Origin of the sequence: Pantoea sp. BL1 (assembly GCF_000963985.1) — a bacterium.
GTDB lineage: Bacteria > Pseudomonadota > Gammaproteobacteria > Enterobacterales > Enterobacteriaceae > Pantoea > Pantoea rwandensis_B.
The window spans coordinates 1-114,598 of sequence record NZ_JZRH01000047.1 but is presented as its reverse complement, the minus strand read 5'-3'; the positions used below and the strand labels follow the sequence as shown (position 1 = coordinate 114,598).

At 54.8% G+C, this 114,598-nt stretch carries 109 protein-coding genes, 1 tRNA gene and 1 pseudogene (1 of these 111 cut by a window edge); 39 read left to right on the top strand and 72 right to left on the bottom strand.

The window, feature by feature from the left end; all coding sequences use genetic code 11:
• Positions 1-524: the 5' portion of a phosphate response regulator transcription factor PhoB gene (gene phoB / locus VH86_RS20065; RefSeq protein WP_034830536.1), read on the bottom strand. The gene continues 166 nt to the left of window position 1, outside the view; 524 of the gene's 690 nt are visible here — the first part of the coding sequence; it begins with the start codon at positions 522-524; its stop codon lies off the left edge, out of view.
• Between the two features lie 197 nt (positions 525-721).
• Between phoB and sbcD the strand changes: the two are divergent.
• The 3 genes and pseudogenes from sbcD (at position 722) to VH86_RS20050 (ending at position 6,220) form a co-directional block, all read left to right on the top strand.
• Positions 722-1,933 (top strand): annotated as a pseudogene (gene sbcD / locus VH86_RS20060) (exonuclease subunit SbcD).
• A complete protein-coding gene (locus tag VH86_RS20055; RefSeq protein ID WP_045833907.1) occupies positions 1,930-5,607 on the top strand; it encodes an AAA family ATPase in 3,678 nt (1,225 codons plus the stop codon). The pseudogene sbcD and the gene VH86_RS20055 overlap by 4 nt, the downstream one beginning before the upstream one ends.
• Before the next feature lie 193 nt (positions 5,608-5,800).
• Positions 5,801-6,220, top strand: a complete 420-nt coding sequence (locus tag VH86_RS20050; protein ID WP_045833906.1) for a cell envelope integrity TolA C-terminal domain-containing protein — start codon at positions 5,801-5,803, stop codon at positions 6,218-6,220.
• A 133-nt stretch (positions 6,221-6,353) separates the two neighbouring features.
• Here VH86_RS20050 and VH86_RS20045 read toward each other — a convergent pair whose 3' ends face one another.
• Complete coding sequence (locus tag VH86_RS20045) at positions 6,354-7,415, bottom strand: AraC family transcriptional regulator (protein WP_045833905.1); 1,062 nt, start codon at positions 7,413-7,415, stop codon at positions 6,354-6,356.
• Between the two features lie 131 nt (positions 7,416-7,546).
• Between VH86_RS20045 and VH86_RS20040 the strand changes: the two genes are divergently transcribed.
• Positions 7,547-7,822: a hypothetical protein gene (locus VH86_RS20040; RefSeq protein ID WP_045833904.1), complete on the top strand. Its 276-nt coding sequence runs from the start codon at positions 7,547-7,549 to the stop codon at positions 7,820-7,822.
• A gap of 280 nt (positions 7,823-8,102) precedes the next feature.
• Here the strand turns inward: VH86_RS20040 and VH86_RS20035 are convergent, their stop codons facing one another.
• Positions 8,103-9,107, bottom strand: a complete 1,005-nt coding sequence (locus tag VH86_RS20035) for a phosphotransferase enzyme family protein (RefSeq protein WP_045833903.1) — start codon at positions 9,105-9,107, stop codon at positions 8,103-8,105.
• A 270-nt stretch (positions 9,108-9,377) separates the two neighbouring features.
• Here VH86_RS20035 and eat point away from each other — a divergent pair, with 270 nt between their 5' ends.
• Entirely contained in the window at positions 9,378-10,742 is a 1,365-nt protein-coding gene (eat, locus tag VH86_RS20030) for an ethanolamine permease (RefSeq protein WP_045833902.1), read from the top strand.
• A gap of 166 nt (positions 10,743-10,908) precedes the next feature.
• Here eat and mak read toward each other — a convergent pair whose 3' ends face one another.
• A complete protein-coding gene (mak, locus tag VH86_RS20025) occupies positions 10,909-11,820 on the bottom strand; it encodes a fructokinase (RefSeq protein WP_038648652.1) in 912 nt (303 codons plus the stop codon).
• Positions 11,821-11,965: 145 nt separating this feature from the next.
• On the opposite strand from mak, the gene rdgC reads away from it, so the two are divergent.
• A complete protein-coding gene (gene rdgC / locus VH86_RS20020) occupies positions 11,966-12,877 on the top strand; it encodes a recombination-associated protein RdgC (RefSeq protein WP_045813754.1) in 912 nt (303 codons plus the stop codon).
• 377 nt (positions 12,878-13,254) lie between these two features.
• On the opposite strand, the gene VH86_RS20015 is transcribed toward rdgC, so the two are convergent.
• The 8 genes from VH86_RS20015 to aroL all read right to left on the bottom strand — a co-directional run bounded on the left by VH86_RS20015 (position 13,255) and on the right by aroL (position 19,219).
• Positions 13,255-13,446, bottom strand: a complete 192-nt coding sequence (locus tag VH86_RS20015) for a hypothetical protein (protein ID WP_045833901.1) — start codon at positions 13,444-13,446, stop codon at positions 13,255-13,257.
• Between the two features lie 155 nt (positions 13,447-13,601).
• Entirely contained in the window at positions 13,602-13,886 is a 285-nt protein-coding gene (gene ppnP, locus VH86_RS20010; RefSeq protein ID WP_034830521.1) for a pyrimidine/purine nucleoside phosphorylase, read from the bottom strand.
• A gap of 104 nt (positions 13,887-13,990) precedes the next feature.
• Positions 13,991-14,668: an AroM family protein gene (locus tag VH86_RS20005; RefSeq protein WP_045833944.1), complete on the bottom strand. Its 678-nt coding sequence runs from the start codon at positions 14,666-14,668 to the stop codon at positions 13,991-13,993.
• Positions 14,669-14,670: 2 nt separating this feature from the next.
• The gene (locus VH86_RS20000) at positions 14,671-15,603 is read right to left on the bottom strand and encodes a DUF1177 domain-containing protein (protein WP_045813752.1); all 933 of its coding nucleotides are present in this window, start codon (positions 15,601-15,603) and stop codon (positions 14,671-14,673) included.
• Between the two features lie 15 nt (positions 15,604-15,618).
• On the bottom strand, positions 15,619-17,178 hold the full coding sequence (locus tag VH86_RS19995) for an OPT/YSL family transporter (protein ID WP_045833900.1): 1,560 nt from the start codon (positions 17,176-17,178) through the stop codon (positions 15,619-15,621).
• A gap of 170 nt (positions 17,179-17,348) precedes the next feature.
• Entirely contained in the window at positions 17,349-18,101 is a 753-nt protein-coding gene (locus tag VH86_RS19990) for an IclR family transcriptional regulator (protein ID WP_038648664.1), read from the bottom strand.
• Positions 18,102-18,391: 290 nt separating this feature from the next.
• A complete protein-coding gene (locus tag VH86_RS19985) occupies positions 18,392-18,583 on the bottom strand; it encodes a YaiA family protein (RefSeq protein WP_045833899.1) in 192 nt (63 codons plus the stop codon).
• A gap of 111 nt (positions 18,584-18,694) precedes the next feature.
• A complete protein-coding gene (gene aroL / locus VH86_RS19980; protein WP_045833898.1) occupies positions 18,695-19,219 on the bottom strand; it encodes a shikimate kinase AroL in 525 nt (174 codons plus the stop codon).
• A 286-nt stretch (positions 19,220-19,505) separates the two neighbouring features.
• Here aroL and VH86_RS19975 point away from each other — a divergent pair, with 286 nt between their 5' ends.
• Positions 19,506-20,207, top strand: a complete 702-nt coding sequence (locus tag VH86_RS19975) for a DUF2076 domain-containing protein (protein ID WP_038648670.1) — start codon at positions 19,506-19,508, stop codon at positions 20,205-20,207.
• Here the strand turns inward: VH86_RS19975 and VH86_RS19970 are convergent, their stop codons facing one another.
• Positions 20,208-20,651, bottom strand: a complete 444-nt coding sequence (locus VH86_RS19970; protein WP_038648672.1) for a YaiI/YqxD family protein — start codon at positions 20,649-20,651, stop codon at positions 20,208-20,210.
• Between the two features lie 141 nt (positions 20,652-20,792).
• Here VH86_RS19970 and proC point away from each other — a divergent pair, with 141 nt between their 5' ends.
• Positions 20,793-21,605, top strand: coding sequence for a pyrroline-5-carboxylate reductase (gene proC / locus VH86_RS19965; RefSeq protein ID WP_034830503.1), 813 nt, complete (start codon positions 20,793-20,795; stop codon positions 21,603-21,605).
• A gap of 67 nt (positions 21,606-21,672) precedes the next feature.
• Here proC and VH86_RS19960 read toward each other — a convergent pair whose 3' ends face one another.
• The 7 genes from VH86_RS19960 to VH86_RS25935 form a co-directional block, all read right to left on the bottom strand.
• Positions 21,673-23,208, bottom strand: a complete 1,536-nt coding sequence (locus VH86_RS19960; protein ID WP_045833897.1) for an FAD-dependent oxidoreductase — start codon at positions 23,206-23,208, stop codon at positions 21,673-21,675.
• A gap of 153 nt (positions 23,209-23,361) precedes the next feature.
• Positions 23,362-24,525 carry an N-acetylglucosamine-6-phosphate deacetylase gene (locus tag VH86_RS19955; protein WP_052696632.1) on the bottom strand — a complete coding sequence of 388 codons (1,164 nt, stop codon included), beginning with the start codon at positions 24,523-24,525 and terminating at the stop codon, positions 23,362-23,364.
• Entirely contained in the window at positions 24,518-25,291 is a 774-nt protein-coding gene (locus VH86_RS19950) for a glucosamine-6-phosphate deaminase (protein ID WP_045833896.1), read from the bottom strand. The genes VH86_RS19955 and VH86_RS19950 overlap by 8 nt, the downstream gene beginning before the upstream one ends.
• Positions 25,292-25,293: 2 nt before the next feature.
• Complete coding sequence (locus tag VH86_RS19945) at positions 25,294-26,817, bottom strand: sodium:solute symporter family protein (protein ID WP_045833895.1); 1,524 nt, start codon at positions 26,815-26,817, stop codon at positions 25,294-25,296.
• Between the two features lie 224 nt (positions 26,818-27,041).
• Positions 27,042-27,344 carry a PsiF family protein gene (locus tag VH86_RS19940; protein WP_038650257.1) on the bottom strand — a complete coding sequence of 101 codons (303 nt, stop codon included), beginning with the start codon at positions 27,342-27,344 and terminating at the stop codon, positions 27,042-27,044.
• Positions 27,345-27,480: 136 nt separating this feature from the next.
• The gene (iraP, locus tag VH86_RS19935) at positions 27,481-27,735 is read right to left on the bottom strand and encodes an anti-adapter protein IraP (protein WP_038648694.1); all 255 of its coding nucleotides are present in this window, start codon (positions 27,733-27,735) and stop codon (positions 27,481-27,483) included.
• Positions 27,736-27,945: 210 nt separating this feature from the next.
• Positions 27,946-28,092 (bottom strand): hypothetical protein, encoded by a 147-nt coding sequence (locus tag VH86_RS25935; RefSeq protein ID WP_166933682.1) that lies wholly within the window; start codon positions 28,090-28,092, stop codon positions 27,946-27,948.
• Between the two features lie 253 nt (positions 28,093-28,345).
• On the opposite strand from VH86_RS25935, the gene VH86_RS19930 reads away from it, so the two are divergent.
• Complete coding sequence (locus tag VH86_RS19930) at positions 28,346-31,426, top strand: beta-galactosidase (protein WP_045833894.1); 3,081 nt, start codon at positions 28,346-28,348, stop codon at positions 31,424-31,426.
• Here the strand turns inward: VH86_RS19930 and VH86_RS19925 are convergent.
• On the bottom strand, positions 31,365-32,672 hold the full coding sequence (locus VH86_RS19925) for a multidrug efflux MFS transporter (RefSeq protein ID WP_038648699.1): 1,308 nt from the start codon (positions 32,670-32,672) through the stop codon (positions 31,365-31,367). The genes VH86_RS19930 and VH86_RS19925 overlap by 62 nt on opposite strands.
• Before the next feature lie 393 nt (positions 32,673-33,065).
• On the opposite strand from VH86_RS19925, the gene VH86_RS19920 reads away from it, so the two are divergent.
• Positions 33,066-33,320, top strand: coding sequence for a biofilm development regulator YmgB/AriR family protein (locus VH86_RS19920; RefSeq protein WP_038648702.1), 255 nt, complete (start codon positions 33,066-33,068; stop codon positions 33,318-33,320).
• A gap of 219 nt (positions 33,321-33,539) precedes the next feature.
• On the opposite strand, the gene VH86_RS19915 is transcribed toward VH86_RS19920, so the two are convergent.
• From VH86_RS19915 to VH86_RS19905, 3 genes are all read right to left on the bottom strand, one after another.
• Positions 33,540-33,857 carry a hypothetical protein gene (locus VH86_RS19915; protein ID WP_045833893.1) on the bottom strand — a complete coding sequence of 106 codons (318 nt, stop codon included), beginning with the start codon at positions 33,855-33,857 and terminating at the stop codon, positions 33,540-33,542.
• Positions 33,858-34,030: 173 nt separating this feature from the next.
• Complete coding sequence (locus VH86_RS19910; protein ID WP_045833892.1) at positions 34,031-34,330, bottom strand: I78 family peptidase inhibitor; 300 nt, start codon at positions 34,328-34,330, stop codon at positions 34,031-34,033.
• A 322-nt stretch (positions 34,331-34,652) separates the two neighbouring features.
• Positions 34,653-37,247 carry an EAL domain-containing protein gene (locus tag VH86_RS19905; protein ID WP_045833891.1) on the bottom strand — a complete coding sequence of 865 codons (2,595 nt, stop codon included), beginning with the start codon at positions 37,245-37,247 and terminating at the stop codon, positions 34,653-34,655.
• Between the two features lie 216 nt (positions 37,248-37,463).
• Between VH86_RS19905 and VH86_RS19900 the strand changes: the two genes are divergently transcribed.
• Entirely contained in the window at positions 37,464-38,111 is a 648-nt protein-coding gene (locus VH86_RS19900) for a CPBP family intramembrane glutamic endopeptidase (protein ID WP_045833942.1), read from the top strand.
• Positions 38,112-38,153: 42 nt separating this feature from the next.
• Here VH86_RS19900 and VH86_RS19895 read toward each other — a convergent pair whose 3' ends face one another.
• Complete coding sequence (locus tag VH86_RS19895; protein WP_034830477.1) at positions 38,154-38,339, bottom strand: hypothetical protein; 186 nt, start codon at positions 38,337-38,339, stop codon at positions 38,154-38,156.
• A gap of 213 nt (positions 38,340-38,552) precedes the next feature.
• Between VH86_RS19895 and VH86_RS25930 the strand changes: the two genes are divergently transcribed.
• Both VH86_RS25930 and VH86_RS19890 read left to right on the top strand, forming a co-directional pair.
• Positions 38,553-38,723, top strand: a complete 171-nt coding sequence (locus VH86_RS25930; RefSeq protein WP_007887091.1) for a hypothetical protein — start codon at positions 38,553-38,555, stop codon at positions 38,721-38,723.
• Between the two features lie 111 nt (positions 38,724-38,834).
• Positions 38,835-39,068 carry a hypothetical protein gene (locus VH86_RS19890; RefSeq protein ID WP_038648712.1) on the top strand — a complete coding sequence of 78 codons (234 nt, stop codon included), beginning with the start codon at positions 38,835-38,837 and terminating at the stop codon, positions 39,066-39,068.
• 111 nt (positions 39,069-39,179) lie between these two features.
• On the opposite strand, the gene yniD is transcribed toward VH86_RS19890, so the two are convergent.
• From yniD to VH86_RS19865, 6 genes are all read right to left on the bottom strand, one after another.
• Complete coding sequence (gene yniD, locus VH86_RS26180; RefSeq protein WP_097117533.1) at positions 39,180-39,287, bottom strand: small membrane protein YniD; 108 nt, start codon at positions 39,285-39,287, stop codon at positions 39,180-39,182.
• A 78-nt stretch (positions 39,288-39,365) separates the two neighbouring features.
• Positions 39,366-39,794 carry an OsmC family protein gene (locus VH86_RS19885; RefSeq protein WP_038648715.1) on the bottom strand — a complete coding sequence of 143 codons (429 nt, stop codon included), beginning with the start codon at positions 39,792-39,794 and terminating at the stop codon, positions 39,366-39,368.
• 66 nt (positions 39,795-39,860) lie between these two features.
• Positions 39,861-41,051, bottom strand: coding sequence for an FMN-dependent L-lactate dehydrogenase LldD (gene lldD / locus VH86_RS19880; protein WP_045833890.1), 1,191 nt, complete (start codon positions 41,049-41,051; stop codon positions 39,861-39,863).
• Positions 41,051-41,836, bottom strand: coding sequence for a transcriptional regulator LldR (lldR, locus tag VH86_RS19875; RefSeq protein WP_045833889.1), 786 nt, complete (start codon positions 41,834-41,836; stop codon positions 41,051-41,053). Before lldR ends, lldD begins: the two co-directional genes overlap by 1 nt.
• Positions 41,833-43,482 (bottom strand): L-lactate permease, encoded by a 1,650-nt coding sequence (lldP, locus tag VH86_RS19870; protein WP_045833888.1) that lies wholly within the window; start codon positions 43,480-43,482, stop codon positions 41,833-41,835. Before lldP ends, lldR begins: the two co-directional genes overlap by 4 nt.
• Before the next feature lie 228 nt (positions 43,483-43,710).
• Positions 43,711-44,880: a cyanate transporter gene (locus VH86_RS19865; RefSeq protein WP_045833887.1), complete on the bottom strand. Its 1,170-nt coding sequence runs from the start codon at positions 44,878-44,880 to the stop codon at positions 43,711-43,713.
• An 87-nt stretch (positions 44,881-44,967) separates the two neighbouring features.
• Here VH86_RS19865 and VH86_RS19860 point away from each other — a divergent pair, with 87 nt between their 5' ends.
• Entirely contained in the window at positions 44,968-45,828 is an 861-nt protein-coding gene (locus tag VH86_RS19860; RefSeq protein WP_045833886.1) for a LysR substrate-binding domain-containing protein, read from the top strand.
• 89 nt (positions 45,829-45,917) lie between these two features.
• Positions 45,918-47,285: an amidohydrolase family protein gene (locus tag VH86_RS19855; RefSeq protein ID WP_045833885.1), complete on the top strand. Its 1,368-nt coding sequence runs from the start codon at positions 45,918-45,920 to the stop codon at positions 47,283-47,285.
• A gap of 77 nt (positions 47,286-47,362) precedes the next feature.
• On the opposite strand, the gene VH86_RS19850 is transcribed toward VH86_RS19855, so the two are convergent.
• Entirely contained in the window at positions 47,363-47,560 is a 198-nt protein-coding gene (locus VH86_RS19850; RefSeq protein ID WP_038648725.1) for a hypothetical protein, read from the bottom strand.
• 388 nt (positions 47,561-47,948) lie between these two features.
• Between VH86_RS19850 and dbpA the strand changes: the two genes are divergently transcribed.
• The 3 genes from dbpA (at position 47,949) to VH86_RS19835 (ending at position 52,271) form a co-directional block, all read left to right on the top strand.
• Positions 47,949-49,328, top strand: a complete 1,380-nt coding sequence (gene dbpA / locus VH86_RS19845; protein WP_045813735.1) for an ATP-dependent RNA helicase DbpA — start codon at positions 47,949-47,951, stop codon at positions 49,326-49,328.
• Positions 49,329-49,453: 125 nt separating this feature from the next.
• Positions 49,454-50,416 (top strand): chemotaxis protein, encoded by a 963-nt coding sequence (locus tag VH86_RS19840; protein WP_045813734.1) that lies wholly within the window; start codon positions 49,454-49,456, stop codon positions 50,414-50,416.
• 298 nt (positions 50,417-50,714) lie between these two features.
• Positions 50,715-52,271: a methyl-accepting chemotaxis protein gene (locus tag VH86_RS19835; protein WP_038648729.1), complete on the top strand. Its 1,557-nt coding sequence runs from the start codon at positions 50,715-50,717 to the stop codon at positions 52,269-52,271.
• 37 nt (positions 52,272-52,308) lie between these two features.
• Here VH86_RS19835 and VH86_RS19830 read toward each other — a convergent pair whose 3' ends face one another.
• The 11 genes from VH86_RS19830 to proB form a co-directional block, all read right to left on the bottom strand.
• Positions 52,309-53,598, bottom strand: a complete 1,290-nt coding sequence (locus VH86_RS19830; protein ID WP_045833884.1) for an HAAAP family serine/threonine permease — start codon at positions 53,596-53,598, stop codon at positions 52,309-52,311.
• A gap of 499 nt (positions 53,599-54,097) precedes the next feature.
• Positions 54,098-55,093 (bottom strand): glycosyltransferase family A protein, encoded by a 996-nt coding sequence (locus tag VH86_RS19825; protein WP_038648733.1) that lies wholly within the window; start codon positions 55,091-55,093, stop codon positions 54,098-54,100.
• On the bottom strand, positions 55,090-56,397 hold the full coding sequence (locus VH86_RS19820) for an oligosaccharide flippase family protein (RefSeq protein WP_045833883.1): 1,308 nt from the start codon (positions 56,395-56,397) through the stop codon (positions 55,090-55,092). The genes VH86_RS19825 and VH86_RS19820 overlap by 4 nt, the downstream gene beginning before the upstream one ends.
• A gap of 1,174 nt (positions 56,398-57,571) precedes the next feature.
• A complete protein-coding gene (locus VH86_RS19815) occupies positions 57,572-59,317 on the bottom strand; it encodes an amylovoran biosynthesis protein AmsF (protein WP_045813730.1) in 1,746 nt (581 codons plus the stop codon).
• Between the two features lie 201 nt (positions 59,318-59,518).
• Positions 59,519-59,812 (bottom strand): hypothetical protein, encoded by a 294-nt coding sequence (locus VH86_RS19810; RefSeq protein WP_045833882.1) that lies wholly within the window; start codon positions 59,810-59,812, stop codon positions 59,519-59,521.
• Positions 59,809-60,153, bottom strand: a complete 345-nt coding sequence (locus tag VH86_RS19805) for a hypothetical protein (RefSeq protein ID WP_197079554.1) — start codon at positions 60,151-60,153, stop codon at positions 59,809-59,811. Before VH86_RS19805 ends, VH86_RS19810 begins: the two co-directional genes overlap by 4 nt.
• A gap of 2 nt (positions 60,154-60,155) precedes the next feature.
• Positions 60,156-60,623: a hypothetical protein gene (locus tag VH86_RS19800; RefSeq protein WP_034825324.1), complete on the bottom strand. Its 468-nt coding sequence runs from the start codon at positions 60,621-60,623 to the stop codon at positions 60,156-60,158.
• A gap of 181 nt (positions 60,624-60,804) precedes the next feature.
• The gene (locus tag VH86_RS25255; protein ID WP_071845630.1) at positions 60,805-61,083 is read right to left on the bottom strand and encodes a hypothetical protein; all 279 of its coding nucleotides are present in this window, start codon (positions 61,081-61,083) and stop codon (positions 60,805-60,807) included.
• Positions 61,084-61,496: 413 nt separating this feature from the next.
• Positions 61,497-62,228, bottom strand: coding sequence for a S24 family peptidase (locus tag VH86_RS19795; RefSeq protein WP_045833881.1), 732 nt, complete (start codon positions 62,226-62,228; stop codon positions 61,497-61,499).
• Between the two features lie 352 nt (positions 62,229-62,580).
• Positions 62,581-63,834, bottom strand: a complete 1,254-nt coding sequence (proA, locus tag VH86_RS19790; protein WP_038648750.1) for a glutamate-5-semialdehyde dehydrogenase — start codon at positions 63,832-63,834, stop codon at positions 62,581-62,583.
• 10 nt (positions 63,835-63,844) lie between these two features.
• The gene (gene proB, locus VH86_RS19785; RefSeq protein WP_038648752.1) at positions 63,845-64,948 is read right to left on the bottom strand and encodes a glutamate 5-kinase; all 1,104 of its coding nucleotides are present in this window, start codon (positions 64,946-64,948) and stop codon (positions 63,845-63,847) included.
• A 246-nt stretch (positions 64,949-65,194) separates the two neighbouring features.
• Between proB and ompC the strand changes: the two genes are divergently transcribed.
• Positions 65,195-66,313: a porin OmpC gene (gene ompC / locus VH86_RS19780; RefSeq protein WP_038648755.1), complete on the top strand. Its 1,119-nt coding sequence runs from the start codon at positions 65,195-65,197 to the stop codon at positions 66,311-66,313.
• 112 nt (positions 66,314-66,425) lie between these two features.
• On the opposite strand, the gene crl is transcribed toward ompC, so the two are convergent.
• The 3 genes from crl to gpt all read right to left on the bottom strand — a co-directional run bounded on the left by crl (position 66,426) and on the right by gpt (position 68,764).
• A complete protein-coding gene (gene crl, locus VH86_RS19775) occupies positions 66,426-66,827 on the bottom strand; it encodes a sigma factor-binding protein Crl (protein ID WP_038648758.1) in 402 nt (133 codons plus the stop codon).
• 109 nt (positions 66,828-66,936) lie between these two features.
• A complete protein-coding gene (gene frsA, locus VH86_RS19770; protein WP_045833880.1) occupies positions 66,937-68,184 on the bottom strand; it encodes an esterase FrsA in 1,248 nt (415 codons plus the stop codon).
• A gap of 121 nt (positions 68,185-68,305) precedes the next feature.
• Positions 68,306-68,764, bottom strand: coding sequence for a xanthine phosphoribosyltransferase (gpt, locus tag VH86_RS19765; RefSeq protein ID WP_007887137.1), 459 nt, complete (start codon positions 68,762-68,764; stop codon positions 68,306-68,308).
• A gap of 254 nt (positions 68,765-69,018) precedes the next feature.
• Here gpt and pepD point away from each other — a divergent pair, with 254 nt between their 5' ends.
• The 4 genes from pepD to VH86_RS19745 all read left to right on the top strand — a co-directional run bounded on the left by pepD (position 69,019) and on the right by VH86_RS19745 (position 74,408).
• Positions 69,019-70,479 (top strand): beta-Ala-His dipeptidase, encoded by a 1,461-nt coding sequence (gene pepD / locus VH86_RS19760; RefSeq protein WP_045813724.1) that lies wholly within the window; start codon positions 69,019-69,021, stop codon positions 70,477-70,479.
• 330 nt (positions 70,480-70,809) lie between these two features.
• On the top strand, positions 70,810-72,315 hold the full coding sequence (locus VH86_RS19755) for a sugar ABC transporter ATP-binding protein (protein ID WP_045833879.1): 1,506 nt from the start codon (positions 70,810-70,812) through the stop codon (positions 72,313-72,315).
• Positions 72,312-73,310, top strand: coding sequence for an ABC transporter permease (locus tag VH86_RS19750; RefSeq protein ID WP_045833878.1), 999 nt, complete (start codon positions 72,312-72,314; stop codon positions 73,308-73,310). Before VH86_RS19755 ends, VH86_RS19750 begins: the two co-directional genes overlap by 4 nt.
• A gap of 27 nt (positions 73,311-73,337) precedes the next feature.
• Positions 73,338-74,408 carry a sugar ABC transporter substrate-binding protein gene (locus VH86_RS19745; RefSeq protein WP_045833877.1) on the top strand — a complete coding sequence of 357 codons (1,071 nt, stop codon included), beginning with the start codon at positions 73,338-73,340 and terminating at the stop codon, positions 74,406-74,408.
• Positions 74,409-74,603: 195 nt separating this feature from the next.
• On the opposite strand, the gene dinB is transcribed toward VH86_RS19745, so the two are convergent.
• Positions 74,604-75,659, bottom strand: a complete 1,056-nt coding sequence (gene dinB / locus VH86_RS19740) for a DNA polymerase IV (RefSeq protein WP_045833876.1) — start codon at positions 75,657-75,659, stop codon at positions 74,604-74,606.
• A gap of 243 nt (positions 75,660-75,902) precedes the next feature.
• On the opposite strand from dinB, the gene dpaA reads away from it, so the two are divergent.
• Complete coding sequence (gene dpaA / locus VH86_RS19735; protein WP_045833875.1) at positions 75,903-76,646, top strand: peptidoglycan meso-diaminopimelic acid protein amidase; 744 nt, start codon at positions 75,903-75,905, stop codon at positions 76,644-76,646.
• Here dpaA and VH86_RS19730 read toward each other — a convergent pair.
• Both VH86_RS19730 and lpcA read right to left on the bottom strand, forming a co-directional pair.
• The gene (locus tag VH86_RS19730) at positions 76,617-77,384 is read right to left on the bottom strand and encodes a class II glutamine amidotransferase (RefSeq protein ID WP_038648781.1); all 768 of its coding nucleotides are present in this window, start codon (positions 77,382-77,384) and stop codon (positions 76,617-76,619) included. The genes dpaA and VH86_RS19730 overlap by 30 nt on opposite strands.
• Before the next feature lie 49 nt (positions 77,385-77,433).
• Complete coding sequence (lpcA, locus tag VH86_RS19725; protein WP_034825351.1) at positions 77,434-78,012, bottom strand: D-sedoheptulose 7-phosphate isomerase; 579 nt, start codon at positions 78,010-78,012, stop codon at positions 77,434-77,436.
• A gap of 243 nt (positions 78,013-78,255) precedes the next feature.
• On the opposite strand from lpcA, the gene fadE reads away from it, so the two are divergent.
• Entirely contained in the window at positions 78,256-80,700 is a 2,445-nt protein-coding gene (gene fadE / locus VH86_RS19720) for an acyl-CoA dehydrogenase FadE (protein ID WP_045833874.1), read from the top strand.
• 123 nt (positions 80,701-80,823) lie between these two features.
• On the opposite strand, the gene mtnK is transcribed toward fadE, so the two are convergent.
• Positions 80,824-82,023, bottom strand: a complete 1,200-nt coding sequence (gene mtnK / locus VH86_RS19715; RefSeq protein WP_045833873.1) for an S-methyl-5-thioribose kinase — start codon at positions 82,021-82,023, stop codon at positions 80,824-80,826.
• Between the two features lie 105 nt (positions 82,024-82,128).
• On the opposite strand from mtnK, the gene mtnA reads away from it, so the two are divergent.
• On the top strand, positions 82,129-83,148 hold the full coding sequence (mtnA, locus tag VH86_RS19710; protein ID WP_045833872.1) for an S-methyl-5-thioribose-1-phosphate isomerase: 1,020 nt from the start codon (positions 82,129-82,131) through the stop codon (positions 83,146-83,148).
• Between the two features lie 168 nt (positions 83,149-83,316).
• On the opposite strand, the gene VH86_RS19705 is transcribed toward mtnA, so the two are convergent.
• The 3 genes from VH86_RS19705 to VH86_RS19695 are packed head-to-tail and all read right to left on the bottom strand — an operon-like array spanning position 83,317 to position 85,155.
• On the bottom strand, positions 83,317-83,859 hold the full coding sequence (locus VH86_RS19705; RefSeq protein WP_038648791.1) for an acireductone dioxygenase: 543 nt from the start codon (positions 83,857-83,859) through the stop codon (positions 83,317-83,319).
• 1 nt (position 83,860) lies between these two features.
• Entirely contained in the window at positions 83,861-84,544 is a 684-nt protein-coding gene (gene mtnC, locus VH86_RS19700) for an acireductone synthase (protein ID WP_045833871.1), read from the bottom strand.
• Positions 84,541-85,155, bottom strand: a complete 615-nt coding sequence (locus tag VH86_RS19695; protein WP_034825370.1) for a methylthioribulose 1-phosphate dehydratase — start codon at positions 85,153-85,155, stop codon at positions 84,541-84,543. The genes mtnC and VH86_RS19695 overlap by 4 nt, the downstream gene beginning before the upstream one ends.
• Before the next feature lie 131 nt (positions 85,156-85,286).
• On the opposite strand from VH86_RS19695, the gene VH86_RS19690 reads away from it, so the two are divergent.
• The 4 genes from VH86_RS19690 to VH86_RS19675 all read left to right on the top strand — a co-directional run bounded on the left by VH86_RS19690 (position 85,287) and on the right by VH86_RS19675 (position 88,047).
• Positions 85,287-86,447, top strand: a complete 1,161-nt coding sequence (locus VH86_RS19690) for a pyridoxal phosphate-dependent aminotransferase (RefSeq protein WP_045833870.1) — start codon at positions 85,287-85,289, stop codon at positions 86,445-86,447.
• On the top strand, positions 86,435-87,205 hold the full coding sequence (locus VH86_RS19685; RefSeq protein ID WP_045833869.1) for an amidohydrolase: 771 nt from the start codon (positions 86,435-86,437) through the stop codon (positions 87,203-87,205). The genes VH86_RS19690 and VH86_RS19685 overlap by 13 nt, the downstream gene beginning before the upstream one ends.
• Before the next feature lie 117 nt (positions 87,206-87,322).
• Positions 87,323-87,634, top strand: a complete 312-nt coding sequence (locus VH86_RS19680) for a type II toxin-antitoxin system HigB family toxin (RefSeq protein WP_045833941.1) — start codon at positions 87,323-87,325, stop codon at positions 87,632-87,634.
• The gene (locus VH86_RS19675; protein ID WP_045833868.1) at positions 87,631-88,047 is read left to right on the top strand and encodes a type II toxin-antitoxin system HigA family antitoxin; all 417 of its coding nucleotides are present in this window, start codon (positions 87,631-87,633) and stop codon (positions 88,045-88,047) included. Before VH86_RS19680 ends, VH86_RS19675 begins: the two co-directional genes overlap by 4 nt.
• A 43-nt stretch (positions 88,048-88,090) precedes the next feature.
• Here VH86_RS19675 and katG read toward each other — a convergent pair whose 3' ends face one another.
• The 10 genes from katG to hpxU all read right to left on the bottom strand — a co-directional run bounded on the left by katG (position 88,091) and on the right by hpxU (position 97,891).
• A complete protein-coding gene (katG, locus tag VH86_RS19670; protein ID WP_045833867.1) occupies positions 88,091-90,289 on the bottom strand; it encodes a catalase/peroxidase HPI in 2,199 nt (732 codons plus the stop codon).
• Positions 90,290-90,683: 394 nt separating this feature from the next.
• On the bottom strand, positions 90,684-91,019 hold the full coding sequence (gene uraH, locus VH86_RS19665; protein ID WP_038648808.1) for a hydroxyisourate hydrolase: 336 nt from the start codon (positions 91,017-91,019) through the stop codon (positions 90,684-90,686).
• Positions 91,016-91,510 (bottom strand): 2-oxo-4-hydroxy-4-carboxy-5-ureidoimidazoline decarboxylase, encoded by a 495-nt coding sequence (gene uraD / locus VH86_RS19660; protein ID WP_038648810.1) that lies wholly within the window; start codon positions 91,508-91,510, stop codon positions 91,016-91,018. The genes uraH and uraD overlap by 4 nt, the downstream gene beginning before the upstream one ends.
• A gap of 11 nt (positions 91,511-91,521) precedes the next feature.
• Entirely contained in the window at positions 91,522-92,781 is a 1,260-nt protein-coding gene (gene hpxK, locus VH86_RS19655) for an allantoate amidohydrolase (protein ID WP_045833866.1), read from the bottom strand.
• Positions 92,778-94,013 carry an alanine--glyoxylate aminotransferase family protein gene (locus tag VH86_RS19650; protein ID WP_045813714.1) on the bottom strand — a complete coding sequence of 412 codons (1,236 nt, stop codon included), beginning with the start codon at positions 94,011-94,013 and terminating at the stop codon, positions 92,778-92,780. The genes hpxK and VH86_RS19650 overlap by 4 nt, the downstream gene beginning before the upstream one ends.
• A 20-nt stretch (positions 94,014-94,033) precedes the next feature.
• Positions 94,034-94,765, bottom strand: coding sequence for an amino acid ABC transporter ATP-binding protein (locus VH86_RS19645; RefSeq protein ID WP_038648820.1), 732 nt, complete (start codon positions 94,763-94,765; stop codon positions 94,034-94,036).
• On the bottom strand, positions 94,746-95,402 hold the full coding sequence (locus VH86_RS19640) for an amino acid ABC transporter permease (RefSeq protein WP_045813713.1): 657 nt from the start codon (positions 95,400-95,402) through the stop codon (positions 94,746-94,748). Before VH86_RS19640 ends, VH86_RS19645 begins: the two co-directional genes overlap by 20 nt.
• Positions 95,399-96,067 carry an amino acid ABC transporter permease gene (locus VH86_RS19635; RefSeq protein WP_038648825.1) on the bottom strand — a complete coding sequence of 223 codons (669 nt, stop codon included), beginning with the start codon at positions 96,065-96,067 and terminating at the stop codon, positions 95,399-95,401. The genes VH86_RS19640 and VH86_RS19635 overlap by 4 nt, the downstream gene beginning before the upstream one ends.
• 4 nt (positions 96,068-96,071) lie before the next feature.
• Entirely contained in the window at positions 96,072-96,857 is a 786-nt protein-coding gene (locus VH86_RS19630) for a transporter substrate-binding domain-containing protein (protein ID WP_038648830.1), read from the bottom strand.
• Between the two features lie 194 nt (positions 96,858-97,051).
• Positions 97,052-97,891, bottom strand: coding sequence for a MurR/RpiR family transcriptional regulator HpxU (gene hpxU, locus VH86_RS19625; RefSeq protein WP_045833865.1), 840 nt, complete (start codon positions 97,889-97,891; stop codon positions 97,052-97,054).
• Positions 97,892-98,067: 176 nt separating this feature from the next.
• On the opposite strand from hpxU, the gene VH86_RS19620 reads away from it, so the two are divergent.
• From VH86_RS19620 to hpxZ, 4 genes are read left to right on the top strand one after another with little or no spacing between them, the layout of a single operon-like run.
• A complete protein-coding gene (locus tag VH86_RS19620; protein WP_045833864.1) occupies positions 98,068-99,654 on the top strand; it encodes a gamma-glutamyltransferase family protein in 1,587 nt (528 codons plus the stop codon).
• An 11-nt stretch (positions 99,655-99,665) separates the two neighbouring features.
• Entirely contained in the window at positions 99,666-99,851 is a 186-nt protein-coding gene (gene hpxX / locus VH86_RS19615) for an oxalurate catabolism protein HpxX (RefSeq protein WP_034825399.1), read from the top strand.
• Positions 99,848-101,245, top strand: coding sequence for an AtzE family amidohydrolase (locus tag VH86_RS19610; RefSeq protein ID WP_045833863.1), 1,398 nt, complete (start codon positions 99,848-99,850; stop codon positions 101,243-101,245). Before hpxX ends, VH86_RS19610 begins: the two co-directional genes overlap by 4 nt.
• Before the next feature lie 2 nt (positions 101,246-101,247).
• Positions 101,248-101,631 carry an oxalurate catabolism protein HpxZ gene (gene hpxZ, locus VH86_RS19605; RefSeq protein WP_038648839.1) on the top strand — a complete coding sequence of 128 codons (384 nt, stop codon included), beginning with the start codon at positions 101,248-101,250 and terminating at the stop codon, positions 101,629-101,631.
• Positions 101,632-101,723: 92 nt separating this feature from the next.
• Here hpxZ and puuE read toward each other — a convergent pair whose 3' ends face one another.
• The 3 genes from puuE to VH86_RS19590 are packed head-to-tail and all read right to left on the bottom strand — an operon-like array spanning position 101,724 to position 104,168.
• On the bottom strand, positions 101,724-102,683 hold the full coding sequence (gene puuE / locus VH86_RS19600) for an allantoinase PuuE (protein WP_045833862.1): 960 nt from the start codon (positions 102,681-102,683) through the stop codon (positions 101,724-101,726).
• Positions 102,684-102,717: 34 nt separating this feature from the next.
• A complete protein-coding gene (hpxA, locus tag VH86_RS19595) occupies positions 102,718-103,449 on the bottom strand; it encodes an allantoin racemase (protein WP_045833861.1) in 732 nt (243 codons plus the stop codon).
• Positions 103,446-104,168, bottom strand: coding sequence for a GntR family transcriptional regulator (locus VH86_RS19590; RefSeq protein WP_045833860.1), 723 nt, complete (start codon positions 104,166-104,168; stop codon positions 103,446-103,448). Before VH86_RS19590 ends, hpxA begins: the two co-directional genes overlap by 4 nt.
• 146 nt (positions 104,169-104,314) lie before the next feature.
• Here VH86_RS19590 and VH86_RS19585 point away from each other — a divergent pair, with 146 nt between their 5' ends.
• Positions 104,315-105,808 (top strand): NCS1 family nucleobase:cation symporter-1, encoded by a 1,494-nt coding sequence (locus tag VH86_RS19585; RefSeq protein WP_034825407.1) that lies wholly within the window; start codon positions 104,315-104,317, stop codon positions 105,806-105,808.
• Positions 105,809-105,887: 79 nt separating this feature from the next.
• Here VH86_RS19585 and VH86_RS19580 read toward each other — a convergent pair.
• Both VH86_RS19580 and dnaQ read right to left on the bottom strand, forming a co-directional pair.
• Positions 105,888-105,964 (bottom strand) — tRNA-Asp (locus tag VH86_RS19580).
• A 134-nt stretch (positions 105,965-106,098) separates the two neighbouring features.
• Positions 106,099-106,830, bottom strand: a complete 732-nt coding sequence (dnaQ, locus tag VH86_RS19575) for a DNA polymerase III subunit epsilon (RefSeq protein WP_038648850.1) — start codon at positions 106,828-106,830, stop codon at positions 106,099-106,101.
• A gap of 53 nt (positions 106,831-106,883) precedes the next feature.
• On the opposite strand from dnaQ, the gene rnhA reads away from it, so the two are divergent.
• Positions 106,884-107,351 carry a ribonuclease HI gene (rnhA, locus tag VH86_RS19570; RefSeq protein WP_034825410.1) on the top strand — a complete coding sequence of 156 codons (468 nt, stop codon included), beginning with the start codon at positions 106,884-106,886 and terminating at the stop codon, positions 107,349-107,351.
• Here rnhA and VH86_RS19565 read toward each other — a convergent pair.
• Positions 107,336-108,070, bottom strand: a complete 735-nt coding sequence (locus tag VH86_RS19565) for a class I SAM-dependent methyltransferase (RefSeq protein WP_038648855.1) — start codon at positions 108,068-108,070, stop codon at positions 107,336-107,338. The two genes, rnhA and VH86_RS19565, sit on opposite strands and share 16 nt — an antisense overlap.
• A gap of 40 nt (positions 108,071-108,110) precedes the next feature.
• On the opposite strand from VH86_RS19565, the gene gloB reads away from it, so the two are divergent.
• Entirely contained in the window at positions 108,111-108,866 is a 756-nt protein-coding gene (gene gloB / locus VH86_RS19560) for a hydroxyacylglutathione hydrolase (protein ID WP_045833859.1), read from the top strand.
• Between the two features lie 71 nt (positions 108,867-108,937).
• Positions 108,938-110,308 carry a murein transglycosylase D gene (mltD, locus tag VH86_RS19555; RefSeq protein WP_034825415.1) on the top strand — a complete coding sequence of 457 codons (1,371 nt, stop codon included), beginning with the start codon at positions 108,938-108,940 and terminating at the stop codon, positions 110,306-110,308.
• Positions 110,309-110,421: 113 nt separating this feature from the next.
• Here the strand turns inward: mltD and VH86_RS19550 are convergent, their stop codons facing one another.
• Positions 110,422-111,225 (bottom strand): endonuclease/exonuclease/phosphatase family protein, encoded by an 804-nt coding sequence (locus VH86_RS19550; RefSeq protein WP_038648861.1) that lies wholly within the window; start codon positions 111,223-111,225, stop codon positions 110,422-110,424.
• Positions 111,226-111,405: 180 nt separating this feature from the next.
• The gene (locus tag VH86_RS19545) at positions 111,406-112,584 is read right to left on the bottom strand and encodes an MFS transporter (protein WP_045833858.1); all 1,179 of its coding nucleotides are present in this window, start codon (positions 112,582-112,584) and stop codon (positions 111,406-111,408) included.
• A 100-nt stretch (positions 112,585-112,684) separates the two neighbouring features.
• Between VH86_RS19545 and yafC the strand changes: the two genes are divergently transcribed.
• Complete coding sequence (gene yafC / locus VH86_RS19540) at positions 112,685-113,593, top strand: DNA-binding transcriptional regulator YafC (RefSeq protein WP_045833857.1); 909 nt, start codon at positions 112,685-112,687, stop codon at positions 113,591-113,593.
• Positions 113,594-113,605: 12 nt separating this feature from the next.
• On the opposite strand, the gene dkgB is transcribed toward yafC, so the two are convergent.
• Positions 113,606-114,409 carry a 2,5-didehydrogluconate reductase DkgB gene (gene dkgB / locus VH86_RS19535; protein WP_045833856.1) on the bottom strand — a complete coding sequence of 268 codons (804 nt, stop codon included), beginning with the start codon at positions 114,407-114,409 and terminating at the stop codon, positions 113,606-113,608.
• Positions 114,410-114,598: the final 189 nt, after the last annotated feature.

The following is a 114,598-nucleotide window of genomic DNA, read 5'->3' as shown; positions in this document are numbered from 1 at the left end:
CTGTAAACACGCTCCGGGTGCGTCATAAAGAAGTGCAGCAATTTATATTCGGTCGGTCCCATTTCCAGCGGGGTGCTTTCCGACATCACGCGATGCGAGGAAGGATCCAGGCTCAGGCCCTGCATCTCAATCACCTCTTCCACCGCCATTGGTGAAATACGGCGCATCACCGCTTTGATACGTGCCATCAGCTCTTTCGGTGAGAAAGGCTTGGTGATGTAGTCATCGGCGCCGACTTCCAGACCGCGTACGCGATCCTCTTCTTCGCCGCGTGCCGTCAGCATCATCACCGGGATGTCGCGCGTCATGGCTTCACGTTTCAAATGTTTAATAAACTGAATACCGCTGCCTCCCGGCAACATCCAGTCCAGCAGAATGAGATCCGGCCAGGGTTCGATCAGCTTACCAATCGCGCTGTCGTAGTCTTCTGCCTCAATAGGCTGGTAATCATTCTGTTCCAGCACGAAACATAACATTTCACGGATGGGAGCTTCGTCTTCCACAACCAAAATGCGCTTAGCCATTATAACTCCTGCTGTTGTGACGGCTTGTCACTGGGATTTGCGGCGCCATTATGCGTCACTTTTATGACACTTTTATGAAAAACCCGACCTATGATAAATAGTTAAAAAACAGAAATGAGACAACGATTATCGCTTTTTTTTCTTTGCGATCTGAAGAGGTTATAATTCGCGTTCGCTTAACGAAGCAGGGAGTATTCATGCGCATCATTCACACCGCGGATTGGCATCTCGGTCAGTTCTTTTACAGCAAAAGCCGGGCGGCTGAGCATCAGGCCTTTCTCGACTGGTTGCTGGCCCAGATTGCCCTGCATCAGGTGGATGCCTTAATCATCGCCGGCGACCTGTTTGATACCGGTTCGCCGCCAAGCTATGCGCGCGAGATGTTTAACCGCTTTGTGGTAGCGCTGCAACCAACGCAGTGCCAGCTGATTGTGCTGGCAGGCAACCATGATTCCGTTGCCACACTCAATGAATCGCGCGAGTTGCTTGCCTGTCTAAATACCCGAGTGATCACCAGCGCCACGCCGCAGGGCGAACAACAGGTGTTGACGCTGCATCAGCGCGATGGCACGCCGGGCGCGCTGCTGTGCGCCATTCCCTATTTACGCCCGCGCGACATTCTGCGCAGCCAGGCAGGGCAATCCGGGCGCGAGAAGCAGATCTCACTGCTGGAAGCGATTGAGCAGCATTATCAGCAATGTTATGCCGCGGCGCTGACCGAACGGGCCGATCGCGCACTTCCCATCATTGCCACCGGGCATCTCACCACCGTTGGGGTAACGAAAAGCGACTCGGTACGTGATATCTACATCGGCACGCTCGACGCCTTCCCGGCGCAGGCGTTTCCTCCCGCTGATTATATCGCGCTCGGCCACGTTCACCGGGCGCAGCGTATTGCTGATAGCGAGCATATTCGCTACAGCGGCTCACCCATTCCGCTCAGTTTTGACGAACTGGGACGTGAAAAAAGCGTATCCCTGGTGGAGTTCAGCGATCAGCTCAATCGCGTCACCCCCCTCCCGATCCCGCTGTTCCAGCCCATGCAGATGTTAAAGGGCTCAATGGCTGAGATTGAGCAGCAGCTGGCGCAGTTTAGCGATAGCGATGCCGGACAGCCGGTGTGGCTGGATATTGAAATTACCACTCAGGAATATTTGAGTGATTTGCAGCGCCGCGTGTAACAGTTGACCGAAGCCCTGCCGGTGGAAGTCCTGCTGGTGCGCCGCAGCCGCGAACAGCGTCAGCGCAGCCTGGCGCGTATGGATAACGAAACCCTGAGCGAATTGAAAGTTGAAGAGGTGTTTGCTCGCCGTCTGGCGCAGGAAGAACAACTGGATGCCGAACACGCCGAGCAGCTCACGCAACTGTTCCGCACTACTCTCGCCGCGCTGGAGAATCCGTCTGCATGAAAATCCTGACGTTACGCTTCAAGAACCTCAACGCGCTGCGCGGTGAATGGTTTATCGATTTTCGTCGTGAACCCTTCGCCAGCAACGGCCTATTTGCCATTACCGGCGCGACCGGCGCGGGTAAAACCACCTTGCTGGATGCCATTTGCCTGGCGCTCTACCACCAGACGCCGCGCCTTGGCGTGCTGTCGCAGACACAAAACGAACTGATTACGCGTGACACTGCCGAATGCCTGGCGGAGGTGGAATTTGAGATTAAAGGCGAAGCCTGGCGCGCCTTCTGGAGCCAGAACCGCGCGCGTGGCCAGGCCGACGGCAAATTGCAGGCACCGCGCGTCGAGCTGGCGCGAGTGGCGGATAACCAGATTGTGGCCGATAAGGTCGGTGACAAACTTAAGCTCATAGAAACACTTTCCGGCCTCGATTTTGATCGTTTTACCCGTTCAATGATGCTGTCGCAGGGTCAGTTCGCTGCCTTCCTTAACGCCAAACCGGGCGAGCGTGCCGAACTGCTGGAAGAGCTGACCGGCACAGAGATTTACGGCCAGATTTCGATGCAGATTTACGAACGCTGGCGCACAGCACGCAGCGATCTGGAGACATTGCGCGCGCGTGCTGGCGGCATGATGTTGCTGGATGAGGGGCGTCGCACTGAACTGATGCAGCAAGTTGAAGCGTTAACGGCTCAGGAAAAAATGCTGAGCGATCAGCTTGAGCAGGCGCAACAACAGCAACAGTGGCTGACACAATCTCACCAGCTGACGCAGGAGCAACAGCAAGCCGAACAGGCTAACCAGGATGCCGAGCAGGCATGGCAACAGGCGGAGAGCGATCGCCAGCGCCTGGCACGTGCGGAGCCGGCTGAGAAGCTGCGAGAAAAACTTCAGCAGCGTGAGCAATTGCAACAAGATCAACAGCTCGCCACCCAGCAGGCACAGCAGTTGCACACGCAGCAGCAAGATGCGCAAACCACACTGCAGCAGGGTGAAAAAAGCTATCACACGGCACAGCAGGCGCGTGAGCAGGCACTCGCCGGTCAGCAACAGCTGGAAACCTTGCTGACCGAGCAGGTGATTCCGCTCGATCAACAGATCGCCAGTCGTGCACAGCAGTTGACGGAGCAGCAGCGCCTGCATGCGCAGCAGTCACAGACAGTGCAGCAAAGCCAAAACGCGCTCAATCAGCATCAGCTAACCCGTGAGCGCTTACAGCAGCAACTGGCAGAACAACAGACATTTCGCAACCGTGAAGCGGCGGTGGCGCTCTGGGGGCCAGAGCTGACGCGCTGGCAGGCCGATATCGCTCGTTTCGATGAACGCGAACAGGCGCTAACGCAACTTCGTGCACAGCAGCAACAGCAAAACGCACTGCTGACACAGCAGCAGCAGGCGATTGCCGAAGGTGATCGCGCGTTGCAACCTTTGCAACTGGCTGAGGCGCAGGCCAGCCAGCAACGTCAGCAAGCGGAGCAGGCACTCACTTCACTTGAAGCCGCCGTCAACAGCACTGCGCTGCGTGCCGCGCTGGCCCAGCATCAACATCAGCGCGCGCCACGCCACCAGCTCAGCTTATTGGCAGCACGCTGGCAGTCGTTGCAGCCGCAGTTGCAACTGCGGCAACAAAAACGGGCACAGTTACAACAACAGCATCAGCGCGATGAACAGGCTTTGCAGGCGCTGCGCGAGGACTACAAGCGTGAGCATCAGGCAATGCTGGATATTCGCAAAGTCTGCGAGCTGGAGCGCACCATCGCACAGCTGGCTGATGAACGCGCCCGGCTGCAGCCCGAGCAGCCCTGCCCACTGTGCGGCTCATGCCAGCATCCGGCTATTGAGCAGTATCAGCAATTACAACCGGGCGAAAACCAGCAACGACTGGCGGCGCAGGAAGCGCTGGTCAGTAAGCTTAAAGAGTCGGGCACCGCGAAAAGTGAGCAGCAAAAGCTCGCATTGCAACAGCAGCAGGTGCTGCAACAAGAGATCATCGAATTCGAGCAGCAACTCGCCGTCGCACGCGAGCAGTGGCAAGGCCTCAGCGGTGAGCTGGCACTTACCTGCACGCTGGATCAGCAAGATGTCTTTACGACGTGGCAACAGCAGCAGGATGAGCAGGAAGCGGCGCAGCAGCAGCAACTGCAGCAGCGCGAAAAGGCGGCGCAAGCGCTGCAACAGGCCAAAGACGCGCATCTGTTAAAGCAACAGCAGAGGCAACAGCAGCAAAGCGCACAACTGCTGGCACAGCAGCAGCTGAACAACCTACAGCAAACGCTTGATGAGCTGAACCAGCGTGAAACGCAGGCACACAGCGCCTGGCAGCAGTTAGCGCAGCAGCTGGAACAGCAGTTAACGGCACATCAGTTCGCGCTGCCCGATCGCGATGCCCGCGCCAGTTGGCTGGCCACATTGCAGCAGCGCTGGCAAGCCTGGCAGCAGAGTGAGCGCTTGCTGGCCGAGCTACAGCCACAGCTGGCTACCGCCGACAGCGAGCAGAGCAACCTGCAAAATAATCTGACGCGCGAGCAGCAGCATCTGGAGGCCTTGCAGCACGCGCTTAGCAGCCTGCAACAGCAACATGCAGAACAGCAGCAGCAGCGCCAGCAGCTGTTTGGCGATCGCCAGGTGAGCGCCGCACGCCAGCAGCAGCAGGCCACACTGCAACAGTGCGAACAAGCGCTGGCACAGCAGTTGCAGCAGTGGCAGCAGGCACAAAGCCAGCTGCATAGCCTGAATGGTCAATGTGAGCAGATTGATAGCCAACTGCAAGCCATGCAGCTGCGCATACAGGCTGCGGAAACGGCGTTTAACAGCGCACTCCAGCAGAGCGATTTCATCGACGAGCAGGCATTGCGCAGCGCATTGCTGGACGAACAGGATATGCAGCATCTGCGCCAGCATCTGCAAACGCTGGAGCAACAGCGTCAGCAGCAGATCGCGCTGCGCCAACAGCTGGCGCAGCGCGTGACAGCCCATCAGCAACAGCGCCCTGCTGCCTTAAGTGACGAGGTGGCGGCGGGTCTCGCTGAACAGCTGGAATCACTGCGTGTGGCACTGCGTGACAATGCCCGCCAGCAAGGTGAAGCGCAGCAGCAGCTGCACAGCGATGCCCAGCAGCGTCAACAGCAGCAATCGTTACTGACGCAGATTGCCAATGACGAGGTAGAGCTGACACAACTGGGTCGCCTGAATGATTTAATCGGTTCAGCCAAAGGCGATAAATTCCGTCGCTTCGCCCAGGGCTTGACGCTCGATCATCTGGTATGGCTGGCGAACCGGCAGCTCGACCGTTTGCACGGGCGCTACCTCCTGCAACGCCGCGTCACCGATGAGCTGGAATTGGAAGTGGTCGATACCTGGCAGGCCGATGCCACGCGCGACACCCGCACGCTGTCAGGCGGCGAAAGTTTCCTTGTCAGCCTCGCGTTGGCACTGGCGCTGTCAGATCTGGTCAGCCATAAAACGCGCATTGAATCGCTGTTCCTTGATGAAGGCTTCGGCACGCTGGACGCTGAAACGCTCGATACCGCGCTGGACGCCCTCGACGCACTGAACGCCAGCGGTAAAACCATCGGCGTGATCAGTCACGTTGAAGCTATGAAAGAGCGCATCCCGGTGCAGATCCGAGTGCGTAAGATGAATGGACTGGGTTACAGCAAGCTGGAGCTGCCGGGGGAATAAACCTTCGTCATGCCGTCATACTGAGCCTGCTTTGGCAGGGTGCGACCACCAGGCCGCCCCTGCCATTCGTCTGTGTGACGTGCGAGCCGTTCCGCGAATCATTCTGGATCTCATCAGAGTCAGAGAAATGCCATAGCAATCCCCTTACTGCTCGGTACACTGGCCACCATGTTTTGCAAATCCGGGCAAAGAGATGAACGTATTTCGCCACATTGCTGGCGCATTGTTGTTGAGCACTCTGCTCAGCGCCTGCCAGCAGGCTCCATCTCATCCCACGGAAAGTATGACCAACCTGTGCCAGCCACAGAGCGAACCGGGCAGCGCTTCCTGCAAATGGGCTAATGAGATGCAGCACCAGCTCAACCGGCAATTTTCCGACGCGGCACATTACGCTGGGCAGCAATGTATGGTGCGGCTGGAGTGGCAAAAAAGCGGACGCTATGCGGTTACGCAGACGCAAGGTGATGAAACTCTGTGCCTGCGCGCCTGGCAGTTGCTGGGGCAGTCGAAAGGATTACCACCGCCGCCGGATCGCACCCAACCCGCGTGGTTCGGCTTCGCGCCGCATCAGGCTAACTTGCCAGTCCATCCTGGCGCCACTGGCGCGGGCTGATGCCAAACCTCCCAACCCGCGTGGTTCGGCTTCGCGCCGCATCGTGCTAACTTGCCAGCCCATCCTGTCGCCACTGGCGCGGGCTGATGCCAAACCTCCTAACCCGCGTGGTTCGGCTTCACGGCGCATCAGGCTAACTTGCCAGCCCATCCTGTCGCCACTGGCGCGGGCTGATGCCAAACCAGCGCCGGAACGCACGTGAAAACGCGCTAACTTCTGAATAACCCAGCAGCAGCGCCATCTCAGAGATGGGCAACTGCTTCTGTTGCAGGTAGTGCGTGGCCATTTCGCAACGCACTTTATCCACCAACACGGTAAAGCTGATGCCCTCTTCGCGCAGCCGCCGTTGCAACGACCAGCTCGACAGCCCCATTTTATCTGCAATCTCTTCCAGCACCGGTTCGCCCTGCATCAACGACAGATTGATTTGCGATCGCGCTTGCTCAACCACGCTTTGCAGTGAAGCGCTGCTGTTCAGTCGGCGGATGGCATCCTGCATCACCATCAGCAGCATCGGATCCTGCTCTGGCATGGTGCGCAGCAAATCGCGTTTGGCGATCAGCAGCGAGTTGAACGGTTGATCGAACCACACCGGCGCATCAAACACTTTGCAGTGCTCGTGCCACTGTTCCGGTCTCGGATGCTCAAAGTGTACTTCACGCGGCGCCCAATTTTTGCCCGCCACGTGGCGTATCAGATTGAGAAACATGCCGAGCGTCAATTCTGCATCCTGCCGACGCGACAGGATCGCCCCGTGTCGCACCTGATAATCCAGCCGCCAGCAGTCGCCTTTATCGACCAGGCGCGTCAGCGTATCGTGCTGATGCCAGGGAAAGGCATTCACCACGTTGTGCAGCGCCTGTTCCAGCGTGGGTGAACATAATCCGATATAGCCAATCAACCCTAATGACTGCGGTTTGAACTGCTTGCCGTAATGCAAACCGAAGTTATCAAAACCAGAGTGGCGCGCCGCTTCTTCCATCACACGGCAATAGTTGACCAGACCGAGGCTAAGCGTCGGGCTGGCCAGCAGTTCGGAATCAATGCCGCTGACACCAAAAATGCGATCAACATCGCCGCCTTTGTCGGTGATAAAGGTGCTTAAGCCGGTGGCCGCTGCCGCCAGCACGCCACGGTTGTTGGCCTGAGCCGAGAGCGAACTGTACGCTTCAGAAGGAGTCATCAGTGATTGCATCGGAACCTCACAGGGATCGCGCGAGTGAAACTAATGGTGGGATCCAGCAAGATTCGTACCATGATGTTTGATAAGGTCGTCATCAATGACGATCCGTCAGGATTCGGAACCATTTCATAGCCTGCGCGTTGATGCGCATCTGGCTGATGGTCCGGTGGCATGCCGAAGTCTGCGCAGTGATGCGTATCTGGCTGATGGTCCGGTGGCATTCCGAAACCTGTGAATTGATGCACATCTGGCTGATGGTCCGGTGGCATACCGAAACCTGTGAATTGATGCACATCTGGCTGATGGTCCGGTGGCATGCCGAAGCCTGTGCAGTGATGCGCATCTGGCTAAAGGTCCGGTGGCATGCCGAAGCCTGCGCAGTGATGCGTATCTGGCTAAAGGTCCGGTGTCATACCTAAGCCTGTGCATTGATACGCATCTGGCTAAAGGTCCGGTGTCATACCTAAGCCTGTGTATTGATACGCATCTGGCTAAAGGTCCGGTGTCACATCTAAACCTGTGCAGTGATGCGTATCTGGCTAAGCGCAGCTCAAGGGTACGGAGGCATTCCGTTGCTCTCCGCTCACGCTCAGCACACAGCATCGAGGCGCGATTTATGGCGCAACGGCGTGAAAGTCATCTCACTACACGCAATAGCCTGCGCCGCTACGACGCACGGCTGCTCACTACTGGTGCAACTTAAACACCAACCGGCAACTGATTGGTTTCCAGATAGCGACGGCATAGACGCACCGAGTGATCGGCCCAACGCGGCCCAAGGCTCAGTGCCATCTCGGTGTCTGCGTGTGTGCCCATCCACGCGGTCATCTGGATACGGCGTTGAATCAACAGCGTCGGCACCAGCGCCATCTCCTCATCACTGATGTGCGCCACACGCTCGTAGCCCTGGATCCAGTTATCCACCCATTCAGCGGCACGCGGATGATGCTCAACAAAACTGATCGCCGCCGCCAGATCGTGCAGATACCAGCCCATGCCGCAGTCATCAAAATCGATCACCCGGGTTTCACCTTTGTGCAGCAGCAAGTTGGTGAGGCGCAGATCGGCGTGGATCAATCCATAACGATCTGTGCCTTTGCCAAAGTCTTGCAGCTCCAGTCCCACTCGCATTACGGCCTCCGCCACGATGCCATGATCGGCCGGATTGAGATTTGGCGCATCCTGCCAGCGCCCCCAGTGGCTGTGATCGCTGACCATGGTGTGATGATCCCAGATGATGCGCTGGAAGCCTGCCGGTTTTTGCCAGCTACGGCTGTGCTGGTGCAGGCGCGCGGTGATGTGCCCGAGCTGCTGGAAGGCTTTGGGATCGACATCAGTGGTGGGCATATCCCCTTCGATCCAGTGAAACAGTACCGCATGTCGCACGCCGCCATCTGGCATGCCTAAGGTCAACACGGTTTCGCCATCAAGGGCTGGGATCGCCTGCGGCACCATAATGCCGATCTCACGCAACGCATCCAGCCACAGCAACTCACTCTGGATATCGGCTTTGCTGTGATAGTCAGGACGATGCAGACGCAGCGCATAACGCTTTCCGCCTGCGAGCAGCAGGAAGGTGGCATTTTCAGAGCGGCACAGGAGCTTCAGCTCACCCTGCAAGGGCGCGGGGTAACAGGCCAGCGCCTGCTGTGCAAGTATCGTCATGGCAGCATCGGTCAGGGAATCGGATTGTTTGGCGCTCATTCATCTGTCTCCAGCATCAATCTTATGGGTAGCAAGTGTTATCAGCATGGGATGACGGCGTCCTGACTGCTTGACCGCAGATAACCCAAAGTTGACCGCAGCGTGCAACTGGCACTTTTCTTGCCTCTGAGTTGACCGTGGAGGACAAAACTCACTGCGCCTGCGTCAAGTTTTCCCGCTGCAGGCGGCGGCATTATCACTTCACTGTAGTGCATAGAACAAAACAGCGCGGTGCAGCCGCCGCACAACAATCACGACGGGGAGACGATTATGACGAGTAAGCTCAAACCCACGCTGGGCACTCTGCATTTGTGGGGTATCGCGGTTGGACTGGTAATTTCCGGGGAGTATTTTGGCTGGAGTTATGGCTGGGGCGTGGCGGGCACGTTGGGGTTCCTGATCACCACCGCACTGATCGCCACCATGTACACCTGCTTTATTTTTAGCTTTACCGAATTGACCACCGCCATTCCACACGCCGGGGGGCCGTTTGCCTACAGCCGCCGCGCCTTTGGTGAAACCGGTGGTTTGATTGCCGGGCTGGCCACGCTGATTGAGTTTGTGTTCGCCCCACCAGCGATTGCCATGGCGATCGGTGCCTATCTCAACGTGCAGTACCCGGATCTCAACCCGAAAAACGCTGCGGTCGGCGCTTATCTGGTGTTCATGACGCTCAACATCCTCGGCGTGAAGCTGGCCGCGATGTTTGAATTGGTGGTGACGGTGCTGGCGGTACTGGAACTGCTGGTGTTTATGGGCGTGGTCTCACCGGGCTTCAGTATCGCTAACTTTGCGGCTAACGGTTGGGCGGGAAGCGATCACTTCGGTATGCCTGCCCTTTCCGGCATCTTCGCCGCCATTCCGTTTGCCATCTGGTTCTTCCTCGCCATAGAGGGCGCCGCCATGGCTGCCGAAGAGGCCAAAGACCCAAAACGCACCATTCCCAAGGCTTACATTACCGGCATTTTGACGCTGGTGGTGCTGGCGATTGGCGTGATGCTGCTGGCGGGTGGCGCAGGTGACTGGCGCAAGCTGTCGGATATTAACGATCCGTTGCCGCAGGCGATGAAGATGATTGTCGGCGAGCACTCCAACTGGATGCATATGCTGGTGTGGATTGGCTTGTTTGGTCTGGTCGCCAGTTTCCACGGCATTATCCTTGGCTATTCACGTCAGTTCTTTGCGCTGGCGCGTGCCGGTTATCTGCCGCAGAGCCTGGCGAAGTTGTCACGTTTCCAGACGCCGCACCGCGCGATTATTGCCGGTGGCGTGATTGGTATCGCGGCGATTTACAGCGATGGTCTGATTAACCTGCAAGGCATGACGCTGACGGCGGCGATGATCACCATGGCAGTATTTGGCGCCATCGTGATGTACCTGATGAGCATGCTGAGCCTGTTTAAATTGCGCCGCACCGCACCCGACATGGAACGCAGCTTCCGCGCGCCGGGTTATCCAATCATTCCGGGTATCGCGCTGGTGCTGTCACTGGTGTGTCTGATTGCCATGCTGTGGTTCAATCCGGTGATTGGCGGGCTGTTCGTGGGGATTATGGTGGTGGGATATATTTACTTCCTCGCGACCAAAACCCAGCGTCAGAACGCACCGCAGGATGCGATGCTGATGGGAGAATAATCACGGAATTGCCTCGCGCGCAAAAATACAAATGCGCTGTCAGGGTCCTTTTATTCAACAACACGCACAATAGGTAAATAGCAGGCTGGCGCCTCTAAGCGGCGCCAGCCTGCATTATCGTCTGGTGCTTCATGGACGAACTTACGCTATCAAAGCGACCTTTTTATTACCCTTTCAGCGGCCACAGCCATGCCGCACCGCGCACGCCACTTGAATCGCCGTGCACCGCTTTCAGCACTGGCGTTTCACATTCGCGGCCAAACACCCACTGCTTCATCAGCGTGGGCACCGTCTGATACAAGCGGTCGTTGTTACTCATGCCGCCACCCAGCACGATCACATCCGGATCGAGCAAGTTCACCACTTGCGCCAGCGATTTGGCTAAGCGCATTTCGTAACGGCTCATCGCCAGTTCCGCTACCGGATCCTGCTGCTCAATCAACTTGATGATTTCCGCGCCCTTCAATGTCTTACCGCTTAAGCGTTGATAGTCGATGGCAAAACCCGTGCCCGAAACAAAGGTCTCAATACAGCCCTGCAAGCCGCAATAGCACGGCACTTCTTCGCGATGGCGCAGTTCATCTTCATCCATCCACGGCAGCGGATTGTGGCCCCACTCGCCAGCGTTACCATTGCCGCCAATACGCGACTCACCGCCAATCGCCACGCCCGCACCCGAACCGGTGCCGATAATCACCGCGAACACCAGTGGTTTGCCCGCGCCTGCACCATCCACCGCTTCAGACACCGCCAAACAATTCGCATCGTTGGCAATGCGCACGTCACGATTCAGCGCCTCGGCCAGATCTTTGTCTAACGGCTGTCCATTCAGCCAGGTCGAGTTGGCGTTTTTGACCCGCTGGGTGTACGGCGAAATCGTACCGGGAATGCCGATCCCCACGGTGCCCTTTTCCCCGGTTTTCTCCTCTGCCAGTAGCACTAAATCCACAATCGCCTGGACTGTGGCGGCATAGTCATCGCGCGGGGTATTGACGCGGTGACGGAACAGCTCTTGCCCCTGATCGGAGAGCGCAATCACTTCAATCTTGGTACCGCCTAAATCAATCCCAATACGCACGATTTATTCCTCATTATTCGTTCAGGTGACAGATACAGTAGAAGGCTGAATCGGGAAAGGCAATGAAACCCATCCGATGTTTCGCTATCATGCGCGCTGACTTTGAGACTTGTGCGCCCGATCGCACCCACGGTAAGGAATCCCGATGTTGTGGTTTAAAAATATGATGGTTTATCGTCTGAATCGTGACATCCCACTGTCCGCAGACGATCTGGAAAAACAGCTCGACGCCTTCACGTTTTCCCCTTGTGGCAGCCAGGATATGGCGAAAACCGGCTGGGTGTCACCGATGGGCAACCGCGGCGAAGCGCTGACGCATGAAATCAACGGTCAGATCGTGATTTGCGCGCGCACCGAGCAGAAGATTCTGCCTTCACCCGTGGTGAAACAGGCGCTGGAAGCGAAGATCGACAAGCTGGAAGCGGAACAGAGCCGCAAGCTGAAAAAGACCGAGAAAGACTCGCTGAAAGATGAAGTGCTGCATAGCCTGCTGCCACGCGCGTTTAGCCGTTTCAGCCAGACGTTTATGTGGATCGATACCGTGAACAACCTGATCATCGTCGATTGTGCCAGCGCCAAGAAAGCGGAAGACACCCTGGCGCTGCTGCGTAAGAGCATCGGTTCACTGCCGGTGGTGCCACTCACGCTGGAAACGCCGATTGAGCTGACACTGACAGAATGGGTACGTTCTGGCGAATTGCCTGCCGGTTTCGCGTTGATGGATGAAGCGGAGCTGAAAGCAATTCTGGAAGATGGCGGCGTGATCCGTTGCAAGAAACAGGATCTGATCTCCGATGAGATCGCCACCCATATCGAAGCCGGTAAAGTCGTGACCAAACTGGCTCTGGACTGGCAGGAACGCATTCAACTGGTGATTGCCGACGATGCATCGATCAAGCGTCTGAAGTTCAGCGACACGCTGCGTGAACAGAATGACGACATTGACCGCGATGATTTCGCCATGCGCTTTGATGCGGATTTCACCCTGATGACCGGCGAACTGGCCGCGTTGATCAGCAATCTGGTGGAAGCGTTAGGCGGCGAAGCTAAGCGCTAATCACGCATAACTCAAACCCCGCAAAAGGCGTAATGCCCGTCAGTTAAGCATTTGGTGATAACGCAGTCTGGTGCCGCTGTTGGGAAGGGCACCGTGGTGAAAACCTAAGTGCTTTACTGCCACAAACGGCACAGTGTCTGAGGCCATAGCACCTCTGCTGCTGCAAGGGCTATCCGCAGCGCTGAGGCGAAGACGTTGTGCCAGGAGCCTGGCGCATGGATGCGCCAGGCAGTTCGGGTCGGCCATGGATGGCCATACCCGAACGGTCCGCCCGGCACGACGTTGCAGCCGAAGGCACCGCGAAGCGGCGTGAGGACGGCCCGGCGGCAGCAGAGGTGCTTTGGCCCGCACTTCCGCACAAAAGAAAACACGGCAGTTTACCGATGTCTCGTTCTGGCAATGCGTAATTTCGCCAGAGCTTCCCTCAATGTCATTCCCTGATCGTTTGCGATTTCATGTTTTGCGATCATTGCCAATTCAAACAATGCGTTCTTCTGGCGTTCATCTTCAGGCTGTTCAGGACTATCCAAACGTTCAAGCGCGGCTTTATTGAATATGATCTGTGCCATGGGAAAACATCCTTTCCTATTCTCGTGAAGATAGCTTTACCAGACTCAACATAGGCACACCTCAGTTTGATTCCTGGCTATGCTGAAGCCAAAAAGAAACCGGGAATGCTAAAAGCATTCCCGGTTTAATGATGACTCATGTTGAAAGTCAGCGCTTACAAGTAGCGGCACAGATAAGACGTTGGCTCAGCCACCTGCAAATGGAATTCGCTGTGGCCTGGCACGTTGAAAACCGAACCGGCTTCGTACCATTTCCACTCGGTTTCACCCGGCAGCAGCACTTTCAGTGCGCCGCTCACGACCGTCATCTCTTCCGGCTGTCCTGTACCGAAGGTGTATTCACCTTCTGCCATCACGCCAACGCTGGCACGGCCAATGGTTACGCTGTCGAAACCAATGGATTTCACTTTCCCGTCGAAATACTCACTTACGTTGAGCATGTTACTTCCTCACAGCACATTATGGTGTCTGGCAGATTACAAGGGAACTCGCTGATCTGTCACGCGAAAAAGCAGCTTAGAACACGAGTTGTGATCGGCCTCAGTCAGACGATCAATTCTGCCGCTAACTTCGCCACCAGCACGTTGGATAACAGTACCGGAATACCCAGCATTTTCTGCAGGAAATCCCGGTGCTTCTGGTGATAGCCAATACAGTCAAGCACCACCACATCCGCGCCCTGCTCTTGCAGCGACAGGCCCGCCTCGATCAAATCACTCTGCTGTGCCAGATAAGGGCTGGCGACGGCAAAACAAGGCGCGCTGTGCAGATTACGCCATTTGCTGGCCTGCTCAGCGATCTGCTCCGTTACCGGCACCACGATGCCCACCTTATGTTCCTGCACAATGGCACTCACCAGCGGTGGGATAATACGATCCGGCTCCATTAACAGCGCCTTTTCGGTTTTCAGCGTGCCAAATTCACCGGTACACAGCAGCAAAATCGTATCGTAGCCCTGCTCTTCCAGCGCACTGATCTTGCGCTGCAGCCCCTGCTCCACTTTCGGTCCCGACAAACGCACTTGCTCGCCGCTGGTCATGCGTGAAACCAGCACTTTCTCACCCGCTTCAGGTGAATAGAACTGCTCGACCTCGGCTAAGGTCAGGCCGTCGAGTAATCCGGCATGAGCCACCTGCTCTTCCGGTAAGTGATCCTGCAGCAGCGGCAGAATGTCGCTACGCGGGGATTGACCAATCGTTAAAGTAACCAGGGACTGTTTCATCATTAGGCTTTCCGCGTGCGCAGGTGGCTGAGACTACCATACAAAGAGTGCAGCAACGCATACTCTTGCTGGTCATAGAACTGGCAGGTTTCACGGCCAAACTCTTTCGCCACTTCCACCGCAAACTTCACGGTAGCTGCGATATCGACTTCATGGCTGGCGCCGGTGCCGCAACCTGGCACCACAGACTCCGCGCAAATTGCCACACCGACCACAGGTACATCGGTGGCGGTTGACGGCTGCAGGATGCTGTTAAGGTGATAGACACCGTTGCCGTAGGGCGTGATGTCCTGCGTGGTGATCGGGAACGTCACCGCTGGCTGACCACTGGTCATCTCCATGATGCGCAGCAGATCTTCTGACACGCGCAGGATGTAACCCTCTTTCACCGTCGGCGAGATCGCGTAGCCTTTATGGTTCAGGATACGGTTACCTTTGGTGGTATCGATTGAAAGGATGGCATCAACGCCATCGATCACTTCGTTGTCATTCATGGTGATGTCGTCGCAAGGCGAATCCATGAAATCCACTGGCTCATGCGGACGTGTTGGCGCATCCGGGCAGATGTGAGTAGTGATAATCACGTCACCCGCCAGCACATCGCCTTTAGTCTGCATCTGTGCCAGCTTCAGCGCACTGCTCACTGCCGCCACTGCGCCATCTGCATCCGAGACCATACCGATACGCGTTGGGCGCGCACCGATGCCGCCCAAACGGCCGACAATACCCAGCGTAGGCGCAGTGCCGCCTTTGCTCTTGCCCTGCGCACCAGGAATATCAATGCGCACGAAATCGGTACGCCCTTTCGGACCGGTCACACGCTTGAAGCTGGCGGTCACGCCTGGATAGTGGGCGAAAAGATCCACTACCTGCTGCCCATCGACATAGGCGCTGTCGAGTAACTCAAAAACCTGCAGTGTCTGCTGTAAACTCATATTGAATTCCCTGGGTTATTTCTTGGTGCTACTGGCAAAAAGAGAATGGAAGAAGCTGTACAGCGCGTCGCCCGCAATAAACCCTGCGGCCATCACCTCCATCGGTGAACGTCCACGCTCGCCCCACACACGAATGATCAGGATACGCAGCGCGATCCCCACCATCACCGCCCAACCTGCCGCGGCGTTGTTGATTAACAAACCGGTCGCCAGCAATACGCCTAACTGACGCTTCGGCCCACCGATAAACTGAATAATCGCACCTGGAATTGCCCACATCAGCAAGCTTCCGGCAATGCCTGGCTCGGCACCGGCCTGAATGGTTTTGGCGTAAACGCGTGCCACTGGCGGCAGCAGATTCTCGGCGAAGAACAGATTGTGTGCGTACCACACCACCGGAATACAGATCACGAAGGCGATCATCGCGGCGATCAGCTGGATACGGCGGCCCCACAGCTCTTGCTGCAGATCCGCTCCATTACCGCGCAAAATAAAGCCTGCTTTCAGGTCATAACCCATATCGGCAAAGGCCGGTCCTGTGGCGGCGGTGAAGCCACACAACAGGCAGAGCGCCAGCGGCGGGAAGCCGAGCAGAATACCGAGGATCAGGGTAATCAACGCCACCGCAAATGCCGGGAACCAGCCCGAGTGCATCGCGGCGATACCGACAATCAATTCATGCACGAAGGCAGCGAACGCGGCATAGACGATGAACAACACCAGCATCGGCAAGCCCATCTGGCTCCACAAACCGCCCGCCAGTGCCAGCAGTGTGGAGATAATGATGTATCCCACGGTGCCAAAGCCCAGTGAGCGCTTCACTTCGCTGTCGCTGCGGCTGACATTCAGCTGCTCATTGCGACGGCTGACGATCACTTGTACCACCTGAATCAGCGCCACTAATCCTGCGCCGACCATCATGCCGTGAGGAATATAAAGTGCGTTGATATCAATGCCAGCAACTGGTTGCGCATAGGCACGCAACAGGAAACCAATACCGAGCATACTCAACGCCCAGATATTGCCGATAAAAGCCGTACCGAAGGCTGACATGGGGATTTTCAGCATTGAGCCAGCGATACCGCCGACAATACCGACCACCAGCAACCACGCCTGTCGGCCACCTTTATCGCCGGCTTTGATCGCTTCCGCTGCTGCCACACCCGGCGGCCAGGCATTGCTGGCGGGGAACACGCGGGTATCAAACAAGCGGTAAAGCAAATAGGCATCCAGCAGCATCGCTGCACTGACACCGACAAACAGCGGCAATACCAGCTGCGGTTCACCCAGCGCCCACGGCACGGCAATCGGCATCAGCAGACTGTTCGCCGCACCAAAGGTGGCAGAAGAGATGGCGGTTTGCGCAAGGTTCTGTACTTCGATCGAGCGATAACGACGGAACCATTGCAGAGGAATGCGCGCCAGCAGCATGGCAAACAGCGCACCGATAATAGAGGTATTGGGTGTTACCCCAATGGTGGTAATAAGCTGAACCCCGATGATGGCACCTGCTACAGACAGCAGAACCAGCATTAAGCCCACGCCGATACTTTTTATTGGATTATCTTGACGCATATTATCCCCGTATTTTCACCCTGTAGAAAACGCGTAATACGTTTTATGCCCGACACGCGGGACATCAACGCTTTTAATAAATCGTTCCCTGATTTTTGAAATAGGCAGGTCCGAAGACCTGCTATTTCCCTGGTGTGGCGCGAATAAACGCCTTTAAATCGAAAATAAGGTTATGCGCCGTATTTCTCGGCCATCAATGCAGCCGTTGCGCGCAGTTCGCTGAGCAGCGCGTCCGGATAACCCGGGGCCGCTTCTTGCGAGAGAAACGAGAGACACAGTGCGGCACTTTCGCCGCGATGTTTATTGGTGACCGCCACCGCCAGTGAGCTGATGCCTGGCAACGTCTCATTGCGTGCCAGTGCCCAGCCCTGCTGGCGAATCACCGCTAATTCTTTACAGAGTGCATCAATGTTCAACGGCGAGTTTGCGGATGCGGCTTGCCAGTCATCGGCAAAACGCGCACGCACTTCGTCATCACTCAACTGCGCCAGTAGCACGCGCCCGGTTGAAGTACCGGAAAGAGAAACGCGCGAACCTGGCGGCGTCACCAACTGGGTGAAAAAACGACCGTGATACATGCGCATCACCAGAACATCCTGACCATCCAGTACTGAGATGTAGCCCATACAACCACTGCTGGCCGCCAACTGCGCCATGGGCGCGGAAGCGCTATCCACCAACGGCGTAGATAAGTAATGCCCGGCCACCGACAGCAACACACGACCAATCTGGAAACAGCGACTATCGGGATCACGCTCAAGCAATCCTTCACTTTCCATGGTCGCCAGCAGGCGAGAAACGGTACTTTTCGGCAATCCCAACGCCTCAACCACCTCGGTGAATGTCAGGCCCGGATGGCCCTGCGTCACGCCAAAGCGCTGGAAAAGCTTAAGTACGGCAGCGGCGTTTTCGAGTGTGGTCATGGCGTTGGTTTCACTATGTGGAACTGAGTTCCTATATCAATACAATGAAAGTAATTCGCTCTGCGGATCGGGTCAAGCGCAAATTTTGAACCGGCTATATTTGCGTCGATTTAACGCAGCATAAAATACGGCGCAAACTGAAAATAAAATGACGTTATCAGGCAAGATGGAATAAGAGCAGAAAAGGATGGCTAATCTGGCGGGCATATTGGCCATTTTATGGCAGTTGAAAATATCTGGTTAAGCACGGAAGGTAATGAATGATTGACAGGCGTCCTTGCCCGCGAGCATTACTCTTTATCCGCGTCTTCGTAGCGGGCTTTGGCATCCTGCGCTTCGGCTTCCGTTTTATGCTCACTGATCAGTGAGTCGGGCTTCGGATGGTCAGCGCGTAACTCATACCATGTCACGATATTACCTGGCGCGCCTTTCTCAACGGCAACGATGCGCGCTTCTCGCGGGTACGGTGGTTTAGTTGGCATAGATTTCCCTCTTATGTCTGGTTTCCACACAGACAGCGGCGATCCCCCTGTCTTAACCTGAGTATAGACAATGGCGGATCGCGAGAAAAAAGAGAGATAAATCTGAAGAGGTTAGCTGGCGCGGGCGAGCGAAAGGGATTGAAGAATTTGATCAACCACCTGTTCAGGCGCCTGCATGGCATTCACTTCGTGGTGTGCTGTCTGACGGTAAAGATGCGCGCGTTCACGCAGAATATCGCTCATCTCCTCGGCAATCGGACGACCGGTTAGCGTCGGGCGCTGTGCGGCTTCGGGCTGACGTTCAAGACGATCGGCCAGTACCGTTGACGGGGCATTCAACCAAATCACCTGCCCATGTTCGCGCATAAAGCGACGATTCACTTCAGCCAACACCATACCGCCGCCGGTGGCAATCACCGTTGCCGGCGCCGTGACTGCCCGCAGCGACTCGGTTTCGCGCCCACGGAAGCTGTCCCAGCCTTCAACCGCGACGATTTCCGCCACGGTGCGTTGCGTCGTGAGCTGCAGGTGATGATCGGTATCGCTAAAGGCATAACCAAGCGCCTGAGATAGGGCCTGGCCGATAGTGGTTTTACCGCAACCGCGTGCGCCGATCAGATAGATGGGTAATGACATCCGGGCTCATCCTCCGCCGTATTTATGCCGCACGGGCAAGGTCATCAGGTCAATATTGCGTCGCATGATACCTGGATTTTATTTTATCAGCCACCCGCGAAGCACGATTTACGCGTATTTACGACCCTGAATTCACTATCAACATGATTAATAACGATAAAATGATGCGCATTTCGTGCATCAACTTATTTGTAAGCACGGGCAACATTTCCTTACCAGGCCATTGATTTACTTTCTGTCACGTTGACCACATATAAGGAGGTACGAATCATTGGAGGTTCACACCATGCAGAATGAAGAACAACAGTTAATCGACAATCTCTTTAGCCGACTGAAACAGGCTGAAACCCAGAGCGGCCCGCGTGATGCCGGTGCCGAACAGCTGATTAAACAGCACTTGCAGAACCAGCCTGGTGCGCCTTATTACATGTCACAGGCAATCCTGATTCAGGAAGCAGCGCTGAAAAAACTCAACGCTCAGGTGGCCGATCTGGAGAATCGCCTGGCACAGGCTCAGCAACAACAGCAAGCACCGCAGCAGAGCAGCGGCGGTTTCCTGTCGAGTCTGTTTGGCGGCGGTTCTCGCCAGTCTGCGCCACAGCAGCAACAGCCAGTGTGGAGCAGCGCGCCGCAGCAGCCTCAGCAGCAATACGCGCAGCCCCAACAGCAATATGCGGCTCCGCCTGCGCGCGGCACGGGTTTCCTCGGGGGGGCATTACAGACAGCCGTCGGTGTGGCCGGGGGTGTGGTGATGGCCGATATGCTCACCAGCATGTTCCATCATTCTCAGCCGGAAGAGATTGTGAATATCATCAACGAACCGGCGCTGCCACAGGTGGATAACAGCCTCGATACCTTTAACGGTAATGACAGCAACAATGCCTTCCTGAACGACAACGCCAGCTGGGATAACAACAGCTTTGCGGATAACAACGATTTCAGCGACTTTGGTGGCGGCGACTACGACGACGATGACAGCTTCGTCTGATTAGCGCTGGCGTAACCACTTATCCAATTCGTTAGCAAACAGCTGGCGGTCACGTTGGTTTAGCGCCGACGGGCCGCCACTTTGCACGCCACTCGCTCGCAGGGTTTCCATAAAGTCACGCATGGTCAGACGCTGACGAATGGTATCCGGTGAGTAGCGCTCGCCACGCGGATTCAACGCCGCAGCGCCCTTCTCCAGCACTTCTGCCGCTAAAGGAATATCCCCGGTGATCACCAGCTCGCCCGGCTGCACACGCTTCACGATCTCGTTGTCAGCGACATCAAACCCCGCCGCGACCTGCAGCGTTTTCAGCCACGGTGATGGCGGTACGCGCAGCGGCTGATTCGCCACGAAAGTCACGGTGATTTTGGCGCGTTCGGCGGCACGATACAGCACTTCTTTGATGACATTGGGGCAGGCATCGGCATCAACCCAAATCGACATGTGTTTTCCTTTTTCCTACAGAATTGCAGGCGATCTTGCCCGCTTGCGGCAGAATGGCAAATATTTTTACGCGGCTTGTTATTCAGCACAGCTGTCGTAAGCTAACTCGCACGAGAAAATGAACACTTAAAGGATAGAGCGATGCTGGAGAAGAAAATCGGGTTTATCGGCTGCGGTAATATGGCGAAAGCCATTATCAGCGGACTGGTCAACAGCGGGCTGATCGCCCCGGCCAACATCTGGGTCTGCGACCGCAAACCGGCCACCAATCAGGCGATGGCAGAACAATATGGCGTGACGGCGGCAGAGAGCCCGGAAAGTCTGGCACGTGAAGTCGATATCCTGTTTGGTGCCGTGAAACCGAATGTGATTCTCAAGGTGCTGAAAGATCTCGCGGGCCAATTGAAGAAAGATTCGCTGGTGGTGTCGATTGCTGCAGGCGTTACCCTTGATTCGCTGGCCGCCGTGCTCGGGCACGACCGCAAAATCATCCGCGTCATGCCGAATACGCCGTCGCTGGTGAACGAAGGTATGACTTCAATCACGCCTAACGTGCTGGTGGAACCGCACGAAGTCGATGAAGTGGTTGGCATTTTCGAAAGCTTCGGCAAAGCCGCGGTCGTAAATGAATATCTGATTCATGCCGTGGTCGGCGTGAGCGGATCAGCACCCGCTTATGTGTTTATGTTTATTGAAGCGATGGCGGATGCCGCGGTGCTGGGTGGTATGCCGCGTGCGCAGGCTTATCAGTTTGCTGCACAGGCGGTCAAAGGCTCGGCGCAGATGGTACTGGAAACTGGCAAACACCCAGGCGAATTAAAAGATATGGTGTGCTCACCTGGCGGCACCACCATCGAAGCGGTGAAAGTGCTGGAGGAGAAAGGCTTCCGCGCGGCGGTGATCAACGCGATGCAGCAGTGCATGGCTAAGTCCGAAGCATTAAGTAAACAGTAACCTATTTTGGTTTCATCAGGTGCGCATGTCCGCGCACCTGAATCTGCCCAATGTTGTGCAGACCTCTTTACGCGTCCTGTCCCTGATACGCTTCAAACAACGCCAGCCCTTGCGCCAGCGTCATCGGTTGCTGCATTGTTTCCACCAGTGCCGCCGTTAGCGTGTACATCCCAGCTGAACACACCGCCGCGATGATGCCCTGACGACAGTAAAAGGCGATAAATTTTTTGTCCTGAAGCGATCCCAGCAGACGGTAGTCGTCCCACTCTTCGGCATGGCCCAGATATTCGTAGCGCGTGCCATAATGCGCGGTCCAGAAAAACGGCACGCGATCATACATCACCCCTTTGCCCAACATGTTGAGTGCCGCGATACGTCCCTGCTGATGTGCTACACGATAGTGCTCAATGCGCTGCGGGCCACGCGGCGTAAGATAACTGGCGATATCGCCCGCGACCCAGATATTTTCAGCAACGCGTAGCTGCCCATCAGCGAGCAGACTACCATCGTCCTGCAGTGGCAAATCGTGGATAAAATTCGTCGCCGGTTTCACGCCGGTGGCAAACAGTACCTGACTTGCTGGCACTGATTTACCCCCTTTCAGGCGCACCGCACGCACCTGCTCATCCCCTTCCAGCGCTTCCGGCTCACCCTCAACAAATTTCACCCCATTGCTGCGATGCAGTTCGTAAAAATGGCGTCCAATCTCTTCACCAAACTGCTTTGCAAACGGCAGCGGATGACGGGCAATGACCGTGACATCCACATCCCGATTGCGCAGTGCACCCGCCATCTCCATACCGATAAAACTATTGCCGATTATCACCAACTGCTGTGTCTCATCCACCTGTTTGAGCAGTTCATCGGCCTGATTCAGCGAACGTAGCAGATGCACACCCTGCAAATCCTTACCGGGGATAGCGAGAGGCTGAGGAGTGCCGCCGCTGGCTATTAATAGCTGATCAAATTTCACTTTCTGACCATCAGCAAGAATCAACGTCTGATCCTGCGCTTTGAGCTGCGCGACCTCGCCCTGAATGCGCTGAAGCGAGCCCAGTACATCCGGCTTGAGGAGTTTGGGCACATCTTCAATCGCCATTTTTCCCGAAGGCACAAATTTGCTCAGCGCGGTGCGATCGTAAGGGGCGGCGGATTCGCGCTCTACCAAAACAATGTGCCCGCTAAAGCCTTCATCGCGTAGCGTCCAGATCGCCGCACTGCCTGCGGCTCCGGAACCTAAAATCACGCACACCGGTGATTCGCCCTGAGCCGCAGGCGCACTGGCAGGCGACATCGCCTGCGGATTGACCAGCACCTTGCCCTGTTCAACACGTACCGGGTAGCGTTTGAGATTAGCCAATGCCAGCGGCTCACACATTTTGCCATCGCGCAGTTGAAATACCGCCTTGTGCCACGGACACACCAGCTTATCGCCGCAAATGGCGCCCTGCTCTAACGGTGCTCCCGCATGCGGGCACTTGGCCTGCAACGCCTGCACCCGTTCGCCATCGCGAACCAGCACCATATCGACATCACCCACGGTGAATTTGGTGGGTTTACGCTGCGCCAGTGATTTGAGTTCCACGACAGATTGATAGCTCACAATTAGCCTCCTGCGTTGTTATTGGATTCACGACATTAAATCCCTACAAACAGTAAGCCTGGCAAAGCAGGAGAATTTCGCTGAAGAAACAAAGCGTAACGGCGAATAAGCTATGATTTATCACGCCGTTAGCGAGGAAAATAAAATTGCGCTTCAGGCTGAAGCGGCTTGCCACACCTTTTTGCCCTGTTTGATGCACGCCACTAACGCCACGCTGTTATCTGGCTGAGGCTTCAGTACCAGCAGATCCGCTGGTGCGCCGATTGCCAACCCATGCTGCTGAGGCAAAGCTAACTGCTGCGCCGGTCGAATCGATGCCATCTCAATCGCCTGCTGCAAAGAGGCTAATTTTTGCCGCAGCAGAAAATTGACGCCATCCAGCAGGCCCCGCGCCGACCCGGCCAGCAATTGTGGCGCATCCGCCATGCTTAGCCGCCCTTCTGCACTCAGTTGTACACGTCCGCCGATTGCCGAATCGTAGATGCCCGGCGGCTGCCCGGCGAAACAGGTCACATCACTGACCAGTAAAGCCTGCTCGCCTTTCGCCCGTAAAAAGACTTTCAACACCTCGGCGGGTAAATGGTCACCATCGGCAATCAGCGTGGCCGCCAGCGCATCTTCTGCGAGCTGCTGCCAGATGTAATTGGGATGGCGCGGCAGTTGCAGATGTGCGCCATTGCCCAGATGGGTAGAGAGCGAGGCGCCTGCCAGCACCGCATCATGAATCTGCGCGGCAGAGGCTGAAGTGTGCCCTATGGCGACCCGCACCTGCTGTGCCACGCAATGCCGAATGAGCTCGCGGCTTTGTGGCCATTCCGGCGAGAGCGTCAGTAAACGAATGCCCTGCTGAGCGGCTCGTTGCCAGCAATCAAACAAGGCGATATCCGGCGCACAGATCGCCTCGCGTGGATGCGCACCACGCGGCCCATCTTCCGGTGACAAAAACGGTCCTTCCAGATGAAAACCCGGCACCGCCAGCGCAACGTCTGAATAGTGCTCACTGGCGCTAGCCAATCGCTGCAGCGCTTGCGTGATCTCATCTGCTTGTGCGGTGATCACCGTTGGCAAAAAACTGGTGACACCTTGCTGCCACAGGGCGCGCGTGGCATGCAGCACATCCTGTTCGCTAAAAGGAAAGTGATTAAAATCTACCCCCTGATAGCCATTCACTTGCAGATCCACCAGACCCGGCGCCAGAATCAGATCGTTGTCGGGCTCTGACAGCGATCGCACCTCTGCCAACGTGCCTTCACGCAGATAGAGTTCTATCAGCTCCAGCGTGCGATAATCGCGACCGCGTAATAGGGTTTCAGTCAAAGACCACCTCCGCGCAGGCATCGGCGTCGATATACAATGTGCAATTGGGATGCTGGCGCAATTGCGTTGCCGGGCAAGCCGTGGAAATCGCATCCTGCAGTGTGGTCTGCACTGCTGCGCGTTTGGTCGCGCCCGGCACCATGCAGAAAAGCCGGGTACCACGCATCAATGCGGGAATCGTCAGGGTCACCGCGTGCGTCGGCACCTGCTCGAGTGTGGTGAAACAGCCGTCGTTGACCTGCTGCTGACGGCAGGCGAGATCCAGTTGCACTGTCTTGACGCTAAGCGGATCGCTGAAATCCGCCACCGGCGGATCGTTAAAGGCCAGATGGCCATTTTCACCAATGCCCAGACAGACCACATCGATCGCCGCCGCCTCCAGTTTGCGCGCGTAGGCGCGACAAATTTCCGCCGGATCGCCACTCGAAGGGATGAGATGCACTTCGCCGGGTTGAACCTGGTCAAACAGTTGCTCACGCAGAAAATGACTGAATCGCTGCGGCGCCCCCTCATCCAGCCCAATGTATTCATCCATATGAAACGCGTGAATGCGCTGCCAGTCGAGATGGGGTGCGGCAACCAGTGCAGCGAGAAACTCACGTTGTGAAGGCGCGGCAGCAAAAACCATCCGCACCACCGCCTGCTGTTGCAGTAATTGTTGCAGATGCGCGATGCAATCCTGTGCCGCTGCGGCGCCTAATGCATCACTATGGGCGAAGTGTTTGACCCATAAGCGGTCGCGCTTTCCCTGTTGTAAAAGCGTCATTCCTATCCCTCCTGAGAAGCGTTGTGACTCTGCGGCCAGCGCGAACTGGCAGTCGTATTCTGATCCTGATTGAGTGCTGTGAGCAGCGCGTCAACTTCCGGACGGACCGACGCACGGCGCAGCCATCCCATCACCACAAACAGCACCAGTGATGACATGACGGGTGCGGCCACCTGAGTGGCGGTGCTGACATCGGTGAAGATAAACTTCACGCAGAAAAAGGTGCCCACACCTACCGCCCAGCTCACCAGCGCGGCGGCACTGCCGCTACGGCGAAATGCGGGCAGTAAGCCTAAAAGCATCGGAATCGAAATGGGCCCCACCAATCCGCCGAACCAGATAATCAGCAGAGACAGCACACCGCCGAAACGGCTGGCATTCATGGCGATAATCAACGTGGTGATGATGAAGAGAAAAGCTGTCAGACGCGCCATTAACAGCGAGCTTTTACCACGCTGAAAACGGCGCGGCAGCATGCCGGGAAGAATGTCACGCGTGACCACTGCCGTGATGGCATTGGCATCTGATGAGGTCATCGATAGCGTGTGAGTGAACATCGCCACCAGCACTAATCCGATTAACCCATTCGGCAGCAATTCCATGGCCATCACAGAGTAAGAACGTGAGGGATCGCTGAGATGAGGAAACAACAGCGGTGCAGCCCACATCGGCCAGAACAGAATCAGCGGCCAGATCAGATAGAGTGCAGCCGAGAGCAACGCGGCTTTACGTGCATCGCGGCCCGCCGGTGCGGCGATAAAGCGCTGTGCCAGATTCCAGGTACCACCGTTGTAGCTCAGGGTGTAAATCACAAAGTAGGCCAGAATAAAGCCGAGTGTGTAAGGCTCCTGAACGATGTCGGTGTGCGTCGCGGGCAAGTGCTGCCAGATGGTAAACAGCTCGCCGAAACCACCAAGATGCATCGCCACAGCCACCACCATGACAATCGCGGCGACAAACTGCACCACAAACTGGCCGAAGTCATTACAGGCATCGGCCCATAAACCGCCCATCACCGTATAGAACAGGCTCAGCGCACCGGAGATGCAAATGCCTATCAACGGATCTAATCCGGTAAAGACGTTGATGATCACGGCGATGGCGGCCCATTTAGCGCCGACGTCGAAGGTTTTCAGCAGCACCCCACTCCACGCCAGCACCATCTGCGTTGGCAGGTTATAGCGCGTAGCGAGGTACTCCATCGGCGATTCGATATTCATATGAATCCGCAGCCGGGCCCAGCGTGGCGCAAAGAGGCGCGATCCGATTAATACCGCAATCGAGATGGGAAACGCCCACCAGAAATAGATGGTGATGCCCATGTTGTAAGCCACTGCGGCATAGGCCACGAACACGGCCGCACTGTAGCCGGACATATGATGCGAGACGCCGGATAGCCACCAGGGCATTTTTCCACCTGCCGCGAAGAAATCACGCGTGCTGCCTACTTTACGCATCGCCCAGAGCGTAATGGCCACTATCATCAACGCATAAAGCGCCATTACCGCATAATCAAGCACATTCATAAGAGTCTCCACAGGTCAAAGCTGCCCGACGAAGGAACCGGCCTCGAGGGGAATAATAGGTTATTTTTTAATTAGTCCTTATTTAGGATTAATAAATCCTGCCACCTTTGCCGCACTTAAAATGTGATGACGCTCCGGCTATTACTTTTTCTTCTGATCAGAAACAGAGGTGCAATAAAAAGGGCTCATACCGAGTATGAACCCTTAAATCAGGGGCAATTCGATTAGGCTTTTTTCAGGCAGGAACTCATAAAGGTCTTACGCGCATCGCCGCTGAGTTTTTTATCAGCCGCGTCGGTATTACAGGTTTTCATCTTCATTTGCTGTGGCGTCATGCTGCCCATCTTGCTGTCTTTTTTTAGACAGTCGCTCATGAAGGATTTACGCGCGTCCCCTTTTAAATCCTGTGAGGAAGCGTGTTGGTTACACATGGTCATTTTATTTTGTTGGGCGGTTTTCTCTGCTGCCCCCGCACTGCCCGCCAACAGCAGGCCTGCTGCTATCATTGCCAAAAGACACGATTTCATTGCCGGAATCTCCATAGAATTATTGCCTCTTAATCATGGCAGGAAATAAGCAATGCAGAAAAAAATATATTCTCTCGTCCAGAGCTCGCTGCGAGCACGCTAACAGCAAAATCGGTTCTTCAGCGTGACGTGACGCTTACACGCGGGGATGATTCAGCAGCTTTTCAACGTAGTTACGCAGCAGAGTGGTATCAGGGGTTTCTGCCGCAGGGGCAAGTGGAGGCATTGCGGTGGCGATACCGGCCGCAATCTCGTTGAATTGTTCAGGTTCCAGCTTACGCAGCATGGCCGTCAGCACAATTTCTAATGCCTCAACCTGGACCACTAATTCTTTGGACTCTTCTTCTTTCTCAGCCAGTTTTAGCAGGAGTTCCGCAATCAGGTTTTTCATGCGACGGGCTCAATAAGAGATGGAAAACAGACGTTAGCATTGAGGGAGCGAAAACAACAGGGGTTTGTGGCAGTTTGCCCAAAATTTAGAGTAAGCGCAGCGTTAAAAAAGAAACGGAATTTCAATATGTAACGGCGAAACGTTTCACTTCATAGATAGGGCTTTTTCGAAACGTTTCGCGCGTCGTCATGCATTACCGTCTGGCGCTAATTAATGGGGTCCCATAAAGCCACGACCCGGACCGCCACCGCCGCCAGGACCACCCCAACCGCCTCCGCCACCCGGCGGTGGGAAGATACAACCGCTCAACGCGGTCACCAATGCCACAACGGCAGCGAGTTTAATAATACGGACCATAATTACCTCAGAATGGTGAAATCGGGCTGAGTGTATGAGGCGGCTACGGGCGCGACAATACAGAATTCTCTGCAACCCGGCGCTATTCATCTCTGCTCACCATGCTTAACAAATTACTGGCACTACGCCCGCGAAAAAACCACAGAGGCATCATCATATTGACGAAAATTTCAACCATTGCGGGCGGTCGATCACTTTACACGCCGCGCGAAATGACGCAATGTGAGCGCATTACAATCAGTGAGATCTTACCATGACCCTGCCCACCCATTCTCTCAGTGATATCCTGGCGCGTCGCGACTGGGAAAATCCGGTGATCACCAGCCTGAATCGTCTGGATGCTCATCCGCCGTTTTCCAGCTGGCGCGATGAAGTCAGTGCACGTGATGACGCCCCCTCGCCTTCGCGTCAGTTATTAAACGGTCAGTGGACTTTCAGCTATTTCCCTCAACCCGAAGCGGTGCCACAAAGTTGGTTACTGCAGGATCTGCCCGGCGCGCACGCACTTCCCGTACCCGCTAACTGGCAACTGCATGGCTTCGATGCCCCAATCTACACCAACGTGCAGTATCCCATCCCCGTCAATCCACCTTGGGTACCTAAAGAGAATCCCACTGGATGTTATTCGCTCACATTCAATGTTAATGACAGTTGGCTGACGCAAGGACAAACGCGCATTGTGTTTGATGGTGTCAACTCCGCCTTCTTCTTGTGGTGCAACGGGCAGTGGATAGGCTATTCCCAGGACAGCCGCCTGCCGGCCGAGTTTGATCTGAGTCAGTCATTGCAGCGCGGCCAGAACCGATTGGCAGTGATGGTGTTGCGCTGGAGCGATGGCAGCTATTTAGAAGATCAGGATATGTGGCGCATGAGCGGGATTTTCCGCGACGTCACCCTGCTCCATAAACCATCCACCCAACTGGCCGACGTGCAAATCGAAACGGCGCTGAGCCCGGAATATATCCGTGGCGATCTGCGCGTGAGTGTCAAAATTAACGCTGGTGAACGGTCGCTAAACCAGTGCCGTCTGCGCGTGAGCCTGTGGCAAGACGAAACCTGCATCGGCAGCGAAGAACAAGCACCGGGCAGTGCGGTCATTGACGAGCGTGGACATTACCCAGAGCGCGCGTTGCTGGTGTTGCCGATAAAAAATCCGCTGCTGTGGAGCGCGGAAACGCCCCACCTTTATCGTGCCGTGGTGACACTGCTGGATGACAACGGTCAGGTGATTGAAGCGGAAGCTTACGATGTGGGCTTCCGGCGCGTCAGCATTGAAAACGGCCAGCTGTGCGTTAACGGTAAAGCGCTGCTGATTCGCGGTGTCAATCGTCATGAACACCATCCGGAAAATGGTCAGGTGGTGGATGAAGCCAGCATGCGGCGCGATATTGAATTGATGAAGCGCCACAACTTCAACGCCGTTCGCTGTGCGCATTATCCCAACCATCCGCTGTGGTATCGCCTGTGCGATGAATATGGCTTATATGTCGTCGATGAGGCCAATATTGAAACCCACGGCATGCAGCCAATGAACCGTCTATCGGCCGATCCACGCTGGTTCGCCGCTTACAGCGAACGTGTGACACGCATGGTACAGCGCGATCGCAACCACGCCTGCATCATCATCTGGTCACTCGGCAATGAGTCCGGCCACGGCAGTACGCACGATGCACTCTACCAGTGGGTGAAAAGCAGCGACCCGACGCGTCCGGTGCAATACGAAGGCGGAGGTGCCAATACCGCCGCCACCGATATTGTCTGCCCGATGTATGCGCGCGTCGATCAGGATCAGCCCTTCCCAGCCGTGCCGAAATGGTCGCTGAAAAAATGGATTGGCCTGCCGGGTGAAACGCGTCCGTTAATCTTGTGCGAGTATGCGCATGCCATGGGCAATAGTTTCGGAGGCTTCGCCAAATACTGGCAGGCTTTCCGCCAGTTCCCGCGCCTGCAGGGCGGCTTTGTCTGGGATTGGGTCGATCAAAGCCTGACGCGTTATGACGAGCAAGGCCAGCCATGGCAAGCCTACGGCGGCGATTTTGGTGATACGCCTAACGACCGCCAGTTTTGCATGAACGGCTTGGTGTTTGCCGATCGCACGCCGCATCCTGCTCTGTTTGAAGCGCAGCGTGCACAGCAGTTCTTCCAGTTCCAGCGCGATGCCAATAACGCCTGGCGTTTCACCCTCTCCAGCGAGTATCTGTTCCGCAGCAGCGATAATGAAGTGCTGCGCTGGTCGATCGAACAGGATGGCGTATCACTCGCGCGGGGCGAACTGCCGCTGCATCTTGCCGCGCAGGGCAGCCAGGTGATTGATATCCCTGCTGCTGAACATTTACAGGGTAATGCATGGCTGAATCTGGCGGTGCATCAGATCGCGGCCACCGCATGGTCGGAAGCCGATGCCTGTGTGGCCTGGGATCAATGGCCGCTGCCCGCTGCGTTAATGCCACGGGTGATTGATGCCACGCCAACCGCGCCAGAACTGATTGCCAATCACGATCTGGTTGCTGTGCAATTGCCGCAACAGCGTTGGCACTTCTCGCGCCGCAGTGGGGAATTGGTGCAGTGGTTTGTTAACGATGAAGAGACGATGCTGACGTCATTGCAGGAGTGCTTCGTACGCGCGCCGATTGATAACGATATCGGCACCAGTGAAGCCGCCAATGTCGATCCCAATGCCTGGGTAGAGCGCTGGAAACACGCGGGCTATAACCAGCTGGAAGCGGTGCTGCTGGATATGCAGGTCGATAGTCTGAAACACAGCGTGCTGATTGATACCTGGCATCAGTGGCAGGCCAATGGGCAGGTGATCTTTACCAGCCACAAGCGTTATCAGATCGGTGGCAACGGTGAATTGAGCATCAGTGTCGAGGTGCAACAGGCGCCGGGCTTGCCTGCTCCCGCGCGCATCGGGTTACGTTGCCAGTTGAGGAACGCACCGCAGAACGTGTGCTGGCTCGGTCTGGGTCCGCACGAAAACTATCCGGATCGTCAACTGGCGGCGCAGTTTTCGCACTGGCAGCAGCCGCTGGCTGCGCTGAGTACTGCCTATGTGTTCCCGGGTGAGAACGGATTGCGCTGCGGCACGCGCCAGCTTGATACCGGCAGCTGGCAGGCGAGCGGCGATTTTGCTTTCTCGCTCAGCCGCTACAGCCTGGAGCAGTTGCGGGATACTTCGCATCGCCATCTGTTGCGGGAAGAGGAAGGCTGTTGGCTGCACCTTGATGGCTTCCATATGGGCGTGGGCGGTGACGACTCATGGAGCCCCAGCGTCAGCCCGGAGTTTTTGCTTTCTCAGCAGCAGTGGCACTACGCGATGACGCTGCGCCAGTAGTATTCTTCGCCGCCTCACCTTGCTGGCTCAGCGGAGGAGTCAGCTCGGTTTTCGGGCGGCGATAGAAGCGGCGCAGAAGCAGGACATTCAACAGCACCACCACGGCGGTCGCGAAGAAGACCCAGCGATAGCCGGTCGCCGCAGACACCGCCGCACCCAATAGCGGGCCGGCCACGTTACCGAGATACATAAAGGATTGGTTGTAACCAAAGATGCGTCCGGTGACATTATCGCGCGAGTGGCGTACCAGCAGCGTTTGTACTGCGGGCATCATCGCGCCATCGGCAAAGCCCAGCAGGAAACGCAGCACGCCTAACTGGGTGGCGCTGGTAACGAATGACATCGCCATCAGCAACACCAGAGAAAACAGCATGGTGCCCATCAGAATGCGCTGCGTGCCGATGCGATCGCCCAGCTTACCCAAACGAGGGGCGGAGATCAGCGCCGAAACGCCCGGCAGTGCAGCAATCACACCACTGAGGAAGGCCAGATTCTGCGCATCGGGTGCCAGCTCGCGCACGAACAGCGTCAGTATCGGGTTCACCGAGCCGTTACACATCTGAATCACCATGGTGGTGACGAACAGACACATCATCAGACGAGGATTGTCGAGGCTGCGGAACACGTCACGTCCGCTCATTTTGTCCTGCTTGCTCACTGGCGTGTAGCCGGTCTCTTTGATCAGGAACAACGTGACAAGGAAGCTCACCATCAACAGCACCGCTGTGACAATAAACACCATGCGCAGTCCCAGCCAGTCAGCCAGCAGCCCGCCGATCATCGGCCCCAGAATCACGCCGCCAATTTGCCCGGTGGAGACACAGCTCAATGCCCAGCCGCTGCGCTCACGCGGAACCTGAGCGGCCACCAGCGCCATCGCATTAGGAATATAACCGGATGTCAGGCCCATGAGCGCACGCAGCAGCAGCAGCTGCCATGCTTCGGTCACAAAAGCCTGCAGCAGAATCACCGCGCCCATACCAAAGGATGCGCGTAACAGCATCAGCTTGCGCCCTTTACGGTCAGCCAGACTGCCCCACAGCGGCGCCACCGCAGCAGAGACGATGAAGGTGATACTGAAGGTGAGACCCGACCAGACGCTCAGTGCATTGGCGCCATGGATACCGAGTTCCTCAACGTAAAGCGGCAGGAAGGGAATAATCTGGCTGATGGCTAATCCAGTGAAAAAGCAGCCAAACCAGACCGATATCAGATTGACCTTCCAGGACTCGATGGAGCGTAGCATGGGCGTGTACATCAGGAAAAATGAAATGAGGGTTCAGTCTAACAACCTCATAACATCGCTGGACGGCAAAACATGGCATCGGGTTAAAAACGCAGTTTTCCGCTGCCGTGCGTGATTCTGCTCACAGCAAATAGTGTAAGGGGCACGATTTGTAGTGTCTTTATGTGCTGAAACAAACAACTCAGCAAGATAAGCGCATCGCGAAAGAGAGCAAACGTGAAAAAATATGTCTATTCATTACTGACAATATTCGACGCCGCATCTATGTTTAAAAAATCACCGGCCATCGCTGGCGAGGCGCTGCCCGTTCTGGACAGTTCCCATGCTTAACCCATATTTCCCAATGCTGCCAATAAACGGCGGTGGGCATCGTTGTCTCTGCGGAGGTCAGCCATGAGAACACATCCTAACAGCGCCAGTCGGGCGATTACCGACTACTTCAACAGTCCTGCCTGGCATGCGCCGCACGAGAGCGATCTGCTGGCAGCGATCATGCGCGAATTGATGGATGATGGTCAGCCCGCGACCAGCAAAGCGATCATTGCGCGGGTGATTGCGAAACTGGAATTTGAAGGAGATGAGCAGCAGCTACAAAGCTACCGTAATTTGCTGGCGCAGCTGCTGGAAGACAGACAACAAAAGCCGTAATGTGCCGTCATTCAGCCGCCTGCCAAATCACCGTGTGTGCAGGCGGATCCTAAGACATCAGCGTTCAGTGACTTTCAGACGCACCGTTTGCGGTGGATCTTAAAGACATCTACAGCGTTCAACGGCTTCCAGACCTGCCGCTTGCAGGCGGGCTCTAAAAACATCTGCAGCGTTCAGCGGCTTGCAGGCGCGCCGTTTGCAGGCGCGCCTCATCGCGTTTTACTTCACGACACGCAGATGATCGGCTTCGCTGACCACCGCCTTACCGCTCGCACGATGATACAGACACAGCTCATGCCCGAGCTGGTTTTTCATGTGCTTCTGTGGATAACGCCCTTCCAGCAGTACCGCATCGTAACCGACGCTATCGTCATACTGAATCGGTTTCCCCACCACCTTCACTCCTTTCAGGCCGCTGGCTTTCAGACAAGCTTGCTGCCGGCTTTGCATGTTTTGTTGCCAGGCGGCTTCGCTCGAGGCGTGCGCCAGTGGGCTTAATAACAGGGTGATTAGCAGGATTTTACCGGTGTGTCTCATCGTCGCTCCTCAATTAATCCAGTACGGATTAATAGATAAAAAAATTCCCGCCGAGGCGGGAAGAAACAAGACGAGCATTGCATATTCGAGAGTGACGAGGAAATCTCCGTAATGCGCAGCTATCCTCGCCCGGCGCCATGACAGCCCGATGACAATGCGATGTCCGTTTGAATTTACCCGCAATAAACCCGCGAAATTTTACCGCTTTGGTCGGCGGTAAAGTTCAGGCGGCGCAGATTGAAGTCCATGGTGACGGCACCGTTCCACGGAATGGCGCGCACTGGCACCGCAAAGCGTTGGGTATCAAGGCTACTCAGTGGCTGGCCGATATAATTCTGATATTGCGATGCGCCACACTGATCGGTTTCGGGATCGTGGCTGACGGCAGCGGTGCTGTCCGGTTTGCTGGCGGACTGACAGGCGGTTAAGGCAAAAAAGGCCGTAGCCAGTAACGCTTTTCCATAATGGGTCACAAGTTTCTCCTCCTGGATAGTAAACGAACCGTTCCCGAGAGTAACAAAGCAAGCCCTTATTGTGAAAACAATGACAGAGGATGAGTCGAATAATTGTGCTCTAACGCGCGATCTTCCTCTCAATTTCCAGGATTAATCGCACGCCCAGTCTAAAAATTACGCACTCAGTCACTATAATTAACTAAGAATTATCTGAGGAGACGATGATGGAACTTGCCATTTTTATCGGCTTTGCCATCCTGATGACCGTGGTTGCGGTGCGGGTGCGTTAAGCCCTGATGCGATGGGCGGCTAAACCGCCGCCATAACCGAGAAGCCGCACTTATTGAGCGGCTTCTTTTTCATTCTGCAAGCGCACTTTAAACGCCGCAAGTGGCATTGGCTTGCCGAGAAAATAGCCCTGCCCCTCTTCACAAGAAAGCGCCTTAAGCTCATTGAGCTGCGCTTCGGTTTCAATCCCTTCTGCCGTGATGGTGAGTGCAAATGCGCGCGCCAATCCGACAATTCCCGCCACCACTGATTGCGCCTGTCTGGATTCCGGGAACTCTTTCATCCACGATCGATCGATTTTCAAGCCATTGAACGGGAAGGTTTTGAGATAGCCTAAGGCAGCATAGCCAGTACCAAAATCATCCACCGTCAGCCGCACACCCAGCGCACGCAACCCCTGCATGATTTCCAGTGCACGATCGGGATGCTCGAAGGTCACGTTTTCAGTGATCTCCAGTTCCAGCCGTGTGGCCGGTAAACCGCTAACCGCCAGCGCGTGTGCGACACGATCCACCAGATCGCTGTTACGGAATTCCACCGGAGAGATGTTCACGGATACGTAGCGCTGGTCGCCCCAATCGCTGGCATCATGGCAGGCGCGCATCAGCACCCAGTCACTGATGGCAGCGATCAGCCCATTCTCTTCCGCCAGCGGAATAAAGCGGTCAGGGGTAATCCATTGCTCCTCAGCCACTTGCCAGCGAATCAGCGCTTCCGCGCCGGCCAGTAGTCCACTTTGCAGCTGGTAACGCGGCTGATAGTGCAGTGAAAACGTGTTGTTGCGCAGCGCCTCTTCAATCGCCTGCACCATATCGCGTTTCGATTGAATATGGTTGGCCATATCGTTGGAGTACCACACCCAGCGATCGCGTCCAGCCGTGCGTGCCTGACCGAGTGCAATGTCCGCCAGTCGCAACAAGGCTTCCGGCTGGCTGGCATCCTGCGGGGCGCTGACAATCCCCATGCTGGCGGTCAGGCTCAGTTGGTGCGAGCCGGTGATAATGGGCTGATGGACGGCGCGTTGCAGCGCACGGCAACGATACTCCAGACCGGCACGCGAGCTTTCGCGCAGCAGCAGAATAAACTCATCCCCGCCCAACCGTGCCGCCAGCTCATCAGGACCAATCAGATTTTTCAGCCGCTGAGAGATCTCATTCAGCACCACATCGCCCACCGCGTGGCCCCACGAATCGTTGATCGGTTTGAACTGATCCAGATCGAAGCTGATGACAAACAGCGGTGCCTCATGCGTGGCGTGTTCCAGATGCGTGGTCAGAAATTCCTGCAGTTGCATGCGGTTGGCGAGGCCAGTGAGCAGATCGTGGCGCGACAGGAACTGGATGCGTGCTTCCGCATCCACTTCATGGGTGATATCAGACACTGCGCCGCGAAAGCCGGTACGCAAGCCGTTGCGGCGAATGGTCTTTGCCATCAACTCACCGATACGACGCTCACCATTGGCGGCCATAAACTGACAGCGCAGCGGCACATGCTGCACTTCATCGCCCTGACGCAGCAGCCAGGCCACCAGCGAATGGCTGGGATGGCTTAGAAGCTGATCCAGCGGGCGTCCAATCCAGCTTTTGATATCATGTCCGGTGACTGCCGCAAAGCGCGAGGAGAGATAGCAAAGACGGCCCTGATCGTCGACTTCCCAAATCCAGTCCGAGGCCGCTTCTGCCAGATCGCGAAAACGCTCTTCACTGTTGGCCAGTTCACGCTGGCTGATGGCTAGCATTTCAAAGCGACGATCGGAAATGACCGCATTATGCAGTGCATGGCGCACCACCCGGCGTGTCACCAGCGCAACCGCCAGCGCCGTAAACAGTAACAGTGGCATCATCAGCCAGATCACGCCAAAACCGGGATTTTTGGCCTGCCAGCGCAACACCATCGGCTCGCCCTGAATCACCGGTTCGACCAACCGCGGCTCATGCAATGCATCGTTTAAGCCATTGGCAATACGTGGGGCAATCACGTTAAGCGACTTGCCAAGCGCCTGCAGTTTTTCCGGCGTCATGATGTTGATGAACACCATCACTGAAGCGGGGCCTGGGATAGTGGGGAGATCGGGCACTTTGCCTGGCGTGATCGGCGCAGCCACCACCAATGCCGGTTGTTGGTTGATTATCGCATTGCGTGTGATGCCATCATCAGGCTGGTGACGGGCGGCAGCCAGCAACAGTGCACTTTGCCCGCCTAACCAACTCTCCAGCGAAGCTTCTGACAATTTGCCATTCACCACCGCATAGCGCGTTTTGCCCGCACCATCGATCACAAACACGCCATCGTAGTGATACTCTTTGTACAGGCCTGGGCCAAAGTTCTCTTCGTCCCACGCCCAGACTTTATTCACCGTCAGGTGCAAATTTTTCCAGCCCTCACCCCAGTTGGCATAATCACGCACATCAATGATCATCTTCTCCTGCTGCTGTAGCCAGGCCTGGCGCATCAGGTTGACATCCTGCTGGATCGAGTCGCTGTTTTGTCGGTGGGCTATCACCAGCACCATCACGACTGAAAGCAGCAGCACGCCAAACAGCAGCGACGTCAAGGTGCGCAAACTGCGTCGCGTCACCCGAACGGTGTGCGCTTCCATATTAGCCCTGGCAGGCAAGGTCGCGTGCCGGTGATACTCAGAATTCATGCAATATGCTCGCAAAACAGAGGCAGCAAAAGAGAAGACAGGGTGCGCGTTCACGACGCCTCTGTCCTGTAATGGTTTTTTCGGTTATCGGCGCAGGCCGCCGCAGATTTAGTCCTCGCGGCGGAATTTTTGAGCAGTGCGATTCTGTGTGGGACCATCTCGACAGCAATGATCGCCATTGCTACTATGCGTTTTCCTCTGCCCATTGAGCTGATTATGGACACCCAATCCGACAAAGTGACGCTGACGCTGTTCTATGCCGCGAGCTTTGTGGTGTATTACGTCGTGACCATGCTGATTACGCTGTTTCCCAACTACGGGGCGCTGCGTAATAACGGTTTACTGGTGCCTGTGCTCTGCTTGTTCGAATTCGCGGTCATTTATCCGCTGTATCGTTTTTACTGCCAACGCCGCACTGACATTCCGCTGGGATATCTCCGCCCTGGCCAGGCGTTACTGTTTGTGGGTGCGCTGGTGGCACTGATGGTGGCGCAAACGCAATTCCTGCAACCGGAAGGCTGGTTGATTGCCCAGAGCCAACAGGGTCGCAATTCGATGTTGATCCTGCTGCTGACCGCCGTGCTGCTGGCGCCAGTGTTTGAAGAGGTGTTGTTCCGCGGTTTTCTGTTACAGGGGTTTCTGTTGTGGGCTCCGAAGAGTCGCTTCGCCTGCATGCTGCTTACCTCGCTGCTGTTCGCCGCGATGCATACGCAGTATGTGCACTGGGAAACCATCGTGGCCCTGACGCTGTTTTCGCTGTTGCTGTGTTACGCCCGTCTGCGCAGCAATAGCCTCGCGCTGCCCATCTTCCTGCATACGCTGAATAACCTGATCGCGATTCTGCCCGCCTGGTTCTACGCATAAAAAAACAGCGCAATCTCTTGCGCTGTTTTCAGGATAAAAGCATCAGGAAATGGCCGAGTCTTTGTGTTTGTCCGCCTCAAAATGGGCTTTGAACTGCTCGTAGATAGAAATCATGTTTGAAGCATCGCCTTGCATTGGGCTGAGTTTGCCTGCACGCACCAGTTCAATCACCAGTTGCAGCGCGGCTTGTTTTGGGCTGCTGGCCGGATGGGCAATTTCGTTCAACATTGGTCACTCACTCATCATTCTTGTCAGGGCCGCACAGTTTAGCCCAGATTGTACTGCTGATGTGCGTCCGGCTGGTTATAATCTCACCGTTCGCACCACCAGGCCGCTCAGGGTGATCATTGACTCTCGTGCCGTTTGGCTATACTGGATTAAAAAAAGGAACGAATAGCCACTGCTTCCGTATCATCAGGAACGTGTTAAAGGAGTCCAATCATGCTGATTGGTTTTGTGTTGTTAGTGAGCGCGTGTGGACATGATGCCTGTGACGCCTTACCCGTGTCAGAACGTATCTACCCGACCAAAGTGGCCTGTGAGCAAATGGCCGACCGCATCCATAAAGTCCGGCCGAATGTGGTCCTGCTGTGCGGGGAAGTGCACCGTTAATTCGGTGCCATTTTATATTCATTGTACAAAAAATAAGCCAGACGGCATTGCAAGATCGGCGCGCAGCGTCCAAAATATAAGCTGCTTTACACTATTACCGTTGTGAATCCCATGAAGAATCATCGCCCCCGTCGTCCAAACGGACGCTGGGTTTATTACATTTTGTATGATGGCATTCTCTGGCCCTGCCCGGTACGTTGGGAGTGGGAGAGCAGCTTTGAAGGCTGGTTGCCATTCTACTACTCACCCACCTTTGAGTTTGTGGCGGGTGACCCACGCAAGGCTTATCGCATTGCGCGCAGCAGTGTGCGTAACGTTCGCCAGCCAGACAGTGAATACGCCTGAATCAACCGAGTTGCCACGGTAACCATGAGGCGGTCAGCAGATAGTGCACCCCTTCCAGCACCAGAATCACCATCACTAGCACGCCGAGCTTATGGCGGCAGATCCAGTCTTTCAGCCCCATATCATGGCAGCCCAACGAATCAGCATCAGCGCGCCGCAGATGCACAGCAGCACCACAATCATTTTCCAGTGTTTAGTTGCAGCCAGTTTTTTCCCCACGCATCCTCCAGACGGCAGAAAGCAACGATGCGCCCAAAGGCGCATCGCTATTCTACCGCTGGTAAACCGTAAGGGCGATTAATTATTCAGCGTGTAGTCCAGGCTGATCTCGGCATTCAGCACCTGAGAGACCGGGCAGCCCGCTTTGGCTTTCTGAATAATCTCATCAAATTTGGCACTGTCGATGCCTGGCAACGCAATGGTGCTGGTCAGTGCGATTTTGGTAATGGCAAAACCTTCACCTTTTTTGTCCAGTGACACATCCGCCGTGGTGTCGATGCTTTTTGGCGGATGGCCAGCCTGACCCAGCATCAGCGACAACGCCATGGAGAAGCACGCCGCATGTGCAGCACCAATCAGCTCTTCCGGATTAGTGCCCTTCTCACCCTCAAAACGGGTATTAAAACCGTAAGGCTGGTTGTTCAGCACGCCGCTTTCGGTGCTCACGGTACCTTTGCCTTTGATGTCGCCTTCCCAATGGGCCGATCCTTTCTTATGAATGGTCATGTCATTCCTCCTGTTAGTCAGACAGCAGTCAGTATAGACAACGCCACTCATTTTGCTTTCCGCGCCTCAGCTCACGGCACGTGGTCGGGCCGGATGTAATCCCGCTTCGCTCAGCAGCGCATTTGCCTGCACCAGCGAATCCTGGGTGATCTCAGCAATGCTTTTTGCCCCGGTCAGCGTCATCGCCACTTTCATCTCTTTTTCAATCAAATTCAGCAAATTCTCAACGCCACGCTGGCCATGGGTCGCCAGCGCATAGATAAAGGCACGGCCCAGCAGCACCGTGTCTGCACCGAGCGCGATCATACGCACCACATCCAACCCGTTGCGGATACCACTGTCGGCCAGAATGGCAATATCGCCTTTCACGGCGTCTGCAATGGCGGGCAGTGCACGTGCCGATGACAGCACGCCATCCAGCTGGCGTCCGCCATGGTTAGAGACCACAATGCCGTCCGCGCCAAAGCGCACCGCATCACGCGCATCTTCGGGATCCAGAATGCCTTTGATCACCATAGGGCCATCCCAGAACTCACGAATCCACTCCAGGTCTTTCCATGAGATCGACGGGTCAAAGTTATTGGCCAGCCAGCCAATGTAATCTTCCAGACCGGTAGGTTTACCGAGATAAGCAGAGATATTACCGAGATCGTGCGGACGGCCATTCAGCCCCACATCCCACGCCCACTGCGGATGCGTCACCGCCTGCCAGTAGCGACGCATCGCCGCGTTTGGCCCGCTCATGCCCGAATGCGCATCGCGGTAGCGCGCGCCCGGCGTCGGCATATCCACGGTGAAGACCAGCGTCGAACAACCCGCCGCTTTGGCGCGTTCCAGTGCGTTACGCATAAAACCACGATCGCGCAGCACATACAGCTGGAACCACATCGGACGATTAATGGCAGGCGCCACCTCTTCAATCGGACACAGCGATACGGTGGAGAGCGTGAACGGAATGCCTTTCAGTGCCGCTGCACGCGCGGCCTGCACTTCCCCGCGTCGCGCGTACATGCCGCACAAACCCACAGGCGCTAACGCGACCGGCATCGACAGCGTTTCGTTGAACAGTTTGGTTTCCAGACTGAGATCGGACATGTTCTTCAACACACGCTGACGCAGTGCCACGTCCGACAGATCGGACACATTGCGCTTCAGGGTGTGCTCGGCATACGCGCCGCCGTCAAGGTAGTGGAACAGGAACGGGGGCAGGATGCGTTGCGCCGCGGCGCGATAGTCACTGGCTGCAGAGATGATCATCAGTTTTTTTCCTTACGATTATCCAGAGACTCGCCTGGCAAGCGGGTAATCCGCGCCTGCCGGGCTTCATCTTCATGGAGCGATTTCAAGGTGGTATGCACAAAGCCGAGGTGATCCATCGCCGCCTGGCGTGCCGACTCGGCATCACCGGCCATCACCGCATCAAACATCGCCTGGTGCTGTTCATTCAGGCGATTAAAAATCACCGGCTGGGTGTACATGCGCTGGCGGCTGTGCAGTACCGAAGACTGCAGCAAATCGAAGAAACCGCGCATGGTTTGCAGTAGCACCACATTGTGCGAGGCCTCAGCAATGGCGAGATGGAAGCGCAGATCGGCCTGCGCCGCGATATCAGGATCGTCACAGTCGTGCATCTTCAGCAGCGCATCAAAGGCGAGACGCAGCTTCTCTTTATCCGCTTCCGTGGCACGCAAGGCGGCGTGCCAGGCGGTACTGGCTTCGATGGCGTGGCGCGCTTCCAGGATATCCCAGCGATAATCCGGGTCGTCCGCCAGCAGTTGGCGAATCGGCTCGACAATCCGCTGTTCCGACCAGGGTTCCTGCGGCTCACATAGCCAGGTACCGCCGCCGCGTTTACTGATTAACACGCCGCTACTGATCAGCTGCTGAATCGCCTCACGCAATGATGAGCGTGACACACCGAACTCAGCGGCCAACTGACGCTCGGCCGGTAAGCGCATACCCGGCTCCAGCTGATATTTCTCAATCCAGGCGAGCAATCGCGCCCGTAGCGTTTCCGCTAATCGCGGCGTGTTTTCTGTCATGGAATCATCCAGGTTAAGACATAAGCTTGCAGTGTCGTGATCACCCCCACCATACAGGTGAAAATCAGACTGTGTTTAACGGTAAAGCGGAACAGATCCGACTCTTTACCCACCAGCCCCACGGCGGCGCAGGCGATGGCGATCGACTGAGGTGAAATCATCTTACCCGTCACGCCACCCGTGGTGTTGGCGGCCACCAGCAGCACATCCGACACACCAATCTGCTGCGCGGTAGTGGCCTGCAACGCCGCGAACAGCGCATTAGAAGAGGTATCGGAACCTGTCAGAAACACGCCAAGCCAGCCAAGGAACGGCGAGAAGAAAGTAAAGGCATTGCCGGTGTGCGCCAGCGCTAAGGCCAGTGTGGCAGACAATCCGGAGTAGTTGGAGATAAAGGCGAAGGCCAGCACCATACCGATTGAGTAGATGGGCAATGCCAACTCTTTCAGCGTTTCACCGAAGGTCTGGATCGCCGCTGCGGGCTTCATACGCAGCCAAATCACTGACAGCACCGCCGCCACGATAATCGCTGTGCCGGTGGCTGACAGCACATCAAACTTGAAGATGGCCGCATAAGGCGTTGCCGCACTCACCACCGGCGGCATACGTGCCACCAGCTCATGCAGCAGCGGCACCGGAACGCTGAACACCCAGTCGTACATCACGCCACCTTTAGCAAACAGCGCCTTGAACGGCGGAATGCTCCACAGGGTGACGGTGGCAGTGAGGAACAGGAATGGCATCCACGCGCGCACAATCTGGCCCAACGTATAGCGCTGAGAGGTTAGCGTCGGGTCAACGGCGGTTTTCTCATCGAAACGGAAAATACGTACTGGCTTCCAGCGGCGCAGGAACAGCGTGAGGCAGATGAGAGAGGCCAGTGACGAGATAATGTCTGGCAGTTCGGGGCCAAGGAAGTTGGAGCTGAGGAACTGCGCAATGGCGAACGATCCGCCCGCCACGATCACCGCTGGCCATGTTTCCTTGATACCGCGCCAGCCATCCATAATCGCCATGATCCAGAACAGCACAATGATGGTCAGGAACGGCAATTGACGCCCGGCCATCTGCCCGATCTGGAAGCTGTCGAGTCCGGTGACTTGCCCGGCGACAATAATCGGAATCCCCATCGCACCAAAGGCCACTGGCGCGGTGTTGACGATCAAGCATAAGCCAGCCGCGTAGAGCGGATTAAAGCCTAATCCCACCAGCAGGGCTGCGGTGATCGCCACCGGTGCGCCAAAACCCGCCGCCCCTTCGAGAAACGCGCCGAAGGAGAAACCGACGATCAGCATCTGCAAGCGCTGATCGGGAGTAATCGAGAGGATCGAAGCGCGGATAATGTCGAATTGCCCGGTTTTCACCGAGATTTTATACACAAATACCGCCGCGACGATGATCCAGGCGATTGGCCACAGGCCGTACAGGAAGCCATACACCACGGAAGCCAGCGCCTGGCCCAACGGCATACCATACAGGAACAGCGCCACCAGCAGTGCAATCACCACCGTGGCGGTGCCCGCCTGATAGCCTTTCAGCTTGAGCTTTAGCAGCGCGAAGAAGAAGAACACAATCGGAATCACCGCCACCAGGCTGGAGAGCCACAGATTGTTGAGAGGATCGTAGTTTTGTTGCCACACCGGCATGCCGTTATCTCCAGAGGTTACCAGATGAGTGCAGCGCAACGGCAATGCAGGTTTGCGCCGCAGGTCTTGCCCTTCTGCTCACTGAAATTGGTAGGACCAAAATGCAGTGCGGGGCTTTCTGGCTCCAGATAGTTAATGCATTGTTAATCTAAAGCAACGACGCTGGGGTGATTTTTCGTGTTATGTGACGATGTGGCAACATTTAAATCGTTTTGGTAGGACCAATACTCACTCTGTCTGACCAAAGGCCCGACGATAGCTGTGGGGATGGAAGCGAAGATTCAGTACGATCAATCCCACCGTCACGCCGCCCTGCATCATCCATACGCTGGTAAAACTGTGCGTCAGCGCCTGCAACTGACCGGCGATAAACGGCATACACCCGGCGATGATGAAACCTGCGCCCTGCATAAACGCCACCAGTCGTGCACCCGCCTGCGGATGTGGCAGGTGATCGAGCGCCAGCACCATCGCCAGCGGGAACGCAGCCCCTAAACCAAATCCGGCAATCGCCGCCCACAACCATGGCGCCAACAGGGGGGCAAACAGGAAACCGCACATACCGACCAGCTGGCAAACCAGACTGATGATCAGCTGTGGACGGCGATCCGCCTTGCGCGCCAGCAAGGGCATCAACAACGCGCCTGCCACCTGGCAAAGGATCATCACGCCCAGCAATGAGCCGCCCGCCTGTGCTGACCAGCCAAGGTGGTGATAAGCATCCGGAAGCCAGGCGACGCAGGTCGCATAGCCGCCATTGACCAGGCCAAAACTGAGTGCCAGCGACCAGGCGCGCGGTTTGCGCCAAAGCGAGGGCATAGAGACCGACTCTGCGCTTTGCGTCACCGGCACACGCACGATCCACCACAGCACAATCGCCAGCAATACGGGCAGTGCCCAACCGGTGAGCGCCAGTGACCAGCCGAAATGCGCGCTGAGCCACGGCGAGAGTGCTGCCCCCAATCCGCCGCCGCCCATTAACGCCCCCGCCCACAACCCGGTAACGGGGGCGCTGCGCTGGGCAAAACGCTGGCGAATCAACCCCGGCATCGCCATCTGCACCACGCCAACCCCCAGCCCGGCGAAAAGCGCGCTGACCACCAGCCATTGCCCGTCGTGAATCACACCGCGTGCGGCCAGCGCCAGCAGCAGCAGGATCAGCCCGGCGATCAACAAACGTTGCAGCGGAACACGTTGCATCAGGGAGGCACTGAGTAGCGCCACCGCGCCCATCATCACCATCGGCACGGCGGGTAACAATGAAGCGGCAATCGAAGAGAGGCTCATAGCCTGGCGAAGTTCGCCCAGCAATGGGCTAACAGAGGTCAGTAACGGACGCATATTGAGCCCGGCCAGCACCAAAGCGGCGAGCGTCAATCCGTTGGAATGTCGGTTCATACACAATCCTGCAGCAGAAAGGTTGTCAGGGTCGCAGCAATGGTTACTATTTGGAAATGAAATAACACCATAGCGATCAGTGGAAAAATGAATCGTCAGCCGATGTTTACGCCGCAGCAGTTACTCAGTTTTGTCGCGGTATGTGAAACCGCCAGCTTCACACGCGCCGCTGAGCGCGTGCACCTCTCGCAATCCACCGTCAGCCAGCAGGTTCGCCGCCTGGAAGAGATGATTGGTAAAGCGCTGCTGGAACGCACCTCGCATCAGGTGGTGTTAACTGAGGAGGGAGAGAAATTACTTGGCTATGCCCGCCGGATCATTGCGCTTAACGGCGAAGCTCACGATGTACTGAGCGACAAGTGGCGCGATGGCGTCCTGCGCCTTGGCGTGCCAGAGGATTTTGCAGCCCCCACCGCAGCACTGCTGGCACAGTTTAGTCGCGAACATCCTCAGCTGCGCCTCGACGTGATGAGCGGCATGTATGTCGACTTGCATCGTGCGTGGCAGCGAGAAGAGCTGGATATCATGCTGATCAAGCAACCCGGCGGTGAACGTCCGCTGGCAGCGCGACCGGAACCCCTGCTGTGGCTGGACAGCGCCGAACACCCCTGCTTTGAGCAGACGCCAGTGCCGCTGGTGGTATTTCCCCAGCAGGGACTGTATCGCGAGGAGATGTGTCAGACGCTGGATACGCTGGGCCGCAGCTGGCGCATCAGTTATAGCAGTGCCAGTCTGGTGGCGCTCGCCAGTGCCAGCGCGGCGGGTTTAGGCCTGACCTTGCTGCCTGCCAGCTGTCGTTTGCCGGGGCATCGCGTGCTGGCTGAAACTCAGGGTTTACCGCCGATCAGCCACTTTGAGCTGGCGCTGTTTTGCCGTTCCCCACAGGACGATTTGCAGCAGGCGCTGGCCGAGGCGTTAGTCGAATTTTGCCAGTTGAAGTGGCAGTGATTTTTCCACTGCTCAGCAGTGGGAAATATCGCAGCGCCGCGACCCGGGTTTTGCCAGATTAACGTTTTCCTTGTTGACTGGAGCCTCTGATGCACCTCATTTCACCTAGCCGTCGCGATTTCATTAGCCAGGGCGTCCGCCTCACCGCCGCCGGAAGCCTGCTGGCAGCCGGTATGAGCGCCGCCGCTCCCTCGCCCTCTTCCGCCGTATCGCCAATCTCTGCGCCGCCACCGCGCGTGGACCATTACCAATTGCTCAACGTACGCCTCGAAGAGGGCTTTGAGCGTGACGGCAACGACATCATCGCGACGCGGACAGCGCTTTACGATATCACCGTCAAAGACGGCAAATTTGCCGCCATCGAAGCCGCCGGTACAGCGCGCAACGCCGACATTCCGCAGTGGGATGCCCAAGGCTCGCTGCTGTTGCCGCGCACCCGTGACATGCACATCCACCTGGACAAAACATTTTACAGCGGCCCCTGGCAAGCCCCGCGTCCGCGCCAGGGCAAAACCATCATGGATATGATTGCCCGTGAGCAGGTACTGATCCCGCAGCTGCTCCCCACATCGCAGGCGCGTGCTGAAGCGTTGATCGGCTTATTGCACAGTAAAGGCACCACAGAAGCACGCAGCCATTGCAACATCGATCCGGTGAGTGGCCTGAAAAGCCTGGAGCATCTGAAGCTGGCGCTGGCGAACCACCCCGAATTTCCCTGTGAAATTGTCGCCTTCCCGCAGCACGGTTTACTGCATTCAAAAGTGGATGGCCTGATGCGCGAAGCGATGCAGATGGGCGTACAGTACGTTGGTGGACTGGATCCCACCAATGTGGATGGCGCTATGCAGGCCTCGCTGGATGCCATGTTCCAGATTGCGCTGGATTTTGATCGTGGCGTCGATATCCATCTGCACGAAACCGCGCCATCTGGCGTGGCAGCCATTCAGTATATGGTGGACACCATCGCGAAGAACCCGCCGCTCAAAGGCAGAGTGACGCTGAGCCATGGCTTTGCGCTGGCCACGCTGGAAGGCAAAACGCTCGATAAGATGATTGCAGGCATGGCTGAACAACAGATGAGCGTGGCGTCCACTATCCCCATCGGCAAACTCACCATGCCGTTACCGCAATTGCAGGCCGCGGGCATCACGGTGATGACCGGCACCGACAGCGTGATCGATCACTGGTCACCGTTTGGCACCGGCAGCATGCTGGAGAAAGCCAACCTGTATGCGCAACTCTATCGCGGTTCGGATGAGTTTGGTTTGAGCCGGGCACTGCACATTGCCACCGGCGGCATCCTGCCGCTGTCGAATCAGGGCGAGCGCCAGTGGCCGAAAGTGCAGGATGATGCCAGCATGATGCTGGTTGAGGCGAGCTGCTCCGCCGAAGCGGTGGCACGGATTGCCCCGGTGCGTGCCACCTTCCAGCGTGGTACTGCGGTGTTCAGTGCCTGAGATCAAAAAAGCCTCCGTGAGGAGGCTTGATGAACGGTAAATGCAGGGGCGGCATGCGCCATTGCAGATGGCTGGATTTACGATAACATCTGAATCGCCAGCGCATACAAACGCTGGTTTTCATCGTCGCTAACTGGCTCTTCTTCCGCGTAACAGGCAATCATGGAGCTGACTTTATCCGAAGATAAGGTCTCTCCGTGCAGATGCAGGGTTAACACGGCGCGGCCGACGATTTTCAGAATGTCTTCGTTTTGTCCCTGGACGTAAAGACTCAAAGTGGACCTCTGAATATATTATTGTTTGCCAAATGGCGCGCCAAATATAAAGCAAAACGGCAGGTTATTTTAATCGGAATTTTACCCATCTTAAGTGACACATAAGCGTAACATAGACAAAAACAGGTCATAAAGACGCTAAACAGTCCCTTTATCAATGCTAATTGCACCTTTTCATTCAAAAAAGACGTTTCACACCGTTTAAAACAATCGGCCATGGTGACAAAAATGATTAGAATTTCACATCTATAAAAGACGAATAATTAGCCAAATGATCGCCGCGCTAATCGATTTCACTATGTTATCAATGACGCGATTTGCATTGCCGATAGCAGCCCTTTCTGCGAGACTGACCGCCGCAATCCTGACCGCTATTTGAGACATTCCCGTGACCGCTTTTTCTACCCTGACGCAACTCCCTGCCAGCCAACTCGACAACCTGCGCGAGATGGGCTTCGACGCCATGACACCTATTCAGGCGGCTTCATTGCCCGCCATTCTTGAAGGGCGCGATGTGCGTGCGCAGGCGAAAACCGGCAGCGGTAAAACGGCAGCCTTTGGTATTGGCTTGCTGCAACGCATCGATATCAGCCGCTTCCAGACCCAGGCTTTGGTGTTATGCCCTACCCGCGAATTGGCGGATCAGGTGAGTAACGTGCTGCGCCAACTCGCGCGCTTCACCCGCAATATTAAAATTTTGACGTTGTGTGGCGGCCAACCGATGAGCGCGCAGCGCGATTCGCTGGTGCATGCGCCACATATTGTGGTCGGCACGCCGGGCCGTATCCTTGATCATCTCAAGCGTGACAACCTCGACCTCAATGCACTGCAGACGCTGGTGTTAGATGAAGCCGATCGCATGCTGGAGATGGGGTTCCGCGACGACATGGAAGCCATCATCGGGTTCACGCCGGAAGCACGCCAGACACTGCTGTTTTCTGCCACCTGGCCAGACACCATTGCCAGCCTCAGCCAGCGTTTCCAGCGCGATGCTCTGGCCGTTGCCACAGAAGATAAAGCCGAATTACCCGCGATTGACCAGCAATTTATCGAAGCCAGCGCCAGTGAGCGTGGCAATCTGCTCAGTGCTCTGCTCAGCCAGCAGCAGCCTGCCTCTTGCGTGGTGTTCTGTAACACCAAACGTGAATGTGATGATATCGCCGCTGCGTTGAACGATCGTCAGATCAGCGCGTTGGCGCTGCATGGCGATCTGGAACAGCGCGACCGTGAGCGCGTCCTGATCCGATTCGCCAATGGCAGCATCCGCGTGTTGATTGCCACCGATGTGGCCGCGCGCGGGCTGGATATCAAATCGCTGGCGTTAGTGGTGAACTTCCAGTTGGCCTGGGATCCTGAGGTGCATATCCACCGCATCGGCCGCACCGGTCGCGCGGGTGAGAAAGGGTTAGCCGTGAGTTTTGTCGCGCCCGATGAAATGGTGCGTGCTAATGCACTGGAAGAGTATCTGAGCCAGAAACTCAACTGGGTTTCCTCCGCCACCTTGAAAGGCAAAGCGGCGCAAGCGCTGCCTGCCACTAAAATGACGCTGTGCATTGATGGTGGGCGCAAAGCCAAAATCCGCCCGGGCGATATTCTCGGTGCTCTCACCGGTGAAGCCGGATTTAGCGGCGATCAAATCGGCAAGATCGACCTGACGCAGACGCATGCTTATGTCGCGATCGATGCGGCACAGGCGAAGAAAGCGCTGATCAAGCTGAAAGAAGGCAAGATCAAAGGCAAAAGCGTCCGCGCCATCCTGCTCAAGTAATCCCCTTTTGCGCGAGGGCATCCGCTCTCGCGCTAAAATTTCTGCCCGCCCCTTCATTTTTTTCCCGCGCTGCCGATAAGTTAATCATTGCCCCTTTACCTGCCCAGATTCCGCTTGAGGCCATGATGGATAATTTTCAGAAAGAGATCGATGAACGCGCTAACCTTGCGCTTTCCAATAAATTCGAACTGCTGCTGTTCCGCCTGGGTTCCGATCAGCTGAAAGGCAAATCTGAGCTCTACGGCATCAACGTATTCAAACTGCGTGAAATCGTGCCAATGCCGACCATTACCCGTGCGGCGGGTATGCAATCACCGCTGCTCGGTATGGCCAGTATTCGCGGTCAGTTTATCCCGGTCATCGACCTGCCCGCGGTGACCGGTTGCAAACCGGAAACCGGCCTCAATCTGCTGCTGGTCACCGAATATGCGCGCAGCACGCAGGCCTTTGCTGTGGAGTCGGTGGAAAATATTGTGCGCCTGGACTGGAATCAGGTGCACACCGCTGAAGCCGGCATTGGTAGCCGCAATATCACCAGTATCGCCTGCCTCGACACCGACGGTCAGAGTAACAATCTGGCGATGGTGCTGGACGTTGAGCAAATTCTGTATGACATCATCCCTTCCGTGCGCGGCGTTGAGCCGAGCGCCGAGACGGCGAAAGACTTCAACCTCAAGCCCGGCCAGGTGGCAATTGTCGCGGAAGACTCCAAAGTCGCGCGCCAGCTACTGGAGCAGGGTCTGAAAAGCATGGGCATTCCAGCCATCATGCATAACACCGGTCTGGAAGCCTGGATCAAAATTAACGAGATGCAGAAAGAAGCCGCAGCGGCAGGCGAGTCGATCCATGACAAAATCGCGCTGGTACTGACCGATCTCGAAATGCCAGAGATGGATGGTTTTACGCTCACGCGCAATATCAAACGCGACGACGCATTACGCCAGATTCCGGTGGTGATCCACTCCTCGCTCTCCGGCAGCGCCAACGAAGACCACGTGCGTAAAGTCGGCGCCGATGGCTATGTGGCGAAATTTGAGATTAACGAACTGTCGAGCGTCATTCATCGCGTACTGCAGAAGAAACGCTAATCCTTTTTTATCCTCCCCTTTTTTAATCAGGCGCGATTTTCGCGCCTTTTTTACGCCCTGCCTGCGCTCACACACCGATCCACTCATTAATCACGTTAACGATTTTGTGACGCGCATCTAAAAAATTAAAGTTAAAACATTAACAACCGATAACTGATAGCGCTTGAACCGGTGCTGCCATACCAGATTAATTACGCCCGGTAAGTATCTTTACCTTATAAAACATCAGCCTGATGCAGGCCAACTGCCTGCTTTTCCGTCTTGAAAACAACACTATTTAGCATTACGGGGAGAACCAATGTTGAGCTTAAAGAATATGAAAGTGGGCGCCCGTTTAGGGATAGCCTTCGCGCTTGTCGTGGCCCTACTGGGCGTAGTCGGTGTGACGTCGATTATGAAAATTAACAACATCAAAAACGGCATCACCTCAATTGTGGAAGACCGCTATGTCAAAGTCCGTTTGGGTTTTGACGTGCGCGATGGCGTGAACGATCAGATCAAATACCTGCGCGGCATGGTGATTGACACGCTGCGTCCGGAAAATAACGTGCAACGTTATAAGCAGTTGGATGAGGCAACCGAGCGCACCAACAGCGCCATGAAAAAGATTGAAGCCATTCAGGTTACCGAAATCGGTAAAAAGAAAATCGCCGGCCTGCTGGCCGCCAGCCAACTGTTTGAGCAGCAAAAGAATGAAGTGCTGGATCTGGTTCGTGCAGGCAAGCTCGAGGAAGCCAGCACTTATGTGCTGAAGAAAATCACCAGCACCCAGAACGCCTACCTTGATAGCGCGGTGGCTTTTGCCAACTCACAGTCAGATCAACTGCGCAAAGAGGGCTCTGGCATTATTGATGACGGCTCTACCGCCATCGAAATCACGCTGATCTTCTCGGCGATCGCGATTGCCGCCTCCGTGCTGCTTGGCTTTATGCTGACGCGCTCAATTGTGCGTCCGCTGAATGAAGCGGTGGGCATTGCCGAGAAAGTCGCGGCGGGCGACCTCAGTTCACACATTGAAGTTAGCGGTAAAGACGAAACCGCCGTGCTGATGCAGGCACTGCAGGCGATGAACGATAACCTGCTGACGATTGTGTCAAACGTACGCGCCGGTTCTGACACTATTGCCGTCGCATCGAATCAGATCTCCAGCGGTAACATCGATCTCTCATCCCGTACCGAACAGCAGGCCAGCTCGCTGGAAGAGACCGCCTCTGCCATGGAGCAGATGACCGCGACCGTGAAGCACAATGCGGATAACGCGCGTGAAGCTAATCAGCTGGTGGCCACCACCTCAACCGTCGCCAAAGAGGGTGGCGTGGTGATGGAACAGGTCATCGAGAAGATGGAAGCGATCACCCTCTCTTCTAAGAAGATCGTCGATATCATCAGCGTGATCGATTCCATTGCCTTCCAGACCAACATTCTCTCACTCAACGCTGCGGTTGAAGCCGCTCGCGCGGGTGAACAAGGCCGTGGATTTGCCGTGGTGGCGACAGAAGTGCGCAATCTGGCACAGCGCTCCGCCTCTGCCGCGAAAGAGATCAAAGTCCTGATTGAAGATTCAGTCTCGAAAGTGGATGAAGGCAGCCGTCTGGTGACACATGCGGGAACCACCATTGGTGAAGTGGTGAACAGCGTGAAGAGCGTGGCGGATATCATGAGTGAAATCACCATTGCCAGCAGCGAACAAAGCAGCGGTATCAGTGAGATCAATCTGGCCATTACCCAGATGGAAGCGGTCACTCAGCAGAATGCCGCGTTGGTGCAGGAAGCCTCTGCCGCTTCACAAGCGTTGCAGGAGCAGGCCGATAGACTGGCGCAGTCAATGAGCGTCTTCAAGACAGCGGCAGTGTAAGACAGAGCGGCGCGAGGAATCGCGCCGCCCTTTTGCATTAATTCATCAGCGAATACGCAATCGACGAAATCGCTAACAGGCCAACAATGACCACAAACACATTGCTGATTTTGCTACTGTACTGACGCATCGCCGGGACTTTCTGAACCGCGTACATCGGCATCAGGAACAGAATCATCGCAATGATCGGTCCGCCCAGAGTTTCAATCATCCCGAGAATGCTCGGATTCCAGGTGGCAACCAGCCAGGTGGTCAGCAGCATAAAGCCGGTTGTCACACGGTTCAGACGCTGAGGCGATAGGTTTTTCCCCCGGCTGCGCAGCGATTTCACCACAATTCCATTGAAGCCTTCACGCGCGCCCAGATAGTGGCCAAGGAACGATTTGGTGATGGCGACCATCGCCACAATCGGTCCCATCCAGGCAATCATTGGCACATTAAAGTGGTTCGCCAGATAGGAAAGAATGGTGATGTTTTGATCTTTCGCCGCCTGCAAATCCGCGGGTGACAGGCTCAGCACGCAGCTGAAGACGAAGAACATCACCGTCACCACCATCATCAGGTGTGCGCTGGCGAGAATGCGTGAGCATTTCTTTTCCGCGCCTGCGCCATATTCATTGCGCTTCGCCACCGCAAACGACGAGATAATCGGCGAGTGGTTGAAGGAGAACACCATCACCGGAATTGCCAGCCACAGCGTCATCCAGATGCTGCTATCGCCCGACCCCTGGCTGAAAGACAGCGTTTCCAGGGCTGCGCCGTGCCAGTGTGGGACCAGATAAGCCGCCAGCAACATCAGCACCGCAACAAACGGGAACACCAGCACGCTCATCGCTTTCACGATCATCTGCTCGCCAAAGCGCACCACGGTCATCATGCCAATGATCAGGACCAATGACAGCACCACGCGCGGCGGCGACACCATACCGAGTTGGTGCACGATGAAACTGTCGACGGTGTTGGTGATCGCCACGCTGTACATCAGCAGGATCGGGAAAATAGCGAAGAAATAAAGCAAGGTGATGATTTTGCCAGCGCCCACACCGAAATGCTCTTCCACCACTTCAGTAATATCTTCACCGGGATTTTTACCCGACAGCACAAAGCGCGTCAGAGCACGGTGTGCATAGTAGGTCATGGGGAACGCGAGGATTGTCATAATAATCAGGGGGATTAGACCACCTGCACCTGCATTGATAGGCAGGAACAAAACGCCTGCGCCTATCGCTGTACCGTAGAGGCCCAGCATCCACACGGTATCACTTTTACGCCAGCCTGTTGAACGGGCCTCAACCGTGCCCTGCGCAACGGTTTGTGAGTTGTCCATCTGTCTCTCCAGAATTTAAAGCTTTTTAAACAATGCAGCCGAAATCACGGCGGCTAAACATGCCATTGGTGCGACGGGGCACATGCTACGCGTTTTTGACGACTTAAGGTTGCCTGAACGCAAGACATGCATCACAAAGCCGTCATAAATGCGTGAATCGGTCATTAAATCAACAGAAATGCATGACTCACGCACGCAAACGTTTGCATGGGCGCTATTTGACCTGAGAGCATGCTGGAGTGCAAGGATTTGTCGGGCTCGAATGGCAGACTGCCCGGGGTATTAGCAGGAGAATCATGCGCGAGACAGCGAGGAGTGAAAGGCAGGTCGTGCTGGCAGGGAAAATGTGGCAACGGCGAACCGTTGCCACAGGGACTGCAGTAGAGAAAGGTGAAACTCCCCCGGCAACTGCTCTCTGGCGAAGCCATCGTTCCACTCGGTATTCTGAGGAATATCCGCAGCAGACAATGACAGAGAATAATCCCGGGGGAATTTCAAATCAGAATGCGCGCATTCTGTAGAGTGCATAAAGGAAATAGTACGCTGTGATAGTATTCAAATTCATAATCATGTACTTCAGTTTTTCATTTTTATTCAGCAGAATGAAAATCCCTTTCGAGTATTTCCCTCGCTTTATTTCATTAATTTCCTGCGCGATATCCGCAGGTGAAAACGACGAATGATACATCGCTGTGACAATTTGCATGTCTAACGCCAGCACGCGTTTTGAAATGCCTTTTAACAGGTAATCGAGATTGCTTCCCTGATATTTCTCAACGATAGAGTCATACAGTGTGGTCAGAAACTGTTTCCTGACTTTAAGCTCGCTGTAATGAACCTTTTGCTTGGATAATGAACCGGCAACATCTTCATAATGGTAGGGCGTTCCCTGAGTGACCAGAAAATTGCTAATACAGCTGAAGAATTTGAGGTTAAATAACAGGTCCTCACTCATCGAGATCCCCTCGATAAAGCGCAGATTCAGCTCACTCAGTATCTGACGGCGATAACACTTGTTATGCAAATAACCGATGTTGTCGCTCATCTCCAGCTCACCGAGCACATAAGGAATATCCTCATTGCTGAAGAAGCCAGCCCGAGAGACCTTGCCCACGCGACCGTCGTTGAGGTTGCCTACCATCAGATCTATCGACTCCGTTGGCCATGCCTCCAGATTCTGTTTGAAGATCATCAGGAAATCATCATCCACCCAATCATCTGCATCGAGGAACAGAACATATTCCCCACTGGCCTGCTGCAACCCGCTATTGCGAGCCGCGCTGACACCGGCGTTCCTTTGGTTGATCACCGTGACCTGAGAATAACGTGAAAACTCCTCCAGTACGTTTAGGGTTGAATCAGTGCTACCATCATTGACCACCACAATTTCATAATTACTGAATGTCTGATTAAGCACACTCAGCAATGTCCGCTTGATGGTTTTTTGTGAGTTATAGACGGGAATAATAATACTGAAAAGTGGTTTTTCATTCATGATAAACTCTCTTTACTGTCTGAGGTTTTGTAATTGACAAATAACTGCCATAGTTTCCTGGGGTTGAAAAAAATCTGATGAATACGCATCACCGGTTGCGCAGTGAAGAAATAATTAAGCAGCGAGAAAGAGAGGAATTCGGTTAATACCACGCTGAGGGCAGCGCCGGTTAAACCTAAAAGTGGCACCAATAAAATGGACGATGCCAGGCAGATAATTAATACCGCAAAGGTCTTTTTCACTAAAAAGCGATAACCGTTGTACTTAATAATAAAACGGTCCATTAAGCTGCTGAGCACACCACACATCGCACCCACACTGAGCAACAGCGTCGGCGCGATGGCATCGAGATACGCCTCGCCGTAAAAATCACGGATAAACCAGCCCGAGAGTTGCCATATCGCCATGATCACGATGGCGGATACTCCCAGCACCAGCAGATGCAGTTTTTGCGCTTTGATAATTGACTGCTCATCATCACGCTCGGCAAAGAACGCCGGAAAAAATGAGGCCAACAAGGCGTTGGGTAAAAACACCCATGAGGTTGCCAGCGTCATGGCGACAGCAAATATCCCCGCCTCTTTTACGCCAAGGAAATACGAAACGCTGAGTTGGTTGACGCGGGTATAAATCGCGATGGCGATCACCGAGAACACCAGCGAAATGCCGGAAGCCACCATGTAGCGCGAATACTTTTTGATGTGGCGCAGCGCCGGGATTGGCCCCTGGCGATGATAGCGCCAGAAGATCGCCAGCTTGATGCTGAACGGCAGCAATGTGGCCAGCACAATGGGGATCGCCAGAAACTGAGGATCCAGTTGCAGATATGAAATAATGAAGCGCACTGACAGACTGATTGCGAGGCCAATCACGTTGGCGATCACATTGAGTCGGGCGTTGAGCATGGCCTCGTTGTAGATATTGACCAGATCAATCGACGAGAACAGACAGGCAATCGCCGCTGCGCAGATAAATACCAGCGCTTCACGGCTCCACGCCTCTCCCATGATCACCATGCCGCTGAGCGCTAAACCGCAGTAAATCAGCATCACCAGCAGAAAAGTCGCCATCATCAGGCGAATACCTGAATGACGATTTTGCGAAATACGCTTCAGCAAAATCACATCGCTGCCCATAACGGCGATCGACTGAATAAACTGAAACACCAGCATGGAGAGTGAGATAATGCCGAAGGTGGTCGGTCCAACATATTTCGCGACATAGGACGTCACGAAAATCAGACCAAACACCGCGATGATTTTTTCAGCAATCATCCACATCGAATTTTTTAATTTATCTTTCACAGATCAACCTCAGTGAGATTCATGGCTAAGCCAAACTTCACGTCCCTTTCGTCCGGCTTAACATTAACTTTGATTTATTTAGGAGTTTCCTCAGGCAGGAATTACCGGCCTTTAAACGCTCATAAAACGGTGGACTAAATAAGATTATCGCTAACCAAATCGTGCGATTTTATTATTCATTCATTTAACGAAAAGCGCAGGCTACCGCCCCTGGCTTACAGTTACCAGTGTACTGACTACCTGCTACGGGCTATTTTTGGCGCAAAGAAACCACACTGCACTCAGACGAGTTCAGTTAAATATCATGCAGTTATATGAAATCTTATTTTGAAAGCAAGATGACGCTTAGTGCAATCACCGTAACATCAATAAGAAACGCCAATTATCAACATGCCATTCATATGATTAAAACGGGTGCAGCCTACTGAATTTTTTTGCACCACAAGAAATGCCGACCGGGATTGAAAAGGTGCATCTAAAGACGGCCTTCTCAACGAATGTGACGACATTAACGATTTTGCTGTATGCCCTGCCATTTTATTATCTCGATGCGTCTTTCGCCGTTCGATAATGGCAAGTGGCGTTAATTCAACATGACTCTCGCAGCCGTGTTGCAATGGGCTCAGGGCCCTAATTTTGCGATCTGATTCAAACTTTTAATCGCATTCTCACCAGACAAGGCGATGAGGTCAATGGCCTGGAGGCCAATACGGAATTTACTTAGCTGGAAATGAGATATCGTAGAAGGGAAAAGATTAGCGCGGATGAATCGGTTTTCAGAAAACTGATTAAGGCGGCAGTCAAATACTGTTAGGAATAATAAGATAGAAATGGACTGACAAGGCCATACTTCGCTAACACCTTGTTCTATAAGTTAACCTGCTAATTAACTGAGTAAATTAAACTGTAATGAATCTTGAGATAAGAACGGATCTGATAAATTGAGCCATCTTTTACCTTGTGCCGTACTAAAAACCACACACCTGTCAAATTCACGTTTTTTGTGCGCATTAACTAAAATAAAAAGAAAGTTAACACCTTCCCTATGAGCATATCGCTATCCTGTGCGGCTGACAGGCTCGTTTTTTTAAAGAGACGACGCAACTGAACTGCACAGTGTGCATTTTGATCAAAAAAAAAAGCGAGGCCGCAGCCTCGCCAGATAGGTTGGATTTCAGTCGTAGTAAGGCAATTTACGGTCAACGCCGTTGATATTCACCAGCACAAAGCCGGTTGGCGTGGTTTTATTGGTTGGCGTTCCGGCAGCGGTGGCTACCGTCAGCACGCCCTTCTCATTGGCACCAATCCCCGCCAGCCCATTGTGCATGCCAAAGCGTGCGGCTGGCTTCAATGTGCCCATGGTGGTGGTATCGGTAACGACCGACAGATCAGACTGGAACAGCGAGCAGGAACCGCTATCGAATCGCGTCGGGCCGGTATTTTTCAGGTTCAGCATCGTGTCGCCACTGTTGGCTTTCAGCTTCACCCACACCACGGCATAAGTGGTGCCGACACGTCCGTAACGCATATCCAGGATGGCGGGCTGCCCCATATGAAAGGCATCTGCCCACACCGTATCCAGCCGTTGCAAATTGATCCAGGTTTTGCCGCTACTGGCCACGTTAACCGGGGTACCGGCGGTGCCGGTGGGCTGGGTGGCATCGGCTTTGCCAATAAACTCCATCACCCACTGCTGGTTCGCATTGGGGAAGAACAACTGCCCCAGGCGATACCAGTTGTCGGTTGAAGTGTTATTGGTGATTTTGTAGCCGCTATAATAGCCGGCACGTAACGATCCGGTCAGGAAGCTGCCGTAACTCTCGTCACGGCGATAACCATATTCGAAGGTGGAGAGCCATCTGCCGGCAACCAGATCGTTCGACACTTTCGCGCCGGATTGCAGATTGATTTGACGCATCACCACGCGCGCATTATTGAGATTGAAAGGATTGCCGCAATCCTCAATATTGAGCGTGTCAATGGTCCAGCCACCATCCGACAAGTCTCCTGGATTGCGCGTGTGCTCGATCCACACATTGCGCAAAATCCCCTGTGTACAGCGCGGCATATACAACGTGGCGTCACCATAACCCGTCTGGAAGTTACAGTTACAAATCTCAATCGCGGTAGAGTGATCCCATACACCGTTGGGTGAATTTGACCAGCCCACATCGAAGACGCGCGCATAAGTGTAGAGGGTGTAAATCTGGTCAAATTTGCTGTCCAGCGTGTCCAGCACTTTAATCACCGTGCCGCCGTTATTCTGTGCGCGGAAACAGTAGATGTTTACCGTGGTGCCTTCGATACAGGTATTTTCGAAGAACGGCTGGACGTTGCTGCACATATCGGCAGTGATGGTGCCTTTGTTGGTGGTGATGTCGGCCGAGGCCTGACCATTCCAGGCAATGCCGCGAATCGAGGTGCGGCGCGCCTTTACCTTGAATACCGGGTTGGCACTCTTATCCGAGATAATCGTGGTACGCGGCAGTGAACCCAGCTCAACATCATCACCCTGCAAGCCAAAGAAGGCGTTATCGGTGCCGCTGATATCAATTGGACTGATCAAAAACTTCCCGCCGGGAAAACGAATCGGCAGGTCCTTAATATTACCGCTGTAATTCTGCGTCCAGGTTAGCATGCGATTAACCGCGTCCGTGTCATTGGCATAACCGTCTCCTTTGGCACCAAAGTGATAGACGTTCACGTCAGAAGGATCGTTAATCACGCGTTTCCAGTAGAAGCCATTACCGATAGCTAAGGTACCGCCATCGTCTGTCGCGGTGGTGGTGCCAATAAAACCGGTGAAGTCACCGCCTCCATGGAAGGTGGAGTCCGCGTTGTAGCGGCGCAAAAACGCCAGATCGCCATTTTTAGTCGGCGTGGTGGTGCGCAGTTCTGCGAATGAATTAACTTCGATCATCATAGCCTCCTCGGCCTTTTCAGGTTTGCAATGCAAGTGTGGGAACGGCGTTACTGCGCCAATTGGCCGCAGTGCTGATCCCAGAGATCGTTGTGGTTGTTGATGGCGCGCACGGTGCGTACATCCATGCGCTCGGCGTCATGGCCGTGGGTGTAAATCGGGGAAAAAAGCGTGCAAGCAGAGTCGATAACGACGGGAGATTTAGGGCTGGTTGTATTTCGAGTGCTGCAGCTTGTCGCGAGCAGCAGCGTCATCAAGGTTAAGATTACTGACTTCCACACGTTTAGCCTCCTCGCGCAACTGTTGTTGCTGCTGGTTAACCGCGACAGCCTGCACGGCCGCTTTGTTTGCGGATTCCACCTCTGATTTGGCTTGTTGCTGCACCTTGCCAATCTTTCTGCCACCGAAGTAGCTGGCCACCAGTGCCGCAACAATGCCCGTCAACGCAGCCAGCCAGTGCCAGCTGCCGCCAAGCAGTGAAGTGATAAGCGTCATGGTTTCTCCTCCAGCGTTTTGCGCTGTTCAATCAGGTTTTTCTGCCGAACAAACTGCGCCAGAACCCCCATCGCCACCATGAAGGCACCAATCAACCCGAGGTAGTTGTGAGGAAGAATGTCTTTGATGTCCTGAGGCAGTGCATTCCAGGCATCCAGCGCGGATGAAGGAAAGGATTGCGCCCAGGCACTGAGCATCGATCCCAATGAGGCCAGCCACACTGACCAGGTTTTGAACAATAATCGTGCGTGCTTGACGAACTCCAGCGTGGTAAAACGCTGGAGCAACAACAGCACAATCACTGCTGTCAGCACCGCGATGACAAACACCGTCCATCTCATGTTCATAACAGCCCCCGATAAATGTCGTAGCTGCCACTGCGCATCACCTCTGCGTGACGCCTTGCGCGCCCGGGCGTTTGCCGTGCCCACAAGCTGTCGAGCATGGCATTGGCGGCGCCGTTAAAGTCCCCCTGCGTGATGGCGCTCAGCATGCCGCGAAACAGGGACAATCCATCGACGCCCAATTGATATGCCATGCTGATCAGCACATCACAGCGCGCCTCACTGCACTTGCTTAGCGCTTGCTGCACCAGAGCACGCTGGTTCATCTCCAGCACTTTGTTTTCCACAATGCACTGCTTCCACACATCCCCCACTCGTCGCGGGACCTGGAAGATGTAGTTGCTGAGTGAGGCTCCTTTTGGTCCGATGCGGATACCGCCGGCCACGGTAGGAAACCCTTGCGTATCAAGGTAGGGCGCCTCACGGTAGCCCTCTTCAAAATTCAAAATGGCAATAATCTGGCTCATAGCGATTCCTCTTTGACGGGCGCAACGATGGAAAAATGACTGCGCAAAGACTCCAAAACATAAATCTCACTGATCTATTGCCCGTTGTGATACCGCGCGTTATCCGCGCTACGCTCAAGCGAGGCTAAACAGTGAGCAGTAACGAAACGTTCCGCTTAAAGCTGGGAAATATGACAAGGATTTAGCGCACGGCGTACAAATGGACGTGGGGAAGACAGCAGTTATCGAAGCTGGCACTTTCGGCCTGACTTCGTGTAGGGGCCATTACCGCACAGTCGACTCGCGATTGCGTCTGGCGCTGGCAGATGCGTTCTGCGCTACGCAGGGTTGGGTTATCGGGCTCAAGGCCTAAGGCACAGTCGATACTGTGCTTCAGGCGGCTAAGTGACTGGCGGCGTCGGTGACGACGGGTGCGCGCGTTCCCGGTGAAGACTGACTTGCCATACTGGATAATCGCCATAACTCCTCCTGTGAATGAGTTTTTGGCGATGGGGTGGCAGGCGCGGCGTGTCGGCTGAAGCCGAAGCGTCCGCTATTCCACTGCAAACACTCGACATCGACCCGCCCGGCTGCGTTCGCGGCCAGGGAAAAGCAGAGGAGAGTGAAGTCAGAAGAGAGCTGACGACGCTGCATAATGCGCATCCACCCCATCCCAAAATTCACTGACTTTGGGTGGTGGGTATCGCGCTTGTGCAGCGCCTCAATTGTTTAAGAGCGGGCTCATCCGGGAGCAGTGATGTCGTCCTTCCATGGTCAAATTATTAACAGGTTCTAATACATTGGCAAACACCAACAGTTAATTTTTTATTTACCGTCAGTTAAATTTATGATTTCAGCCAGAATATTTTTTTACCCACTCAATACGTTTTGTGATCAACCTAAAATCTGGTAATCGCGGGCCTGGCTCATGATGACACGCGCTACCACCTGCAATGAGGCCGCCTCATTCAGCGTCAGGTACCAGGTCTCATAGCGCTTGTTGTCAGAGATCACCGCGACCTTTCTGTGCTGCAGCTGCAGACGTTTGAGATAAAGTTGATCGTCCAGCGTGAAAAGGTATATCCCGTCGCCGTCAAAGCGGTGCACGCTGATATCCACAAACAGCTGATCGCGCGGCGCAAAGGTGCCGGCCATGGAATCATTGTTCAGCGCGATGAGTCGAATGTTCTCTGCCGGACGACCGCTAAACAGCACGCGCGCCTCATCCAGCCCATACTCGATCGCCTGAATGGTTTCGACCAGATCATCACGCGCAGCAATGCCCTGAGCGCTACGCTGCCCAATATCCAGGCTTTCGACGCGGAACCGATGTTGTGGGTCCATCAACGTCTGCTGGCCGATGGTGGCAGCGGGTTTTTCCATGCCAAACTGCAGCCATTCTACGCGCACGTCCAGTAACTGGCTGAGCGCCAGTAAATTGCTGTCATCTGGAATCGATTGCGCGTTGAACCATTTCCAGACCCCCGGTGTTGAGATCCTGCATCCCCTTTCCTGCAGTGCCTGTGCAACCTGTTTGTTCCGTCCATGTCCGACAATTCCCGCGCTGTCACACGCGGCAATCAGCCTGGCAGTAAAAGCTTGTCTGTTACTCTCTTTTTTAACCATCAGTTAATAATCTGCCATCAGTTAAAGACTGAATGTTATTTTCATTTTTGCTACCAGTTCATTTTATATTACCGTCAGTTTACTACCCAACAGCTTTTATCAATGAAGCTGGATGATCATTATCCCCTTCGGCGAGGTGGAAACCAGTAATGAATGCCCGACAGCTTGTTCTGACAGGGGTTTTCAGGATTGTTCTGTGACGCTGATACCAGCCGTTAAAACAAAAAATGGGCGAAAAGGCGCGGCGGCGCCATAGATGACAGAAATAAATCAAAAAGCTCTGGAAATAATTGGATCGGAAGCAAAAAAAATGGGCACCCTTGCGGTGCCCATTGTGTTGCAGAAGTGAAAATTAGCCGCGCAGCGTATCGTCGCCCCAGCCAATCCACTTGTAAGTGGTGAGTGCTTCCAGCCCCATTGGACCACGCGCATGCAGCTTCTGCGTACTGACCGCCACTTCCGCGCCCAGACCGAACTGCCCCCCATCGGTGAACCGCGTGCTGGCATTCACATAGACGGCGGAGGAATCAACCTGATTCACAAAGCGATTGGCATTGCCAATGCTGCGCGTCAGGATGCCATCCGAGTGTTGGGTACCGTGCTCGCGAATATGGGCAACCGCATCGTCGAGATCCGCCACCAGCTTGACGTTGAGATCGTTGGATAACCACTCATCATCATACTGTTCGGCTTGCACTGCCACGACGCTGGCCGGACCGTTTTGCAGCAGCGGCAGGACATTTGCATCGCCGTGCAGCGGGATATTTTCCTGCGCCATCCGCTGTAAAAATGCAGGAATAAAGCGTTCAGCCTGATCGCGGTGAATCAGCAAGGTTTCCAGTGAATTACAGGCACTCGGACGCTGTTTTTTCGCATTAACAATCACCTCCAGCGCGGGCTCAATATCCATGGTTTCATCGAGATAGAGATGACACACGCCAATACCGCCAGTGATCACCGGAATGGTCGAGTTTTCACGACACAGCTTGTGCAACCCTGCGCCGCCACGTGGAATCAACATATCGACATAGCGATCGAGTTTCAGCAGTTGGTTAACCAACTCGCGATCCGGGTTTTCAATCGCCTGCACAGCCCCTTTGGGCAGGCCATGCTCGCTCAGCGCGTTTTGGATCACGCGAACGGTGGCCGCGTTGGTGCGATAGGTCTCTTTACCGCCGCGCAGAATCGCCGCATTGCCGGTTTTCAGGCACAGAGAAGCCACATCCACGGTGACGTTAGGACGCGCTTCATAAATCACCCCAATCACGCCCAATGGCACGCGGCGACGTTCAATACGTAAACCGCTGTCCAGCACGCCGCCATCGATCAACTGCCCGACCGGATCGGCCAAACGGCACACCTGACGCACATCGTCAGCGATACCTTTCAGACGCTGCGGATTGAGCGTCAGGCGATCCAGCAATGCCGCGCTCATGCCATTCTGTCGCGCATCGGCCAAATCTTGCTCGTTCGCCGCCAGAATGTCGGCGCTTTCCGCTTCCAGACGATCGGCAATCGTCAGCAGCACCTGATTTTTTTGTTCGGTGGAGAGTTCTGCCAGTTTGTACGAGGCTGCACGCGCCGCTTTACCCATTTCTTCTAACATCATCTGCTCCTTAACTGACGATCATGTCGTCACGATGCACCGCAACCGGGCCATATTCGTAACCGAGGATATCGCCAATTTCCTGACTGTGATGACCGGCAATCATGCGCATCGCATCGCTGTTGTAGCGCGTCACGCCATGGGCGATATCACGACCTTGCAGGTTGCGAATGCGGATCACTTCACCCCGAGAGAAGTTGCCCTGCACTTCACGTACGCCTTTCGGCAGCAGTGAACTGCCGCGCTCTAATACCGCAGCCAGTGCACCATCATCAATGGTGATTTCCCCCGCAGGTGGGGCACCGAAGATCCAGCGCTTGCGGTTTTCCAGCGGTGATTGCTGTGCGTGGAAGCGGGTGCCGACCGGCTTGCCATACAGTACATCGCTGATCACATCCGGGCGGCTACCTGCCGCGATGATCACGTCGATACCGGCACGGCAGGCCACATCAGCCGCCTGCAGTTTAGTCGCCATGCCGCCGGTGCCGAGGCCAGAAACACTGCCTCCGGCTAACGTGCGCAATGCGTCATCAATCTGGTGCACATCGCTGATCAGCTCGGCTTCGGGATTGGTGCGCGGATCGGCGGTGAACAGACCCTGTTGATCGGTCAGCAGCAGCAGTTTATCCGCACCGCCGAGCATCGCCGCCAGCGCAGACAGGTTATCGTTATCGCCCACTTTAATTTCAGCGGTAGCAACAGCATCGTTCTCGTTAATCACCGGCACGATATGGTTGTCGAGCAACGCACGCAGCATGTCACGTGCGTAGAGGAAGCGTTCACGATCTTCCATATCCGCACGAGTCAGCAACATCTGCCCGATATGAATGCCGTAAATCGAGAACAGTTGCTCCCACAGCTGAATCAGACGGCTCTGCCCCACCGCAGCCAGCAGCTGCTTTGAGGCGATGGTAGGCGGCAGTTCGGGGTAACCCAGGTGTTCGCGTCCAGCGGCAATCGCGCCGGAAGTGACGATAACGATACGATGACCCGCCGCATGCAGTTGTGCACACTGACGAACCAACTCCACCATGTGCGCACGATTCAGCCGACGTGAACCGCCGGTGAGGACGCTGGTACCCAACTTGACCACAAGGGTCTGACTGCCACTCATGTTTTTCCTGCCATATAAGAAAAAAATTCTGCGAAGGGACGTTTTATCAGGAGTGAGCGAGGAAGCCAATAACAGCAAGGGGAAAAGCACAAAAAACCCCTGACAATGCGGTAGACCAAAAGTTCGCGATTAACAAGAAATCAGAAAAACTGTCATAAAACTTTCATCACCAGTCGGTAAAAAGTCCCCTGTTTTACAAACCCTTTCAAGGGTACAACAAATTTTACTCATTGGGATTGATAGCAAATGAAGAAGAGCACACTGGCATTAGTCGTATCAGCGCTGGCACTGGCTTCCACCGCCCAAGCCGCAGAAGTTTATAACAAAGACGGCAACAAACTGGACTTCTACGGCCGCGTTAAAGCTGAGCATTACTTTAGTGATGCCGCTTCAAACGACGGTGACAAATCTTACGTTCGTATCGGCTTCAAAGGTCAGACCCAGATCAACGATCTGATGACCGGCTACGGCCAGTGGGAATACCAGTACAACGTCAACAACTCTGAAGGTTCTGACGCTAACTCAGGCAACAAAACCCGTCTGGGCTTTGCGGGTCTGAAATTCGGTCAGTATGGTTCATTCGACTACGGTCGTAACTACGGCGTACTGTACGACGTTGAGGCATGGACTGACGTATTCCCTGAATTCGGTGGTGACGGTACTGCGCGTACTGATAACTTCATGACCGCTCGTGCTACCGGTGTTGCGACTTACCGCAACAGCAACTTCTTCGGTCTGGTTGATGGCCTGCGCTTCGCGCTGCAATACCAGGGTAAAAACGACTCTACCAGCGCCAACGCACGTGGTAGCGCCACCGATACTTCTCGCCAGAATGGCGACGGTTACGGTGCATCACTGGGTTACACCATTGGCGATACCGGCATCAGCCTGATGTCTGCAATCACCTCTTCTGACCGTACTAACCAGCAGCAAGCTCGTGCTTACGGTTCTGGTGATAAAGCAGATTCATGGGGCGCAGGTATCAAGTATGACGCTAACAGCGTTTACCTGGCAGCGATCTACACCGAAACCCGTAACATGACACCAATCAGCGGCACCAACTCAGTGACAGGTGCTTCTGTATCGGGTGCGGCTAACAAAGCACAGAACATTGAATTGGTTGCACAGTACCAGTTCGACTTCGGCCTGCGTCCGTCCATTGGTTATGTACAGACTAAAGGGAAAGATATCGAAGGTATCGGCGATGCTGACCTGGTTAAATACATCGACGTTGGCGCGACTTACTACTTCAACAAAAACATGTCTACCTTTGTTGATTACAAAATCAACCAGCTGAACGACGACAACCGTCTGTCACTGAACAACGACGACATCGTTGCAGTTGGTCTGACTTACCAGTTCTAAGCAGTTAGCTTTACCCTCAATGTGTCTATAAAAAAAGAGCCGGCTCATCACCGGCTCTTTCTTCTTTATCTCTATCAGACTGGCTTAAAAGCCACGCTCTGGGAATGCAGGGTTAAGCGCTGAGCTTCACCGGCTCCTCTTTAAATCCCGATGCCGGTTTGAGATCCAGCTTGAGGTCATGCAGCACGGCTTTCAAACGCTCGTGGAAATTACGCAAGGTACTCTCCACTTTCTCGTTGTTCTCTTTGCCTTTGATCGTCGCCACACCCCAGTCACCGTCTTTATCAAACAAACCAAAGTGGTATTCATAGGTGAAATGGTCTTCGTGCGCTTCCAGCGTCATCCACCAGCCCCAAAACTCACGGAGTTCGGGTGCGGGTTTAACGTTGACACACGCCGCCAGGCAATCAAAGAAGAAACGCTGCTCTTCACATTTTCCTTCACGGATGTACGGCCCCAATTCGGTGAAGCGCTTCAGCAGGCGACTACGGGGATGACCACTCGGTAACGTCATGCTAATTCTCCCTCAAATAACCGTAAAATTATTTCTCGTTACGCGAATCACGCGCGCAACGCAAAATATCCCGGATATAAGTAGTAGCAGAGCGTCGAATTTTTGCCAGTCATACACCCAATTGTTTTGCTAACCAGTCACAGATTTGATTTAACGCTTTCTCAAAACTGGAGAACACCGGCGTGGCGGGTATCGCCAATACTTTGCCCTGTGCGGAAGAGTTGGCAATCAATTGTGCCTCCTCTTCTGGGCTGAACAAATCGCCCGGCCAGTAAGCCGCCAGCATCGGCGTCGGCGTGCGACGCCCCAGCAGGCCCTGCACTTTCAATGAATAGCGATTAAGCTCAATGCGCAGGTTGCTGTCAGACGCGGAAGGCATTCCCAGACGACTGGCCAGCATATCCATGTACATGTCCGGCAGTTGTTGCTGGCGTTGCTCATCGACAAACACGTTATGCACCATCGCGCCCAGTGTCGCGACCGCACGCAGGCGCGGCACTTCCAGATAAGCCAGTCGCGTGGCGACGTTGGCGCCAAAGCGATAGCCAAACAGCGCAACGCGCGTGTGATCAATCCACGGCACATTACTCAGCTCACGCAAAACCTGCTGGTGAAGCTGGCTGGTGTCCTGATTCAACGTCCATTTGCTGCTAAAGCCCACTGAAGGCATATCCAGCGTCAACATGGCGATACCACGCGGCGCCAGATAATCGTGGAACAGGCGATAATGATCGCTTTGCAGCGAATCCAGGCCACCGCACAGCAGCACGGTCGGGTATGGGGCTTTGGCCCCGGCAGGCATATGCAGGAAACCGGTGACCGGGCTGCCACCGCTGATCTGGAAGGTCAGCGCTTTCAGCTCACCCGGCAGTCGCTGCGTGGCCTCTTCATATGCCCGGTTTGCCAGCACCTGTGCCTGATCGGCCAGATCATCGCCTTTTATATACGGATAGGCGGCGATACTGTAGAGATTAGATGCCCGCATCCATTGATGCCCGGCTTCCTCGTGATCTTCATTTTCCATCGCGCGCTGTTGCCACAAGGCGGCCTGCTTCGACCACTCATAGTTCCAGTTGCCGCCACGATAGCCAATCACCGTATCAAGTTGGGCGTCGTCAGTATGCTCATATTCACTGATGGCGATGCGCGCCAGCACTTCGCTGATCTCCTGCGGAGACAGGCCGCGCCACGTCCACAGCAGTTTGTTGAGCATGCGATACCAGCAAGGTTGGGTATCCCCTTCCAGGGTGTTGTGCACCTGTACCGGATGGTGATGCTGGCGATGCACCAGAGAGGAGGTTTCCGGGTGTTTAAAGCGGGGCTTAAAAAGCTCTTCGCTGAGGTTTTTATCCGACATCTTAGACGTTCTCCCGCGATAGTCGCATAGATGCCTAAGAGTGTACTGCACCCACATGTTGGGTGCGAGGCGTAGAATGCACAACGCCCGGCATAACCGGGCGTTGTTTGCGTTGCATCAATCAGCTTTTGACGATTGGCGGGATATAAACCACGCCCATGTCCCATGGCTGTTCGATCCAGGTGTTCTGCGGAATATCGACAATGTAGTCGTCCACCAGCGCACGGCCAGCTGGCTTAGCGAAGATGGTGCAGAAACGCGCTTTTGGATACATATCGCGGATCGCTTGCGCGGTGCCACCGGTATCCACCAGGTCATCAATCACGATGAAACCTTCACCGTCGCCTTCCGCACGCTTCAGCACTTTCATTTCGCGCTGATGATCGTGGTCATAGCTTGAGATGCAGACGGTATCGACATAGCGAATACCCAATTCACGCGCCAGCAGCGATGCCGGAACCAGACCACCGCGGCTTACCGCAATGATACCTTTCCACTGTTCCACAGGAAGCAGGCGCTGGGCCAGTTTACGGGCATGGATCTGCAACATGTCCCAGGTGACGACGTATTTTTCGCTCATAAAAGAAATCCCGACCAACAATGTTGGTTTAAAAATAGGCAAGGGGGAAAAGGTTGCGCGAGATTATAAGGATCTGACGCGTTAAAAACCAGCATCTGTCGCATTGGATGCAGGATTTTAGCGCGCCTGAGTACGCACCCGGTGAAAAACAGTGATATTCTCAGCCACATCACGTCAGATGTGCTGACGGCGATCTTTCACTGGAACCCGGCGTGCGAGCGGTATGTCCGCCGCGCTGACACAGGAGATGCATTGTGTCTGAATTGTCGCAACTTTCCCCCCAACCGCTGTGGGATATTTTCGCTAAAATCTGCTCCATTCCGCACCCTTCTTACCATGAAGAAGCGCTGGCCGAACACGTGGTGAGCTGGGCCAAAGAGCAGGGCTTTTGGGTTGAGCGCGATCAGGTCGGCAATATCCTGATTCGTAAACCGGCCACTGCGGGCATGGAAAAACGTACCCCTGTCGCACTTCAGGCGCACCTCGATATGGTGCCGCAGAAGAACAACGATACGGTGCACGACTTCACTAAAGATCCGATTCAACCTTACGTTGATGGCGAGTGGGTCAAAGCACGTGGCACCACGTTGGGCGCTGACAACGGTATTGGCATGGCTTCTGCGCTGGCGGTGCTGGCTGATAACAGCCTGACCCACGGCCCACTGGAAGTGCTGCTGACCATGACCGAAGAATCGGGCATGGATGGCGCATTTGGTCTCCAGCCAAACTGGCTGCAGGCCGATATCCTGATCAACACCGACTCCGAAGAAGAGGGTGAGATCTACATGGGTTGCGCAGGCGGTATTGATTTCATCACCACCCTGCCATTAAACCGTGAAGCCGTACCTGCGGGCTTTGAAACCCTGAAGCTCACGCTGAAAGGCCTGAAAGGCGGCCACTCCGGTGCCGATATTCATCATGGTCTGGGCAACGCCAACAAGCTGCTGGCGCGTTTCTTTGCGGTCTACGCGCAGGAACTGGATGTGCGTCTGATTGAGTTCACTGGCGGCACGCTGCGTAATGCGATTCCGCGCGAAGCTTTTGCCACGCTGGCGATCGACAGCCATAAAGTGGATGCACTGAAATCGGCTGCGGCCCATTTCCAGGCTACGCTGCTGAACGAGCTGGGCATTAAAGAGAAGAACATTGCGTTAACCACCGAGCCGCTGGCACATCAAGGCCAGGCGCTAACCACCGACAGCCGCGATCGCTTCATCAACCTGCTGAACAGCACCCCGAACGGCGTGATCCGCAACTCTGACGTGGCCAAAGGCGTGGTGGAAACCTCGCTGAACGTCGGCGTGGTGACCATGGATCAGGACAATGCTGAAATCATCTGCCTGATTCGTTCACTGATCGACACCGGCAAAGATTGGGTGGTTGAAACCCTGACTTCACTGGGCCAGTTGGCTGGCGCGAAAACGGCACCGAAAGGCGGTTATCCTGGCTGGCAGCCTGATGCCGATTCGCCAGTGATGGCGCTGACGCGTAAAACCTACGAAGCGCTGTTTGGCAAAACGCCAAACATTCAGGTGATTCACGCGGGTCTGGAGTGTGGTCTGTTCAAGAAGCCGTATCCGAACATGGATATGGTGTCGATTGGGCCAACCATTACCGGTCCACACTCACCAGATGAGCAGGTGCACATTGAGAGCGTCGGTCTGTACTGGAAACTGCTGACTGCGCTGCTGAACGTGGTGCCAGAGAAAGCGTAAGTCTTTGCGATGCTCAAGGAACCAGGCTAAGGCCTGGTTTTTTTATGCCTGCCATTCTGAAGTTAAGGATCCTCTAGCTAATAAAGCCGCAATATTTGCCGGCCCCCCTTTTGAGACCGACTGCAAAGAGCAGCATATTTCACTATAAATCCTGCTTATCACCCCAGCATTCTACCACTCCACACTCCCTCACCAGTTTTAGACGCCGTTACGCCCAGATGTCTGGATGGCTAATAAGATTTCGTGCTAGCTTATGCGCTTTCATTTGTTGCCCAGCGTTATGGGTTCAGAAAAAATGCCACCCACTCTTTTAATGAAAGGCCTGACCCCATGAGTGCGATTAACCGCCTGGAGATGCGTAATATCTCCATCGCTTTTGGCGGTTTTGCCGCGCTGACCCAGGTCGACTTCCTTACCGAAGGCGGGTCGGTGCATGCGTTGACCGGGGCCAATGGCGCGGGAAAGTCTACATTGATGGCGGTGCTATCAGGCGCGCACCGTGATTACAGTGGCGAGATCCTGCTGGACAATGTGCCGGTCTCCATTCGTTCACCGCGCGATGCCAAAAAACTCGGTATTCATCTGGTGCAGCAGGAAGTGGATGTGGCGCTGGTGCCGCAGCTCAGCGTGGCGGAAAACATTCTGCTCGATCAGCTGGCAGAACCCGGCCATATCTATAGCTGGCGTGAAATCCGTCGCCAGGCGCGTGCCCTGCTCAATCAGTTGGAAGTGAACATCGATGTTAATCGTCTGGTGGAACGCTGCTCGCTGGCTGAGAAGCAGCAAATCTTGCTGGCGCGCGCCCTCTCCCACCATTGCCGTTTTCTGATTCTGGATGAACCGACTGCGCCGCTGGATCAGCATGAAAGCGAGCGTCTGTTTACCGTGGTGCGTCGTTTACAGCGCAACGGCATTGGCGTGGTGTTTATCTCCCACCGCATTCACGAACTCAAAGCGATTTGCGACCGCTTAACCGTGCTGCGTGATGGCCGCTTGATTGAGAGCAGCCCAATGGCGGCGCTGAGCGGCGAACAGATCGTTGAGAAGATGCTGGGACACCAGTTGACCGATGTCTATCCGCCACGACGTGAACGTAGCGAACAACCGCTATTGCTGTCGGTGGAGGGTTTGCACGATGACCAGTTGCTGGCAGATATTTCACTGCATCTGCGCAAAGGTGAAATTCTCGGCATCGCTGGCCTGGCGGGCGCGGGGAAAACCGAGCTGTGCAAGGCGCTGTTTGGCGCCAGCAAAAGCCGCGTCGAAAAAGGCGAGCTGCACGGCAAACCGTGGCGGCCGCGTTCACCGCACGATTCGGTGGAAAACCGCATGGCGCTGGTGCCGGAAGAGCGTCGCAAGGAAGGTATTTTTATCGATGAACCGGTAAGCATGAACCTGAGCGTCAGCGCCGACAACAGTTTTTCCCGCTGGAGCTTGTTCGGCCATCGCCAGGCCTGGCGCTGGGCTGAAGAGGTGATTCAGCGTCTCAACGTGCGCACCACTGGCCCGGCGCAGATTCTGCGTCGCCTATCGGGCGGTAATCAGCAAAAAGTGGCAATTGGGAAATGGCTCCGCAACAACGCCGACGTATTGATTTTTGATGAGCCGACCAAAGGCGTCGACATCAAAGCCAAGACCGACCTGTTTAGTCTGATTGATGGCCTGGCGCGCGAAGGCAAAGGCATCATTTACGCTTCGGGCGAGTTTTCCGAACTGGTCGGCTTATGTGATCGTATTTGTGTGCTCTGGGATGGGCGCATTGTGGCAGAGATGGAAGGTCGTGAGGCCACTGAAGAGATGCTATTGCTTTATTCCACCGGAGGAACCCCTGCGTGAGCAGCAAAGAACTATCCCTGAACCCGCAGCCTTCTCTGCGTCATAAATTATTCGATTTTCTCTATAAATGGGGCATGTTGCTGACCGTGGTGATCCTGATCGCCGGGTTTGGCCTGGCATCGGACAGCTTCCTCGAGCCCACCAACATCATCAACATCCTGCGTTCGATTGCTATCGTCACGGTGATTGCGATTGGCGTGTCGATTTCGCTGACCATCGGCGGCTTCGATTTGTCGGTGGGCTCAACGGCCTCACTGGCCAATGCGCTGGTGATTTCGCTGTTTGTCTGGCATGGCTTTGGCACCACCGAAGCGATCATCATTACGCTCCTGCTGTGCACCCTGGTGGGGCTGCTCAACAGCTTCCTGATCGTGATTCTGCGCATTCCCGACATGCTGGCTACGCTGGCAACCCTGTTTGTTATTCAGGGCGTGGCGATGACTTACAGCTTCGGCGGTTCGATTACCGAGAATATGGTGATGCCGAGCGGCGATATGGCGGAAGGCACCATCCCCGCAGCGTTCGGTCTGCTGGGTCAGGTGCCGACCATTGTCGTCATCATGCTGGTGGTGACGATTGTGGCGCAATTGGCACTGTCGTTAACCAAACATGGCCGTCGCATGTACGCGCTGGGGGGCAATCCAGAAGCCGCACGACTTTCCGGTATGCGTACCACGCGCTATCGCGTTCTGGCCTATGTATTCGCATCCCTGCTGGCCGGGCTGGGCGGTATCTTGCTGGCATCACGTATTGGTTCTTCCCAGGTGAATGCCGGCAGCGGTTATTTGATGGATGCCGTTGCCGCGGCATGGATTGGCTTCTCGCTGGCCGGTTCCGGCAAACCTAACGCGCTCGGTACGCTGGTGGGCGCGGTGATTCTTGGTGTGTTGCAGAACGGGCTGGTGATGTTGTCCGTGCCTTATTACGCCATGGACATTATCAAAGGTCTGGTGCTGGCTCTGGCACTGGCAATTACCTATATTCAGCGCCGCTAAGGCGCGTTTACTGAGAAAGAGAATCTAATGAAAAAAATTACCCTTTCGCTGCTGGCATTAAGCCTGCTGCACGCCAGCGCTGCCTTTGCCGATACGGTTACCCCGGTCCCTGCTGCGATTGCGAATCACGAAGGCCCGGTGCGCATCGCCATCATCCGTAACCTGGGCTCAGACGATAACACCACACAGTTTATTGCCGGTGCCATTCAGCAAGGTCGTCAACTGGGCTTTAAAGTCAGTACTTTCCTGAGTAATGGCGATGATGCGCGTTTCCAGGACTTCGTTAATCAGGCGATCAGCCAGAAATACGATGGCATCATTCTTTCTCACGGCAAAGAACCCTACTCCACCGCGCTGGTGCAACACATTGTCGATGCAGGGATCAAACTGTCCGTCTTTGATACCCCGGTGAATACGCCGATCAATGGCGTGACCGTCACTGCGCAAGATGATGCCTCGCTGGCGCAGGCGTCACTGGGTCAGCTGATCAGTGATTTCCATGGTAAAGCCAACATCATCAAACTGTGGGTCGCAGGCTTCCCGCCGCAGGAACGTCGCCAGGTGGTGTATGAGAAATTGCTGAAAGAGAATCCAGGCATTCATCAGCTGGAATCCATTGGCGCAGTTTCTACCGATGTACAGGGCGACACCGCCAACAAAGTGGGTGCGATCCTGGCAAAATATCCAAAAGGCAAAATAGATGCGATTTGGGCATCGTGGGACGCATTCAGTCAGGGTGCTTACAAAGCGCTGCAGGAGAATGGTCGTACTGAAATCAAAATCTACAGTATTGACGTATCCAACCAGGACTTGCAGTTGATGCATGAGAAGAACAGTCCATGGGTGCAGACGGTCGCGGTCGATCCAAAAACCATCGGTGCGGTCAATATGCGCTTAGTGGCCAATAAAATCGCGGGTGAAGCCACTCCGGCAAGCTACGAGTTTAAGGCGTCTTCCATTTCGCAGCAGTTGCTGAACAGCCAACAAGGGGCGATTAACGTGGCAACCCTGAACAAGATCATTCCGGGCTGGGGTGTGAACAACGATTTTGTTGCGCCGTGGTTTGCCACACTGGAAGCGAAGTACGCTAAGAAGTGATTTAGCTACCGAGTGTTGCACACTAGTTGCGCATCAAGACGTCATGCTTGTTAGCTAAGCCAGACTCAAGAAGAGCTGCCATTTTTACTATGGCAGCTTTTTTTATGCGTATCAGAAATGGCCTGTGCGGATCTTTGCATTTGAAAGACAGGCCACTCGCAGCTGACCAGCATCACGCTGATGAAATCGCCGTTTTTACCAACCCAACACCAACTGCCGCTCCAATTGCGGATCCACCAGCGTCACATGCAATCCCACCAACCGCACGCCGCGTCCGGCTCGCCGTTCATCCCATGCCTGCCGCGCCACCGCGATCATGTCATCCTTGTTCAGCACCGGCCAAACATGCTCCTGCGTGGTCTGCTGGAAATCATTAAATTTGAGCTTCACCCCCTGACGCGCAATTTGCTTGTCGGGCCGGATATTTGTCAGGCGTCGATCCAGCTCAGCATAGAGATAGTCAATGATGGCCAGACACTGCTCCCAACTGTGGATGTCTTCCATCAGCGTGCGTTCGACACCGAGCGATTTGCGTTCGCGCTCCACCACTACATCGCGCTCATCAATGCCGTTGCTGCGTTCCCAGATCACGCGGCCGAATTTACCAAATCTCTTCAGCAGCAGGGCGAGATCGGCTCTCTGCACATCGGCGCAGGTGCGCAGTCCCATCTCTTCCAGTTTTTTGGTCGCCACTTTTCCTACGCCTGGAATTTTGCTCAACGGCAGCGTCAGCAAAAAGTCCGGCATCACTTGCGGTGTAATGACGTATTGCCCGTTGGGCTTATTCAAATCGGAGGCGATCTTGGCGAGGAATTTGATCGGCGCAATGCCCGCCGAGGCGGTTAAACCGGTTTCGCGCAGGATATCGGCACGTATCGCCTGCGCCATTAGCGTCGCTGAGCCCTGACAATGCTCGCTATCGGTGACATCAAGATACGCTTCATCCAGTGATAAGGGCTCAATCAATGGGGTGTAGCGTGCGAAAATATCGCGGATCTGGCGTGACGCCTCTTTGTAGGCATCGAAGCGTCCAGGCAGTAATTTCAGATGCGGGCAGAGCTTGAGCGCCATTGCCGTCGGCATTGCGCTGCGCACGCCATATTTGCGCGCGGGATAGTTGGCGGTACTGATAACGCCACGCTGCACCCGGCTGCCGCCAATGGCGATTGGGATATCCGTTAATGAAGGATCGTCGCGCATTTCAACGGCCGCGAAAAAGCAGTCCATATCGACATGAATGATTTTGCGCATACGCCCTCCGAATACTGGATAAGTATACAGCAGTAAAAAACTTCGGCAATATTTGTTGAGCGACGAATTAAAGTTTACAAAATTCTGGTCGTAATCCCTTTAGGATTGCACCATTTTCTCGGAGACTGTCTTGATTAAACCTCAGACAATGTTAATGTTGCGCTGCGGTAGCGGATATTTCCGATAATGCAATACCAAGACGCTCAGCGTCATCGTCTCTCTTCACTTCAAGGTACACACAGAATGGGCAGAATCGCATTGTGGCTTGCGATGATTCTTATGCCAGTCCTTAGCTGGGCCATTTCGCCAGAGCCAACGCAACTGTCGGCACCGGTGAGCAAAGAGTTAAAGAAACAATTACTTGGCACCCCTGTTTTTATTCAGATCTTCAAGGAAGAGCGTACGCTGGAACTGTACGGCAAAATCGGTAATGAATATCGTCTGCTGGACAGCTATCGCATTTGTAATTTCTCTGGCGGTTTAGGGCCTAAGCGTCGTCAGGGCGATTTTAAAAGTCCGGAAGGGTTTTATAACGTTAAGCTGAACCAGTTAAAACCGGACAGCCGTTTCTACCGCGCGATTAATACCGGCTTCCCGAATCAATACGATCGTGATAAAGGCTATGACGGTAACTATTTGATGATTCACGGTGATTGCGTCTCAATTGGCTGCTACGCCATGACCAACGCATCAATGGATGAGATCTTTACCTACGTCAACGCTGCGCTGCGCAACGGTCAGCAGGATGTACAGATCAATATCTATCCGTTCCATATGACCGATAGCAACATGCAGCGTCATCGCCACTCAACGTACATCAACTTCTGGCGTGAACTGCAGCCAGGTTATGCGTACTTTGAGAAGTACCACATACCGCCAACGGTTAACGTGACAACGACGGGTCAATATGCGGTGAACAGCACGCCGGTGATTGCTACACCGGATGCTGCCTCGAAGTCATTCCTGGCGCTCACCCAGGCAAAATAATGCCCACTCGCCTGGCACTATCCGGTGCCAGGTTTCATTTCCTGTCAGCGGCTGTGTCGCAATCACCGTCACAACGTCCTTCGGCGTTGTTTGCTGCATAAAATCAATTTCTACATCCTGATCGAGCAACTTGGCTTTGCCAAATGGCGCACGCCGAGTGATCCAATACAGATTGGTCGAGCAGAACGCCATCAGATAACGACCGTCCGACAGCAGCATGTTAAACACGCCCTTCTCGCGCATGTCAGCCGCCAGCTCAGCAATGTAGCGAAATACCGCCGGCCAGTTGCCCGGAGTGCGCGGATAACGCTCAGACAGCTTATGCAGGATCCAGCAAAACGCTTTCTCACTGTCCGTCTCGCCAACGGGTCGGAAAGTCCCGGTCTCCAGCTGTTTGTAACCTTTCAACTGCCCGTTGTGCGCGTAGGTCCAGTTACGTCCCCACAGCTCGCGGGTAAACGGATGGGTGTTTTCCAGCGACACTTCACCACGATTCGCCTGGCGGATATGAGCGACCACGGAATGTGATTTGATCGGGTATTCCTGCACCAAACGGGCGATCGGTGAGTTAAAGCTGGGCTGAGGATCTTTAAATGTGCGGCACCCTTTTCCTTCATAGAAAGTGATGCCCCAGCCATCTTTATGTGGCCCGGTTCCGCCGCCACGCTGCACCAGACCGGTAAAACTGAAACAGATGTCCGTGGGGACATTGGCGCTCATCCCGAGCAATTCGCACATAGCAACCGCCTTAAGTCAGCACTCCCGCGTGAGCAGGAGTGACGCGTCATTACTTAACCATCTCTTTTTCGATCAGCAGCATCAGGATATGAATCACTTTAATGTGAATCTCCTGAATGCGGTCAGCGTAGCCAAAATGCGGTACGCGAATTTCGATATCCGCTGTGCCTGCCATTTTGCCGCCATCTTTACCGGTCAGGGTAATCACTTTCATCCCTTTGGCGCGTGCCGCTTCGACCGCTTTGATGATGTTCGCCGAGTTGCCTGAAGTGGACAGGCCCAGCAGCACATCACCTTCACGGCCTACGGCTTCGATATAGCGCGAGAACACATGGTCATAACCAAAATCGTTGCTGACGCAGGAAAGGTGGCTTACATCAGAGATGGCAATCGCCGGGTAGCCAGGACGATTTTCACGGTAGCGCCCCGTCAGCTCTTCAGCAAAGTGCATCGCATCACAGTGAGAACCACCGTTGCCACAGGAAAGCACTTTGCCCCCTGCTTTGAAGCTGTCTGCCAGCAAGACTGCCGCGCGCTGAATCGCGTGAATGTTCGCTTCGTCACTCAGGAACTTATTAAGCGTATCGGCTGCTTCATTAAGTTCTGAGCGAATAATGTCCTGATACATAGGGATGTCCTTTAGAGGAAAGATTTACCCTGCAAGTTTAACGGAATGGGACAAAGCCGCAAAGCGCCTGCATCGGGGAAAAATGCTCAGGCTTTGCCGTTCCTGCTCTGTTGGTCTCCAGAGAGTGAGATTTTGTGAGTTCTGTTGTAATTGCGATGTAAACAGATTGCTAAAAAGCGATCACTGCTCTAAACCTTACCCTATAACAGGTCAGACCTCTTACAACTTACGGAGCGGTTCATTATGTTGCTTGCCTCGATTGTCGCGACGCTGATTGTCATTAGCGCCCTCTTCTACCATCAAGTTTCGCTGCGGCTCAGCAGCGCAGTCCTGTTGCTATGGACTGCCGGGCTGGCTGCTGCAGGCCTGTGGACGCCGTGGCTGCTGCTGCCACTGGCGATTATTCTGCTGCCCTTCAACCTGCCTGCCATGCGTCGCAGTATGTTCTCCAAACCTGCGCTGCACAGCTTCCAGAAAGTGATGCCACCGATGTCGCGTACGGAAAAGGAAGCGATTGATGCCGGTACGACCTGGTGGGAAGGCGATCTGTTTCGTGGCAAGCCAGACTGGCAGAAACTGCACAACTATCCGCAGCCACGTCTGACGGAAGAGGAACAAGCCTTCCTCGAAGGGCCGGTCGAAGAAGCCTGTCGTATGGCGAATGATTTCCAGATCACTCACGAACTGGCCGATCTTCCGCCGGAACTGTGGGCGTATCTCAAGCAGCATCGCTTCTTCGCCATGATCATTAAGAAAGAGTATGGCGGCCTCGAATTCTCTGCCTATGCTCAGGCGCGCGTCTTGCAAAAACTGGCGGGCGTTTCCGGTATCCTGGCGATCACCGTGGGTGTACCTAATTCACTCGGCCCAGGCGAGCTGTTGCAGCATTACGGCACCGATGAGCAGAAAGATCACTATTTACCGCGTCTGGCACGCGGCGATGAAATTCCGTGTTTCGCGCTGACCAGCCCGGAAGCGGGTTCGGATGCGGGTGCCATTCCGGATACTGGCGTGGTGTGCATGGGCGAATGGCAAGGTCAGCAAGTGCTGGGCATGCGCCTGACATGGAACAAGCGTTACATTACGCTGGCACCGATTGCTACCGTGCTCGGCCTGGCCTTTAAACTCTCCGATCCCGATCATCTGCTGGGTGAGACTGAAGAGCTGGGTATTACCTGCGCCCTGATCCCGACGCAAACGCCGGGCGTAGAGATTGGCCATCGCCACTTCCCACTTAACGTGCCGTTCCAGAACGGTCCAACACGCGGTAAAGATATTTTCGTGCCGATCGATTTCATCATCGGTGGCCCGTCGATGGCCGGTCAGGGCTGGCGGATGCTGGTTGAATGCCTGTCAGTCGGTCGCGGCATCACCTTGCCTTCCAACTCGACCGGTAGTCTGAAAAGCATTGCGCTGGCAACCGGTGCTTATGCGCATATCCGTCGTCAGTTCAAAGTCTCTATCGGTAAAATGGAAGGGATCGAAGAACCGCTGGCACGCATTGCCGGTAACGCCTACGTGATGGATGCGGCGGCTACGCTTATCACCAGCGGCATTATGCTGGGTGAAAAACCCGCGGTGCTGTCCGCTATCGTGAAGTATCACTGCACCCACCGCGGCCAGCGCGCCATTATCGATGCGATGGATATCGCCGGCGGTAAAGGCATTATGCTGGGCGACAACAACTTCCTGGCGCGAGCTTATCAGGGCGCACCGATTGCGATTACCGTGGAAGGCGCCAATATCCTGACGCGCAGCATGATCATCTTTGGCCAGGGCGCGATTCGCTGCCATCCATGGGTGCTGGAAGAGATGAACGCGGCGGCTAAAAACGATCTGGTGGCTTTTGACCGTGCCTTGTTCAGCCATATTGGCCATGTCGGTAGCAACAAAGTGCGCAGTCTGTGGCTCGGTTTAACCGGCGGCCGCACCAGCGCGTCGCCAACCCGCGACGTGACCCGCCGCTACTATCAGCAGCTCAACCGTCTGAGCGCCAACCTGGCGCTGCTGTCAGATGTGTCGATGGCGGTGTTAGGCGGCAGCCTGAAACGTCGTGAACGTATCTCAGCACGTCTGGGGGATGTGCTGAGCCAGATGTACCTCGCCTCTGCTACCCTGAAACGCTTTGACGATGAAGGCCGCAATGAAGCCGATCTGCCGCTGGTGCACTGGGGCGTGCAGGATGCGCTGCATCAGGCTGAGGTGGCGATGGATGACCTGCTACGTAATTTCCCTAATCGTCTGGTGGCAGGCGCGCTGCGCATGGTGATCTTCGCCGGTGGCAAACACTGCCCGGCACCGTCTGACAAACTGGATCATAAACTGGCGAAGCTGTTGCAACTGCCGTCAGCCACCCGTACACGTCTGGGCCGTGGCATGTACCTGACGCCAAGCGAACACAATCCAGCCGGCCAACTGGAGCAGGCGCTGCAGGATGTGATGGCCGCAGAAGTGATTCATGAACGTCTTTGCCAGCAGCAGAAAAAACATCTGTCGTTTACCCGTCTGGATGCGCTGGCACAGCGTGCGTTGAAAGAGGGCTGGATTGATGAGAGCGAAGCCAAAGTACTGACGCGCGCTGAAGCCAGCCGTCTCAAAGCCATCAACGTCGATGAGTTTGTGCCGGAGGCACTGGCCTCACCAAAGCCGCAGGATAAAGGCGCCACGCGCGCCAGTGAAGCCGCGTAACACGAAAAAGCCTCCTGACGGAGGCTTTTTTGATGGGCCAGGCATAACTTATCCCGCATACACATAGCGGTTTCGCGGCCAAAGCGCGCAGTGAATGGCGCGGTTATAAGATTGGAGCCTGACTTACCCCGCCTGACGAATGCGCGCAATCAGCGCATCGACATCCGCAATATGATCTGCCGCGAGAATCAACGTACGGCCCAGCGTGATGCAACTGCGAATGCATTCTGTCCGCATGGTCTCATCGGCGATCTGTTTGAAGTCGGCCACATGAGACATGCCCACGGTGCGACGAATCAGTTCCGTGCCGCAATAACCAATGGTGTCGCTCCATACTTTGCGCAGGAAGGCTTCCGCATAGCCCGGATACGCCAGCGCCACATCAGAGGTTTTGGCGTGAGCCAGTTCAAGGAAGCGGCTGGAGAACTGCGTCCAGACTTCATGCGCATCGCTCAGACGACGTTCACGCCCTTCTGCCGCTTCACGCGGGGCCAGCAGACCCGGCAGGCAGCAGTAGTTAATCAGCAGATTGCCAATCGCGCTGCCGACATCAAAGCCAATCGGACCGAAATAGCCAAACTCCGCATCGATCACCTTCAGGCTACCATCGGCCACGAAGATTGAGCCGCTGTGCACATCGCCGTGCAGCAGCGCTTCGGCATCCGCAAAGAAGCGGTGCTTCAGCCCGGCCACCGCGATTTTCAGCGCATCGTCAGTGCGCAGGCTGACCACCAGCGGCTCCAGTGCCGCCGGGTATTTATTACGCTCGTGATCGATAAAGGGATCGTTGAAAAACAGGTCTTCGGTGATTTCGCACATTTCCGGGTTGATGAAACGCGCGACTTCGGCCTTTTTCTTGTGCGGATGCAGGAAAAAATCAGAAGTATGGAACAGCGTCTGCGCCAGATATTCGCCCAGCTGACGCCCCGCTTCAGGGTAGTAAGCCCCTTTTACCAGTTCGCCGCGCCAGATGCGATGGCTGGAGAGATCTTCCATCACCATCACCGCCAGTTCAGCATCGTAATGGGTGACGTTAACCGTGTGTTCTGGGCAATGTTTATAGTGCTCAACCAGCGTCTGCGCTTCGAGGCGCGCGCGATCCAGCGTTAACGGCCAGGACTCACCCACGCAACGCACATAGGGCAGTGCCTGTTTCACCACCACGCGGCTCTGTCCTTGGTTATCGAAAATCTTGAACACCAGGTTGAGATTGCCATCGCCGATCTCTTCTGCGCTGACCAGCGCTGACGGATCGTCCACACCGCCAAATTTTTTAGCATATTCCACCGCATCAGCAGCGGTGAAGGTACGGTATTGCGACATTGCCTGTTCCTCGACATTCGATAGTAATAAGCCGTTTGGACGTCTATACATCCGTCACGCATGTTGGCACAATAGCCGCTATTAACGCAACAGGGATTTCACACCATGCAAACACTTCGTACCACCAGTCTTGAGGTCCGCGATAATCAACTGTGGATCCTCGACCAGCAAGCGCTGCCACAACAACAAAACTGGCTTCCTGCGCACACTGTGACGCAATTGGTTGATCACATCCATGCGCTGCGCGTGCGCGGCGCCCCGCTGATTGGCCTTTCAGCCAGCTTGCTGCTGGCGCTGCTGGGCGAGCAAGGTGTCACCCGCGCGGCATTGGCGGAAGCGCTGGAGGTGTTGCGTGCATCGCGCCCGACTGCCGTCAACCTGATGAACAATCTGGATCGTATGAAGATTGCGCTGGCGGAGAGCGATCACGTCAACGCCCTGAGCGCCGAAGCGCTGCGCCTGGTGGCAGAAGATAAGCAGCTGTGTGACAACATTGCCCGCGCCGGCAGCGCTCTGGTCAAGCCAGGCAGCCAGCTGCTGACGCACTGTAATACCGGCGGTCTCGCCACCGCAGGCGTGGGTACAGCACTGGGCGTGATTGCGCATGCCCATCAGCAAGGATTAGTGAAAAGCGTCTGGGTGGATGAGACGCGACCACTGCTGCAGGGCGGTCGTTTAACCGCGTGGGAACTGGGCGAGCTGCACATTCCCTACCAGCTGATCACCGATTCGATGGCTGCAAGTTTAATGGCGCGCGGCGTGGTCGATGCGATTTGGGTCGGCGCAGACCGCATTGCCGCTAACGGCGACGTGGCGAACAAAATCGGCACCTACAGCCTGGCGGTACTGGCGCACTATCACGGCATTCCGTTCTATGTGGCGGCGCCGCACACCACGCTGGATCGTCAATGCCCGAACGGCGATGCCATCCCGATTGAGCAGCGTGCCGCCAGTGAAGTCACCGGCGTATCCGGCAGTTTTGGTAGTGTGCAGTGGGCACCGGATAACGCGGTGGTCTTCAATCCGGCATTTGATGTCACGCCAGCTGCACTGATCAGCGGTTGGGTGTTGGATACCGGCGTCGTGACGCCAGAGCAGGTTAAGGAAGGGATTTTTCAGCCTTAAGGGTGCGCCAGATGGCGTATTCTGTGTTTACGGTGCGCCAGAATTGAAAAGGTCGCCATCAATGGCGACCTTATGAGGACGAGCCCTGGGTTGTCAGATGCACCCTGAAGCGTGACCTTTCAATGGCTTAATCCATTTTGTCGTGTGCAGGTTTACGCGCACAGCGCGTTATGCCAGACGGGGATAAGCATCCGCAATCTTGTCGCCGGTAAAGTTGGCGATCCAGCCTTCCTGATTATCGAAAATACGAATCGCGGTAAAGTGCGGTTCAGAGCCCATATCAAACCAGTGCGCCGTGCCTTCAGGTACTGAAATCAGATCATTCTTCTCGCACAGAATCTGGTAAACCTCATTGCCAATATGCAGGCAAAACAGACCAGACCCTTCGACGAAGAAACGCACTTCATCTTCGCTGTGCGTGTGTTCATTCAGGAATTTCTCGCGCAACACCTGCTTGTTAGGATTGTCAGCACGCATGCTCAGCACATCCCAACTCTGATAGCCTTTCTCTGCCACCAGACGGTCGATCGCGTGCTGATAGGCTTTAATCACCGTTTCCGCGTCAGGGTCGTTACCCAGATCGCGATCCGCTTCCCAACGCTCAAACCGAACGTTTTTGGCGTTCAGGCGCTCGCGAATCGCCTCGGCATCGGTACTGTGCCACAGTGGCTGGCTGGATTCGGTATCGCTAAAAATTGTCAGTGCACTCATGTTAAATCGACTCCGGATTAATCTGCGAAAAATCGTTTACCTGGTGATGGCGACTGGCGTTATCGGCCTCGCCACGAATTAACTGCAATGTGTGCCAGCCTGCTTGTGCCGCGGCATCCAGTTCCTGATGAATATCTGACAGGAACAGCAACGAAGAGGGTGCCAGGCCAATGTGTTCGGCGATGTTGTGATACGACTGAGTTTCACGCTTGGCGCCCACCGCGGTATCAAAATAGCCGCTAAACAGCGAGGTTAAATCACCTTCATCGCTGTAGCCAAATAACAGTTTCTGCGCAGGCACCGATCCCGAGGAATAAACATACAGGGTAATCCCCTGTTGCTTCCAGCGTTCAAAAGCAGGCAGCACATCGGGATAAAGATGGCCGGTGAACTGACCTTCAACGTAACCCGCACGCCAGATCATCCCCTGCAGCGCTTTTAAACCGGGCGATTTGCGATCTTCATCGATAAAACCGATCAGCGTGGCGATGAGGTCATCCAGCGATGCTTGTGGCGCCGCTGACTCTTCACGCACTGCGTTTAGCGCCGCAACCACCTTCTCATCCGTTTGGTTATCCCGCACGAAGGCTGCCAGATGCTGGCGTGCATAAGGAAACAGGACATTGTGCACAAACTGAATATCACTGGTGGTGCCTTCAATATCAGTAACTATCGCGCGAATCATTGGGTCTCCAGCAGTCGACGTTGCAGTTCACATTCAAACAGGAATTCCAGCCCTTCCAGGTGGCGGCGCGCTTCGTTGACGTCTTTGCCCCAGCAGGTTAAGCCATGACCACGTAGCAGGAAGCCATACTGCAACGGCGTCTCGGCAGCAAACGCTTCAATGCGCTGCGCCAGTGCATCAATATCCTGGTCGTTATCAAACAGGGGAATCGCAACGGTATTGAGATGCGTCTCCTGACCCGCGAGGGTTTTCTGCATCTCATAACCGCTCAGCAGTAATGCGCTTCCACGCTCCACGCGCGACAACACAGTGGAGTTCACCGTATGAGTATGCAGCACGGCACCCGCTTGCGGAAACAGACGATAAATTAAGGTGTGCAGCCCGGTTTCCGCCGACGGTTTGCGCCCGGAAGGCACGCTGTTGGTGGCGATCTCAACCTGAATGAAGTCATCACGTGTCAGGCTACCTTTATCTTTACCCGATGCGCTCAGCAGGCAGTATTCCGCGTTCTGACGCACCGACATGTTTCCGCCGGTAGCGGGTGCCCAGCCTTTTGCGCCAATCCAGTGGCAGGCGGCCACTAAATGTTCCAGTGGGAGAAAATCCGTCATAGTGAAGGTGAGGCTCCGCTGATAGGTTTAGACGTCTAAGCGTCTCGATTGCCAAATATTAGCATCCTGTGTAGAGTGGCAGCAACACAGGGTTTCTCCGCATCGACATTCGCGCTTAAGGCCACTAAATAATGACGCAGCTCAACCTGACTCCCGAGAGCAAATTACCGGCACTCGGCACCACGATTTTCACGCAAATGAGCGCCCTTGCCGCGCAGTTCAACGCCATCAATTTATCACAGGGTTTTCCGGATTTTGACGGCCCGCAATATTTACAGGATCGTCTGGCCTATCATGTGAGCCAGGGCGCAAACCAATATGCGCCGATGATCGGTGTGTTACCCCTGCGTGAAGCGATTGCCGATAAAACCGCTGAGCTTTACGGTCACACGCCCGATGTTAACAACGATATCACCGTGACTGCGGGCGCGACGGAAGCGCTGTATGCCGCCATTACGGCGCTGGTGCGTCCGGGCGATGAAGTGATCTGCTTCGATCCCAGCTACGACAGTTACGCGCCTGCTGTGCAACTGGCCGGCGGCGTGCTGAAACGCATTGCATTGCAGCCACCGGGATTCCGCGTGGACTGGCTCGAATTCCGCAGCCTGCTGAGCGCGAAAACCCGTTTAGTGATTCTGAATACGCCGCACAACCCTTCTGCGACCGTGTGGCGTAAAAGCGATTATGCCGAGTTATGGCAGGCGATCGCTGAGCAGGAAATCTATGTGCTAAGCGATGAAGTCTACGAACACATCTGTTTTGATGCTGAGGGCCACGCCAGCGTGTTAGCGCATGCCGAGTTACGCCAGCGTGCCATTGCCGTCTCTTCGTTTGGCAAAACCTTCCATATGACCGGATGGAAAGTGGGCTACTGTGTTGCACCAGCAGCGATCAGCGCCGAAATCCGTAAAGTACATCAGTATCTGACGTTTTCGGTCAATACCCCGGCGCAGCTGGCAATTGCCGATATGCTGCGTCAGGAGCCAGAACACTATCGAGACCTGCCCGCCTTCTATCGCGAACGCCGTGATTGCCTGGTTGATGCATTGTCGGGTAGCCGCTTCAAGGTGTTGCCGTGCGAAGGCACTTACTTTGTGCTGCTGGATTACAGCGCCATTTCCGATCTGGATGACGTCAGTTTCTGCCAGTGGCTGACCAAAGAAATTGGCGTGGCAGCCATTCCGCTGTCGGTATTCTGTGCCGATCCGTTCCCGCACAAGCTGATTCGCCTGTGCTTTGCCAAACAACCCGCGACACTTATCGCCGCTGCGGAGCGCTTATGTCAGCTTTAAAAATTACCGTTCTGCAGGAAACCCTGAGCTGGATGGATGGCGAAGCCAACCTGCATCACTTCGATGGCGTATTGAAAGGCATTGAAGGTCGCGATCTGATTCTGCTGCCTGAAATGTTCACCACGGGTTTTGCCATGGAAGCAGCAGAGAGTTCGCTGCCACAGCAACAGGTCATTGAATGGCTGCACGGCCATGCGAAAACCAGTAATGCGCTGGTCGGTGGCAGCGCAGCCATCCAGACCGAAAAAGGTGCCGTGAACCGTTTTCTGCTGGTTGAGCCGAATGGCACTGTTCATCAGTATGACAAACGCCATCTGTTCCGCATGGCGAATGAACATGAACACTATATTGCGGGTGATACGCGAGAAGTGTTCACCTGGCGCGGCTGGCGTATTCTGCCGCAGATTTGTTACGACCTGCGTTTCCCGGTGTTCTCACGCAATCACAATGATTACGATCTGGCGCTCTATGTTGCCAACTGGCCAGCACCACGTGCACTGCACTGGCAGTCTTTGCTGATGGCCCGTGCGATTGAAAATCAGGCGTATGTCGCCGGTTGTAACCGTGTCGGCAGCGACGGCAATAGCCATCAATACAGCGGAGACAGCCGGATTATTTCACCGCTCGGTGAGATACTCGCCGCTGGCGAACCTTTTGCCCGCGCCCGGCTGGATGCGGAGCTGTCACTGGACGATCTGCAAGCCTACCGCGATCGCTTCCCGGCATGGCGCGATGCCGATGGGTATACGTTGAAGTAAATGTCTTGCCGCGTCTCTCTGACGCGGCTTTATCACTCTATTTTATTTTGTTTCCACATTGGAAACACGACAATCTTCGGCTACAATGTTTCCATGTTGGAACATGTCGAGGGAATGATGCACGTTATTTCAAGGAAGATATTTGCTGAAGCGGCATTACGCTTTCCCAATGATGCAGCAGCACTGGATGCCACTTATCGGACTCTACATGGCAGAGATTTTGCCGACCCTGAAGCACTTAAACACTTTTTTCCAAGCCTGGATCGAATGAAGTATCGGGTGAAATGGTGGGTGATCAATATTGGTGGCAACAATCTTAGGTTGATGTTTTTTGCCGACTTCATCGCTGGACGTACTTTCATTAAGCACATCAGTACTCATGCTGAATACGATAAATGGGTTAAGTTCTATCGGGAGAACAAAGAATGATCGCCGAAGCTATTCAGGCCTCAGATAACCTCATTAAAGCCGTCCCCCTGCTTGGCGGTAGTCAATCGAAAGCAGATTATGAGCAAGCGTTAGAGCTGGTTGAGTATTTGGTTGAGCATCAGCCTTCTCATCCATTGATTGATATGCTGGCAGATAAAGTCGCGAAATATGAAGAGCATGCGCCGGAGTTTGCAGCCTTCAATGCACGCGTTAAAACCCTGCCGGGCGGAATCGCGCTGCTGCGTGTATTGATGGATCAACACGATTTAAACCAATCATCATTCATTCAGGAAATTGGTCAGCGTTCTTATGTTAGCCGTATTTTGAGAGGTGAACGTAAGCTAACGGATAAGCATAAAGCGGCGCTGGCAAAACGTTTTAAACTACCCTTCGAAGCCTTTCGCGAAGATTAAACAGAAAAAGCCGCAACGTGTGAACGCTGCGGCTTGAGTTTGATTACAGCTCAAAGCGATCCAGATTCATCACCTTGGTCCAGGCTGCCACGAAGTCATTGACGAACTTCTGTTTGGCATCGCTGCTGGCATAGACTTCGGCCAGTGCACGCAGGATGGCGTTGGAACCAAACACCAGGTCGGCGCGCGTGGCGCTGTATTTCACTGCACCACTGGCACGATCGCGGCCTTCGAACAGTTCGGCGCTCTCATCGGTAGCGCGCCATGCGGTGCGCATATCCAGCAGATTGACGAAGAAGTCATTGCTCAGTACGCCGACACGATCGGTGAACACACCGTGCTGACTACCATCGAAGTTGGTGCCCAGCACGCGCAGACCACCCAGCAGCACGGTTAATTCCGGCGCGCTCAGCGTCAGTTGCTGTGCTTTATCCAGCAACAAGGTTTCGGTGGATGAGCCACCTGCGATGCGACGATAGTTACGGAAACCATCCGCCAGCGGTTGCAGCACATCGAACGACTCAACCTCAGTCTGGTCCTGACGCGCATCGACGCGGCCCGGAATAAACGGCACTTGTACCGCAATACCTGCCGCTGCGGCAGCCAGTTCAATGCCGACGCTGCCGGCCAGCACAATCACATCCGCCAATGACGCTTTACCTGACTCCTGCTGAATTTTCTGCAGAGTTGGCAGCACATCATGAATTACGCTGGCATTGACCGCCCAACCGTTTTGCGGTGCCAGTGCCAGACGTGCACCGTTGGCGCCGCCACGTTTGTCACCGCCACGGAAAGTGGAAGCAGATGCCCAGGCAGCAGAGACCAGTTGGCTAGCACTTAAACCTGAAGCCGCAATTTTTGCTTTCAGATCAGTGATGTCATCAGCGCCTGGCTGATGTGTTGCCGCTGGCAACGGATCCTGCCAAATCAAATCTTCCTTCGGCACTTCAGGGCCGATGTAACGCGCTTTTGGCCCCATATCGCGGTGGGTCAGTTTGAACCAGGCACGGGCAAAGGCTTCATTGAACGCCTGCGGATCGTTGAGGAAACGGCGGGAAATCTTGCCAAACTCTTCGTCAAACCGCAGCGTCAGATCGGTCACCAGCATGGTGGGCTTACGCTTTTTCTCGGGATCGAACGGGTCTGGAATGATCGCTTCTGCATCCACCGCTTCAAACTGGATCGCGCCTGCAGGGCTGTGTGTCTGTACCCATTCGTATTTGAACAGGTTCTCGAAGAAGTAGTTGCTCCACTGAGTCGGCGTCTGCGTCCACACCACTTCCAGGCCGGAGGTGATCGCATCCGCACCGGCACCGCTGCCGTAGCTGCTGCTCCAGCCGAGGCCCTGCGCTTCCAGTGGCGAGGCTTCTGGATCAACACCCACATGGCTGGCGGCAGCCGCACCGTGCGTTTTACCCAATGTATGACCACCGGCAATCAGCGCGACGATCTCTTCATCGTTCATGCCCATATTGCCAAAGGTGGCACGAATGGCTGGCGCAGCTGATTTTGGATCGCCACTGGCTTCCGGGCCTTCCGGGTTGACGTAAATCAGGCCCATTTCGGTGGCACCCACCGGCGCATTGGCAAGACTTTCTGGGTGGCGATGCGCCAGCCATTCAGTTTCGTTACCCCAATCCACATCCAGATCCGGTTCCCACACGTCTTCACGCCCGGCACCAAAACCAAAGGTGCGGAAGCCGGCATTTTCCAGCGAGACGTTACCCGCCAGGATATAGAGGTCGGCCCAGGAAATTTTCTGACCGTATTTCTGTTTTACCGGCCACAGCAGGCGACGTGCTTTATCGAGGCTAACGTTGTCTGGCCAGGAGTTAAGGGGCGCGAAACGCTGCTGCCCACGGCCGGAACCGCCACGACCATCCACGGTGCGGTAAGTACCGGCACTGTGCCACGCCATGCGAATGAACAGCCCAATATAGCTGCCCCAGTCGGCTGGCCACCAGGATTGAGAGTCGGTCAGAATAGCGCGGATATCCGCTTTTAACGCCGGGTAATCCAGCTTGCTGAACTCGTCGCGGTAGTTGAAGTTTTCACTGAGGGGATTGGAACGGTTGGAGTGCTGATTTAACAGGTCGACACGTAACATATTTGGCCACCAGTCGCGGTTGGTTGTTCCGCTCCCCGCGCCACGTGCCAGTACGCTTTTTTCTTCAGACGCCCCGTGATGAAAGGGGCACTTACCTGACGCTGCTGCATTATCGTTATTGTCGTGCGTGCTCATTTTTCGGCTCCGTTTGCTTCACATTGTCCGGTAAAGATAACCGTACCTTGTGAAAGAATATATTTGGATGAACCGAAGGTTTTGATAGTTACTGTCTTTCAAGCGCAGCGTGTGACATGGCGCACAGAAAGTAGGGACTTATCGTCAATTGCGCATAATTTCGCCACTAAGACAGGTGTCATTCGCGGCCAGCTACGCATAAATATGTCATTAAAACAGGTGTCGTTTACAGCCGGGTGAGCATGAATGCGTCATTAAACAGGTATCGTTTGCAGCCAGGTGTGCATGAATGCGTCATCTAAACAGGTGTTGTTTGTAGCCAGGTGTGCCGAAATGCGCGCCCTGCAGTCATTGGAGTGTTGCAGAGCCGCCGTTTCGGGTGGCCGTGACAAAATTAGCTGCCGCGATAGGTTGACCACGACCACGGTGAGATCAGGAACGGCAGATGATAATGGCTGCCCGCTGAACTAATCACAAAATCAATCTGTGCACTGACGTACAGCGCATCGCGTCCGTCAGCAGCGAAATAGTCACCGATCTCTGCGGTCAATCGATAATGGCCTGGCGCTAACGGCTCAGGCGTTAAATCCTTGATACGGCCATCGCTGTCGGTTTCACCCTCCGCGATCGGCAACCAGCCTTCCGGGCTGTTCTGCTCCAGAGATATGGCCACGCCGATGGCGGGTTTACCCAGCGCGGTATCCAGAATGTGAGTGGTTATGGTGCTCATACAATGCTCTCCTTAAGCCGTAACAGGGTGATTTCACGCAGTTGCGTCAGCGCTTCCTGCTGCTCTGTCTCTGCATCATTGTTGAGCCTGCGCTGCAATTCCGCCAGCATCTCCTCGCCACTGCGTCCTTTGGCGCGAATCAAAAACACCCGGCTGAAGCGCTGTTCATAGGATTGATTGCCCGCCAGCATGGCAAATTGCAGCGCGCCATCGGCCTGCTGCATCGCCGACTGCTCATTGCGTGACAATACTGCCTCTTTGCCCGCGCCCGCGGCTTTTTCACCAATACGTGGGTGCGCGCGTAATGCCTGTTCCAGTTCGGCACCTTGCCAGCGCTTTGCCAGCGTTTCAGCGGTCTTATAGAGCGCTGAAACATCGGCGAAAGGCCGTGCGGCCACCAGCGCCTGCTGCCAGTCAGGAATCGCCACGCAGTGGGCTATCGCTGTGTGTGCCTCATTGGGCGTAGCATCGTTAAACACCGCTAACTCCATGCAACGGCTCCTTAAGCCTGTGCCAGATCGTTGACCGCTTGCAGATAAGCCTGCACGCCCAGCGCCACATCCGCTACCTGTACGGACTCGGCTGGATGATGGCTAATACCGCGATGGTTGCGCACGAACAGCATACCCACAGGCCAGCGATCGGCGATCGCAATCGCGTCGTGCCCTGCGCCGCTTGGCAAAGAAACGCTGCGGCCCTGCACTGTTTCCACCGCGTGGCTCAGCGCCTGTTGCAAACGTGCATCACAGGCGGTTGCCGCAATACGGTAATACTCGCTGGCGGTAAAAGTCAGTCCACGCCGCAAGGCAATCGCTTCGGCTTGTGTCAGCAGCGCGGACAACAGGCGCTCCAGCGGCTCATCCTGCGGCCCACGCACATCCAGTGAAAACTGCACTTCACCGGGGATAACATTCACTGCGCCCGGCAAACAGCTCAGGGTGCCGACCGTGGCCACCAGTTGTGAATCTTGCTCGGCGGTGGTGTGCTCAACAAACACCATCCACTCGGCGGCGGCGGCCAGTGCGTCTTTACGATGGGTCATCGGCACCGTGCCAGCGTGGCCCGCTTCACCGATAAAGCTGCAATTCAAACGGCGCGCGCCGTTAATCGCGGTCACCACGCCAAGCGCCAGATCTTCCTGTTCCAGACACGGCCCTTGTTCAATGTGCAGCTCGAGGTAAGCCGCAATGTCGTTGACGTCGCGTGCCGCCTGCAAAATGTTGGCAGCGTCCAGACCGAGATCCTGCATCGCTTCCGCCACAGTTATACCGTTGCCATCCGGATGCGTTACCCAACTCTCGGGCCATGTACCGGTAATACCCCGGCTGCCCAACAGCGTGATGCCAAAGCGTGTGCCCTCTTCATCGCCGAACCCGACAATCTCAATCGCCAGCGGTAAGCGCAGCTGACGATCGTGCAGCCACTGTACGGTTTCAATGGCACTTAGCACACCCAGCATGCCGTCATAGCGCCCGGCATTGCGCACCGTATCCAGATGCGAGCCCAGCAGCAGCGCCTGCGCGCCGGGTTCAGCAGATTCATAGCGACCGCAGATATTGCCCACCGCATCTTGCCAGGTGGTCATGCCGGCCGCCTGCATCCATTCTGCCACGCGGGCATTGGCACGCACTTGTTCAGGCGAGAGGTAGACACGCGTCAGGCCATCCTCACTTTCACTGATTTCAGCCAGGGCATCGCAGCGCGCCATGACACGGGCGGCGGCGGATTGCGCCTCGCTGGCGGTCATCAGGCTATTGCTCATGCGTGGCTCCCGTAATGATCCCAAGCCGCCTGCATGGCCGCGCCTTGTGTCGAACGGTAACCCACATGGTTCAATACCGCTTCCAGCGCGCTCAGGGTTTGCATCACGCAATCTTTGCGCGCGTTGTAGCCCATGGTGCCGATGCGCCACACTTTGCCGTGCAGCGGGCCAAACGAGGTGCCGATCTCAATACCAAAATCTTCCAACACCAATTTGCGCACCTGATCGCCATTCACGCCCTGCGGGATCACCACACCGAGGACGTTGTTCATCTTGTGTTTCAGGTCACCAAAGGTTTCGAGGCCCATGCCCTGAATACCTTTCAGCATCGCCTCGCCATGCAACTTATGACGTGCAATGCCTTTATCCAGCCCTTCCTGCATCATCAAACGCGCGCACTCACGCGCACCAAACAGCGCGGTGGTGGCTTCGGTATGGTGGTTCAGACGCTCCGGCCCCCAGTAATCCATGATCATGCCGAGATCGAAATAGTTGGAGTAGATCATCTCCTCATCGCCATCCTGATGATCCGCGGTACGGATGCCCTCTTCCACACACTTACGTTTGCGGATCACCGCTTCCATCTGCGGGCTGAGGGTAATCGGCGAAGTGCCCGACGGGCCGCCAAGGCACTTCTGCATGCCGGCAGAGACCGCATCCAGCCCCCAGGCATCGGTTTCCAGCGCGTTACCGCCCAGTGAAGCGGTGGCATCGGTATAGAACAGCACGCCATATTTCTGGCAGATGGCACCGAGTTGTTCCAGCGGTTGCAGCATGGTGGTGGAGGTATCGCCCTGCACCGTCAGCAGCAGACGTGGCTGCACTTTTTTGATCGCGTCTTCAATTTGATCGGGGGTGAACACTTCGCCCCACGGCACTTCAATAGTGTGCACTTCGGCGCGGCAGCGGCGGGCAATCTCACACAGCAGATGACCAAAGCGGCCAAACACCGGCACCAGCACTTTGTCGCCCGGACGGATAGCCGAGAGCAGAATCGCTTCGATACCGGCGCGCGAGGTGCCGTCAATCAACATGGTCCAGCGGTTTTCGGTACGAAATACACCACGATACAGCGCCATCACTTCATTCATGTAGTGCGTCATCGCCGGATCGTACTGACCCAGCAACTGGCTCGACATGGCGCGCAGGACACGCGGATCGGCGTTGATAGGACCCGGCCCCATCAGCAGGCGTTGTGGTGGATTAATTTGCGAAAACTGACTGATATCCATGTGCTATTCCTTTTGAAGACTTAAAGACGGACGGTGGAGATAAACTGTTTAAGCTCGGCGGTCTGCGGATTGGCAAACAGCGTTTTGCTGTCGCCCTGCTCCCAGACGCGGCCCTGATGCATAAACACCACGCGATCGCCCACATCACGGGCGAAGTTCATTTCATGGGTAACGAGGATCAAGGTCATGCCTTCGGCAGCTAGCTGTTCCAGCACCTTCAGCACTTCGCCCACCAGTTCAGGATCGAGCGCTGAGGTGATCTCGTCACAGAGTAATACTTTCGGCTGCATCGCCAGCGCACGGGCAATCGCCACACGTTGCTGTTGACCACCGGATAAATTGGCCGGGTAGTAGTTAATGCGTTCGCCAAGGCCGACCTTTTCCAGCATCTGCGTCGCCAGCTCGCGGCATTCAGTTTCGCTTTTCTTCAGTACCCGGCGCGGCGCCAGCATCACGTTTTCCAGCGCGGTCATGTGCGGGAACAGGTTGAAGTTCTGGAACACCATGCCCACCGAGCGGCTGATTTCACGCGCCTGTGATTCACGGTCGGTGATCGTCATACCGCCGAGTTTGATGCTGCCTTCCTGGTAGCCTTCCAGTCCGTTCATGCAGCGCAGCAAGGTACTTTTGCCCGAGCCGCTGCGGCCGATGATCGAAATCACCTCGCCGTTGTCGATATCCAGATCGACACCTTTCAGAACGTGGTTGTCGCCGTAGTACTTCTGGACCTGATTAATGGTGATGAGCGGCATTGAATTTTTTCTCCAGGTACTGGCTGTAACGCGACAGCGGATAACACATCAGGAAGTAACCCAGCGCCACCAGGCCAAATACCTTAAAGGGCTGATACGTCACATTGTTCAAAATAGTGCCGGCTTTAGTCAGCTCGACGAAACCGATAATCGATGCCAGCGCGGTGCCTTTGATCACCTGAACGGCAAAGCCCACGGTCGGCGCGATGGCGATGCGAATCGCCTGTGGTGCCACCACGCGAAACAGCGTTTGACCAAAACTCAGGCCGAGGCAGCGCGATGCTTCCCACTGGCCTTTCGGCAGCGCACGAATACTGCCGTGCCAGATATCCACCAAAAATGCGCTGGTGTAGAAAGTTAATGCCAGCGAAGCGGCGGTCCAGGGCGCCACATCAATGCCAAACAGCCCGACGCCAAAGAAGGCGAGGAACAGCTGCATCAACAACGGCGTACCTTGAAACAGTTCGGTGTAGCAGCGAATCAGGCGCGTCAGCCAGGGGCGTTTTAGCAGACGCAAAAACAGCAATGGCAAGGTCACCAGCGTGCCGCCAAAGAAGGCCACCAGCGACAGTAAAATCGTCCAGCGCGCCGCCAGCAGCAGATTGCGCAGGATGTCCCAGTCAGTAAAGGTTGTCATGCGGGCTGCGCTCCAAACCATTTACGCCCCAGCGCCAGCAGCAGCTGTCGCATGGCAATCGACAACGCCAGATAGATCAACGTGGTCACCAGATAGACTTCAAAACTCAAGAAAGTACGCGACTGAATCAGGTTGGCGGCAAAGGTCAACTCTTCGTACGACACCTGCGACACCACCGATGAACCCAGCATCACAATGATGCACTGGCTGACCAGCGCCGGATAAATACGTTGCAGCGACGGCGGCAGTACCACGCGGATAAAGGTTTGCGTGCGGGTCAACCCCAGCACACGGCCCGCTTCCCATTGCCCTTTCGGCGTCACCTGAATGCCGGCACGAATAATTTCGGTGCTGTAAGCGCCGAGGTTAATTAACATCGCCAGCAGCGCCGCTTCGCCCGCCGTCAGTTTCAGACCAAGATTGGGCAAACCAAAGACGATAAAAAACAGCTGTACCACAAATGGCGTATTACGGATCAGTTCGACATAAACGCCCCAGATGCGACTCGCCCAGCTCGGTTTACCACTGCGCAGTGCCGCGCCGAGAATCCCCAGACTCACCCCGCCCACCGTGGCGAGAACCGTTATCTGAATCGTGACCCACAGCCCTGCCAGTAACTCTGGCCAGTGCGGCCAGAGATCTGCAAAATTGAGTTGCCCAATCATTGCGTTATGCGCCGAGGTTGGCTGGCAGTGGGGCTTTCAGCCACTCTTCTGACAACTTGTTCAGCGTACCGTCTTTGATGCCCTGCTCAATCAACGCATTCACTTTGTCTTTCAGCGCTGGTTCATCTTTCTTCAGACCGATAAAGCACGGTGAATCTTTCAGCATGAACTGCGGCACCGGTGCTTTTTCTGCGTTCTGGCGCGCAATGGCCGCTACTACGAGGTTACCGGTTGCAACATACTGCACCTGGCCTGACAGGTAAGCAGACAGCGTGGTGTTGTTATCTTCATAACGCTTCACCTGCGCATCTTTTGGCGCCACATCGCTCAACACCATGTCTTCCACTGCACCGCGCGTCACACCAATTGATTTGCCGCTCAATGCCGCCGCATCTTTCAGCGGCTCGCCTTTTGGACCAAATACGCCGAGGAAGAACGGCGCATAGGCACGGCTGAAATCGATCACTTTCTCGCGTTCGGCGTTTTTGCCCATGCTGGAAATCACCAGATCCACTTTATCGGTTTGCAGATATGGCACGCGGTTGGCACTGGAAACAGGGACCAGCTGCAACTTCAGTTTCATCTCCTTTGCCAGGTACTTGGCCATGTCGATGTCATAGCCCTGCGGCTGCAAATCCGTGCCAACTGAACCAAACGGCGGGAAGTCCTGCGGCACCGCAATGCGGATGACGCCACGCTTCTGAATGTCTTGTAGCTGATCGGCCATCGCACTGCCGACCTGAGCCATCAGCAATGCTGCGCCTGCGACTGCCAGTAAAACTTTTTTCATTATGCACCCCGGTGAGTTTATCGTGAAACAAAAGATTCTTGATAAATCGATTTGCAACTAATGTGCCAACCGCATCACTCGAGGAATAACGTGAAGGAAAACCAATAAACGCGGATTATAAGACGAAAAAAACGGGCTTTTCGCCCGTATGACATCACGTTCCAAAAAGGTGCAAAGCACCAAAGTGGTGCCCTCTATCGGTGTTCCAGTTCATCCAGATGCTGATAAAGATCGGCAATTTGATGAATACGCTGACGACCTTGCGACAGCATTTCATGCAGCAGTGCATTCGCCAGCAGGTTGATCAGACTCATCGCCGAGGCATAGCTATCAAAGGCCGAAACGCTGTCGAGCGGCGCACACAGCTGCCAGTGTGCCAGGGTGATAATGCCCTGCGCCTGCGGCTCGCACAGCGCCAGCACCGGGATGTTGCTCTGCTGTAACTGCTGCATCAGGGGGCGGATGATGCGTGGACGGCGACGGAAGGCCATCACCACCACGATATCTTCGGATGTGATATCCACCAGCTCCTCGCCCAGCGTCTGGCCGGGTTGCGGGAGCACATGTACCTGCGGACGCGCCTGCATCAGCTGCTGACGCAGGTGCAATGCCACCGGATAGGCGTTACGCATGCCGATAATAAACACCCGCTTTGCAACACCCAGTGCCTGAATCACTTCGCCAAACTGCTGCGGGTCGATGCTGTTCACCCACTGCGTCAGGTTGGCCATCTCCTGCTTGTAATGACGCGACAGTAAGGTATTGCCCTGCACCGCATCGCGATTGTCGGTGAGGGGCATGCCGCTCTGACGCAACGTACGCAGCTCATCACGCATGTCCTTGTATTTCTCATAGCCCAGACGTTTAAACAGGCGGCTGACTGTCGCCTTCGATACCCCGCTCAGCCGCGCCAGCTCTGCGCTGTTGTAGCTGATCAGGTCATCAAAATGGTCAAACACAAAATCAGCAATACGCTGCTCCTGCGGCGACAGTTGCGGATAGTGACTGCGAAGGCGTTCATCAAGCTGTTTCATCATGGGTCCTGTAACTTTCGTTTCATCACAAGCTAGCACAAATCGATCCACATTGATGTCCGACCAAAACTGGAACAGCTCTTGCTTAGATCACCTCACGGATTTGTAGGGGCTCCCATTACGGCGACCACTAACCCAATCCTCCCTACAAAAGAATCAATGATGAAGAGTTCACTATGATACAGAGCAACATGGCTCCGCTCGGCATGGCCGTCACCCCACATCATCTCGCCAGTGAAAGCGCACTGGCGGTTTTACGCGAAGGCGGCAACGCGATTGAAGCGATGGTGGCAGCCGCGGCCACTATCGCGGTTGTCTATCCGCACATGAACGGCTTGGGTGGCGATGGCTTTTGGTTGGTCGTGCCGCCCAATGGCGATCCTATCGCTATCGATGCCAGTGGCGCAGCAGGCTCGCTGGCCCACCTCGACTTCTATCACGGCGAAAGCCACATTCCGCATCGCGGTCCTAAAGCCGCGCTAACCGTAGCGGGCACGGTGAGTGGCTGGCAGGAGGCGTTAACGCTGGCTGAAGAGCTAGGTTCTGCGCCGTTGCCGTTAGCCCGTTTACTGCGTGACGCTATTCGCTATGCTGCCGATGGCATTCCTGTTACCGCATCGCAGGCTGCGGCCACTGCCGCAAAGCAACATGAATTGCTTGATCAGCCTGGCTTCGCTGCGACCTTCTTGCCTGACGGCACCGTGCCTGGCGCCGGGAGCCGTTTTACCCAGCCCGCGCTTGCCAATACGCTTAGCGTGTTGAGTGAACAGGGTCTGGAGAGTTTCTATCGTGGCGAGCTGGCCCACCATCTGGCACGTGAGATGACCGCGCTGGGTATGCCGATCACCCTGGAAGATCTTCAGCAACAGCACGCGCGCCGCTGCACGCCGTTACATCTGGCACACAGCGAGGGCGACATCTGGAATATGACGCCACCGACGCAAGGTTTGGTATCGCTGGCAATTCTGGGCATCACCGACCGGTTGAACATGGCAGAGGCGAATGAGGCACAAACCGTGCACCGCATTGTTGAGGCCACCAAAAAAGCCTTTGCCTTGCGCGACAAACACATCACCGATCCACGTCACATCGACTTCAATGTGCAAGAGCTGCTCGATGCCGATCACCTTGCCACACTGGCGGCGCAAATTAACCACCAGCAAGCCGCACCGTGGGGAACCGGACGAGGTCCTGGCGATACCGTGTGGATGGGCGTGATGGACAGCAGCGGCTTAGCCGTCTCCTTTATCCAAAGTATCTATCACGAATTTGGCAGCGGCGTCGTGCTGCCGGGCACAGGCATTACCTGGCAAAACCGTGGTGCCGCCTTTAGCCTGCAACCGGGCCATCTGCTGGCGCTGGAACCCGGTAAACAACCGTTCCATACCTTAAATCCAGCGGCTGCGCGCCTGAAAGATGGTCGCACGATGGTTTACGGATCAATGGGGGGCGATGGCCAACCACAAACGCAGGCGGCGATTTTTACCCGCCACGTAATTCAGGGACAGCCACTGCAACAGGCGGTCAGTGCACCGCGCTGGTTGCTGGGGCGAACCTGGGGACAATCCTCTGACTCTCTCAAACTCGAAGCGCGCATATCAGCAGAAACGGTGCAGCAGTTGCGCGAACTCGACCATGACGTTGAGCTGCTGCCTGATTTCAGCGAAGTCGTCGGCCACGCTGGCGCCATCGTCAGACACAATAACGGCATGCTGGAAGGTGCCTTCGATCCACGTAGCAACGGCAGCGCAGCCGGCTTTTAAAGGAAACCATCATGCATTCGCAACCGGACTGGGCGGCTTATATCGCTCAAATGGAACAGATTCTGGCTCTGGAGCTGGACGAAGCACGTCGCGCTGAATTGCTGGTGCAGTTCAATCGCATCGCCGCCATGGCTGAACCGCTCATGGCTTTCCCGCTGGATGACCGGCTGGAAGTGGCAGGAGTGTTCCATCCATGAAACTGGCATCGTTATCCATCAAAGCGCTCAATCATGCGCTGAATCAAGGTGATATTAGCGCCCGTGAAGTGGCGCAACAGACGTTGAACGCCATTGAACAGCACAATCCAGCGCTCAATGCGTGGACCGAAATCACCGGTCAGCGCATGTTGCGCGAGGCGGATCAGGTCGATTTGCAACGCCAGCGCGGTGAAGTATTGCCTGTGCTGGCGGGTATTCCTTATGCGGTTAAAAACCTGTTTGATGTTGCCGGTCACAGCACCCTTGCTGGTGCCAGCTTGTTCAGTGAACGTGCAGCGGCCTGCGAAGATGCGTGGGCGGTGAGTCAACTGCGTCAGTCCGGTGCACTGCTCTCCGGCATGCTGAATATGGATGCCTATGCTTACGGCTTTACCACCGAAAACACCCATTATGGCCCGACCCATAATCCGCGGGATTTGAGCCGCGTGGCCGGTGGTTCCTCGGGCGGCTCGGCGGCGGCCGTCGCGTCAGGCTTGGTGCACTTCTCACTGGGCACCGATACCAATGGTTCGATCCGCGTGCCGGCCTCGTTGTGCGGTATCTATGGACTCAAACCAACCTTTGGTCGCTTATCGCGCAGTGGCAGCCATCCTTTTGTTGCCAGCCTCGATCATATCGGTCCGTTTGCTCGCTCGGTGGAAGATTTGAGTCTGGTGTACGATGCGCTGCAAGGTCACGATGCCAGCGATGCCTTCCAGGCAGCGCAGGCGAAGGAACCGGCCAGTGACGGATTAGTAAAAGGCGCAGAAGGCATACGTAGCGCAGTGTTGGGCGGTTTCTTTTCGACCTGGTGCAGCGAGGAAGCGCGCGCCGCCGTGCAAGTGGTGGCACAAGCGCTGGATGCCAGCGAAGAAGTCACGTTAGCCAACGCGGAAATTGCCCGCTCAGCAGCCTTTATCCTCACCGCCTCAGAAGGCGGCAATCACTATCTGCCCGCTTTGCGCAATGTGCCCGAGCAATTCGAACCGAACTCTCGCGAGCGTCTGCTGGCCGGTGCGATGCTGCCTTCCGCGTGGTATGTGCAGGCGCAGCGCTTCCGCCGTCATTTTCAACAGCAGGTGTTACCCCTGTTTGAACAATTCGATGTCCTGATTGCACCGGCGACACCTTGCACCGCGACCACAATTGGGCAAGAGACGATTCACATTAACGGCCAGGATTTGCCGACGCGCGCCAGTATGGGCATGCTAACGCAGCCGATTTCCTTCCTCGGCTTGCCGGTCTGTACCGTGCCTTTGCAAACCGCCAGCGGATTACCAATTGGCTTACAGTTAATCGCTGCACCGTTTAAAGAACATCTTGCACTGCGCGCCGCCTGGGCACTGCAGCAGCAAGGGTTGACCCTGCCACAAACCACCCTGATGGATGCGTAACCATGACACCTGAACATATTGATCGTCCTGCTGTGCTGGCTGAGGTGACCGCTGCGTTTTATCGTTATGAGGAAGCGCTGGTTAGCAACAATGTTGATGTGCTGGATGAGTTGTTCTGGCACGACGATCGCACCGTGCGTTTGGGCGCAGGGGAAAATCTGTATGGCATTGATGAGATCCGTGCATTTCGCGCTGCCCGTCCATCGAAGGGATTGGATCGCACGCTACGTAATACGGTGATCACCACCTTTGGAGATGACTACGCGGTGTGCAGCACTGAGTTCACGCGTGAAGGCGTGGAGAAGATGGGTCGCCAGCAACAAACATGGGTGCGCATGCCTTACGGCTGGCGGATTGTCGCGGCGCAGGTGAGTTTAATGAGCTAGCGTGATAAACCGATGCTCGTGGCGTGGTCAGGGCCGGTACGACAGTTCATGTCGTACCGGCCCAATGTGTCGGCGCGGAGTATCGCAGGTCGCTAAACAGCAGGAGCCGGGTGCGTCTCCATCCAGTGTTCGGCGATTTGCTGGCGCGTACAAACCCAAACATTCTCATGCTGCTGGATATGGTCGAGGAAACGCTGCAAGGCGCGGAATTTGCCCGGGCGGCCCAGCAGTCGACAGTGCATGCCAATCGACATCATCTTCGGCGCGGTGTCGCCCTCTTCATACAGCACATCAAAGGTGTCACGCAGATAGACAAAGAACTGCTCGGCGGTATTAAAACCCTGCGGCGAGGCGAAGCGCATATCGTTACATTCCAGCGTATAAGGAATGATCAGATGGGGTTTCACCGTGCCATCCTGGCACGTCACCTGCGTCCAGAACGGAAGATCGTCGCCGTAGTAATCGCTGTCATAACTGAAGCCACCGTTCTCCACCACTAAGCGGCGGGTATTGGGGCTGTCGCGACCGGTATACCAACCGGTGGGCGCTTTACCAAACAGATCGCGCAGTACATCCACCGCCTGCTGCATGTGCTGACGTTCGGTTTTGGCATCCATCGACTGATAATGGATCCAGCGCCAGCCATGACTGACTACGTCGTAATCCGCGGTTTTGATTGCGTCCACAATCTCCGGATGACGCGCCAGCGCCATCGCCACGCCGAAAACCGTTAATGGCAATCCGCGCTTCTGGAACTCGTTGTGAATGCGCCAAAAGCCTGCGCGCGAACCGTATTCATAGAGAGAATCCATCGACATATGGCGGTCGGCGTAGCTGGCGGCGCCAATGATATCGGACAGGAATTGCTCAGAACCTGCATCGCCGTGCAGCACGTTGTTTTCTGCCCCCTCTTCATAGTTGAGGACAAACTGCACCGCCACTTTCGCGTTGCCCGGCCACTGTGCGTGCGGCGGATGGTTAGCATAGCCAATCAGGTCACGCGGGTAGTTTTTGTTGAAGCTGTACTCTTTCTTTTCAGATACATCACTCATTCTGTAAATTCCTTAGTCAGTCCCCAACCAGCCCTTAGTTTAGGTGCTGAAATGCCCCGCTGAGCGCTTTTTCAATCGGGTAATCTAAATCCCCGTGTTTGCTGGTGCCAAAGCCGAGCGCCACCAGCGATTCCACCATTTTTACTGCAGCGCTGACACCATCTATTACCGGCAAGCCCAGCTCTTTCGTCAGCTCTTGCGCCAGTGAGGCCATACCGCCACAGCCCAGCACTATCGCGCCGCTGCCATCTTCTCGCTTCGCCTGAATGCAACGCTGGCGCACTTTTTCCTGTGCCACACCGCTGCCATCTTCCAGCGCCAGCACCGGGAGATCGATAGCGTGCAACGCCGCACAATGATGGGTAAAGCCATATTGCTGCAGCAGATGGCGGGCAATCACCAGCGTGCGCGGTAGCGTGGTGACGATTGAAAAGCGTGTCGCCACCAGCGTTGCCGTGTGCATCGCGGCTTCCGCAATACCGATCACCGGACCGCTGGCCAGTTCACGCGCGGCCAGCAACCCCGGATCGCCGAAGCAGGCAATAATGTGGCCACTCACACCCTGTGCTTTGCCTAGCTTGACCTGTTCCAGTACGCCGATTGCCGCAATGGCTTCATCGAAATGCCCTTCAATCGAAGGCACCCCCTGACTCGGGCACACGGCCAGGATTTCAGTACCTGGTGCCGCTACCGCACGCGCGGCTGCACCGATGGTTTCTGTCATCGCCAGGCTGGTATTGGGGTTGATCACCTGAATCAGGCTCATGATGCAGCTCCATTGTGACCGGAAAATAACCGGGTGAAGTCGGGTAACGTTTCGCCGCTGCGCTCAAAATGCAGGCTCGCCACGATATGTTCGAAATGATGCTGTAAGGCTGCGGTGAGCGCGGGAAGATCTTTCTGTCGCAGTAGATCCACCAGCCGATCATGATGATCGCAACGACATCCGCGCTGCCAGGGCGCACCATAGGCGGCAATCACTAATGATGAGCGCTGTGTCAAGCGAGTCACCATATCCGTCAGCACCTGATTACCGGAAATCGCCTGTAGCTGAATATGAAAAGCCGCAGAGAGCCGAATTGCCGCTGCGCCATCGTGCTGTTCGTGTGCCTTCTGCTCTTCCTCAATGAGTGTGCTCAGGGCAGCAAGGTGCGGTGGCTGCACGTGAGCCAGCACCGCGGGCAAATTGGCGCACTCGAGTAAGCTGCGTGTGGCAAAGATATCGCGCGCCTCATCAACGCCCGGCGTGGCCACTTGTGCACCACGCCTGGGCGACAGGGTGATCATTTGCACCGCGGCGAGGCGCTGCAGCACCTTGCGAATGCCGGTTCGGCTCACACCAAACACTTCTGATAGTGCCTCTTCTGGCAATTTACTGCCCGGTGGCAGCTGATGTTCCACAATGGCGGTGAGTAACGCCTGATAGATGGGTTCGTCGCGATCATTCAGATCGGCCGCCGTTTTCTGGCCTGTTTCGCTCTTCATTACCTGCTCCGGTCAGTGACTGTGCACAGTCATATCGTATACGTGAAATTAATTTTTTGTATACAAGAAATCAATTCTGGCCTGGATCCTGCAATACCGTTTCACGTTGTGATTAATTTTCCCATGTTGTGAGAGGAGCAGGTTTCATGCCAAATCATTCTGAAGTGACCTCCGGGGTGGCCTCTGGAGCCAACGCCCACTACAGTCCACGCCTGTGTAACGAGGATCTGGCGCCGACGCGCGACCAGAATTGGTCGTGGTATAACATTTTCTCTTTCTGGATGTCGGATGTGCACAGCATGGGCGGCTATGTGGTCGCCGCCAGCTTCTTTACCCTGGGACTGGCGAGCTGGCAGGTACTGCTTTGTCTGTTAGTGGGTATCTGCATCGTGCAGCTGTGTGCCAATCTCGTCGCCAAACCGAGTCAGATGGCAGGCGTACCTTACGCGGTGATTTCACGGCAGGCATTCGGCGTGTTTGGTGCCAATATCCCCGCGGTGATTCGCGGCCTGATCGCCTTCGCCTGGTATGGCATTCAAACCTACTTAGCTGCCAACGCACTAATGCTGGTGCTGCTGAAGTTCTTCCCTTCACTGAGTGGCATGACGCAAAGCAGCTGGCTGGGATTATCTCAACTGGGCTGGTGCTGTTTCGGTGTGATGTGGTTCCTGCAGGCCATGGTGTTCTGGCACGGCATGAGCGCGATTAAACGCTTTATCGATGTGGCGGGTCCGGCTGTCTACGTGGTGATGGTGGCGCTAGCGGGCTGGATTGTATACAAAACCGGCTTTGACGGTATCTCCTTTACGCTGGCCAGCAAGCAGTTGAGTACTGGTGAGCAAACCTGGCAGATGATCACCGCCACCGCATTAGTGGTCTCCTATTTCTCCGGTCCACTGCTCAACTTTGGTGACTTCTCTCGCTACGGCAAAAGCATGGGGGAAATCCGCCGGGGTAACCGCTGGGGCCTGCCGTTTAACTTTCTGCTGTTCTCGATTGTCACCGTGGTGATCGTGTCGGGTACGCAGTCGCTGTTCGGCCGCATGATTACCGATCCGATTGAGACCGTGAGCATGGTTGGCAATGATGTCGCCGTCGCGATTGGTTTACTCACCATGATTATCGCCACTATCGGCATCAACATCGTGGCAAACTTTGTTTCCCCGGCGTTCGACTTCTCAAACTGCTCACCGCAGAAAATCAGTTTCCGTACCGGCGGAATGATTGCCGCAGTGGGTTCTGTACTGCTGACGCCATGGAATCTGTTCCAGTCACCGGAGTTGATTCATTACACGCTGGATGTGCTGGGCTCCTTTATCGGACCGCTGTTTGGCATTTTGGTGGCCGATTTCTATCTGATTAAGCGCAGCAAGGTTTACGTGGACGACCTGTTTGATGACACGCCAAAGGGACGCTACTGGTATCGCGGTGGCTTTAACCCGAAAGCGATTGCTGCACTGCTGCCGTCGGTAGGTATTTGCCTGGTGATCAGCTTTATTCCGTCACTGCATGCTGTTGCAAACTTCAGCTGGTTTATTGGTGTGGCATTAGGTGCGGGTTGCTATCGCTGGCTGGCACGCGCCGATCGTGAAGTCTCTGTGGGTACTTACCGTCAGGAAGTGGCGGTGCAGAAGGATTGATCTAATGATCAGGTTGGCGCCGATGCCAGCCTGAAAAAGCAAAAAGCCGATGCATTTCTGCATCGGCTTCTTTAATGATTGGCGGAACGGACGGGGCTCGAACCCGCGACCCCCTGCGTGACAGGCAGGTATTCTAACCAACTGAACTACCGCTCCGCGCTTTGTTCCCCGTCGAGAACGAGGCGAATATTAATGGCAGCCTTATGAACCGTCAATGCTTTTTCTGAGGGAATGAATCGTTTGCCGATTTTTTCGACTTAACGTTGCTTTTCCACGCAAATTCAGCCCATTCAGGCACGCCACAGGCAGCTTCCGCCCTTCTTCAGCACCAAATCCAGACGACTTTCATGTGCAATGATCTCATCATCGCTGGCGTTGACCACGCGTAATCCTGAACTCGGACGCACAATGCGCTGGATGTTATCGCCGGTATTTTGGCTGTTCTGATCGACATCCGCGGAGAAGGCCAGCGAAGTTTGGCCGCCCGTCATCATCAGGAACACTTCCGCCAGGATTTCGGCATCGAGCAATGCGCCGTGCAGCGTTCGTTTGCTGTTGTCGATTTCGTAGCGATTACAGAGCGCATCAAGGCTGTTGCGCTTGCCTGGATACATTTTACGCGCCATCGCCAGGCTATCCGTCACCTGACAGAAGGTGTCGGTTTTGCCGATGTCGCGCTTCAGCATGCCAAACTCATAGTCCATAAAGCCGATATCGAACGAGGCGTTGTGGATCACCAACTCCGCACCACGGATGTATTCCAGGAATTCATCAGCGATGTCTGCAAACATGGGCTTATCGGCAAGAAACTCATCGGCAATACCGTGTACACCAAAGGCTTCCGGATCCACCAGCCGATCGGGCTTGAGATACATATGGAAGTTGTTGCCGGTCAGGCGACGGTTAATGACCTCAACCGCACCGATTTCAATGATGCGATGTCCTTCATAGTGCACACCGATCATGTTCATGCCGGTGGTTTCGGTATCGAGGACGATCTGGCGGTTATTTGCAGTGCTCATAGGGCTCGTTTTATGTCAGACTTGGCGTTTTGTCAGAAGGAAGTCTACCAGAGATGCGCAAACAGGTAGAGATATTCACCGATGGATCCTGCCTGGGCAATCCCGGCCCCGGCGGTTACGGCGCCATTTTACGTTATGGCCCGCATGAAAAAGAGTTCAGCGCCGGTTATCGACTCACCACCAACAACCGCATGGAAATGATGGCGGCGATTGTGGCGTTAGAAGCGTTAACGCAGCCCTGCGAAGTGGTACTCAGCACCGACAGTCAGTATGTGCGTCAGGGCATCACCAGCTGGATTCATAACTGGAAAAAGCGCGGCTGGAAAACGGCCGATAAAAAGCCGGTGAAAAATGTCGATCTCTGGAAGCGGCTCGATCTTGCGCTCAGCCACCATGAAATCAAGTGGGAATGGGTAAAAGGCCACGCCGGTCACCCGGAAAATGAACGCTGCGATGAACTGGCGCGCAGCGCGGCCGGTCATCCCACGCAGGATGATGTTGGCTATCAGGTCGAATCCTGATCCTTCACTTCACGAAACTGGCGCGTGGCATTTACCGTTTGCCTGACCTGCGCTTTGTTTAAGCTCTTCTTCGCTTTGGTGGGCGTTAATGGGAATGTTCGTTTGCGTGCCACCACAATGTTCAGACATCCCAGCGCGGGCAGGTGCGCACTGATCACTTTGCCGCCCTGCCGATGCCACGGCACCACTTGAAAACGGGTGCGATAAACCACTTCATAGTTGAGCAGGCTGAGCCAGTCGAGCAAGCGTACCTGGCTGAACATGCGTCCGCTCCATGGCGCGCGCGCGTGCAAACCCGGGATACCTTTGCTGATACCGAGCAGGCTGAAGGGGTTGAACCCGCTGATAATCATCCAACCATCATCAATCAGGACGCGATCCACTTCTCGTAGCACGCGATGGGGATCCTGACTCCACGCCAGGGTATGCGCCATCAGGCAGGCATCAATCGATTTCGCTTCAAATGGTAATTGCGTGGTATTGGCGATCACCTGCAAGTCATCGCCCTCAATGCCCACATTTACCTGATGCGATATGGCACACTGGCTGGTATTGATTTCTGCGCTAAGGCTGCCAAGTTTAAGCATATGAAAGCCATACAGCTTTCCAAGGTAAGGCTGCAACTGCTGCGTGAGTGCATCGCGAAAATAATCGCCCCATGGCATATCGCGCCAGGAGCGCGGCGCAGTCAGAATTTGGCGTGTTTTCGCTGGCTTCATGCTCTACCATCATCCTTTTTCTACGACCAGAGAGGTGTTTATGAATCTTACCAGTATTCCCGCGTTGCAGGATAACTACATCTGGACACTGACGGACGATGATAAAAACTGCCTGATTGTCGATCCCGGCGAGGCTCAACCGGTGCTGGATAAAATCAGAGTCAACAAGTGGCAACCGGTGGCCATTTTGCTCACGCATCATCATCACGACCACGTCGACGGTGTCGCCGAGTTACTGCAACACTATCCCAATATGGCGGTTTACGGGCCAGAGGAAACGGCGGATAAGGGGGCAAAACATATCGTCGCCGAGAATGATGAATTTACCCTGCTTGGGCTAAATTTCAGTGTCATCGCAACACCCGGACACACTTTAGGACATATCTCATATTTCAGTTCACCTTATCTTTTCTGTGGTGACACGATGTTTTCTGGCGGTTGTGGAAGATTATTTGAAGGCACAGCAGAACAAATGTTTGATTCATTTCAAAAGCTTAATAAACTTCCTGCAGACACCCTGATTTGTTGCGCTCATGAGTACACTTTATCCAATATGAAGTTTGCTGCGGCTATTCTGCCTCATGACCCCAAAATTTTGGCAAGGTATCAGCAAATTAAGGACTTACGCGCAGAAAACCGCATCACTTTGCCAACAAAATTGGCATTAGAGCGGGAAATAAATTTATTTCTCCGAACGCAAGATGCTGATTTACAAAAGGCTTTAGGGACTAATGTTACTTCCTCTCCGTTATGGCAAACTTTCGCTGATCTACGCGGGAAGAAAGACCGTTTTTGATATTTAAGGTTGTGTTGTGTGTACCCCTAACGTATAGTTGCTCGTCTTTTAAGCGAACTATTGACACACACATGAAGGCTAAAGCGATCTTACTCGCCTCGGTCTTGCTGGTAGGATGTCAGGCATCAAGGAATGACGCCAATATCCCCGTACAGCATGCACAGAGCCTGTCTTCAGCTGGTCAAGGTGAAAATGGAAAGTACGGAGATCAATTATTATCGCAGCGCTGGCAGGATGATGGAACAAGCCTCGCAGAAGATACCGATCTCTGGAATCACATTAGTGACGAGTTGAAGATGGGGATTCCGGAAAACCCCCGGATCCGCGAACAAAAAACAAAGTTTTTAAAAAATAAGAGCTATCTCCACGATGTAACATTACGGGCAGAGCCGTACATGTACTGGATTGTCGAGCAGATACAGAAACGTAAAATGCCGATGGAACTGGTACTGCTACCCATAGTGGAGAGCGCTTTTGACCCACATGCAACATCTTCTGCGAATGCCGCTGGCATCTGGCAGATTGTTGCACAAACGGGCAAAAACTATGGTTTGAAACAGAACCAATGGTATGACGGACGCCGCGATGTGGTGGCCTCGACCAAAGTTGCGCTGGATATGATGCAGCGTCTGAACGGTATGTTTGACGGTGACTGGTTGTTAACAGTGGCCGCCTATAACAGCGGTGAAGGACGAGTGCTGAAAGCGATAAAACAGAATAAGGCGCGCGGCAAGCCGACTGATTTCTGGCACTTATCGTTACCACGCGAAACTACGGTCTATGTACCTAAGATGTTGGCCTTGAGTGAAATCCTCAAGAACAACAAGCAGTACGGTATCAAGTTGCCGACTCCAAACGAAAGCCGTGCTTTAGCACGTGTTGAAGTGGGGCAGCAAATTGAACTGACGCAGGCCGCAGATATGGCCGGTATGTCGCTCAACAAGTTGAAGAGCTTCAACGCCGGTTATAAAAATGGCACCACTGCGCCAAACGGACCGCACTATATTATGGTGCCTAAGTCCAACGTTGCTAAGCTGCGCAATTCACTGGCATCCGGTGACATTGCATCCGTGCAGCCTGTTGAAATGGCGAAAGTCAGTGCAGCAGGAAACAACTATACGGTACGCAAAGGCGACACCTTGTCGGCAATTGCTAACAAGCTTGGCGTTAGCGTCAGTGCACTGAAACAGCAGAACAACCTGCGAAGTGCTTCAGTTCGCATCGGTCAGAAGTTGACTGTTGGCGGCAAAGCAACGCAGTTGGCTGATAACGGCAACAGCATCACCTACCGTGTACGTAAGGGTGATTCTTTTGCCAGTATTGCAAAACGTCATGGTGTGAACACCCAGGATGTTATGCGCTGGAACAGTGACGCTAAAGACATTCAGCCGGGCGATAAGCTCACGCTGTTTGTGAAGAATAGCGCAACACCTGATACCTAATGCGTCGAAAAGGCTGACTTTTGTCAGCCTTTTTCATTTTCTGCCGTCCACAACCCTTCTCGCCGACACCCTTCAGCTTATTCTTTAGTCATTTGTCAGACAGTATGCGTATATTAACGCCCGATGGGATACGTTGAATTGAACTCAACCAGCAGTGGATTGTGATCTGAAGCGCGCGTGACCAGCACAGAAGCCTCGCTGACTTTCATATCCCGGTAGAAGACAAAATCTAAAGGACGACCAAACGCTTTACGGCGATGGTCATCCGTGAAATTCACTTCCTGCAATGTCATCTCTTCAGCAAAGCGATAAAGCGCGTTCATGCGCTGGCGGCTCCAGGCGTTGAAATCGCCGGCCATGATCACCGGTCCGCGGTGATGTTGAATCTGTTCGCCAATCGGCCCGAGTTGCTTGCTGTAGACATCCACGCCAAGGCTGAAATTCACCGCGTGGATGTTGACCACCATCAGCATCTCGCCAGTCGGCAGTGGATAGGCCGTCACCAACGCCGACTTAGCCAGGCGTAACAAAGGTTCGCGTTCACGCAATGGACAGCAATACACAGGATGCGCAGAAGCCAGCGTCATCACGCCCGAAGGGTGCTGAGGTAAGACGAAGGCAGGTACCTGATCGGCCGCCAGATAGTTACTGGTGGCGAATTTGACCAGTTCAGGGGTGGTTTGTGCTTCCTGGAGTAAAACCAGGTGAGCATCTTTGCCGAATCCTTGCAGCACGGACATCCAGTCTGCCCGCTGCTGCTTGAAGATATTCCACACTAAAACCCGCAAGGCAGGATCCGCAGGTAACGGTGCACCAGGCGGCAGCGCCTGCCCCAGATGCAACATCGCCCCAGGCGGGAATATCCGCTCTGCAGGCTGACCCGCTGTATAACGCATTGCATAAGTTTTCTTTCGCACTTTCCCGCCTGGCTGATTTACGACTACAACTTCACCTGACAGTTATAGGGATTTTAGGGCTGGGTTTCAATTGGCGTTGTTGATTGTCGGAATTAGCTTCACAGCAAAGTGAAGCTAATTCCCCTACTTGCTGGATATCCCACTTTCGGGGTTCACTTCATCTGGCGATTTTTAGTGGCCCTATTCCGCCGCTAATTCTGCACGCGACTTGTCAAGTTGACCGCTCAAACGTACCAGTAATAGCGCGAAAAACACGATTACTGCACCGACCCAAGGCGTTTGAGCCAACCCGTAGTGCTCAACGATATGCCCTCCTACTAATGAGCCCAGCGCGATACCAATGTTAAACGCCGCAATATTCAGACCTGAAGCCACGTCCACTGCACCAGGCGCGTAGGATTCTGCTTTTTGCACCACATAAACCTGTAACCCCGGCACGTTAGCAAAAGCAAAGATTCCCATCACCAAAACTGTCACCAACGCCATATAGTGCGAACTGGCGGTAAACTGAAACAGCAGCAACAATACGGCCAATGCAGCAAATATCAGCGTTAATGCAGACACTGCGCCATGACGGTCGGCCAGTTTACCGCCCCAAATATTACCGATAGCCACGGAAATACCGTATCCCAGCAAAATGACACTCACTGCGGAAGGTGAGAACCCAGCCAGCGACTGCATCATCGGCGCCAGAAAAGTGAATGCCGTGAATACGCCACCATAGCCCAGCGCCGTGATGGTATAAATGAGCAGCAGGCGTGGATTGACCATCACACGAGCTTGTTGTGCCAGCGTGGTAACAGGGGGTTGTGCAATATTACGCGGCACCAGAATCATACTGCTGACCAATGCAATGACACCTAACAGCGAAACCGCAAGGAAACTTTCACGCCAGCCAAAGTGCTGACCAATCAAGGTGCCCAGAGGTACGCCCGTGACCAGTGCTACGGTTAAACCACCGAACATAATGGCGATGGCACTCGCCGCTTTTTCTTTGCTGACCAGGCTCGTAGCAATCGTTGACCCAACAGAAAAGAAGACGCCATGTGCCAGCCCCGTTAACATACGCGCAATCACCAGCGTCTCATAGTTGGGAGCTAACCATGCCACCAGATTACCTGCTGTGAAGAGCACCATGAGACTCATGAGCAACTGCTTACGCGGCAGCTTTCCAGTTAACGCGGTGAGTACAGGTGCGCCGATCGCGACACCCAGCGCATAGATAGAAACCAGCATTCCTGCTGAAGGCAGTGTGATGCTGAGCTGTTCTGCAATTGTAGGGATCAGACCCACGATAACAAATTCGGTGGTTCCGATAGCGAAGGCGCTGATGGTCAGCGCCCAGAGTGCAAGTGGCATGATTAACTCCCAGAAATGTTTTGATGGGCGTGATTATCGACTCATGCTTTAATGACAAAAAGGTGCAAAGTAACAATAGACTTTTGCTGTGGAGAGCATAATGAAAGCGTCATCAGATGAGTTAAAAGTCTTTATTGCCGTGGTCGAAAGCGGCAGTTTTAGCCGAGCCGCCGAGCAATTACAGATGGCCAATTCAGCCGTTAGCCGCACAGTAAAAAAGCTTGAGAATAAATTGGGTGTGGCATTGCTGACGCGCACAACGCGCCAACTCGCACTGACACACGAAGGTGAGCACTACTTCCGACGCGTGCAAAAACTGATGCAGGAGATGTCTAATGCCGAGAATGAGTTGACGGAGCATCAGCAAGCACCAAAAGGGGTACTGCGCATCGATGCCGCTACACCGGTCATCCTGCATTTGATTCTTCCCATGATTAAACCCTTTCGAGAGCGCTATCCTGACGTTAGCCTGTCGCTGATTTCATCTGAGAGTTTTATCAATCTAATTGAACGTAAGGTCGACGTGGCCATTCGCGCAGGCAATCTGACAGACTCAACTTTACGGGCGCGCTTATTGTTTATCAGTTATCGCAAACTGGTAGCGACCCCGGCATATTTAGCGAAATATGGCGTTCCTACTTCCACAACCGATCTTGCTCACCATGAATGCCTTGGCTTTGTTGAACCATTGCGTTTAAATCGCTGGCCAATTTCAGATAATGGCCGCGATCTCTATGACATTGAGCCGGGAATGTCCTCGAATAGTGGTGAAACTATCAAACAACTGTGCCTTGATGATCAGGGCATTGCTTGCCTGTCCGATTACATGGTCGATAGCGAAATTGCGGATGGAACCTTCATTGAGATATTGGCAGAACAGCGCGTGCCCGTTGAAATGCCTTTTAATGCGGTTTATTACAGCGATCTAGGAGTGAGTCAGCGCGTACGCGCCTTTATCGACTTTCTCAGTGAATGGGTCAATCATCAGCCCTGGCGAATGCAGGGCTGATAAATATCTGACTTAATCCCAGTCTGGTGCAAGGCCTTCTGGACTCACCAGTCTCTGCTGGCGATCCAGGGCCGCGATTTGTGCCATATCTTCCGCATCAAGCTCAACGCGAGCAGCCACAATGTTACTGGCCAGGTTTTCACGCTTGGTTGATGAAGGAATAACGGCATAGCCTGATTGCATCGCCCAACTCAGCACAACTTGTGCAGGCGTTGCCTGATGCTTTTGTGCAATAGCCTGAATCGTGCCATCCTTCAATGCTTCACCGTAAGCCAGCGTCATATAAGACGTGATATGTATCCCCTGCTGTTTTGAAAACTCGACGACCTCTCGGTTCTGCAGGAAAGGATGCAGCTCAATTTGGTTGGTTGCGATATTTTCGATACCCACCGCTTCAATCGCCTCTTTCATTAGCGCAATTGGGAAATTTGAGATTCCAATTTGTCGTGTCAGGCCCATCTCTTTAGCGGTCATTAATGCCTGCATGCTCTCCTTCACTGAGACCGCAGCACCGGGAGATGGCCAGTGAATCAGAGTAAGATCGACATAGTCAGAACGTAGTTTTGACAGGCTCTGCTGCAAACTCGGTATCAGTTTTTCTGCTGAGAGGTTTTCGATCCAAATCTTGGTGGTAATAAACAGTTGATCACGCGCTATGCCACTTTCAGCGATGGCATGGCCAACAGCAGCCTCATTTTCATAGATTTGCGCGGTGTCGATGGCACGATAACCCAGTTCCAGTGCGGTCTTTACGGAATGAATTACAACATCGTCTTGCAGGCGGAAGGTACCTAAACCAAAGGCAGGGATTGTCATGTTTTCCTCATCGTTTTATGAATGATTTCGATGAGGAGCATTGTGGCAGCATTATTATTGCTGAAAAATCCGCTTATAAGCAGAAGAATATTGCGATTAAATCAACAATTGAGCTTGGATTTTAGACATGAAAAAGCCCTGACTTATCAAGTCAGGGCTTATCAATTAAGTGGCGGAACGGACGGGGCT

Excerpts from the sequence above, each read along its gene's own strand:
- VH86_RS20055 (WP_045833907.1), top strand. The coding sequence starts at position 1,930 with ATGAAAATCCTGACGTTACGCTTCAAGAACCTCAACGCGCTGCGCGGT.
- VH86_RS20050 (WP_045833906.1), top strand. The coding sequence starts at position 5,801 with ATGAACGTATTTCGCCACATTGCTGGCGCATTGTTGTTGAGCACTCTG.
- VH86_RS20045 (WP_045833905.1), bottom strand. The coding sequence starts at position 7,415 with ATGCAATCACTGATGACTCCTTCTGAAGCGTACAGTTCGCTCTCGGCT.
- VH86_RS20040 (WP_045833904.1), top strand. The coding sequence starts at position 7,547 with ATGCGCATCTGGCTGATGGTCCGGTGGCATGCCGAAGTCTGCGCAGTG.
- VH86_RS20035 (WP_045833903.1), bottom strand. The coding sequence starts at position 9,107 with ATGAGCGCCAAACAATCCGATTCCCTGACCGATGCTGCCATGACGATA.
- eat (WP_045833902.1), top strand. The coding sequence starts at position 9,378 with ATGACGAGTAAGCTCAAACCCACGCTGGGCACTCTGCATTTGTGGGGT.
- rdgC (WP_045813754.1), top strand. The coding sequence starts at position 11,966 with ATGTTGTGGTTTAAAAATATGATGGTTTATCGTCTGAATCGTGACATC.
- VH86_RS20015 (WP_045833901.1), bottom strand. The coding sequence starts at position 13,446 with ATGGCACAGATCATATTCAATAAAGCCGCGCTTGAACGTTTGGATAGT.
- ppnP (WP_034830521.1), bottom strand. The coding sequence starts at position 13,886 with ATGCTCAACGTAAGTGAGTATTTCGACGGGAAAGTGAAATCCATTGGT.
- VH86_RS20005 (WP_045833944.1), bottom strand. The coding sequence starts at position 14,668 with ATGAAACAGTCCCTGGTTACTTTAACGATTGGTCAATCCCCGCGTAGC.
- VH86_RS20000 (WP_045813752.1), bottom strand. The coding sequence starts at position 15,603 with ATGAGTTTACAGCAGACACTGCAGGTTTTTGAGTTACTCGACAGCGCC.
- VH86_RS19995 (WP_045833900.1), bottom strand. The coding sequence starts at position 17,178 with ATGCGTCAAGATAATCCAATAAAAAGTATCGGCGTGGGCTTAATGCTG.
- VH86_RS19990 (WP_038648664.1), bottom strand. The coding sequence starts at position 18,101 with ATGACCACACTCGAAAACGCCGCTGCCGTACTTAAGCTTTTCCAGCGC.
- VH86_RS19985 (WP_045833899.1), bottom strand. The coding sequence starts at position 18,583 with ATGCCAACTAAACCACCGTACCCGCGAGAAGCGCGCATCGTTGCCGTT.
- aroL (WP_045833898.1), bottom strand. The coding sequence starts at position 19,219 with ATGTCATTACCCATCTATCTGATCGGCGCACGCGGTTGCGGTAAAACC.
- VH86_RS19975 (WP_038648670.1), top strand. The coding sequence starts at position 19,506 with ATGCAGAATGAAGAACAACAGTTAATCGACAATCTCTTTAGCCGACTG.
- VH86_RS19970 (WP_038648672.1), bottom strand. The coding sequence starts at position 20,651 with ATGTCGATTTGGGTTGATGCCGATGCCTGCCCCAATGTCATCAAAGAA.
- proC (WP_034830503.1), top strand. The coding sequence starts at position 20,793 with ATGCTGGAGAAGAAAATCGGGTTTATCGGCTGCGGTAATATGGCGAAA.
- VH86_RS19950 (WP_045833896.1), bottom strand. The coding sequence starts at position 25,291 with ATGACGCTTTTACAACAGGGAAAGCGCGACCGCTTATGGGTCAAACAC.
- VH86_RS19945 (WP_045833895.1), bottom strand. The coding sequence starts at position 26,817 with ATGAATGTGCTTGATTATGCGGTAATGGCGCTTTATGCGTTGATGATA.
- VH86_RS19940 (WP_038650257.1), bottom strand. The coding sequence starts at position 27,344 with ATGAAATCGTGTCTTTTGGCAATGATAGCAGCAGGCCTGCTGTTGGCG.
- iraP (WP_038648694.1), bottom strand. The coding sequence starts at position 27,735 with ATGAAAAACCTGATTGCGGAACTCCTGCTAAAACTGGCTGAGAAAGAA.
- VH86_RS25935 (WP_166933682.1), bottom strand. The coding sequence starts at position 28,092 with ATGGTCCGTATTATTAAACTCGCTGCCGTTGTGGCATTGGTGACCGCG.
- VH86_RS19930 (WP_045833894.1), top strand. The coding sequence starts at position 28,346 with ATGACCCTGCCCACCCATTCTCTCAGTGATATCCTGGCGCGTCGCGAC.
- VH86_RS19925 (WP_038648699.1), bottom strand. The coding sequence starts at position 32,672 with ATGCTACGCTCCATCGAGTCCTGGAAGGTCAATCTGATATCGGTCTGG.
- VH86_RS19920 (WP_038648702.1), top strand. The coding sequence starts at position 33,066 with ATGAGAACACATCCTAACAGCGCCAGTCGGGCGATTACCGACTACTTC.
- VH86_RS19915 (WP_045833893.1), bottom strand. The coding sequence starts at position 33,857 with ATGAGACACACCGGTAAAATCCTGCTAATCACCCTGTTATTAAGCCCA.
- VH86_RS19905 (WP_045833891.1), bottom strand. The coding sequence starts at position 37,247 with ATGAATTCTGAGTATCACCGGCACGCGACCTTGCCTGCCAGGGCTAAT.
- VH86_RS19900 (WP_045833942.1), top strand. The coding sequence starts at position 37,464 with ATGGACACCCAATCCGACAAAGTGACGCTGACGCTGTTCTATGCCGCG.
- VH86_RS19895 (WP_034830477.1), bottom strand. The coding sequence starts at position 38,339 with ATGTTGAACGAAATTGCCCATCCGGCCAGCAGCCCAAAACAAGCCGCG.
- VH86_RS25930 (WP_007887091.1), top strand. The coding sequence starts at position 38,553 with ATGCTGATTGGTTTTGTGTTGTTAGTGAGCGCGTGTGGACATGATGCC.
- VH86_RS19890 (WP_038648712.1), top strand. The coding sequence starts at position 38,835 with ATGAAGAATCATCGCCCCCGTCGTCCAAACGGACGCTGGGTTTATTAC.
- VH86_RS19885 (WP_038648715.1), bottom strand. The coding sequence starts at position 39,794 with ATGACCATTCATAAGAAAGGATCGGCCCATTGGGAAGGCGACATCAAA.
- lldD (WP_045833890.1), bottom strand. The coding sequence starts at position 41,051 with ATGATCATCTCTGCAGCCAGTGACTATCGCGCCGCGGCGCAACGCATC.
- lldR (WP_045833889.1), bottom strand. The coding sequence starts at position 41,836 with ATGACAGAAAACACGCCGCGATTAGCGGAAACGCTACGGGCGCGATTG.
- lldP (WP_045833888.1), bottom strand. The coding sequence starts at position 43,482 with ATGCCGGTGTGGCAACAAAACTACGATCCTCTCAACAATCTGTGGCTC.
- VH86_RS19865 (WP_045833887.1), bottom strand. The coding sequence starts at position 44,880 with ATGAACCGACATTCCAACGGATTGACGCTCGCCGCTTTGGTGCTGGCC.
- VH86_RS19860 (WP_045833886.1), top strand. The coding sequence starts at position 44,968 with ATGAATCGTCAGCCGATGTTTACGCCGCAGCAGTTACTCAGTTTTGTC.
- VH86_RS19855 (WP_045833885.1), top strand. The coding sequence starts at position 45,918 with ATGCACCTCATTTCACCTAGCCGTCGCGATTTCATTAGCCAGGGCGTC.
- VH86_RS19840 (WP_045813734.1), top strand. The coding sequence starts at position 49,454 with ATGGATAATTTTCAGAAAGAGATCGATGAACGCGCTAACCTTGCGCTT.
- VH86_RS19835 (WP_038648729.1), top strand. The coding sequence starts at position 50,715 with ATGTTGAGCTTAAAGAATATGAAAGTGGGCGCCCGTTTAGGGATAGCC.
- VH86_RS19830 (WP_045833884.1), bottom strand. The coding sequence starts at position 53,598 with ATGGACAACTCACAAACCGTTGCGCAGGGCACGGTTGAGGCCCGTTCA.
- VH86_RS19825 (WP_038648733.1), bottom strand. The coding sequence starts at position 55,093 with ATGAATGAAAAACCACTTTTCAGTATTATTATTCCCGTCTATAACTCA.
- VH86_RS19815 (WP_045813730.1), bottom strand. The coding sequence starts at position 59,317 with ATGATCGAAGTTAATTCATTCGCAGAACTGCGCACCACCACGCCGACT.
- VH86_RS19810 (WP_045833882.1), bottom strand. The coding sequence starts at position 59,812 with ATGACGCTTATCACTTCACTGCTTGGCGGCAGCTGGCACTGGCTGGCT.
- VH86_RS19805 (WP_197079554.1), bottom strand. The coding sequence starts at position 60,153 with ATGAGATGGACGGTGTTTGTCATCGCGGTGCTGACAGCAGTGATTGTG.
- VH86_RS19800 (WP_034825324.1), bottom strand. The coding sequence starts at position 60,623 with ATGAGCCAGATTATTGCCATTTTGAATTTTGAAGAGGGCTACCGTGAG.
- VH86_RS25255 (WP_071845630.1), bottom strand. The coding sequence starts at position 61,083 with ATGGCGATTATCCAGTATGGCAAGTCAGTCTTCACCGGGAACGCGCGC.
- VH86_RS19795 (WP_045833881.1), bottom strand. The coding sequence starts at position 62,228 with ATGGTTAAAAAAGAGAGTAACAGACAAGCTTTTACTGCCAGGCTGATT.
- proA (WP_038648750.1), bottom strand. The coding sequence starts at position 63,834 with ATGTTAGAAGAAATGGGTAAAGCGGCGCGTGCAGCCTCGTACAAACTG.
- proB (WP_038648752.1), bottom strand. The coding sequence starts at position 64,948 with ATGAGTGGCAGTCAGACCCTTGTGGTCAAGTTGGGTACCAGCGTCCTC.
- ompC (WP_038648755.1), top strand. The coding sequence starts at position 65,195 with ATGAAGAAGAGCACACTGGCATTAGTCGTATCAGCGCTGGCACTGGCT.
- crl (WP_038648758.1), bottom strand. The coding sequence starts at position 66,827 with ATGACGTTACCGAGTGGTCATCCCCGTAGTCGCCTGCTGAAGCGCTTC.
- frsA (WP_045833880.1), bottom strand. The coding sequence starts at position 68,184 with ATGTCGGATAAAAACCTCAGCGAAGAGCTTTTTAAGCCCCGCTTTAAA.
- gpt (WP_007887137.1), bottom strand. The coding sequence starts at position 68,764 with ATGAGCGAAAAATACGTCGTCACCTGGGACATGTTGCAGATCCATGCC.
- VH86_RS19755 (WP_045833879.1), top strand. The coding sequence starts at position 70,810 with ATGAGTGCGATTAACCGCCTGGAGATGCGTAATATCTCCATCGCTTTT.
- VH86_RS19745 (WP_045833877.1), top strand. The coding sequence starts at position 73,338 with ATGAAAAAAATTACCCTTTCGCTGCTGGCATTAAGCCTGCTGCACGCC.
- dinB (WP_045833876.1), bottom strand. The coding sequence starts at position 75,659 with ATGCGCAAAATCATTCATGTCGATATGGACTGCTTTTTCGCGGCCGTT.
- dpaA (WP_045833875.1), top strand. The coding sequence starts at position 75,903 with ATGGGCAGAATCGCATTGTGGCTTGCGATGATTCTTATGCCAGTCCTT.
- VH86_RS19730 (WP_038648781.1), bottom strand. The coding sequence starts at position 77,384 with ATGTGCGAATTGCTCGGGATGAGCGCCAATGTCCCCACGGACATCTGT.
- lpcA (WP_034825351.1), bottom strand. The coding sequence starts at position 78,012 with ATGTATCAGGACATTATTCGCTCAGAACTTAATGAAGCAGCCGATACG.
- fadE (WP_045833874.1), top strand. The coding sequence starts at position 78,256 with ATGTTGCTTGCCTCGATTGTCGCGACGCTGATTGTCATTAGCGCCCTC.
- mtnK (WP_045833873.1), bottom strand. The coding sequence starts at position 82,023 with ATGTCGCAATACCGTACCTTCACCGCTGCTGATGCGGTGGAATATGCT.
- mtnA (WP_045833872.1), top strand. The coding sequence starts at position 82,129 with ATGCAAACACTTCGTACCACCAGTCTTGAGGTCCGCGATAATCAACTG.
- VH86_RS19705 (WP_038648791.1), bottom strand. The coding sequence starts at position 83,859 with ATGAGTGCACTGACAATTTTTAGCGATACCGAATCCAGCCAGCCACTG.
- mtnC (WP_045833871.1), bottom strand. The coding sequence starts at position 84,544 with ATGATTCGCGCGATAGTTACTGATATTGAAGGCACCACCAGTGATATT.
- VH86_RS19695 (WP_034825370.1), bottom strand. The coding sequence starts at position 85,155 with ATGACGGATTTTCTCCCACTGGAACATTTAGTGGCCGCCTGCCACTGG.
- VH86_RS19690 (WP_045833870.1), top strand. The coding sequence starts at position 85,287 with ATGACGCAGCTCAACCTGACTCCCGAGAGCAAATTACCGGCACTCGGC.
- VH86_RS19685 (WP_045833869.1), top strand. The coding sequence starts at position 86,435 with ATGTCAGCTTTAAAAATTACCGTTCTGCAGGAAACCCTGAGCTGGATG.
- VH86_RS19680 (WP_045833941.1), top strand. The coding sequence starts at position 87,323 with ATGCACGTTATTTCAAGGAAGATATTTGCTGAAGCGGCATTACGCTTT.
- VH86_RS19675 (WP_045833868.1), top strand. The coding sequence starts at position 87,631 with ATGATCGCCGAAGCTATTCAGGCCTCAGATAACCTCATTAAAGCCGTC.
- katG (WP_045833867.1), bottom strand. The coding sequence starts at position 90,289 with ATGAGCACGCACGACAATAACGATAATGCAGCAGCGTCAGGTAAGTGC.
- uraH (WP_038648808.1), bottom strand. The coding sequence starts at position 91,019 with ATGAGCACCATAACCACTCACATTCTGGATACCGCGCTGGGTAAACCC.
- uraD (WP_038648810.1), bottom strand. The coding sequence starts at position 91,510 with ATGGAGTTAGCGGTGTTTAACGATGCTACGCCCAATGAGGCACACACA.
- hpxK (WP_045833866.1), bottom strand. The coding sequence starts at position 92,781 with ATGAGCAATAGCCTGATGACCGCCAGCGAGGCGCAATCCGCCGCCGCC.
- VH86_RS19650 (WP_045813714.1), bottom strand. The coding sequence starts at position 94,013 with ATGGATATCAGTCAGTTTTCGCAAATTAATCCACCACAACGCCTGCTG.
- VH86_RS19645 (WP_038648820.1), bottom strand. The coding sequence starts at position 94,765 with ATGCCGCTCATCACCATTAATCAGGTCCAGAAGTACTACGGCGACAAC.
- VH86_RS19640 (WP_045813713.1), bottom strand. The coding sequence starts at position 95,402 with ATGACAACCTTTACTGACTGGGACATCCTGCGCAATCTGCTGCTGGCG.
- VH86_RS19635 (WP_038648825.1), bottom strand. The coding sequence starts at position 96,067 with ATGATTGGGCAACTCAATTTTGCAGATCTCTGGCCGCACTGGCCAGAG.
- VH86_RS19630 (WP_038648830.1), bottom strand. The coding sequence starts at position 96,857 with ATGAAAAAAGTTTTACTGGCAGTCGCAGGCGCAGCATTGCTGATGGCT.
- hpxU (WP_045833865.1), bottom strand. The coding sequence starts at position 97,891 with ATGAAACAGCTTGATGAACGCCTTCGCAGTCACTATCCGCAACTGTCG.
- VH86_RS19620 (WP_045833864.1), top strand. The coding sequence starts at position 98,068 with ATGATACAGAGCAACATGGCTCCGCTCGGCATGGCCGTCACCCCACAT.
- hpxX (WP_034825399.1), top strand. The coding sequence starts at position 99,666 with ATGCATTCGCAACCGGACTGGGCGGCTTATATCGCTCAAATGGAACAG.
- VH86_RS19610 (WP_045833863.1), top strand. The coding sequence starts at position 99,848 with ATGAAACTGGCATCGTTATCCATCAAAGCGCTCAATCATGCGCTGAAT.
- hpxZ (WP_038648839.1), top strand. The coding sequence starts at position 101,248 with ATGACACCTGAACATATTGATCGTCCTGCTGTGCTGGCTGAGGTGACC.
- puuE (WP_045833862.1), bottom strand. The coding sequence starts at position 102,683 with ATGAGTGATGTATCTGAAAAGAAAGAGTACAGCTTCAACAAAAACTAC.
- hpxA (WP_045833861.1), bottom strand. The coding sequence starts at position 103,449 with ATGAGCCTGATTCAGGTGATCAACCCCAATACCAGCCTGGCGATGACA.
- VH86_RS19590 (WP_045833860.1), bottom strand. The coding sequence starts at position 104,168 with ATGAAGAGCGAAACAGGCCAGAAAACGGCGGCCGATCTGAATGATCGC.
- VH86_RS19585 (WP_034825407.1), top strand. The coding sequence starts at position 104,315 with ATGCCAAATCATTCTGAAGTGACCTCCGGGGTGGCCTCTGGAGCCAAC.
- dnaQ (WP_038648850.1), bottom strand. The coding sequence starts at position 106,830 with ATGAGCACTGCAAATAACCGCCAGATCGTCCTCGATACCGAAACCACC.
- rnhA (WP_034825410.1), top strand. The coding sequence starts at position 106,884 with ATGCGCAAACAGGTAGAGATATTCACCGATGGATCCTGCCTGGGCAAT.
- VH86_RS19565 (WP_038648855.1), bottom strand. The coding sequence starts at position 108,070 with ATGAAGCCAGCGAAAACACGCCAAATTCTGACTGCGCCGCGCTCCTGG.
- gloB (WP_045833859.1), top strand. The coding sequence starts at position 108,111 with ATGAATCTTACCAGTATTCCCGCGTTGCAGGATAACTACATCTGGACA.
- mltD (WP_034825415.1), top strand. The coding sequence starts at position 108,938 with ATGAAGGCTAAAGCGATCTTACTCGCCTCGGTCTTGCTGGTAGGATGT.
- VH86_RS19545 (WP_045833858.1), bottom strand. The coding sequence starts at position 112,584 with ATGCCACTTGCACTCTGGGCGCTGACCATCAGCGCCTTCGCTATCGGA.
- yafC (WP_045833857.1), top strand. The coding sequence starts at position 112,685 with ATGAAAGCGTCATCAGATGAGTTAAAAGTCTTTATTGCCGTGGTCGAA.
- dkgB (WP_045833856.1), bottom strand. The coding sequence starts at position 114,409 with ATGACAATCCCTGCCTTTGGTTTAGGTACCTTCCGCCTGCAAGACGAT.